Origin of the sequence: Pseudonocardia oceanicola, from assembly GCF_047200735.1 — a bacterium.
Lineage (GTDB): Bacteria > Actinomycetota > Actinomycetes > Mycobacteriales > Pseudonocardiaceae > Pseudonocardia.
This window is the reverse complement of record NZ_JBJZON010000008.1, coordinates 172,420-260,182: the sequence shown is the minus strand read 5'-3', so window position 1 is coordinate 260,182 and position 87,763 is coordinate 172,420. Positions and strand designations below refer to the sequence as shown.

Annotated in this window: 77 protein-coding genes and 2 pseudogenes; 52 read left to right on the top strand and 27 right to left on the bottom strand. The window is 74.7% G+C overall.

Annotated features, from left to right (window positions below; genetic code table 11):
* Nucleotides 1–111: 111 nt before the first annotated feature.
* Both ACL02T_RS14865 and ACL02T_RS14860 read right to left on the bottom strand, forming a co-directional pair.
* Nucleotides 112–2,409, bottom strand: a complete 2,298-nt coding sequence (locus tag ACL02T_RS14865) for a UvrD-helicase domain-containing protein (protein WP_412831277.1) — start codon at nucleotides 2,407–2,409, stop codon at nucleotides 112–114.
* A 188-nt stretch (nucleotides 2,410–2,597) separates the two neighbouring features.
* A complete protein-coding gene (locus tag ACL02T_RS14860; protein WP_412831276.1) occupies nucleotides 2,598–4,523 on the bottom strand; it encodes an acyl-CoA dehydrogenase in 1,926 nt (641 codons plus the stop codon).
* A 77-nt stretch (nucleotides 4,524–4,600) separates the two neighbouring features.
* Here ACL02T_RS14860 and ACL02T_RS14855 point away from each other — a divergent pair, with 77 nt between their 5' ends.
* The 3 genes from ACL02T_RS14855 (at nucleotide 4,601) to ACL02T_RS14845 (ending at nucleotide 7,159) form a co-directional block, all read left to right on the top strand.
* Nucleotides 4,601–5,263, top strand: coding sequence for a TetR/AcrR family transcriptional regulator (locus ACL02T_RS14855; protein WP_412831275.1), 663 nt, complete (start codon nucleotides 4,601–4,603; stop codon nucleotides 5,261–5,263).
* A gap of 4 nt (nucleotides 5,264–5,267) precedes the next feature.
* Nucleotides 5,268–6,056 (top strand): carbon-nitrogen hydrolase family protein, encoded by a 789-nt coding sequence (locus tag ACL02T_RS14850; RefSeq protein ID WP_412831274.1) that lies wholly within the window; start codon nucleotides 5,268–5,270, stop codon nucleotides 6,054–6,056.
* A 98-nt stretch (nucleotides 6,057–6,154) separates the two neighbouring features.
* The gene (locus ACL02T_RS14845; RefSeq protein ID WP_412831273.1) at nucleotides 6,155–7,159 is read left to right on the top strand and encodes an adenosine deaminase; all 1,005 of its coding nucleotides are present in this window, start codon (nucleotides 6,155–6,157) and stop codon (nucleotides 7,157–7,159) included.
* A gap of 45 nt (nucleotides 7,160–7,204) precedes the next feature.
* On the opposite strand, the gene ACL02T_RS14840 is transcribed toward ACL02T_RS14845, so the two are convergent.
* A complete protein-coding gene (locus ACL02T_RS14840; RefSeq protein ID WP_412831272.1) occupies nucleotides 7,205–8,491 on the bottom strand; it encodes an acyl-CoA dehydrogenase family protein in 1,287 nt (428 codons plus the stop codon).
* 205 nt (nucleotides 8,492–8,696) lie between these two features.
* Here ACL02T_RS14840 and ACL02T_RS14835 point away from each other — a divergent pair, with 205 nt between their 5' ends.
* Complete coding sequence (locus ACL02T_RS14835; RefSeq protein WP_412831271.1) at nucleotides 8,697–9,509, top strand: siderophore-interacting protein; 813 nt, start codon at nucleotides 8,697–8,699, stop codon at nucleotides 9,507–9,509.
* Between the two features lie 232 nt (nucleotides 9,510–9,741).
* On the opposite strand, the gene dinB is transcribed toward ACL02T_RS14835, so the two are convergent.
* Together dinB and ACL02T_RS14825 are read right to left on the bottom strand one after the other, a co-directional pair.
* On the bottom strand, nucleotides 9,742–10,956 hold the full coding sequence (dinB, locus tag ACL02T_RS14830; RefSeq protein WP_412831299.1) for a DNA polymerase IV: 1,215 nt from the start codon (nucleotides 10,954–10,956) through the stop codon (nucleotides 9,742–9,744).
* A gap of 63 nt (nucleotides 10,957–11,019) precedes the next feature.
* Nucleotides 11,020–11,436 (bottom strand): pyridoxamine 5'-phosphate oxidase family protein, encoded by a 417-nt coding sequence (locus tag ACL02T_RS14825; RefSeq protein ID WP_412831270.1) that lies wholly within the window; start codon nucleotides 11,434–11,436, stop codon nucleotides 11,020–11,022.
* A gap of 177 nt (nucleotides 11,437–11,613) precedes the next feature.
* On the opposite strand from ACL02T_RS14825, the gene ACL02T_RS14820 reads away from it, so the two are divergent.
* Complete coding sequence (locus tag ACL02T_RS14820; RefSeq protein ID WP_412831269.1) at nucleotides 11,614–12,231, top strand: cyclic nucleotide-binding domain-containing protein; 618 nt, start codon at nucleotides 11,614–11,616, stop codon at nucleotides 12,229–12,231.
* The gene (locus tag ACL02T_RS14815; protein ID WP_412831268.1) at nucleotides 12,224–13,735 is read left to right on the top strand and encodes a hypothetical protein; all 1,512 of its coding nucleotides are present in this window, start codon (nucleotides 12,224–12,226) and stop codon (nucleotides 13,733–13,735) included. The genes ACL02T_RS14820 and ACL02T_RS14815 overlap by 8 nt, the downstream gene beginning before the upstream one ends.
* Here ACL02T_RS14815 and ACL02T_RS14810 read toward each other — a convergent pair.
* The 3 genes from ACL02T_RS14810 to ACL02T_RS14800 form a co-directional block, all read right to left on the bottom strand.
* The gene (locus ACL02T_RS14810) at nucleotides 13,696–14,766 is read right to left on the bottom strand and encodes an acetylxylan esterase (RefSeq protein WP_412831267.1); all 1,071 of its coding nucleotides are present in this window, start codon (nucleotides 14,764–14,766) and stop codon (nucleotides 13,696–13,698) included. The two genes, ACL02T_RS14815 and ACL02T_RS14810, sit on opposite strands and share 40 nt — an antisense overlap.
* Nucleotides 14,767–14,775: 9 nt before the next feature.
* Nucleotides 14,776–16,254, bottom strand: coding sequence for an aldehyde dehydrogenase (locus tag ACL02T_RS14805; protein WP_412831266.1), 1,479 nt, complete (start codon nucleotides 16,252–16,254; stop codon nucleotides 14,776–14,778).
* Between the two features lie 75 nt (nucleotides 16,255–16,329).
* On the bottom strand, nucleotides 16,330–16,461 hold the full coding sequence (locus ACL02T_RS14800; protein ID WP_412831265.1) for a hypothetical protein: 132 nt from the start codon (nucleotides 16,459–16,461) through the stop codon (nucleotides 16,330–16,332).
* 231 nt (nucleotides 16,462–16,692) lie between these two features.
* On the opposite strand from ACL02T_RS14800, the gene ACL02T_RS14795 reads away from it, so the two are divergent.
* From ACL02T_RS14795 to ACL02T_RS14785, 3 genes are all read left to right on the top strand, one after another.
* A complete protein-coding gene (locus ACL02T_RS14795) occupies nucleotides 16,693–17,439 on the top strand; it encodes a dienelactone hydrolase family protein (protein ID WP_412831264.1) in 747 nt (248 codons plus the stop codon).
* A 3-nt stretch (nucleotides 17,440–17,442) separates the two neighbouring features.
* Nucleotides 17,443–17,700: a DUF6295 family protein gene (locus tag ACL02T_RS14790; RefSeq protein ID WP_412831263.1), complete on the top strand. Its 258-nt coding sequence runs from the start codon at nucleotides 17,443–17,445 to the stop codon at nucleotides 17,698–17,700.
* 66 nt (nucleotides 17,701–17,766) lie between these two features.
* Nucleotides 17,767–18,555 carry a DUF5995 family protein gene (locus tag ACL02T_RS14785; RefSeq protein WP_412831262.1) on the top strand — a complete coding sequence of 263 codons (789 nt, stop codon included), beginning with the start codon at nucleotides 17,767–17,769 and terminating at the stop codon, nucleotides 18,553–18,555.
* A gap of 6 nt (nucleotides 18,556–18,561) precedes the next feature.
* Here the strand turns inward: ACL02T_RS14785 and ACL02T_RS14780 are convergent, their stop codons facing one another.
* From ACL02T_RS14780 to ACL02T_RS14760, 5 genes are read right to left on the bottom strand one after another with little or no spacing between them, the layout of a single operon-like run.
* Complete coding sequence (locus tag ACL02T_RS14780; RefSeq protein WP_412831261.1) at nucleotides 18,562–20,211, bottom strand: thiamine pyrophosphate-dependent enzyme; 1,650 nt, start codon at nucleotides 20,209–20,211, stop codon at nucleotides 18,562–18,564.
* Complete coding sequence (locus ACL02T_RS14775; protein WP_412831260.1) at nucleotides 20,204–21,523, bottom strand: MFS transporter; 1,320 nt, start codon at nucleotides 21,521–21,523, stop codon at nucleotides 20,204–20,206. The genes ACL02T_RS14780 and ACL02T_RS14775 overlap by 8 nt, the downstream gene beginning before the upstream one ends.
* A gap of 9 nt (nucleotides 21,524–21,532) precedes the next feature.
* Nucleotides 21,533–23,140, bottom strand: coding sequence for an amidohydrolase (locus ACL02T_RS14770; RefSeq protein WP_412831298.1), 1,608 nt, complete (start codon nucleotides 23,138–23,140; stop codon nucleotides 21,533–21,535).
* A gap of 2 nt (nucleotides 23,141–23,142) precedes the next feature.
* Nucleotides 23,143–24,816 carry an urease subunit alpha gene (locus tag ACL02T_RS14765; protein WP_412831259.1) on the bottom strand — a complete coding sequence of 558 codons (1,674 nt, stop codon included), beginning with the start codon at nucleotides 24,814–24,816 and terminating at the stop codon, nucleotides 23,143–23,145.
* Nucleotides 24,813–25,394, bottom strand: coding sequence for an urease subunit gamma (locus tag ACL02T_RS14760; RefSeq protein WP_412831258.1), 582 nt, complete (start codon nucleotides 25,392–25,394; stop codon nucleotides 24,813–24,815). Before ACL02T_RS14760 ends, ACL02T_RS14765 begins: the two co-directional genes overlap by 4 nt.
* Before the next feature lie 74 nt (nucleotides 25,395–25,468).
* On the opposite strand from ACL02T_RS14760, the gene ACL02T_RS14755 reads away from it, so the two are divergent.
* From ACL02T_RS14755 to ACL02T_RS14715, 9 genes are all read left to right on the top strand, one after another.
* Complete coding sequence (locus ACL02T_RS14755) at nucleotides 25,469–26,668, top strand: PucR family transcriptional regulator (protein ID WP_412831257.1); 1,200 nt, start codon at nucleotides 25,469–25,471, stop codon at nucleotides 26,666–26,668.
* Between the two features lie 11 nt (nucleotides 26,669–26,679).
* Nucleotides 26,680–27,063 carry an ArsR/SmtB family transcription factor gene (locus ACL02T_RS14750; RefSeq protein ID WP_412831256.1) on the top strand — a complete coding sequence of 128 codons (384 nt, stop codon included), beginning with the start codon at nucleotides 26,680–26,682 and terminating at the stop codon, nucleotides 27,061–27,063.
* Nucleotides 27,060–27,545 carry an SRPBCC family protein gene (locus ACL02T_RS14745; RefSeq protein WP_412831255.1) on the top strand — a complete coding sequence of 162 codons (486 nt, stop codon included), beginning with the start codon at nucleotides 27,060–27,062 and terminating at the stop codon, nucleotides 27,543–27,545. Before ACL02T_RS14750 ends, ACL02T_RS14745 begins: the two co-directional genes overlap by 4 nt.
* Nucleotides 27,546–27,707: 162 nt before the next feature.
* Entirely contained in the window at nucleotides 27,708–28,283 is a 576-nt protein-coding gene (locus tag ACL02T_RS14740; protein WP_412831254.1) for a biotin transporter BioY, read from the top strand.
* Complete coding sequence (locus ACL02T_RS14735) at nucleotides 28,280–29,536, top strand: AMP-binding protein (protein WP_412831253.1); 1,257 nt, start codon at nucleotides 28,280–28,282, stop codon at nucleotides 29,534–29,536. The genes ACL02T_RS14740 and ACL02T_RS14735 overlap by 4 nt, the downstream gene beginning before the upstream one ends.
* Entirely contained in the window at nucleotides 29,533–30,675 is a 1,143-nt protein-coding gene (locus tag ACL02T_RS14730) for a thiolase family protein (protein ID WP_412831252.1), read from the top strand. The genes ACL02T_RS14735 and ACL02T_RS14730 overlap by 4 nt, the downstream gene beginning before the upstream one ends.
* Nucleotides 30,672–31,349, top strand: a complete 678-nt coding sequence (locus ACL02T_RS14725; RefSeq protein ID WP_412831251.1) for an energy-coupling factor ABC transporter ATP-binding protein — start codon at nucleotides 30,672–30,674, stop codon at nucleotides 31,347–31,349. The genes ACL02T_RS14730 and ACL02T_RS14725 overlap by 4 nt, the downstream gene beginning before the upstream one ends.
* Nucleotides 31,346–32,014: an energy-coupling factor transporter transmembrane component T family protein gene (locus tag ACL02T_RS14720; RefSeq protein ID WP_412831250.1), complete on the top strand. Its 669-nt coding sequence runs from the start codon at nucleotides 31,346–31,348 to the stop codon at nucleotides 32,012–32,014. The genes ACL02T_RS14725 and ACL02T_RS14720 overlap by 4 nt, the downstream gene beginning before the upstream one ends.
* Before the next feature lie 57 nt (nucleotides 32,015–32,071).
* A complete protein-coding gene (locus ACL02T_RS14715) occupies nucleotides 32,072–32,968 on the top strand; it encodes an alpha/beta fold hydrolase (RefSeq protein WP_412831249.1) in 897 nt (298 codons plus the stop codon).
* Nucleotides 32,969–33,124: 156 nt separating this feature from the next.
* On the opposite strand, the gene bldD is transcribed toward ACL02T_RS14715, so the two are convergent.
* Nucleotides 33,125–33,616, bottom strand: a complete 492-nt coding sequence (gene bldD / locus ACL02T_RS14710) for a transcriptional regulator BldD (RefSeq protein ID WP_412831248.1) — start codon at nucleotides 33,614–33,616, stop codon at nucleotides 33,125–33,127.
* A gap of 615 nt (nucleotides 33,617–34,231) precedes the next feature.
* Here bldD and pyrR point away from each other — a divergent pair.
* The 11 genes and pseudogenes from pyrR to coaBC form a co-directional block, all read left to right on the top strand.
* Nucleotides 34,232–34,822 (top strand): annotated as a pseudogene (pyrR, locus tag ACL02T_RS14705) (bifunctional pyr operon transcriptional regulator/uracil phosphoribosyltransferase PyrR); the annotation flags it as partial.
* 98 nt (nucleotides 34,823–34,920) lie between these two features.
* Complete coding sequence (locus ACL02T_RS14700; protein ID WP_412831247.1) at nucleotides 34,921–35,865, top strand: aspartate carbamoyltransferase catalytic subunit; 945 nt, start codon at nucleotides 34,921–34,923, stop codon at nucleotides 35,863–35,865.
* Nucleotides 35,862–37,202, top strand: coding sequence for a dihydroorotase (locus tag ACL02T_RS14695; protein ID WP_412831246.1), 1,341 nt, complete (start codon nucleotides 35,862–35,864; stop codon nucleotides 37,200–37,202). Before ACL02T_RS14700 ends, ACL02T_RS14695 begins: the two co-directional genes overlap by 4 nt.
* Entirely contained in the window at nucleotides 37,199–38,386 is a 1,188-nt protein-coding gene (carA, locus tag ACL02T_RS14690; RefSeq protein ID WP_412831245.1) for a glutamine-hydrolyzing carbamoyl-phosphate synthase small subunit, read from the top strand. Before ACL02T_RS14695 ends, carA begins: the two co-directional genes overlap by 4 nt.
* Nucleotides 38,386–41,703: a carbamoyl-phosphate synthase large subunit gene (gene carB, locus ACL02T_RS14685; RefSeq protein WP_412831244.1), complete on the top strand. Its 3,318-nt coding sequence runs from the start codon at nucleotides 38,386–38,388 to the stop codon at nucleotides 41,701–41,703. The genes carA and carB overlap by 1 nt, the downstream gene beginning before the upstream one ends.
* Before the next feature lie 82 nt (nucleotides 41,704–41,785).
* The gene (gene pyrF, locus ACL02T_RS14680; RefSeq protein ID WP_412831243.1) at nucleotides 41,786–42,619 is read left to right on the top strand and encodes an orotidine-5'-phosphate decarboxylase; all 834 of its coding nucleotides are present in this window, start codon (nucleotides 41,786–41,788) and stop codon (nucleotides 42,617–42,619) included.
* 228 nt (nucleotides 42,620–42,847) lie between these two features.
* Nucleotides 42,848–43,270 (top strand): response regulator, encoded by a 423-nt coding sequence (locus ACL02T_RS14675; protein WP_412831242.1) that lies wholly within the window; start codon nucleotides 42,848–42,850, stop codon nucleotides 43,268–43,270.
* 256 nt (nucleotides 43,271–43,526) lie between these two features.
* Complete coding sequence (gene mihF, locus ACL02T_RS14670; protein ID WP_345378868.1) at nucleotides 43,527–43,841, top strand: integration host factor, actinobacterial type; 315 nt, start codon at nucleotides 43,527–43,529, stop codon at nucleotides 43,839–43,841.
* A 47-nt stretch (nucleotides 43,842–43,888) separates the two neighbouring features.
* A complete protein-coding gene (gene gmk / locus ACL02T_RS14665; RefSeq protein ID WP_412831241.1) occupies nucleotides 43,889–44,470 on the top strand; it encodes a guanylate kinase in 582 nt (193 codons plus the stop codon).
* Nucleotides 44,471–44,472: 2 nt separating this feature from the next.
* Nucleotides 44,473–44,745, top strand: coding sequence for a DNA-directed RNA polymerase subunit omega (gene rpoZ / locus ACL02T_RS14660; RefSeq protein ID WP_051736485.1), 273 nt, complete (start codon nucleotides 44,473–44,475; stop codon nucleotides 44,743–44,745).
* Nucleotides 44,746–44,792: 47 nt separating this feature from the next.
* The gene (gene coaBC / locus ACL02T_RS14655) at nucleotides 44,793–46,007 is read left to right on the top strand and encodes a bifunctional phosphopantothenoylcysteine decarboxylase/phosphopantothenate--cysteine ligase CoaBC (protein WP_412831240.1); all 1,215 of its coding nucleotides are present in this window, start codon (nucleotides 44,793–44,795) and stop codon (nucleotides 46,005–46,007) included.
* Nucleotides 46,008–46,111: 104 nt separating this feature from the next.
* Here the strand turns inward: coaBC and ACL02T_RS14650 are convergent, their stop codons facing one another.
* Nucleotides 46,112–46,639 (bottom strand): SH3 domain-containing protein, encoded by a 528-nt coding sequence (locus ACL02T_RS14650; protein ID WP_412831239.1) that lies wholly within the window; start codon nucleotides 46,637–46,639, stop codon nucleotides 46,112–46,114.
* Between the two features lie 329 nt (nucleotides 46,640–46,968).
* Between ACL02T_RS14650 and metK the strand changes: the two genes are divergently transcribed.
* The 11 genes and pseudogenes from metK (at nucleotide 46,969) to ACL02T_RS14595 (ending at nucleotide 58,973) form a co-directional block, all read left to right on the top strand.
* Nucleotides 46,969–48,171 carry a methionine adenosyltransferase gene (metK, locus tag ACL02T_RS14645; RefSeq protein WP_412831238.1) on the top strand — a complete coding sequence of 401 codons (1,203 nt, stop codon included), beginning with the start codon at nucleotides 46,969–46,971 and terminating at the stop codon, nucleotides 48,169–48,171.
* Nucleotides 48,172–48,262: 91 nt separating this feature from the next.
* Nucleotides 48,263–50,332, top strand: a complete 2,070-nt coding sequence (locus ACL02T_RS14640; protein ID WP_412831237.1) for a primosomal protein N' — start codon at nucleotides 48,263–48,265, stop codon at nucleotides 50,330–50,332.
* A gap of 158 nt (nucleotides 50,333–50,490) precedes the next feature.
* Entirely contained in the window at nucleotides 50,491–51,039 is a 549-nt protein-coding gene (gene def, locus ACL02T_RS14635) for a peptide deformylase (protein WP_412831236.1), read from the top strand.
* Nucleotides 51,036–51,971, top strand: coding sequence for a methionyl-tRNA formyltransferase (gene fmt, locus ACL02T_RS14630; protein ID WP_412831235.1), 936 nt, complete (start codon nucleotides 51,036–51,038; stop codon nucleotides 51,969–51,971). Before def ends, fmt begins: the two co-directional genes overlap by 4 nt.
* A 653-nt stretch (nucleotides 51,972–52,624) precedes the next feature.
* Nucleotides 52,625–54,067, top strand: a pseudogene (locus tag ACL02T_RS14625) (RsmB/NOP family class I SAM-dependent RNA methyltransferase); the annotation flags it as partial.
* 73 nt (nucleotides 54,068–54,140) lie between these two features.
* Nucleotides 54,141–54,830 (top strand): ribulose-phosphate 3-epimerase, encoded by a 690-nt coding sequence (gene rpe / locus ACL02T_RS14620; RefSeq protein ID WP_503129088.1) that lies wholly within the window; start codon nucleotides 54,141–54,143, stop codon nucleotides 54,828–54,830.
* Between the two features lie 38 nt (nucleotides 54,831–54,868).
* The gene (ribD, locus tag ACL02T_RS14615) at nucleotides 54,869–55,858 is read left to right on the top strand and encodes a bifunctional diaminohydroxyphosphoribosylaminopyrimidine deaminase/5-amino-6-(5-phosphoribosylamino)uracil reductase RibD (protein ID WP_412831297.1); all 990 of its coding nucleotides are present in this window, start codon (nucleotides 54,869–54,871) and stop codon (nucleotides 55,856–55,858) included.
* Nucleotides 55,859–55,902: 44 nt separating this feature from the next.
* Nucleotides 55,903–56,580: a riboflavin synthase gene (locus ACL02T_RS14610; protein ID WP_412831233.1), complete on the top strand. Its 678-nt coding sequence runs from the start codon at nucleotides 55,903–55,905 to the stop codon at nucleotides 56,578–56,580.
* 5 nt (nucleotides 56,581–56,585) lie between these two features.
* Nucleotides 56,586–57,905: a bifunctional 3,4-dihydroxy-2-butanone-4-phosphate synthase/GTP cyclohydrolase II gene (locus tag ACL02T_RS14605; RefSeq protein ID WP_412831296.1), complete on the top strand. Its 1,320-nt coding sequence runs from the start codon at nucleotides 56,586–56,588 to the stop codon at nucleotides 57,903–57,905.
* Between the two features lie 70 nt (nucleotides 57,906–57,975).
* Nucleotides 57,976–58,458 (top strand): 6,7-dimethyl-8-ribityllumazine synthase, encoded by a 483-nt coding sequence (ribH, locus tag ACL02T_RS14600; RefSeq protein ID WP_412831232.1) that lies wholly within the window; start codon nucleotides 57,976–57,978, stop codon nucleotides 58,456–58,458.
* Entirely contained in the window at nucleotides 58,455–58,973 is a 519-nt protein-coding gene (locus ACL02T_RS14595) for a PH domain-containing protein (protein WP_412831231.1), read from the top strand. The genes ribH and ACL02T_RS14595 overlap by 4 nt, the downstream gene beginning before the upstream one ends.
* Nucleotides 58,974–59,045: 72 nt before the next feature.
* On the opposite strand, the gene ACL02T_RS14590 is transcribed toward ACL02T_RS14595, so the two are convergent.
* Complete coding sequence (locus ACL02T_RS14590; RefSeq protein ID WP_412831230.1) at nucleotides 59,046–59,846, bottom strand: DUF2786 domain-containing protein; 801 nt, start codon at nucleotides 59,844–59,846, stop codon at nucleotides 59,046–59,048.
* A 151-nt stretch (nucleotides 59,847–59,997) separates the two neighbouring features.
* Between ACL02T_RS14590 and uvrC the strand changes: the two genes are divergently transcribed.
* The 9 genes from uvrC (at nucleotide 59,998) to ACL02T_RS14545 (ending at nucleotide 69,343) form a co-directional block, all read left to right on the top strand.
* Nucleotides 59,998–62,232, top strand: coding sequence for an excinuclease ABC subunit UvrC (gene uvrC / locus ACL02T_RS14585; protein ID WP_412831229.1), 2,235 nt, complete (start codon nucleotides 59,998–60,000; stop codon nucleotides 62,230–62,232).
* Between the two features lie 158 nt (nucleotides 62,233–62,390).
* A complete protein-coding gene (gene rapZ / locus ACL02T_RS14580; RefSeq protein WP_412831295.1) occupies nucleotides 62,391–63,248 on the top strand; it encodes an RNase adapter RapZ in 858 nt (285 codons plus the stop codon).
* A gap of 53 nt (nucleotides 63,249–63,301) precedes the next feature.
* Complete coding sequence (locus ACL02T_RS14575) at nucleotides 63,302–64,285, top strand: gluconeogenesis factor YvcK family protein (protein WP_412831294.1); 984 nt, start codon at nucleotides 63,302–63,304, stop codon at nucleotides 64,283–64,285.
* Nucleotides 64,286–64,340: 55 nt separating this feature from the next.
* Nucleotides 64,341–65,324, top strand: a complete 984-nt coding sequence (gene whiA, locus ACL02T_RS14570; RefSeq protein WP_412831228.1) for a DNA-binding protein WhiA — start codon at nucleotides 64,341–64,343, stop codon at nucleotides 65,322–65,324.
* A gap of 131 nt (nucleotides 65,325–65,455) precedes the next feature.
* Entirely contained in the window at nucleotides 65,456–66,469 is a 1,014-nt protein-coding gene (gap, locus tag ACL02T_RS14565) for a type I glyceraldehyde-3-phosphate dehydrogenase (RefSeq protein WP_412831227.1), read from the top strand.
* Nucleotides 66,466–67,644: a phosphoglycerate kinase gene (locus tag ACL02T_RS14560; RefSeq protein WP_412831226.1), complete on the top strand. Its 1,179-nt coding sequence runs from the start codon at nucleotides 66,466–66,468 to the stop codon at nucleotides 67,642–67,644. Before gap ends, ACL02T_RS14560 begins: the two co-directional genes overlap by 4 nt.
* The gene (gene tpiA, locus ACL02T_RS14555; RefSeq protein ID WP_412831225.1) at nucleotides 67,645–68,430 is read left to right on the top strand and encodes a triose-phosphate isomerase; all 786 of its coding nucleotides are present in this window, start codon (nucleotides 67,645–67,647) and stop codon (nucleotides 68,428–68,430) included.
* A gap of 271 nt (nucleotides 68,431–68,701) precedes the next feature.
* Nucleotides 68,702–68,938 carry a preprotein translocase subunit SecG gene (gene secG, locus ACL02T_RS14550; RefSeq protein WP_037038713.1) on the top strand — a complete coding sequence of 79 codons (237 nt, stop codon included), beginning with the start codon at nucleotides 68,702–68,704 and terminating at the stop codon, nucleotides 68,936–68,938.
* 63 nt (nucleotides 68,939–69,001) lie between these two features.
* The gene (locus ACL02T_RS14545; RefSeq protein ID WP_412831293.1) at nucleotides 69,002–69,343 is read left to right on the top strand and encodes an RNA polymerase-binding protein RbpA; all 342 of its coding nucleotides are present in this window, start codon (nucleotides 69,002–69,004) and stop codon (nucleotides 69,341–69,343) included.
* 61 nt (nucleotides 69,344–69,404) lie between these two features.
* Here the strand turns inward: ACL02T_RS14545 and ACL02T_RS14540 are convergent, their stop codons facing one another.
* Entirely contained in the window at nucleotides 69,405–72,656 is a 3,252-nt protein-coding gene (locus ACL02T_RS14540; RefSeq protein ID WP_412831224.1) for a bifunctional cytochrome P450/NADPH--P450 reductase, read from the bottom strand.
* Nucleotides 72,622–73,392: a hypothetical protein gene (locus ACL02T_RS14535; RefSeq protein ID WP_412831223.1), complete on the bottom strand. Its 771-nt coding sequence runs from the start codon at nucleotides 73,390–73,392 to the stop codon at nucleotides 72,622–72,624. Before ACL02T_RS14535 ends, ACL02T_RS14540 begins: the two co-directional genes overlap by 35 nt.
* A gap of 245 nt (nucleotides 73,393–73,637) precedes the next feature.
* Here ACL02T_RS14535 and ACL02T_RS14530 point away from each other — a divergent pair, with 245 nt between their 5' ends.
* Entirely contained in the window at nucleotides 73,638–74,897 is a 1,260-nt protein-coding gene (locus ACL02T_RS14530) for a TrpB-like pyridoxal phosphate-dependent enzyme (RefSeq protein WP_412831222.1), read from the top strand.
* Between the two features lie 67 nt (nucleotides 74,898–74,964).
* Complete coding sequence (locus ACL02T_RS14525; RefSeq protein ID WP_412831221.1) at nucleotides 74,965–76,089, top strand: lysylphosphatidylglycerol synthase transmembrane domain-containing protein; 1,125 nt, start codon at nucleotides 74,965–74,967, stop codon at nucleotides 76,087–76,089.
* A gap of 3 nt (nucleotides 76,090–76,092) precedes the next feature.
* On the opposite strand, the gene purT is transcribed toward ACL02T_RS14525, so the two are convergent.
* Nucleotides 76,093–77,310 carry a formate-dependent phosphoribosylglycinamide formyltransferase gene (purT, locus tag ACL02T_RS14520; RefSeq protein ID WP_412831220.1) on the bottom strand — a complete coding sequence of 406 codons (1,218 nt, stop codon included), beginning with the start codon at nucleotides 77,308–77,310 and terminating at the stop codon, nucleotides 76,093–76,095.
* Nucleotides 77,311–77,351: 41 nt separating this feature from the next.
* The gene (locus ACL02T_RS14515) at nucleotides 77,352–77,840 is read right to left on the bottom strand and encodes a VOC family protein (protein WP_412831219.1); all 489 of its coding nucleotides are present in this window, start codon (nucleotides 77,838–77,840) and stop codon (nucleotides 77,352–77,354) included.
* 120 nt (nucleotides 77,841–77,960) lie between these two features.
* On the opposite strand from ACL02T_RS14515, the gene ACL02T_RS14510 reads away from it, so the two are divergent.
* On the top strand, nucleotides 77,961–78,458 hold the full coding sequence (locus ACL02T_RS14510; RefSeq protein ID WP_412831218.1) for an Lrp/AsnC family transcriptional regulator: 498 nt from the start codon (nucleotides 77,961–77,963) through the stop codon (nucleotides 78,456–78,458).
* Nucleotides 78,459–78,565: 107 nt separating this feature from the next.
* Here the strand turns inward: ACL02T_RS14510 and ACL02T_RS14505 are convergent, their stop codons facing one another.
* Genes ACL02T_RS14505 through tkt form a run of 7 tightly spaced genes read right to left on the bottom strand, consistent with a single transcriptional unit; the run spans nucleotide 78,566 to nucleotide 87,379 of the window.
* Nucleotides 78,566–78,988 carry a hypothetical protein gene (locus ACL02T_RS14505; RefSeq protein WP_412831217.1) on the bottom strand — a complete coding sequence of 141 codons (423 nt, stop codon included), beginning with the start codon at nucleotides 78,986–78,988 and terminating at the stop codon, nucleotides 78,566–78,568.
* Complete coding sequence (gene pgl, locus ACL02T_RS14500; RefSeq protein ID WP_412831216.1) at nucleotides 78,985–79,767, bottom strand: 6-phosphogluconolactonase; 783 nt, start codon at nucleotides 79,765–79,767, stop codon at nucleotides 78,985–78,987. Before pgl ends, ACL02T_RS14505 begins: the two co-directional genes overlap by 4 nt.
* Complete coding sequence (gene opcA, locus ACL02T_RS14495) at nucleotides 79,764–80,708, bottom strand: glucose-6-phosphate dehydrogenase assembly protein OpcA (protein WP_412831215.1); 945 nt, start codon at nucleotides 80,706–80,708, stop codon at nucleotides 79,764–79,766. The genes pgl and opcA overlap by 4 nt, the downstream gene beginning before the upstream one ends.
* A 10-nt stretch (nucleotides 80,709–80,718) precedes the next feature.
* Entirely contained in the window at nucleotides 80,719–82,281 is a 1,563-nt protein-coding gene (gene zwf / locus ACL02T_RS14490) for a glucose-6-phosphate dehydrogenase (protein ID WP_412831214.1), read from the bottom strand.
* The gene (locus tag ACL02T_RS14485) at nucleotides 82,278–84,104 is read right to left on the bottom strand and encodes a hypothetical protein (RefSeq protein WP_412831213.1); all 1,827 of its coding nucleotides are present in this window, start codon (nucleotides 84,102–84,104) and stop codon (nucleotides 82,278–82,280) included. The genes zwf and ACL02T_RS14485 overlap by 4 nt, the downstream gene beginning before the upstream one ends.
* Nucleotides 84,105–84,143: 39 nt before the next feature.
* On the bottom strand, nucleotides 84,144–85,256 hold the full coding sequence (tal, locus tag ACL02T_RS14480; RefSeq protein WP_412831212.1) for a transaldolase: 1,113 nt from the start codon (nucleotides 85,254–85,256) through the stop codon (nucleotides 84,144–84,146).
* Between the two features lie 29 nt (nucleotides 85,257–85,285).
* A complete protein-coding gene (gene tkt, locus ACL02T_RS14475; protein WP_412831211.1) occupies nucleotides 85,286–87,379 on the bottom strand; it encodes a transketolase in 2,094 nt (697 codons plus the stop codon).
* Nucleotides 87,380–87,763 lie beyond the last annotated feature (384 nt).

Genomic DNA, 87,763 nt, shown 5'->3' with positions numbered 1-87,763 from the left:
CCGCTTCCTCACCATCCCGGCAGAAATCGTCGGTGTGCCGTATCCCGGCGTGGCCGCGGAGGCCGCCACGAGCCTGCCGGCCCGCGGCGGCGTCGCGTGAGGCCCATCTCCTCACCCCTCGACGTGCACCAGCCCCAGCCGTTGCGTGGCGCGGGTCATCGAGACGTAGAGGTCGGCGGGATTGCGGGCCCGGATCGCCTCGGGGTCGACGATCACGACGACGTCGAACTCGAGCCCTTTCGCCGAGACCGGGGTGTGCATCTCGGCAGGGAGGTCGGGAAGGCCCTCCACCTCGGGGGCGATCACCGCCAGGGTCCCGCGGCCCAGGCCCGCGGCCTCGGCCTCGACGGCCTTGCGCATCTCGGCCGCGAGGTCGGTCGCGGGCACCGTGCGCTCCCACGGATGCGTACCCGCCGCCCGCACCGACTCCGGGGGCCGGCGGTCGGGGGCGAACTCGGCGAGCACGGCGCCGGCCAGCGCCATGATCTCCGTGGGCGTGCGGTAGTTGACGGTGAGCGTCCGGTAGGTCCACCGGGAACCGAGGTGGGGGCCGAGCACGTCCGCCCAGGCCCGTGCCCCCGCGGGGGCACTGCGCTGGGCGAGGTCCCCCACCGCCGTGATCGAGCGCGACGGGCAGCGCCGCAGCAGGACGTGCCAGTCCATGGCCGAGAGCTCCTGCGCCTCGTCGACGACCAGGTGCCCGTACCGCCAGTCCCGGTCCCCGGCCGCCCGCTCGGCGACGCTCGCCAGGTGGCCGGGCACCTGCCGGGCGGCGAGGACGTCCGCGGTCACGAAGTCCGTCGGGCGCAGCTCGTCGGGGTCCTCCCCGGCGAGGTCGCGGTCGGCCGATTCCAGGATGTCCAGCACCTCGCCGGCGTAGCGGTCGTCGGGATCGTGCACCTCGGCCGGACCGGCGGGCGGCGGACCGAGCAGCTCGGCCAGCTCGTCGAGCAGCGGCGCGTCGGCCACGGTCCAGGCGGAGCCCGCCGGGCGGTGCAGCCCCTCGAGCCCCTCGCCGGCCGAGGCGAGCCGCTCCGGCGACGCGTAGAGGTCGGCGAGGCACCGCTCCGGCGTCAGCACCGGCCAGAGCCGCTCGACCGCGGCGTGGAAGTCGAGGTTTGCCCGGAGGTCGTCGCGCAGCTCGGCGCGCATCTGCGCCGTCACCTCCGCGGCACCGGCGGGCTCGATCTCGGGGAGGTCGAGACCGCGGAGGAGCTCGACGAGTTCGGGCGGGTCCTCCAGGCCGCGGTCGAGCTTCTCCATGCCCCGGTCGACGAGCAGGCGGCCGAGCGTGTCCCGGAAGGTCGTCCGGGCGACGTTGTGCGGCAGGCCGGTGGCGCGGGCGCGCCCGCGCGCCTCGGCCGCCGTCGCCCGGTCGATCTCGATCGTGACGTCCTCGAGCTCGATCGTGATCGGCGACGCGGGCAGTTCCTGCCGGTCGTCGACGGCGCGGCGCAGGACACCGAGCATCGCCAGGTCGCCCTTCGTGCACGCGACCTCGTCCGGGTCGACGGCGGTCGCGACGACGCCGTGCGCCAGCCGCCCGGGGGTGGTGAACACGACCGCCGACTCGCCGAGTGCGGGGAGCACCCCGCCGACGTACCGGACGAACCCGGCGCTGGGACCGACGACCAGCACGCCGCTGCGGGCCAGGCGCTCGCGGTGGGTGTAGAGCAGATAGGCGACGCGGTGCAGCGCGACCGCGGTCTTCCCGGTGCCCGGGCCACCCTCGATCACAACCGCGCCGGCGAGCGGCAGCCGGATGACGGCGTCCTGCTCCGCCTGGATCGTCGTGACGATGTCGCGCATCGTCGACCCGCGCGGTGCCGCCAACGCGGCGAGCAGCGCCGGATCCGACGCGGACCCGGAATCGACGTCGCCCAGCGCCGACCGCTCCAGCACGTCGTCGTGGAATGCGGCGACCCGTTCCTCGGGTGCCCTTCCGGCGAGCTCGAAATGACGCCGGCGGGTCACGCCGAGGGGCGTGGCGAGGGTCGCGCAGTAGAACGGACGGGCGGCGGGCGCCCGCCAGTCGAGCAGCGCGCTCTCCCCGTCCTCGGGATCGGTGAGCCCGATCCGGCCGACGTAGTTCCGCGATCCGTCGGTGTGGTCGAGCCGGCCGAAGCACAGCCGAGAACGGGCCGCCCGCAGCGCGCCCACCCGCTCCGACCAGCGGTGCACGGAGACGTCGCGTTCCCAGCGGGCGCTGAGCTCCCCACCCGTCGCCGCGGTCAGCATGCCGTGGGCCCGGGCGGTGGCGGTCGCGAGCTCCTCGGCGAGCAGCTCGTGCAGCCGCCCGATCCGCGCGCTCTCCGCCGCCAGCTCCTGCGCGGAAGAGGGTATTCCCGCGCGCTCCTCTCCCGTGCTAAAATGAGATTGCGGAGTAGCGTTATCTCGATCTGATGGCACCCCTCAGGATAGCTCTCCCCGCCATTCCCGGAACAGTCACCGCCCGCACATTCGTGGTGCTCGCGTCCCAACGCGGCCGGCTTTCCCGCGGTCGCGCGCCACGCCTCTTCCCGAGCGGGCCTTCCCCACCCGCTCGCCACCTCCGACGCGACCGCCCCGCTCGCCCGCCGTCGGGGACCGGACACGGCTCAGAGCCAGGAGGGGTCGGTGTCCAGCGACGTCCGGTCGAGCGAGGCCAGCAGATCCAGCTGAGGGCCGACCTTGGGCAGCTCGAACCGGAAGAAGTAGCGGGCAGCCGCGCGCTTGCCGTGACCGAGATCGTCGCGTTCGGCCGGGGTGTGGTCGGCGCGGCCCGCCGCGGTGTGGTCTGCGCGGCCCGCCGCGGTGTGGTCTGCGCGGCCCGCCGCGGTGTGGTCTGCGCGGCCCGCCGCGGTGTGGTCTGCGCGGCCCGCCGCGGCCAGCAGCTGTTCCAGCCAGATCCAGGCGACGACGACGTGCCCGGCCGCCTCGAGGTAGACCGACGCGTTGGCCAGCCGCTCCTCCGCGTCGGGGTGCGCCTGCAGCAGCGCGGTGACCTCGACGAGCCGGTCCAGGACCGCGCGCAGCTGCGCGCCGTACTCTGCGGCGTCGGCGCCGGCGTCGGCCGCCCGGGAGATCGTCGCGGCGATCGTCTCCTGCAGCGCGGTGAACCCGGCCCCGCCGGCCATGGCGACCTTGCGGCCGAGCAGGTCGGCCGCCTGGATCCCGTGGGTGCCCTCGTGGATCGGGTTGAGCCGGTTGTCCCGGTAGTGCTGCTCGACGTCGTACTCGCGGGTGTAGCCGTAACCGCCGTGCACCTGGATGGCCAGCGAGTTGGCCTCCGGCCCCCACTGCGAGGGCCAGCTCTTCGCGATCGGGGTGAGCGTCTCGAGCAGCAGGTGCGCCCGGACCCGTTCCGCCCCGGTCGGCGCGGTGCGTTCCTCGTCGACGAGCCGCCCGCAGAAGAGCACGAGGGCGAGGGCGCCCTCGGCGTAGGCCTTCTGTGCCAGCAGCATCCGGCGCACGTCGGCGTGCCGGACGATCGGGACCATCGGCGCGGCGGGATCCTTGGCGCCGGCCGGGCGGCCCTGCGGCCGGGTCGTCGCGTAGTCCAGTGCCTTCAGGTACCCGGTGTAGGCGAGCGCGGCCGCACCCGCCCCGACGCCGATGCGCGCCTCGTTCATCATGTGGAACATGGCGGCCAGGCCGCCCCCGGGCGCGCCCACGAGGTACCCGACGGCGCCCGGCTCGCCGCCCGGGGTGTGCGCGCCCTCGCCGAGGTTGAGCAGGGTGTTGACCGTGCCGCGGTAGCCCATCTTGTGGTTCAGCCCGACCAGCGCGACGTCGTTGCGCTCGCCCGGCTCCCCGTTCGCGTCGAGCAGGTACTTGGGCACCAGGAACAGTGAGATGCCCTTCACCCCGGCCGCGCCGCCGGGGATCTTCGCCAGCACCAGGTGGACGATGTTCTCGCCCAGCTCGTGCTCCCCGCCGGAGATCCACATCTTGGTGCCGTGCAGCCGGTAGCTGCCGTCGGGCTGCGGCTCGGCGCGGGTGGTGATGTCCGCGAGCGACGACCCCGCCTGCGGTTCGGACAGGCACATCGTCCCGTGGAACCGGCCCTCGACCATCGGTGGCACCCAGGTGGCGATCTGCTCGGGTGTGCCGTGCGCGATCAGGAGGTTCGCGTTGGCCACGGTGAGCATGGCGTAGGCCCAGGTGCCGATGTTGGCCGCGTGGAACCACGCCTGGACCGCGGTGCCGACGACGTACGGCAGCTGCAGCCCGCCCACCCGCTCGTCCATCGTGGCGGACAGCAGCCCGGCCTCCGCCGCGGCGCGCAGCGCGGGCGCGACCTCGTCGTGCAGGAGGACCCGGCCCGCGACGAACTCGGGCTCCTCGGCGTCGTTGCGCTTGTTGTGCGGGGCGAACTTCTCCGTGGCGAGGTCCGCGGCGAGCTCCAGCACCGCGTCGATCGTGTCCCGGGAGTGCTCGGCGTACCGCTCCCGCTCGGTCAGCTCCTCCACGCGCAGCCAGTCGTGCAGCAGGAACTGCAGGTCGTGGCGGGACAGGATGAGGTCGCGGTCGCTGCGCGGCATCGTCGCTCCCGAGGGGTTACTGATCGATCAGTAAGTAGAGTGGGCGCGACGGGCGGCGGCGTCAAGAGGAGCGGGTGATGGTGCGGGTCACCGAGGTCGGGCAGGACACCGGGGCGACGACGGCGGCGGGCGAGCGGATCCTCGCCGGCCTCGACCTGTGGGCGGAGTGGGCGACGGCGACGCAGCGGGCGATCGTCGGGGCCGCGCTGGAGTCCTTCGCCGAGCGGGGCTTCCACGGCACCTCGCTCAAGCACATCGGGCAGGGCTCCGGGCTGAGCACGGCCGCGCTGTACGTGCACTTCGCCTCGAAGGAGGAGCTGCTCTTCGCGCTCAGCCGGCGCGGACACACCCTCGCGCTGGAGCTCGTCCGCGCGGCCGCCGCGGAACCCGACCCGGCGACGGCGGTGCGGGTGCTGGTCTACGCCTTCACCCGCTGGCATGCCGAGCAGCGCACGACCGCGCGGGTCGTCCAGTACGAGCAGGGCGCGCTCACCGCCGCGCACGCCGAGGTGATCGCAGAGCTGCGTCGCGACACCGAACGGGTCGTGCGCGGGCTGATCGTGCGCGGGGTCGAGGAGGGTGCGTTCACCGTGCCCGACGTCCGCGGGGCGAGCGCCGCCGTGCTCTCCCTCGGCATCGACGTCGCCCGGTGGTACGTCCCGGGCGGCCCGTGGCCGCCCGACGCGCTGGGCCTGCTCTACTCCGAGTTGGCGGGCCGCATGCTCGGGATGCCAGCCTGAGGCCATGCGGATCGCCCTGGCCCAGATCGTCTCGACCCCGTCGGCGGAGGAGAACCTCGGCCTCGTCGCCGACGGCGCCCGCGCGGCCGCCGAGGCAGGCGCGCGGATCGTCGTGTTCCCCGAGGCCACGATGTGCTGCTTCGGCGTGAAGCTCGGTCCCGTCGCCGAGCCGCTCGACGGCCCGTGGGCGGATCGGGTGCGGGCGGTCGCCGAGGACGCCGGGGTCACCGTGGTGGCCGGCATGTTCACCCCGGCCGAGGACGGGCGCGTGCACAACACGCTCCTGATCACCGGCGGCGGCATCGAGGCGTCCTACGAGAAGATCCACCTGTTCGACGCGTTCGGGTTCGCCGAGTCGGACACCGTCGCCCCGGGCACGGGGGTGCGCACCATCCAGGTCGACGGACGCACGGTCGGCCTCACCACCTGCTACGACCTGCGGTTCCCCGGGCTGTACCAGGAGCTGGGCGACCGCGGGGCCCAGCTGATCCTGGCCCCGGCGTCGTGGGGCGCCGGGCCGGGGAAGCGGGAGCAGTGGGACCTGCTGGTGCGCGCCCGTGCCCTGGACTCGACGGCCTTCGTGGCCGCCTGCGACCAGGCCGACCCCGAGACCGTGGGCCGGCCGCGCGGGAAGGCGCCGACGGGGATCGGTGCGAGCCTGGTGGCGAGCCCGTACGGCGCGGTGGTCGCGCAGCTGGGGGAGGAGCCCGGACTGCTCGTGGCCGACCTCGACCTGGACGAGGTCGACGCGGCCCGCAAGGCCGTCCCCGTCCTGGCGAACCGCCGGTTCTAGCCAGTGCCGGGACCCCGACCGGACCGCGACCGGCGACGGCGAGGCCCACCGGTTCGTGGCCGAGGACTGACCCCGGCCGCCGGTGGCAGGCTCGCAGGATGAGCGCTCCCACCCCGCCGACGGCCGAGCTGCACCTGCACGTCGAGGGCACGATCGAGGCCGAGCTGCTGGTCCGGCTCGCCGACCGGGACGGCCTCCCGCTGCCCTCGCGCGACCCCGCCGTGCTGCGGGAGCGGTACGAGCACTTCGCCGACCTGCAGGCCTTCCTCGACGTGTACTACGCGAACCTCGCCGTGCTTCGCACCGAGGAGGACTTCCACGAGCTGGCGACGGGCTACCTCGACCGGGCGCGGGCGGCGGGGGTGCGGCGGGCCGAGGTGTTCTTCGACCCGCAGACACACGTGGGGCGCGGGGTGCCGCTCGAGGCGGTGATTCGCGGGCTGAGCAGCGCGTTCGCTGCGGCCGAGGAGACGCACGGGGTGTCCGCGGCGCTGATCCTCTGTTTCCTGCGCGACCTCGGCCCCGAGGCGGCGGAGGAGATCCTGCGGGCGGCGCTGCCGTTGCGCGAGCACTTCATCGGCGTCGGGCTGGACTCGGCGGAGGTCGGGTACCCACCGTCACTGTTCACCCGCGTCTACGCGATGGCCGCCTCGGAGGGCCTGCACCGGGTGGCGCACGCGGGGGAGGAGGGCGGTCCGGACTACGTCCGCGAGGCCCTCGACCTGCTCCACGTCGCGCGCGTCGACCACGGCATCCGCGCCATGGAGGACCCGGAGCTGGTGGCGCGGCTGCGCGCGGAGCGGATCCCGCTGACCGTGTGTCCGCTCTCCAACGTGTACCTGCGGGCCGTCGACGCGCTGCCCGACCACCCGCTCCCGAGGATGCTCGACCAGGGTCTCGTCGCCACCGTGAACAGCGACGACCCGGCCTACTTCGGCGGGTACGTCGACGAGAACTACCGGGCCGTCGCCCGCGACCTCGGCCTCGACCGGGCGCGGCTCGCGCAGCTGGCCCGCAACTCCGTCGACGCCGCGTTCGCACCGGCGGAGGACAAGCGGCGCTGGCACGGCGAGATCGCGGAGTGGACGGCCCGGGCGGGCTGAGCGGTGCCGGCCGGGATCCCCGTCGCATCCCCGGCCGGCACCGCCTCAGGTGTTCGCCGTGGCGAGCTCGAGGAACTCGGCGAACTTCTCCCGGGCGGCCTCGGTCCGGGTCGGCACGTGCTCGCTCGGGACGTCGTGCGCCTCGTAGCCGCGCAGGATGCGCCTGGCGACCGTGGCCTTGTGCACCTCGTCCGGGCCGTCGTAGATGCGGGCGGCGCGCGCGGCCCGGTACATCTGCTCCAGCGGCAGGTCACCGGAGAAGCCGAGGGAGCCGTGGATCTGGATGGCGCGGTCGATCACGTCGTGGAGCACCTTCGCGCCCCAGAACTTGATGATCGCGATCTCGTTCCGGGCGTTCGACGCGCCGACCTGGTCCATCTTCCACGCCGCCTGCAGGGTCAGCAGCCGCGCGGCCTGCATCTCCGCCGCCGAGGTCGCGACCCAGTCCTGGATCATCTGCTTGTCGGCGAGCACCGAGCCGTGCGCGTACCGCGACACCGCACGCTCGCAGAGCATGTCGAAGGCACGCTGCGACTGGCCGAGCCAGCGCATCGCGTGGTGGATGCGGCCCGGGCCCAGTCGCTGCTGGGCCAGCGTGAAGCCGTCCCCGGGGTTGCCGACGAGGTTCTCCTTCGGCACCCGCACGTTCTCGTAGAGGATCTCCGCGTGCCCGCCCTCGAGCCGCGGGTGCACCGTGGAGTGGTCCATGACCGGGATGTCGCGCAGGATGTTCACGCCCGGCGTGTCCGCCGGGACGATGATCATCGACGAGCCCTGGTGGGGCGAGACGTCGGGGTCCGTGACCGCCATGACGATGAGGAAGTCCGCGGCCGAGGCGTTGGACGAGAACCACTTGTGGCCGTTGATCACGTACTCGTCGCCCTCGAGCACCGCCCGGGTGGTGAGCAGCGTCGGGTCGGCGCCGGCGCCCGGCTCCGTCATCGAGAAGCAGGAGCGCAGCTCGCCGCGCAGCAGCGGGTGCATCCACTGCTCCTTCTGCTCCGGCGACCCCCCGATGGCGAGCAGCTCGGCGTTGCCCGAGTCCGGCGCCTGGTTGCCGAAGATGCCGGGCGCGAATGTGCACTGGCCGAGGATCTCGTGCATCAGACCCAGCTTGACCTGGCCGAACCCGCCGCCGCCGAGCTCCGGGGGCAGGTGCGCCGCCCACAGGCCCTGCTCCTTCACCTTCTCCTTCATCGGAGCGGTGATGCGGGCGTAGGTCTCGCGGTCGATGTCCAGCGTCTCGAGCGGGATGATCTCCTCCCGGACGAACTCCCGCATCCACTGCAGCTTCTTCTCGAACTCCGGCTCGGTGGAGAAGTCCCACGCCATCGTGCCCGCACCTCCGCGACTCGCTTCGCCGACCCCGACGTCAGCCTCTGCGGGCACGCTAGTTGATGCAGGCGCCTTACGGCAGCCCCCTCGTCGGCCGGGCCCGGCGTCGACCGCCGGCGTCCCCCCGGTTGATCGACGGCGGGCCCGGAGTTGGTTAGCCTCGCCTGCGTTCCCGACCGCACGTCCTGGAGGTCCGCACGACATGGCCACCGAGCTGGAGAACGGCCCCGTCCCCGTCGTGACGGCGAGCGTCGATCGGCTCTCGCCGAGCCTGGTCCGGGTGGTGCTCGACGTGCCCGACGCCGCCCGGCTCGACTCGCTGGGGGTCCCGGACGAGGCCGTGGTCCTGCGGTTCCCCGGTGCGGAGGGCGGCCGCTGGTACACCGTCCGGCGCTGGCAGCCGCTCCGGCTGACCGTCGACATCGTGCTGCACCCCGGCGGGATCGGCGGCGAGTGGGCGGCGCGCGCCCGGATCGGTGACCGGCTGGAGATCACGCACCACAACAGCTGGTTCCGCCGGCCCGAGGAGGCGCGCTGGCAGCTGCTCGTCGGCGACGTCACGGCGCTGCCTGCGGTCGGCCGGATCGTCGAGGAGTCGGCGGACCGGCTCCCGACCACGGTGCTGGTCGAGGTGCCGCACCGCCAGGACGCCCAGGACCTGCCCGGCGCCCAGGTCCGCTGGATGCACACCGAGGGGCTGGGCCGCACACCGAGCCGGCTCGACGAGCTGGTGCGCGGCGTGCAACTGCCGCCCGGCCCCGGCTATGTCTACGTGGCGGGGGAGGCTTCCGCGACCCGGGCGGTGCGCCGGCACCTCCGCCGCGAGCTCGGCCTGCCCGGCGGCGCCTACGGGGTGGTCGGGTACTGGCGGGCGGAGTCGGAGAAGTGGTTCGCCCGGGTGGCCGAGAAGGGCGCCGACACCGCCGCGATCTACGCGGAGGAGCTCGAGGCGGGCGGGGACCCCGAGGACGTCCGCGCCCGGTACGAGGAGCGCCTGGCCACCCTGGGCCTGTGAGCCGTGCCCGCCGGACCGGTCGTGACGGACGGGGCGGGCCGGACGAGAACCCGGCCGTGGGCGGGCGAGGCGGCCGAGATCCCGTTCGTGGGCCCGACTGCGATCGTTCACGTACCCGCAACGAATCCGACGGGCAACTCCCGGCGCCCCCGCTCGTTGAACCGGGTGCCGATATCGGCGGGGACTGGGGAGCCCCCTCGCCGATATCGGCAGATCCCGTTCCGGGGCCCGATCACCCGTCGGGCAGGATCGGCACCTCCAGCCCCTGGTCGCGGCCCAGCCGGGCCGCCCGCGTCACGGACTCCGCGCCGAACCGGGTGCGCAGCGAGTCCAGCGTGCGGTCCAGCTCCGGCCCGCTGGTGCGGTCGAAGGGCAGGGCGAGCTGCATCGCGTCGTCCCGGTCGAGGTTGGTGAACGAGAGGCCGATCAGCGTGAGACCGCGGTCGAGGATCGTGCCGAGGGACTCGCGCAGCAGTCGGCGAGCGGCGTCGCGCAGAGTGGCGGTGTGGTCCGTGGCCCGGGCGAGGGTGTGCGAGCGGGTCGCCCGGGTGTAGTCGCCGAAGCGCAGCCGCAGCACCACCGTCCGGCACGTCCGCTCGGCGCCGCGCAGCCGCCTCCCGAGCCGGTCGACGATTCCGGCGAGGATCGCGTCCAGCTCCTCGGGTGGACGGCGGCGCCGGCCGAGCGCCCGTTGCGAGCCGATCGACCGCCGCCGGCGCCCGGTCTCGACGATCCGGGGGTCACGGTTGTGCGCCAGCGCGTGCAGGTGCCGCCCCGACCCGCGGCCGAGCAGCGACACCAGCGCGGGCTCGCCCAGGTCCGCCACCTCGCCGACCGTGCGGATCCCCAGCGCGTGCAGCTTCGCCGCGGTGACCGCGCCGACACCCCACAGCCGCTCGACCGGCAACGGGTGCAGGAAGTCCAGTTCGCCGCCGGGCGGGACCTCGAGCAGCCCGTCCGGCTTCGCGACCCCGCTCGCGACCTTGGCCAGGAACTTGGTGCAGGCCACCCCCACGGTGATCGGCAGGCCCGCCTCGGCGAGCACCCGCGCCCGCAGCCGCTCGGCGATCGCGACCGGCGTGCCCGCGATCCGCCACAGGCCGCCGACGTCGAGGAACGCCTCGTCGATCGAGATCCCCTCGACCACCGGTGTGGTGTCCCGGAAGATCGTGAAGACCGCCTTGCTGGCCTCGGAGTAGGCCGAGAACCGCGGCGGCACCACGAGCGCGCCCGGGCAGAGCGCCCGCGCCTGCCGCCCGCCCATCGCCGTGCGCACCCCGAAGGCCTTGGCCTCGTAGCTGGCCGCGAGCACCACCCCGCCGCCGACGATCACCGGCCGCCCGCGCAGCCGTGGCGCGTCGCGCTGCTCGACGGAGGCGTAGAAGGAGTCGAGGTCGGCGTGCAGGATGCTCGCCTCGGCGCGACTCTCGATCCTGGACACGAACAGATGTTCGCACGGACCCCCGACGAAATCCCGCCGTGCGCGCCGGAGCGCCACCGGCGCGCACGGTCAGGCGTAGGCGATGCGCCTGCCCGACAACGACACGACGTCCAGCCGCAGGAACCAGGGCTTGTCGCCGCCCGCCCACGGCCGCAACGGGAGCCGGCGCGCCCGGGCGAGCTCGGCCGGGTCCTCGACCACGTGCAGCCGGCCGAACGCCAACAGGCTCCACCCCTCCTCCCAGACCTCGTCGACGTGGTCGACCTGGAAGGCCACCCGCTCGCAGCGGGTCGCGGCCGCGACCTTGCTGCCCGCGGCGGACCGGACGTACACGGCGTCGCCGTCGACGGCGAAGTTCACCGGCAGCACGAGCGGCCAGTCGGTCGGGACGAAGGCCAACCGGCCCAGCCGCGGGCGATGGGTGACGAGCAGGGCCCGGCACTCGTCCGGGCTCAGTGTCGCGAGCGCGATCTCGGTCTCGGACATCGTCGTCCCCACGGCCCGTCGTCCCCACGGCCCGTCGTTCACCGGGCCACCCACCGGCCGGGCGGCCCGCGCCACCGCGCAGCCGCCCGGCCCGGCGGAGTGTTCCCGACGCGCACGCGGCGCACGCAGGGTCGAAGGTCCCTGCCCGCCCGGTGGCCCGGGCCGCAGGATCGGGGGATGGGTGCCGGGCCGTCGTCACCGCTGCTCGGCGATCTGCTCCCGGGCGGGTCCGCGCTGCCCGCCGCGCTGGTCCGCGAGCTCGACCACCGGACCACGGCGCACGACGTCGCACAAGGCACGGTCCTGCTGCGGCAGCGGGCCGTCGTCGACGACCTGATCGTGCTGGTCCGCGGTCGGATCGCGACCCTGATCGACTTCGCGGGCACCGGTGACCTGGTGGTCGAGACCACCGAGGAACCCGGGCGGTTCTTCGGCTGGTCGGGCCTGGTCGCGCCGGGACGGGCGACGGCCACCATCCGCGCGGACGCGGACTCGCGCATCGTCACGCTGCCGCTCGCGGTGGTGCGCGACGGACCGCCCCGCTGGAGGGCGATGGTGTGCGCGCTGGTCGCGGGTGCGCTGGCGGACCGCACACAGGAACTCCAGGCGCGGTGGGCCCGCCCCGCGGCCGATCCGGCCGAGGTGCCCGGGCAGTCCGAGGCGTCAGCGCCGGCCGCGGGGTCAGTGCCGGCCGCGGGGTCAGTGCCGGCCGCGGGGTCAGGGCAGTCCGCGGTGTCAGCGCCGGCCGCGGGGTCAGGGCCGTCCGCATCGGCCGAGGTCTCCGGGGATGCGTGACCTCGCCGCGGTGCGCCGCTGGTTCGCCGGGCTCGCCCTGCTCGACCAGCTGCACGACGGGGACCGGGACCTGTTCGCCGAGCACGCGAGCTGGGTGACCCTGCCGGCCGGCGTGCGCCTGTACGGCGAGGGCGAGCGGGGGTCCGCCCTGTGGTTCCTCGTCGAGGGCGGGATCGTCCTCGGACCCGCGTCCGGCGACGGGCCCGGCCGCGACACCGGACCCGACGGCGACGGCGGGGTCGGCGGCGGGGTCGGCGGCGGGGTCGACGGCATCGTGCGGCGGGCGGTCACGACGCCCGGTCATCCCGTGGGCTGGGACGGTCTGGTCCCGCCCGGCCGCTACCGGTGGGACGCGCACGCGGCCTCCCGCACCCGGCTGCTGCGGGTGGACCGGGAGGTGATCGACGCGTCCTGCCGCCTCGACGAGGCGTTCGCGGCGCGGCTGCACGAGTTGCTCCTGTGGCTGGCGGGCGGGCAGCTGCGGCGCCAGCACACCCGACTCGTCACCGGTCACTACGACGACGAGACCGACGCGGTCGCCGCGCTCGTCGCGCTGCGGGCCGAGGAGCTGCGGGTGACCTCGCCGCTCCACCGCATCCCCGGCTACCTGCGCTCGCGCCCGACCGTGGCGGACGCCTTCCGCGCACTCGAGGTGATCCGTGACGGGCCCGACGCGGTCGAGGCCGAGATCGCGCGCGAGGCGCTCGACCTGCTCGTGGGGGTGCGCCGGGAGCTGCGGGTGTACCTCGGGCTGCAGCGGGTCTACGAGGCGGTCGCCTCGGCGCCCCCGGACCTCGCGCCCGCGGAGGTCCGGGCCCGGTCCTGCCGGGCGCTCGTCGACCTGTTCGCCCACACCGAGTACCGCATCGCGGGCCTCGACCGGCTTCCGCCCGCGCCGGGCAACGTCGTGCTGTGCAACCACCTGGACAGCCACCCCGGCAACCGCCTGCCGAACGGGTTCAGCCTGATCCTCGACACGCACTTCGTCTCGTCGATGATCCTCTACCGGACCTACGGGCGGGCGCCGGTCCGCGTGGTCCGGGACTCGCACTGGCACGAGGCCGGGCACGCGCGCTACTACGCCCGCCTGGGCTACGTCATGGTCCCGTCCTCGGAGGAGGGCCCGTCGACGCCGCAGCAGCGGGCCCGGCGCTACGAGCGCTTCGAGGCCGAGGCGGCGGCGACGCTGCGCGGCGGCGACGACCTGGTCATCTGCCCCGAGGGCCGGCCGGGCCCCACCTCGGGGTCGCCGGGCCGCCTGCGCCTCGGCGCGTTCCGGCTGGCCGGCCGGATCGACCCGGAGCCGCTGATCGTCCCGGTGGCGGTCGCGCACTTCGACCAGCGGCTCAGCCGGGCCGTGCTCGGCGCCGTGGTCGCCGAGCCGTTCCGGATGTCCGACGTCGTCGCCGACCCGTCCGACCCCGAGCAGCTCGCGCGGTTCGTCGACGAGGACCTGACCCCGCGCTACCGGGGCTGGGTCCGGGAGGCAGCGGCCCTGCGCTGACCAGGGGAACCGCCCTGCCCGAACCCGTCCGCCCCGATCCCGTCCTGCCCGATCCCGTCCGCCCCGATCCCGTCCTGCCCGATCCCGTCCGGCACCCCGCCGACGGCCAACTCGAGCCAGCGCTCGTCGAACCGGTCCCAGGCGCGCATGGCCGGTCCGGCGTCGTGGCTCACCGGGAAGGTCATGACCTCGACCGGCGCCCGGAACCGGGCGACGACGGCCTCGACGGTGGCGCACGGCACCACGCGGTCGACCACGCCGAGCCCGAGCACGGTCGGACAGCCGACGCGCGGCGCCAGCAGCGCGGCGTCGAAGTAGGACAGGACGGCCTGCAGGTCGTCCTCGGGGTACTGGGGGTGCTGGTCGAGGAACGCGGCGACCTCGGCCCCCGACCCGGCCTCGACGAGCAGGCGGCGGCCCTCCGCCCAGCCGAAGGTGGGCACCCCTAGCACGAGCAGGTCCGCGCGCGGCGCCACCGCCTCGGCCATCAGCGCCAGCCCACCCGCGAGGCTGACGCCGTGGCTGACCGCGCGCAGCGTCGGCACCCCCAGGGCGGCGGCGACCTCGGTCGCGCGCACGTAGTCGCACACCGCGCCGCGCAGCACGGACGTCTCGGGCCGGCGCGCGCCCGTCAGCAGCCAGCCCCCCGGTGCGGGGGACGGGAGCGCCGCGACGGAGCGGCCGAACCCACGGACGTCGAAACCCAGGACGTGGCAGCCCGCACGGACCCACTCGAGCCGGGGAACGGCCTGCGAGCGGTATCCGTGGGCGTGGACGACCAGCGGTCGGGGGGCCGCGTCCTGCCAGGTGATCGCGTACCCGTGGATCGGCTGCCCGCCCCAGGACCGGAACTCCAGGTCGTGGGCGATGGTGCCGGGGGTCGGCGCGGGGCGTGGCGTCCGGCGGAGGTCGACGGGCACCTCGCCGAGCCGGGCGAGCGTCGTGGCCCAGAATGCGTCCAGGTCGGGGGGGCGGCCCGGGGGTTCGGCCTGCTCGGGCGCGCCCGTGTCACCGCCGTCCGCGCGGCGCACGTCGGTCGTCTACCCGAGCGTGAACGGATCGCGGGTGCCGCCGGTGAGCTCGACCCACACCGACTTGTTCTCGAGGTACTCGTCGAGGGCGGCGACGCCGTTCTCCCGGCCCAGCCCGGAGGCGCCGAACCCGCCGAAGGGCACGCTGGGCGCCACCACGCGGTAGGCGTTGATCCACACCGAGCCCGCCCGGATCCGTGCGGCGACCCGATGGGCGCGGTGCACGTCCTTGGTCCAGACCGCGCCGGCCAGCCCGTAGGGGGTGTCGTTGGCCAGCTTCACCGCCTCGTCCTCGTCGGTGAAGGTGTAGGCGGACAGGACCGGGCCGAAGACCTCCTCGCGCACCACGGTCGACGCCGGGCCGACGCCGGTGAGCACCGTCGGCTTCACGAAGTACCCGCCGAGGCCGTCCTCGGCGGCACCGCCGTAGGCGACCGTCGCGCCCTCCTCCCGCGCGGTGCGCAGGTAGCCGAGCACCTTCTCGTACTGCGGCGCGTTGGCGACCGGGCCCATCTCGGTCCCGGGGTCGTTCGGATCGCCCAGCTTGATGGTGGCCGCGCGCTCGGCCACCAGCCGGACCAGCTCGTCGTGCACGGACTCGTGCACGATCAGCCGCGACCCGGCCATGCAGGTCTGCCCGGTCGCCGCGAACACCCCGGCGACGAGCCCGTTCGCGGCGGCCTGCAGGTCGGCGTCGGGGAACACGACCTGCGCCGACTTCCCGCCGAGCTCCAGGGTGACCTTGTTGAGGTTCTCCGCCGCGGCGTGCGCGACCGCCCGCCCGGTGGCCGTCGATCCGGTGAAGGCCACCTTGTCGACGTCCGGGTGCCCGGCCAGGTGCGCCCCGACCTCCCGGTCGAGCCCGGTCACCACGTTCACCACACCCGGCGGGAACCCGGCCTGCTCGACCAGCTCGGCGAAGCCCAGGGTCGAGGCGGGCGCGTGCTCGGACGGCTTGACCACGATCGTGCAGCCCGCCGCGAGCGCCGGGGCGAGCTTCCAGGTCATCAGCAGCAGCGGCGAGTTCCAGGGGGTGATCGCCGCGACCACCCCGACCGGCTCGCGCCGGGTGTAGACGAGGTAGTTCGGGTTGGGCGTGGGGATCTGCCGTCCCTCGATCGTGGCGGCCAGCCCCGCGTAGTAGTGGAACCAGGAGCCCAGCCCGCTGAGCTGGCCGATCATCTCCCGGTACAGCTTCCCGGAGTCGTTGACCTCGAGCCGGGCGAGCCGCTCCGCGTTCTCGCCGACCAGGTCGCCGAGCCGGCGGAGCAGGGCGGCCCGGGTGAACCCCGTGGTCCGGCCCCACTCGCCGTCGAGCGCGGCCCGCGCGGCCGCGACCGCGGCGTCGACGTCCTCGGTGCCGGCGTCCGGGATCTCCGCCCACGGCTCGCCCGTGTAGGGGTTCTGCGACTCGAAGGTGCGCCCCGACGCGGCGTCGGCGGGCTTGCCGCCGATCAGCATCCGGAAGCGTTCCAGCCCTGCGCCCATGCCCGTCCTCCTCGACGTCACCCTCGCTGTCCCCGGACCGACCCTAGGGGAGTGGCATGCCGCACTCCAGACCCGTCACAGCACCCGGTCCAGTCCCTTCCGCACGGCGTCGGCCCGCAGGTCCGGGTGCTGCTCGGTCGCGGTGAGCGGCGGCGAGAACCCGAGCGAGGAGACCATCGGCCGGACCAGCACGCCGTGCTCGCGCACCGCGGTCGCGATGGCGCCGGGCAGGCCGGGCGTGGCCGCGAGGTGCCGATGGTGCCAGGGCCGATGAGGTCGGTGCCGATGCTGTCGGGGCCGGTCACGGCGTCTCCTTCGGATCGGTTCGGGCGGTTCGTCCACGGCCTCGGCGGGATCCGCGCGGCGTCCCGGCTCGCCGGAGCCGCCGAGGGGGGGAGTAAGCAGGGCGGGGACACGAGATCTTCGAGGAGGCGCGAAGTGGCGTACGACGCCGTGCTGGCCGAGACCGTGGGCATCCGCGGCCACGGCGACGACCTGGTCGAGGCCTACACCGCCCGGCCGATGGCCCCCGGCCCCCGGGGCGGGGTCATCGTGATCCACCACATGCCCGGCTTCGACCGGGAGTCCAAGGAGGTCGTGCGCCGCTTCGCGGTGCTCGGCTACGACGCGATCTGCGTCAACCTCTACAGCCGCGAGGCGCCCGGCGCGGCCCCGGACGACGCCGCCGCGACGGCCCGCGCCCAGGGCGGCGTGCCGGACGAGCGGTTCGTGGGCGACGCGAGGGCCGCGGCCCGCTGGCTGCGCGACCTGCCGACGTCGAACGGCAAGGTGGGCTCGATCGGCTACTGCTCCGGTGGCCGGCAGGCGTTCCTGACCAGCGTCGAGGTCGACGTCCAGGCGGCGGTGGACTGCTACGGCGCGTTCGTCGTCGGGACGCCGCCGGAGGGCTTCCCGCTGCAGGTGCAGCCGCTCGCCGAGCGGGTCCCCGAGGTGCGGGCACCGATCCTGGGCCTGTTCGGCAACGACGACTCCTACCCGTCGCCCGAGCAGGTCGACGAGCTGGAGAAGCTGCTGCAGGAGAACGGCAAGACCTACGAGTTCCACCGCTACGACGGCGCCGGGCACGCCTTCTTCTCCGTCGACCGGCCGAGCTACCGACCGGAGGCGGCCGTCGACGGCTGGCGCCACGTCGAGGCGTTCTTCGCGACCCACCTGGCGGGCTGACCCGTGTGCACCTACTCCACGGAGAAGATCGAGGTCGCGCGCAGCAGCGGGAAGGGGCCCGAGGGCTGGTTCCCGCTGCGCACCGCCACGGTCTACTACGACCATCCCGTGCACGCCCCGGACGAGCACACGGTCAACATCGACTTCCTCAACCCCGAGAAGGGGCCCGGGGCGCGGGTGGCCGTGGAGCTCAGCCTCGACACCGCCCGGGAGCTGCTCGCGGCGCTGCGGACGACCGTGGAGCGGGCCGAACACCATTGAGCGGTATTCCGCGGGCATCGTCCGCGCTCTCCTCTTCCTGAGCGGGAGAAGAGGGGAGCGCGGACGGTGACACGGAACCTGACGGGCATGCGACGACTGGGTGAGTTCTGCACGAAGGTCACGACGATCAAGGAGGTCGTCGCGGCGCTCGGTGCGATCCGGGATGCCTCCGCGGCCGACGTCGTGCGGCCGGACGTCGACGGCATCTCCGCCTTCTCGCGCCTCTACACGATCATCACGCAGAACGTCCTCGACACCGTGGAGGGTCGCAAGCCCGCGCGTGCCTTCACCGACCCGGCGTTCCTCACCATGCTCGACGTCGAGTTCGCGAAGCGGTACCTGAACGCGATCCACGCGTGGGAGACTGAGCCGAGGTCGGCGCCGCGGGCCTGGCGGGTGCTGTTCGACCGCCGGCGCGCCCCGGGCATCCGGCACGTCAACTTCGCCGCGGCGGGCGTCAACGCGCACGTTAACTTCGACCTGACCTACGCACTCCTCGAGACGTGGAAGACGTTCCCGCCCAACCGCGCCCGCCGGAAGGACTACAACGCGGTCAACGACATCTTCGCCGAGGAGATGGACGAGCTCCGGGAGGACTTCGAGGCGTTCCTCACGGAGGACTTCGAGGACGGCAGCCCGGTCGACAAGCTCGGCAACGTCCTGTCCGGCGTCCTGGTGACGTGGACCCGCGCGGCCGCCTGGTGGGCGGCGACGTGGGTCTGGCGGCACTACGACCCGCTCGGTCACCTCGGCGGCCGGAAGTACCAGAAGGCGTACGACCGGATGCACCGCCGACAGGACCGGGTGGCACAGGCCCTGGGCTGGGCCGTCCTGAAGGCGCCCCGCATCCCCTGACACCCCTCACACCCCGCGCGGCTGGAGGATCTCCGGGTCGACGTCGAGGTGCAGCACCGCGGCCCGGCCCCCCGCGACGGCGCCGAGGGCGCGGTCGAGCGCGGCCGGGACGTCGTCGGTGCGGGAGAGCCGCTCGCCGTGGATGCCGAAGGAGCGGGCCAGCGCGCCGAAGTCCGGGTTGACCAGCGCCGTGCCGCTGGGCCGGCCCGGGTGGTGGCGCTGCTGGTGCTGGCGGATGGTGCCGTAGCCCGAGTTGTCGGCGATCACCACGAGCGGCGTGGCGCCGTAGGCCGCGGCGGTGGCGAGCTCCTGGCCGTTCATCAGGAAGCAGCCGTCGCCGGCCACGCACACCACCTGCCGCCCGGGGTGGACGAGCGAGGCGGCGACGGCGGCGGGCAGCCCGTAGCCCATCGCCCCGTTGCGCGGGGCGAGCAGCGAGGGGAAGGAGTGCCGCGGCAGGAACCGCTGCGCCCAGATCGCGTGCTGCCCCGCGCCGTGGGCGACGATCGCATCCGGCGCCATCCGCTCCGCCAGCGCGGCCGCGGCCCCGTCGAGGTCGACGAACTCGGTGCGCACGGGCGCGCCGGGCGTCGCGAACCGCTCGCGGGCGGCGCGCAGCCCCTCCCACCACGTCGGCTCCGCCGCGGGGCCCTCGGGCAGCGCGCCGGCGAAGGCGGCGGGGGTCGCGAGCAGGTGCAGGTCGACGCGGCGCTGGTGCGCCCGCAGGTCGGGGTCGGCGGAGACGACGACCGTCGGCGCGTCCGGGTTCCCGCGGGTGTAGCCGCCGGACAGGACGTCGCCGTACTGCCCGCCGACGAAGAGCAGCAGGTCGGCCCGGTCGAGGGCGTCGAGCAGGCCGGGATCGGAGCCGTAGCCGAACCAGCCGGCGTACGCGGGGCTGTCGTGGTCCACCATGTCCTGGCACCGCCAGTCCGCGACGACCGGGAACCGCCGCCGCTCGCACCAGGCGGTCACCGCGGCGGTCGCGTCGGCCGTCCAGCCGGTCCCGCCGACGATCACGAGCGGCCGCTCCGCCCGGCCGAGCAGCACCTCGAGCTCCTCGGCCTGGGACGCCGACACCGCACCGCCGGAGACGGCCCGCGCCGGGACGACGGGTGCGGAGGTCTTGGCGGTGAGGACGTCCTCGGGCAGCCCGATCACCACCGGGCCCGGCCGGCCCGCCGTCGCCACCGCGAACGCCTCGGCCAGCTGCTCGGCCGCGCGCTCCGGTCGGTCCAGGGTGATCACCCGCTTCGCGGTGGTGCCGAACCAGCCGCCGAGCGAGAACTCCTGGAAGGACTCCCGGTCCCGGTCCGCGACGGGGATCAGGCCGACGAGCAGGATCATGGGCGTGGCGTCCTGCCAGGCGGTGTGCACGGCGATCGCCGCGTTGGCCGCGCCCGGGCCGCGGGTCACGGCGACCACGCCGGGCCGGCCGGTCAGCCGGGCCTCGGCGAGCGCCATGAACCCGGCGCCGCCCTCCTGCCGGCACACGACCATGTCGATCGGGGAGTCGTGGAGCGCGTCGAGCACCTCGAGGTAGCTCTCGCCCGGTACGCCGTACACGCGCGGCACCCCGAGCGCCTCCAGCTGCGCGACGAGCAGCGCCCCCGCGGTCCGTTCCGTCCCGGCCCGGTCACCCACGGTCTCAGCCACGGACTCCGACCTCCTGCACCTCGTCGTTGCGGCCCAGCGCGACCTTCGGGGCGAGCATGCCCGAGATCGCCGTGATCAGGGCGATCACGATCAGCAGCACGGCGGCCGTCCAGGACGCCCCGCCGGCCGCGGCGAGGAAGGCCGAGGCGACGAGCGGCACGAACCCGCTGACCACGCCGGCGACGTTGGCCGAGAGGGCCACGCCCGAGTACCGCAGCCGGGCCGGGAACAGTTCGGTGAGCAGCGCGCCGGAGACGGCGTAGGGGATCGACAGGCAGGCGACGCCCAGGGTGACGCCGAGGATCACCAGCGCGGCGGCCCTGGTGTCGATCAGCCAGAACATCGGGAACGCGGCGATCGCGGAGACCAGGCCGCCCGCGACGGTGACCCGGGCCGGCCCGTACCGCTCCGCGAGCCGGCCGCCGGTGATCAGCACGAGGATCTCGACGGCGGCCGCGACGAGCGTGGCGGCCAGCATCAGCGACTGCGGCAGGTCCAGGGTCGCGGTCCCGTAGCTGATCACGAAGGTCGTGGCGAGGTAGAACCCGCCGACGCCGAGGAACGCCGACCCGGCACCCACGAGCAGCTGCGGGAGGGACCGCAGCAGGACGTCCTTGACCGGTGAGCTCGCCCGCTCGTCCTCGGCCAGCAGCTGCTCGAACAGCGGCGACTCCTCGACCTTGCGGCGCAGGTAGAGCGCCACGGCGAGCAGCGGGAAGGCGGCCAGGAACGGCAGTCGCCAGCCCCAGGCGTCGAAGCTCTCCGACGGCAGGGCCGACACCGCGAGGAAGGCTCCCGAGGAGAGCAGCGTGCCGATCGGCGAGCCGACCTGCGGCATCGCGGCGTAGCGGCCGCGCTTCTCCTTCGGCGCGTGCTCGACGGCGAGGGTGACCGCGCCGCCCCACTCGCCGCCGACCGCGATGCCCTGGAGTAGGCGCAGCACGGTGAGTGCGATCGGCGCGAGGACGCCGATCGAGACGGTCGTCGGCAGCGCGCCGATCAGACCCGTCACGATGCCGATCATGGTGACCGTGACGATCAGGCAGGTCCGCCGGCCGATCCGGTCGCCGAGGTGCCCGAACAGGATCGCGCCGAGCGGCCGGGCGGCGAACCCGACGGCGAAGGTGGCGAACGCGGCCAGCGTGGCGGCCACCGGCGACCCGGTGAAGAACAGCCGGTTGAACACCAGCGAGGCCGCCGTACCGAAGAGGAAGAAGTCGTACCACTCGAGGGCGGTGCCGACGAAGGCGCCGAAGGCGACCTTCCGTGCCTCGCGAGCACTGACGGTCGCGGGGTGGGCGGGTGAGGTCATGACATCTCCTCAGGTGTCGAGACCGAGCGTGCCGGAGCCGTGGGTGGCGGACCCGCCGAGGAGCGTGGCGACCACCTCGGTCGCGCCGATCCGGTCGGCGGGCAGGGACAGGACGTCGTCGCCGAGGACGACGAGGTCGGCGTGCTTGCCGGGGGTGAGGGAGCCGCGGACCCGCTCGTCGCCGGCGGTCCACGCGGCGTCGAGGGTGTAGGCGCGCAGGGCCGCGGCGGCCGTGACGCGCTCCGCGGGCCCGAGCACCGCGCCGTCGCGGGTGCGCCGCTCGACCATGGACTGCATGCCGAGCAGGGGCGCCCCGAGCGCGACGGGCCGGTCGGAGCTGCCCGGGACGCGCAGGCCGGCGCGGTGGAAGCCGCCGACCCGGTAGAGCGAGTCCGCGCGGTCCGGTCCGACGGCGGCGGCCATCGTGTCGCCGATCTCGTACAGGAACCGCGCCTGCGGCACGGGCGTGACGCCGAGGTCGGCCATCCGCGCGATCTGCGCCTCGGTGGTCACGGCGGCGTGCTCGATCCGGTGCCGCACCCCCGGCCGCGGGCGCTCCTTCTGCGCCTCGGCGAAGGTGTCGAGCGCGAGGTCCACGGCCCGGTCGCCGATGGCGTGCGCCGCCACGGTCCAGCCGGACACGTGCGCGTCGACCACCCGCCGCCGGAGCAGCTCCGGGTCGTCCTGCAGGTAGCCGTGGGAGTGCCGGTCGCAGAAGGGGTGCAGCATCGCGGCGGTCCGGGCCACCAGCGACCCGTCGAGGAAGATCTTCATCGCGCCGAGCCGGAGCATGTCGTCGCCGAAGCCGGTGCGCAGGCCGAGATCCAGACCGAAGCGGTCCGGGTCGCTCGCGTGGCCGCGCAGCGGGTGCAGGGCGTCGGACACCGGCATGATCTGCACGCGGACGGGCAGCGGGCCGGCCTGCTGGTAGGCGCCGAGCTCGAGGCCCGAGCGGCCGATCCAGCCGCCGCCGACCCCGCACTCGGTGACGTGGGTGAGCCCCTCGGTCGCGTACACCTCGGCCGCCCGCCGGACCGCCGTCGCGAGGTCGGCCAGCGGGTACGGCACCACCAGGTCGGCGACGAGGTTCTGGGCCTGCTCCTCGAGCGTCCCGGTCGGCCCGTCGGCGTCGGTCACGACGACCCCGCCCTCGGGCACCGGCCGGTCACCGACGAGGTCGAGCACCGGCGAGTTGACCGTGCAGACGTGGCCGGAGCGGTGTGTGAGCCAGACCTTGCGGCCGCCCGCGGCCCGGTCCAGGGCGCGCCGGTGCGGGTGCCCGCCGAGGGTGGTGTCGTCGTAGCCGGAGCCGACCACCCACGCGTCCTCGGGCAGGGTCGCGGCACGCTCCGCGACCGCCGCGTACAGCGCGTCGAGGTCGGGCAGCCCGGCGAGGGGGATCTCCGCGAGGGACTGGCCGAACCAGGCCATGTGGTTGTGCGCGTCGCCGAAGCCGGGCACCACGGTGGCGCCCTGCAGGTCGATCTCGCGGCGGGCGCGCAGGCCCTCGGGATCGACGGCGAACACCCGGCCCTGGTGGACGGCGACGGAGTGGGCGCGCGGGTGGGCGTCGTCCAGCGTGTGGACGACGGCGTTCGTGAGAAGCAGGTCGATCATGCTCATCCCACATGGTGGAGCCGGGTCAGCGGCAGGGTGGGCGAGCGGTGCAGCGGCACCTCGCGGCCGTCGACGCGGACCGGGATCGGTTCCGGCGCGACCTCCACCCGCGGCGTGGCCGTGTTGTGCAGCATGTCCGCGCAGGTCAGACCGCGACTGTCCGTGATGCCGGAGTACAGGCGGCCTGCGGGCAGGCTCGCCCGGTCGGCGTGCTCGGAGACGAAGACGTGCGCCAACCGTGCGGGTGCGGCGCCGAGGCCCCCGTAGAAGGGGCGCATCCGCCGCGGCTGGGTGAGCCGCGTCGAGCCGGAGCCCGAGCCCGCGGCGCCCCAGGCGACGAACCCGGACTTGAGCACCAGGTCGGGCTGTGCGCCGAACCACGCCGGGTTCCAGAGCACGAGGTCGGCGAGCAGGCCGGGCCGCACGGAGCCGACGTGCCCGGCCAGCCCGTGCGCGACGGCCGGGTTGTGGGTGAGCTTGGCCAGGTAGCGCAGGACTCGTGCGTTGTTGACGACGTCGGGGCCCGTCTCCCCGGCCAGCGTCGCCTGCACGTGGGCGAGCTGCCAGGTCCGCCGGGCGGTCTCGCCGATGCGGCCCATGCCCAGGGCGTCGGAGTTGACGATCGCGATCGCGCCGGAGTCGTGCAGCGCGTTCTCCGCGGAGATCGCGTGCTCGCGGATGCGGCTCGCCGCGATGCTCGCGTCGCTCGGCACGTGGGCGTGGCCGCGGTGCACCGTCAGGGTCATCGGGCCCAGCTCGGCGACCGTCGAGGGCGTGAGCGGCAGCGTCGGCGTCGTCGACGAGGTGAGGACGTTGCCGTGCGAGACGATCTGCAGCAGGTCGGGGTGCCCGCCGCCGCCCTCGACGTGGTAGGCGTGCACGGTGCGGCCGCCGACGGCGTCGAGGGTGTCGGCGAGGTAGCCGGACTCGTTGAGGGTGTCGGTGTGCAGCGCGACGGGCAGGTCCGCGCCCTCGGCCACGCCCAGGCAGGTGTCGATCACCGCCGGCGTGGCGCCCCAGTCCTCGTGGATCTTGAAACCGCCGGCCCCCGCGGCCACCGCCTCCTCGAGCAGCGCGCCGCTGGTGGAGCTGCCCCGGGCGAGGAACGCGGCGTTGATCGGCACGTCCGCCCAGCCCTCGATCAGGGTGTGCAGGTTGCGGCGGGGGTTGGCGCCGACGTCCCACACCCCGCCCATCCCCATCCCGACCAGCGTGGTCACCCCGGCCGACAGCGCGGCGCCGGCGAGGTCGGCGTTGGACAGGTGCACGTGCGAGTCGACGACGCCGGGGGTGCAGACGAGCCCCTCGCCGGTGATCATGGCGGTGTGGGCGTCGACCTCCAGCTCGACCCCGGCCTGGACCTGCGGGTTCCCGGCGCGGCCGACGCCGACGACGCGACCGTCCTTGATGCCGATGTTGGTCTTGCGCACGCCGAGCAGCGGGTCGACCAGCACCACCCCGAGGACGATCATGTCCAGGGCGCTCGTCCGGTCGGCCGAGCTGCTGACCAGCGCGCCGTGCCGGGCGGTCTTGCCGCAGCCGCCGAGGAGCTCCTCGCCGGGCTCGGTGTCGTCGGCCTCGATCTCGATCCAGAGGCCGGTGTCGGCGAGCCGGATGCGGTCGCCCGTCGTCGGCCCGTACAGGCGGGCGTACTCGCGGCGCTCGACCGTCGTCATGCTCGCGTCCTTCCCATCCGGACCACCGGGACTTCCCGCTCTGCGCCGGCCTCCACCTTCAGCGACGTCCCGGCCGGCAGATCGAGGCGGAAGCTGCCGGCGTCGGCGAGCTCGACCGCCAGCGCCGGGTTGAGCCGGTCGAGCTGGACGTGCGAGGAGACCCAGATGGCCAGGTGTCCCCGGTTGTGCAGGCGCGCGGTGCCGCGCTCCCGACCGGGCGCGAGCTCCCGGGGCGGCCCCTCCGCGCGGACCGCCCCGGGGCCGTCGGCGGGTGGGGCGCCGAAGGGGTGGTCGACGTGCACGAGCACCGAGCCGTGCGGGAAGAGGGCCTCGACCTGCAGCGACGGCACCGCCGCCGCGACGCCGTCGACCAGCCGGGCCGGGTCGACGACGGTGCGGGCCCGGGCGACGACCTCCTCGTAGGGCAGGTCGTCCCAGGCCATCTCGCAGATCTCGTCGCAGACCAGGGCGGTGGCGTCGGGCGCGCCGAGCTTCGCGCCGCGGTCGAGTCGGCGGCGCGCGAGCGAGGCCGCGCCGTGCAGCAGCAGCCGCTCGGTCTCCCGCGGGGTCAGGTGCACGGGCACAGCCTGACCGGTCGGCGCGCGCCCCGGTACCACTTCGCGCAGCGAGATGTGACCGGGATGATGTGCACATGCACAGTCCGCGTGACACTGCGGCGAGTTCCGCGCCGAACGACGACGCCCGCTGGGCCGGCCTGGTCGGGCGGCTGCGGGCGGACTCCGGGGGTCTGGTCGACGAGTTCGTGGACCGGGTCCGCCGGATCCCCCCGTACGGCCGCGGGCTCGTCCCTCCCCACCGGCTCGTCACCGACGCCGACCTGACCTTCGACCATCTGCTGCGCCGGATCGCCGGGCAGGACGTCCCCGAGCGGCTGGCGGGCCTCGGCGAGGCGATCGGGCGGGACCGGGCCCGGCGGGGTGTCCCCCTCAACGAGCTGCTCTCCGCGGTGCGGCTCGACTTCCGCGTGCTGTGGTCGGCCCTGCGGGACCGGGCGGCCCCCGAGGAGCTCGACGTCCTCGTCTCGCGGGTGGAGCGGGTGTGGGCGGTCGTCGAGGACTACACGCTGCAGATCCAGGCCGGCTACCAGGAGGAGGCCGCCCTGCTCGCGCGCGAGCGGCACGGCGAGCGGACCGCACTGGTCGGCGAGCTGCTGGGCAGCGAGAACCCGGATCCGGAGCTGGTCGAGCGGGTGGCGCTCGCCCTGGACGTCGACGTCGACGCGGACTTCCTCGTCGCCGCCGCGGGCACCGCCTCCGGGGCGGGCCTGCGGCGCGCCGCCGAGGGACTGGCGGCGGGGGACCGCGTGGTGCACGTGCAGCCGACCGGTCCGCACAGCGTGCTGGTCGCGGCGTGGGAGGGCGGGACGGGCGCGCCGGTGCGGGCGGTGCTCGACGGCGTCCCGTGCGGGGTCGGGCCGATCGCCCACGGCCTGGCCACCGTGCCGCGGTGCGCGCGGTTGGCGACCGAGATCGCAGGGGTGACCACGGGGCCGGGGCCCGTCGAGGTGGCCGACGCGTGGTTGCCGCTCGCCGCGGAGCGGCTCGCGGACACCGCGGCCGAGCTCGTCGACTCGGTGCTCTCCGGGCTGGCCGCGGCGGCGCCCGCGGAACGGGACCGGCTGCTGGAGACGGTGCGGGTCTTCGCGGAGACGGGTTCGGTCAAGGAGGTCGCCGAGCGGTCCTTCTGCCACCGCAACACGGTGCTCAACCGGCTGCGCCGCTTCACCGCGCTGACCGGGCGGGACCTCGCGGTGCCCGCGGACGCGGCGGTGGTGCTGCTGGCGCTGGCCGCCGCGAACCGGGGGCTTGTCGCGCTCGGGCGGATGCCCTAACGTACAACCACGTGGTTGTACGTGAGCTGAGCCCGGACGAGGTCGACCGGATCTTCCACGGCCTCGCCGACGCGACCCGCCGCGACATCGTCGAGCAGGTGCTGCGCGAGGTGCAGTCCGTCTCGACGCTGGCCCGCCGGTACGAGATGAGCTTCGCCGCCGTGCAGAAGCACGTGGCGGTGCTCGAGCGGGCCGCGCTCGTCACCAAGCAGCGACGGGGACGGGAGCAGCTCGTGCACGGCAACCCGGAGGCCCTGCGACGGGCCGCCCGCCTGCTCGAGGACTACGAGCGGATCTGGCGGCACCGCGTGCGGGCGATCGAGGACATCCTCGCCGAGGACGTCCCCACCCGTGACGACCGGGCCCGCGGCCCGGAGGAGAGGACGCAACCATGAGCGTGATCGACGTCCGCAAGGACCCGGAGACCCTGACCCTGACCCTCGTCGCCGAGTTCGACGCCCCCGTCGAGCGGGTCTGGGAGGTGTGGGCGGACCCGCGCCGGCTGGAACGGTGGTGGGGTCCGCCGACGTGGCCGGCGACGTTCGTGGAGCACCGGTTCTCCGTCGGCGGGCGGTCGCGCTACTACATGACCGGCCCCGAGGGGGAGAAGGCCGGCGGGTGGTGGGTGATCACCGCGATCGACGCGCCGCACCGGCTGGAGTTCGACGACGGCTTCGCCGACGACTCCGGCGAGCCGAACACCTCGATGCCCACGACCCACGCCGTCGTCACGCTGGAGTCCGCGGGCTCGGGTACGCGCATGACCACGGTCAGCACCTTCGCCAGCCTCGAGGACCTCGAGAAGCTCAGTGCGATGGGCATGGAGGAGGGCATGCGGCTCGCCATGGGGCAGATCGACGCCGTGCTGGCGAGCTGAGCGGCCCGGCCGGGAGATCGCGGCGCCGCGGGTGCGAGGGGTGGTCGCGGGGCCTGCGGGGCGGAAGGTGTCGTGTCGACCGTCGGCCGACGAGCGCGGAGTGGCGCGGGCTGACAGGGGGCGGACCTCGGGAAACGGCGTGCGGCTCGTTAGCCTCGTCGGGTGTCCGCCCGAGCGTCGTCGCCCGCCACCGATCTGGCCACCACCGTGGTGTTCGCCGCGTTCATCGCGGTGCTCGGTCTCTTCCCCGGGGTGTACGTCGGTGCCACAGGCGTGCCGATCGTGGTGCAGAACATGGGGCCGTTCCTCGCGGGCGTCCTGGTCGGCGCCAAGCGGGCCGTGCTCGCGGTGGTGCTGTTCCTGGCGTTGGTGGCGATCGGCCTCCCCCTGCTGTCCGGCGGGCGCGGCGGGCTCGCCCCGTTCGTCGGACCGAGCGGCGGGTTCCTGCTGGGCTGGATCCTGTCGGCGCTCGTGTCGGGCCTGATCGCCCAGGCGGGTGCACGGCGCAGCCGTCCCGGGTTCCCCGTGCTGCTGCTGGCCGCCTTCGCCGGCCTCGTCGCGGACTACGTGATCGGCGTGCCGTGGCTGGCCGTCTACACCGGCTCGTGGGGTACCGCGCTCACCGGGTCGCTGGTCTTCGTGCCCGGCGACCTCGTCAAGGTCGTGGTCGCGGCGCTGATCGCGTCCGTGGTGCACCGCGCGCTCCCCGGGCGCCTGGTGGGGACGCGGACGCGGTGACCGCGCCCGCCGTCCCACCCGTCCTCGGCGGGGCCCCGCTTCCCGCCGGGCTGCTGGCGCGGGCGCACGCCGCCGCCGCCGAGCTGGCCCGGCGGGGCGCGCGGGAGGGCGGCCGGGTCGCCCTGGAGGGGACCGACGGCCTCCTCACCCGGCTCCTCGGAGCGGACCTGCTCGGTGCGGCGGCCCTGGTCGTCGAGCCGCGGTGGAGCGCTCGCGAACGGGCGGCCGTGCTCGACGACGCCCGCCCCGATCTCGTCGTCGGGACCACCGGCACCGAGCCGGGCGCCGTGACCCCCGCGGGCGACGGGCGTACCCCGTTCTACCTGCCCACCACCTCCGGCAGCAGCGGCCGCCCCACGGTGCTGCAGCGCTCGCGGGAATCCTGGCTGCGCAGCTTCGCCGCCCTCGGCCCGGTGCCCGGCCCCGTGCTGATCGCGGGCCCGCTGGGCTCGTCGCTCTTCCTCTTCGGGGCCCTGCACGCGCTCTGGTGCGGTGCCGAGCTGCGGCTCGGTCGCGCCGCGGACGCCCGCGCGGCGGCGGCGACCCACCTCGTCCCGGCCATGCTCGCCGATCTCGTCGCCACCCAGGAGCGCGCTCCCGCGGAGACGGCGCTGCGCACGGTCGTCTGCGGCGGGGCGCACCTCGGCGACGGTCTGCGCGCGCGGTTCCGCAAGGCCTTCCCCGAGGCCGAGCTCGTCGAGTACTACGGCTCGGCCGAGCACTCCCTCATCGCGATCCGGCGCCGCGCCGGACTGCGGCCGGTGCCGGGCGTCGACCTCGACGTCCGGGACGGCACGCTCTGGGTCCGCTCGCCGCTGGCCGCCGACGGCACCCTGCGCGCCGGGCGCCTCGAGCCCGCCGGCGAGTGGACGACCGTCGGCGACCGGGTCGAGCTCCGCGACGGCACGCTCACCGTGCACGGCCGTGGCTCGGCCGTGATCTCCAGCGGCGGCCGGCTCGTGGCCGCCGAACAGGTGGAGGCGGTGCTGCGCGAGGTCCCGGGTGTCGACGACGTGGTGGTCGCCGGCACCCCGCACGCCCGCCTCGGGGCGCTGGTCACCGCCGTCGTGGAGGGGGAGCCGGCATTGGCCGCGCTGCGCGCGGCGGCCCGCCACGCCCTCGAACCCGGCACACGGCCCCGGGTGTGGTTGCGGTCGAAGGCGTTGCCGCGGACCGCCTCCGGCAAGCCCGCGCGCGCCGTGATCGCCGACGAGCTGGCCGCGGGGATCCTCGACGCGGAGCCGCTGCGATGAGTGGCCCCGTCGTCGTCGCGGCCCGTCGCACCCCGATCGGCACCGCGGGCGGCGTGCTGCGTGACCTCGCCGCCGACGAGCTCGCCGCCCCCGTGCTCCGGGCCCTGCTCACGGACGCCGGGCTCACCACCGTCGACGACGTCCTGCTCGGCAACGTCTTCGGCCCCGGCGGCAACACCGCCCGCGTGGCCGCCCTGCGCGCCGGACTCGGCGCGGAGGTCCCCGGTCTCACGGTGGACCGGCAGTGTGCCAGCGGGCTCGCGGCGATCACCCTGGCCGCCACCATGATCCGGGCGGGGGAGGGTGAGGCGTACCTGGCGGGCGGCGTCGAGAGCGCCTCCACCGCCCCGCATCGCCTGTGGCGCACCGACCCGCCGGTGCCCTACACGCGGGCGCCGTTCGCGCCCGCGGAGCTCGGCGACCCGGAGATGGGTGAGGCGGCCGACCTGGTCGCGGCCGAGGCGGGGATCTCGCGGGAGCGTCAGGACCGGTTCGCGCTGCGCAGCCACGAGCGAGCGGTGGCCGCGCAGGCCGCGGGCCGCTTCGACGACGAGCTGGTCGAGACGGCGGGGGCCCGGCGTGACCAGCGCCCCCGCGCCGGGTTCACCGCCGCGCGACTGGCCCGCTTCCGGCCCGCCTTCACGCCCGACGGCACGGCGACGGCGGCCAACTCGTGCGGCGTCAGCGACGGCGCCGCCGCGGTGCTGCTCGTGTCGGAACGGGTGCGGCGCGAGCACCACCTGCCCGGGCTGCGGCTGATGGCGAGCGCGACCTCCGGCTGCGACCCCCGGCGGCTCGGGCTGGGCGTCGTCCCGGCCCTACGCGAGGTGTGCAAGCACGGCACGCCGCAGGTCACCGAGTTCACGGAGGCCTTCGCGGGGCAGGCGCTGGCCTGTCTCGACGCCGTCGGACTCGACGAGGAGGCGGTCAACCCCGACGGCGGCGCCATCGCCCTCGGCCATCCCTGGGGCGCCTCCGGCGCCGTCCTGGTGGTGCGGCTGTTCTCACAGCTCGTGCGGCAGCGGCGGGGCGGGATCGGGCTGACCGCGTTGTCCGCGGGCGGCGGGCTGGGCGTCGCGGCCCTGTGGCAGGCCGTCGGGCCGGACGGGCGACCGGTGCCGACAGGAGGGTCGCGGTGATCAGGTTCGAGGGCGTCGGGCACCGCTACGGGGAGCGGGTGGTGCTGCAGGACGTCGACCTCGCGCTCCCGGAGCGGCGGATCGGCTTCGTCGGCGCCAACGGCTCGGGCAAGTCCACGCTGGCGCGCATGGTCAACGGTCTCGTCCGGCCCACCGACGGCCGGGTGCTGGTCGACGGGCTCGACCCGGCCGAGGAGGGCCCCGCGGTGCGCCGCCGGGTCGGGTTCGTGTTCACCAACCCGGACAGCCAGATCGTGATGCCGACGGCGGGGGAGGACGTCGCGTTCTCGTTGCGCCGCAACGGCATGTCACGGGCGGAGCGGGCCCGCCGGGCTGCCGGGGTGCTCGCCGCGCACGGCCTCGGGGGCTACGCCGACCACCCCGCCCACCAGCTCTCCGGCGGGCAGAAGCAACTCCTCGCGCTGTGCGGGATGCTCGCCCTCGATCCGGAGATCCTGGTCTGCGACGAGCCGACGACCCTGCTCGACCTGCGCAACACCCGCCACTTCGCCGAGATCGTCGCCGGCCTCCGGCAACAGGTGCTGCTCGTGACCCACGACCTCGACCTGCTGGCGGACTTCGACCGGGTGGTCGTGCTCGACGAGGGCCGGGTCGTGGCCGACGACGAGCCGGAGCCGGCGGTCCGGCACTACCGGAAGCTGTGCGAGACGTGACCCCGCTCGGGCTGTACTCCCCGGGGGACGGCGTCCTGCACCGCGCTCCGGCCGGGGCGAAGCTGCTGGTGCTGCTGGCGCTGGTGACCGCCGTCGTGCTCGTCGGCTCGGTGGCCGGGCTGGGCGGGGCGTGCGTGCTGGTCGCGGCCGGCTACGCGATCGCGCGCATCCCGGTCAGCCGGATCCTGCCGCTGCTGCGCACCCTGCTCCTGCTCGCCGTGCTGGTGGGTGCCCTGCAGGTCTGGCTGCTGGGGTGGCACCCCGCGCTCGTGACGGTCCTGCGGCTCACCGCCTCGCTCGCCGCGGCGAGCCTGTTCACCCTCACGACCCGGATCGACGCCGTGGTCGCGAGCGTCGAGCGGGCGCTCGGCCCGCTGCGCCGCATCGGGGTGCGGGCCGACCGGCTCGGCCTGCTCGTCGGGCTCACCGTGCAGGCCGTCACCACGCTGTCCGCGATCGCCGGTTCGGTGCGCGAGGCCGCCCGGGCGCGCGGCGCCGAACGTTCGCCGACCGCGTTCGCGGTGCCCTTCGTCGTCCGCACGCTGCGGCACGCCGACGAGCTGGGCGAGGCGCTCGCCGCCCGGGGGATCGGCGACGAGACCGACGATCCCGATCACCCCGACGGCGCCGGCGGGCCGTCCCGGGACGGACGCCGGGTGCCGTAACGTCCCGAGCGCCCGTGTCACCCGGCGGACCCACCGCCACGACCCCAGGAGCCGCCCGTGCCCGCCCCCGACACCCCCGCCTGGTTCCGGGCCGCCCTCGCCGAGGAGGCCGAGACGGGCGCGGTCGAGGTCGACGGCACGACCGTCGCCTATCGGGCGTGGGGCCCGCCCGGCGAGGGCGTGCTGCTGATCCACGGCGGCGCCGCGCACGCGCGCTGGTGGGACCATCTCGGGCCGCTGCTCGTCGGACCCGAGGGCCGGCGGGTGGTCGCCATGGACCTCTCCGGGCACGGCGACTCCGGCCGCCGCGAGCATTACACGCTGCAGCAGTGGGCCGCCGAGGCGCTGGCGGTCACCGAGCCCGCCGGGCTCGCCCCGCTGCCGGTGATCCTCGGGCACAGCATGGGCGGGATGGTCGCGCTGATCGCCGCGCAGGAGTTCGGCGACCGGCTCGGCGGCGCGGTGGCCATCGACACCCCGGTGCGCGAGATGACGCCGGAGGACCGGGCCGCCCGGCAGCGCCGCGCCTTCGGCCCGCTGCGCGTGTACCCCGACCGGGACCGTGCGGTCCGGCACTTCCGCACGGTGCCACCCCAGGACGGCGAGCCGTACGTGCTCGCGCACATCGCCGAGCACTCGCTGCGCCCGGTCGCGGGCGGTTGGTCGTGGAAGTTCGATCCGCACGTGTTCCGGCGCAACACGCTGACCCCGGACGACGTCGACGTCCCCGGCTGCCGCGTGGCGCTCTTCCGCGCCGAGCACGGGTTGATGCCGAAGGACATGGGTGAGCTCGTGCGCGACCGGCTGGGCCGGGGCGTGCCCGTCGTCGAGATCCCCGCGGCCGCCCACCACGTGATGATCGACTCCCCGATCGCGCTGGTCACCGGCCTGCGTACGCTGCTGGCCGACTGGCGGCACTCCCGTGCCGCGACCCCCGGGGAGGTTCTCGCGTGACGACCCGTGCGGAGCACGACGGCGGCGGCCCCGTGACCCGGGACCGCCGCCGTCGCCGCGCCGCTCCCGCCGGCGGTGCCGCGCGCCCTTCCCCGGTGCGCGGTCCCGTGCGGGGCGGAAGCCCTGCTGCCCGACCCTGGACTGCCCGACCCCGGGCTACTCCACCCGGTGCGACGGCCGCGCCTCGGGCGGCAGCACGCCCCACTCGATGAGCTGGTCGGTCAGCTCGCCCGGGGTCATGTCGTAGATGATCGCCAGCGAGCGCAGGTCCTCGGCGCGGATCGAGAGGACCTTGCCGTTGTAGTCGCCGCGCTGGGACTGGATCGCGGCGGCGTAGCGGGCCAGCGGGCCCACCTTGTCCGCGGGCAGCTGCTGGAGCCGCTCGAGGTTGATGACGATCTTCGTGGCCGGCTCGGACCCGGAGGGCACGCGGCCCTCGGGCAGCAGCTCGGCCACCGGGACCCCGTAGAAGTCGGCCAGCTCGGCGAGCTTCTGGACGGTCACCGCGCGGTCGCCGCGCTCGTAGGACCCGACGACGACCGCCTTCCAGCGGCCCCCGGACTTCTGTTCGACGCCGTGCAGCGACAGCCCCTGTTGCTGCCGGATGGCCCGGAGCTTGCTCCCGAGCGCCTTGGCGTAGTCGCCCATCTGGCGATCTCCTCATTCCTGGTCTTTCTCGGCCGTGTGGGGGCCGAAAGGGGACCTCGTACCGCTGAGTGGTGAGCGGGTGGTGCTGAGCGCCGACCCGCTCGGTGGTGCTCGCTGGACTCGTCGTGGGACGAGGTCGGTGTCCCCGCTGTCGCGGCCACCCTCGCCACTGTCGATCAATACGCAGAGTAATCATGCGCCGGTCTCGCGTCGCAGGTCAAGCCGGGTGGCCCCGGACGGGTGCCAGGTGGGGCATTCCCACCCGTTCGAACGACGGTTCGTCCCCCGTCAGCGGTGTCCCTCGCGGCGTCCGCCCGTCCGGCCGCGACACCGCGCGAGCGTTGGGACCCATGGTGACCGTGTGGGTGTGGCCCTGCGTGACCGTACGCGCCGTGATCGCCCCGGCGACCTCGGCGTGCCGCCGGCGGCCCCGACGGGGTGCGCGCACGTTGCCCGATCGTGACGCGCCCGTGACCTCCCGTGAACCCGCCGGAACGTGAGGAACGGCGCTGCCGGATCGGCCGCGCCGGCGCACGACGGCCACCCGCCGGTTGCTAACCTCGGGCCCGACAGTCCTTTAACCCCGTCCCGTGAGGCGGGAAAGGAGAGCACCTCGTGGCGGACGATCGCCGCGGGGACGTCGGTGCGGGCCAGACTTCCGCCCGCGAGCTGCTGAGCAGCGCCGACGTCGCCCGCACCATCGCGCGGATCGCGCACCAGATCATCGAGAAGACGGCGTTCGGGCCCGGCAACACCGGCGACCTCGTGCTCCTGGGCATCCCCACCCGCGGGGCCGTGCTGGCCCGCAGGCTCGCGACCGCGATCACCGAGTTCACCGGTGTCGCACCGGCCGTCGGCTCCATCGACGCGACCCTCTACCGGGACGACCTCCGTCGCGGCCCCGCCCGCGCGCTCGTCGACACCGCGGTGCCGGAGGGCGGGATCGACGGCAAGCTCGTCGTGCTGGTCGACGACGTCCTGATGTCCGGGCGCACCACCCGCGCCGCGCTCGACGCGCTGCGGGACGAGGGCCGCCCCCGCGCGGTGCAACTCGCGGTCCTGGTCGACCGGGGCCACCGCGAGCTGCCGATCCGTGCGGACTACGTGGGCAAGAACGTGCCGACCTCGCGCGCGGAGAAGATCCTGGTCCGGCTCACGGAGCCCGACGACCGGGACGGGGTGCTGATCGAGCGGCCGGAGGCGGAGCCCGCGGAGCCGACCGTCGGTGCGGAGGCGGAGCCCGCGGAGCCGACCGTCGGTGCGGAGGCGGAGCCTGCGGAGCCGACCACCGACGAGGAGCACGCGTGAGGCACCTCCTCTCGATCGCGGACCTCGACGCCGCCACCGCGACCGGCCTGCTGGACACCGCGAGCCGGTTGAAGGACACGCTGCTGGGCCGCGAGGTCCGCAAGCTGCCCACGCTGCGCGGCCGGACCGTCGTCACCCTGTTCTACGAGGACTCCACGCGCACCCGGGTCTCCTTCGAGATCGCGGGCAAGTGGATGAGCGCCGACACGATCAACGTCAGCGCCAAGGGTTCCTCGGTGTCGAAGGGGGAGTCGCTGCGCGACACCTCGCTGACCATCTCGGCGATGGGCGCGGACTGCGTGATCGTGCGGCACCCCGCCTCCGGGGCGGCGCACCGGATCGCCGCGTGGGCCGACAAGGACGCGGCGACGACCGGCACGCACACCTCGATCGTCAACGCCGGCGACGGCACGCACGAGCACCCCACCCAGGCGCTGCTCGACGCGGCCACGCTGCGGGAACGGCTGGGCTCGGTCGCCGGGCGTCGGATCGGGATCGTCGGCGACGTCCTGCACTCCCGGGTCGCCCGGTCCAACGTGCTGCTGCTCTCGACGCTGGGCGCGGAGGTCGTGCTGATCGCCCCGCCCACGCTGCTCCCGGCGGGTGTGGCCGAGTGGCCCTGCCGGGTCTCGCACCACCTGGACGCCGAGCTTCCCGCCCTCGACGCGGTGATGATGCTGCGGGTGCAGGCCGAGCGCATGCACGGCGGCTTCTTCCCCTCCGCGCGCGAGTACTCGATCGCGTACGGGCTCAACGAGGACCGCCTCTCCCTGCTGCCCGAGGGCGCGCCCGTGCTGCACCCCGGCCCGATGGTGCGCGGCATGGAGATCGCGCCCGCCGTGGCCGACGCCCCCAACTCCGCGGTCCTCGCCCAGGTGCGCAACGGTGTGCACGTGCGGATGGCCGTCCTCTACCACCTCCTCGCCGGAGCGCCCGAATGAGCCAGCCCCCCGTGACCGACCTGCTGATCCGCAACGCCCGGCCGTACGGCGAGGAGGCGGTCGACCTGCTCGTGCAGGCCGGCGTCGTCGCCGAGATCGGCACCGGGCTCACCGCGCCCGCGGGGACCCCGACGCTCGACGCGGGCGGGCACGTCCTGCTGCCCGGGCTCGTCGACCTGCACGTGCACCTGCGCGAGCCCGGCGGCGAGGAGTCCGAGACGATCGAGACCGGCTCGCACGCCGCGGCGCTCGGCGGCTTCACCGCGGTCTTCGCCATGCCGAACACCGACCCGGTGGCCGACACCGCCGTCGTCGTGGAGCACGTGCGGCGCCGCGGCGCGGAGGTCGGCCTGGTCGACGTCCACCCGGTGGGCGCCGTCACCACCGGGCTGAAGGGCGAGAAGCTCGCCGAGCTCGGCACCATGGCCGCCTCCGCCGCGCAGGTGCGGATGTTCTCCGACGACGGCCGCTGCGTGAACGACCCGCTGATCATGCGCCGCGCGCTGGAGTACGCCGGGGCCCTCGACGTCGTGATCGCCCAGCACGCCGAGGACCACCGGCTCACCGGCGGCGCCCAGGCGCACGAGGGTGCGATCGCCTCCCGGCTCGGCCTGGCCGGCTGGCCGCCCACGGCCGAGGAGACGATCGTCGCGCGGGACTGCGCGCTGGCTCGCGAGGCCGGCGCGGCGTCGAACGGTCGCCCGCGGGCCGGAGCACCGATGCTGCACATCTGCCACGTCTCCTCGCGGCACTCGGTCGCGGTGCTGCGGGCGGCGAAGGCGCAGGGCGTGCGGGTGAGCGCCGAGGTCACCCCGCACCACCTGCTGCTCACCGACGGGCGGCTGACCGGCTACGACCCGGTCAACAAGGTCAACCCGCCGCTGCGCACGGGGGCGGACACCCAGGCCGTGCGCGAGGCGCTGGTCGAAGGGGTGATCGACGTCGTCGCGACCGACCACGCCCCGCACGCGTCCCAGTACAAGGACACCGAATGGGCGGCCGCGAAGCCGGGCATGCTGGGCCTGCAGACCGCGCTGTCGGTGGTGCTCCACACGATGGTCGAGCCGGGCCTGCTGGACTGGCGCGGGGTGGCACGGGTGATGTCGGAGCGACCCGCCGAGATCGGCAACCTGCCGGACCAGGGCCGGCCGATCGCCGTCGGCGAACCGGCGACGTTCGCGCTCGTCGACCCGGAGGCGCAGTGGACGGTGCGCGGCGCGGCGCTGGCCAGCAAGGCGGCGAACACGCCGTACGAGGGAATGCGACTGCCCGGCGCGGTGGTCGCCACGGTTCTGCGTGGCCGGATCACGGCGCGCGACGGGAAGGTAGTGGCGTGAGCGAAGCAGTGCTCGTTCTCGAGGACGGGCGGATCTTCCGCGGTACCGAGTTCGGTGCGGTGGGCGAGGCCCTCGGCGAGGCCGTGTTCACCACGGGGATGACCGGCTACCAGGAGACCCTGACCGACCCGTCGTACCACCGGCAGATCGTGGTGCAGACCGCGCCGCAGATCGGCAACACCGGCTGGAACGACGAGGACGACGAGTCGACCGGCATCCAGGTGGCGGGCTACGCCGTGCGCGACCCCGCCCGCCGGCCGTCGAACTGGCGCTCCACCGGCTCGCTGGAGGACGCGCTGCGCCGGCAGGGGGTCGTCGGCATCGCCGGCATCGACACCCGCGCGGTCGTACGGCACCTGCGCGAGCGCGGCGCGATGCGCTCCGGTGTCTTCTCCGGCCCTTCGCTGGGCGCGGACGAGATGCTCCTCGAGCGCGTCCGGCAGAGCCCGGGTATGGCGGGCGCGGACCTCTACGGCGCGGTCACCACGAGGACCCCGTACGTCCGGGAGGCGGTGGGGGACAAGAGGTTCACCGTCGCCGCGCTCGACGTGGGGATCAAGTTCAACACCCCGCGGATGATGGCCCGACGCGGCATCGAGGTGCACGTGCTGCCGGCCGACACCACGTTCGAGCAGCTGCTCGCCGTCGACCCCGACGGGGTCTTCCTCTCCAACGGCCCGGGCGACCCGGCCACGGCCGACGTCCCGGTCGAGCTCACCCGGCAGGTCCTGGAGCGGCGGATCCCGCTGTTCGGCATCTGCTTCGGCAACCAGATCCTGGGCCGCGCCCTCGGCCGCGGCACCTACAAGCTGCGCTACGGGCACCGCGGGATCAACATCCCGGTCGTCGAGCACGCCACCGGGCGCGTCGCGATCACCTCGCAGAACCACGGCTTCGCGGTCGAGGGCGGCGCGGGCGAGCGCTTCGACACCCCGTTCGGCACCGGCGTCGTCAGCCACACCTGCCCCAACGACGGCTGCGTCGAGGGGCTCACGGGCCTGGACTTCCCGGCCTTCAGCGTGCAGTACCACCCGGAGGCGGCCGCGGGTCCGCACGACGCCGCGGACCTGTTCGACCGCTTCTGCCAGCTCATGACGGACAACCCGGTGGCCCACGGGCCGGCCGGGACCGAGGGGTCGGGCGGCCGGCACCGCCTGCTCGACCAGAACGGGGGAGCGGTCTGATGCCGCGCCGCGAGGACATCCGGCACGTCATGGTGATCGGCTCCGGGCCGATCGTCATCGGCCAGGCCGCCGAGTTCGACTACTCCGGCACGCAGGCCTGCCGCGTGCTGCGCGCCGAGGGCCTGCGGGTCTCGCTGGTCAACTCCAACCCGGCCACGATCATGACGGACCCCGAGTTCGCCGACGCGACCTATGTCGAGCCGGTCACGCCCGAGTTCGTCGAGAAGGTCATCGCCGCCGAGCGGCCCGACGCCCTGCTGGCCACCCTGGGCGGGCAGACCGCGCTGAACACCGCGATCGCCCTGCACGAGAACGGGGTGCTCGAGCGCTACGGCGTGGAGCTCATCGGCGCGGACGTCGACGCCATCCAGCGCGGCGAGGACCGGCTGAAGTTCAAGGAGATCGTGCAGCGGGTCGGCGGCGACGTGCCGCGCTCGGCCGTGTGCCACTCCATGGACGAGGTCCGCGCCGCGGTCGGCGAGCTGGGGCTCCCGGTCGTCATCCGGCCGTCGTTCACCATGGGCGGGCTCGGCTCCGGCATGGCACACACCGACGAGGAGCTGGAGCGGCTCGCCGGGGCGGGGCTGGCCGCGTCGCCGGTCACCGAGGTGCTCATCGAGGAGTCGGTGCTCGGCTGGAAGGAGTTCGAGCTCGAGCTCATGCGCGACCACCACGACAACGTGGTCGTCGTCTGCTCGATCGAGAACCTCGACCCGATGGGCGTGCACACGGGCGACTCGATCACGATCGCGCCCGCCATGACCCTGACCGACCGCGAGTACCAGCACATGCGCGACGTGGGCATCGCCGTGCTGCGCGAGGTCGGCGTCGACACCGGCGGCTGCAACATCCAGTTCGCGATCCACCCGGAGACCGGGCGGCTCGTCGTCATCGAGATGAACCCGCGCGTCTCCCGGTCCTCGGCGCTGGCCTCGAAGGCCACCGGCTTCCCGATCGCGAAGATCGCCGCGAAGCTCGCCGTCGGCTACACCCTCGACGAGATCCGCAACGACATCACCGGCGAGACCCCGGCCGCGTTCGAGCCGACGCTGGACTACGTCGTCGTGAAGATCCCGCGCTTCGCGTTCGAGAAGTTCCCCGGGGCCGACCCGGAGCTCACCACCACGATGAAGAGCGTCGGCGAGGCGATGGCGCTCGGACGGTCGTTCCCGGAGGCGTTCGGCAAGGCGCTGCGCTCCATGGAACGCTCCGCGATCGGCTTCTGGACCACACCGGACCCGGACCCGGCGCCGACCGACGACGAGATCCGCACCCCCACCGACCGGCGCATCTACGCCGTCGAGCGGGCGTTGCGGGCGGGCCGGACGGTGGACGAGGTCGCGGAGATCTCGGGCATCGACCCCTGGTTCCTCGACCAGATCCAGCTGCTCGTGGAGCTGCGCGCCGAGATCGAGGCCGCGTCGGTCCTCGACGCGACCCTGCTGCGCCGGGCCAAGCGGGCGGGGCTCTCGGACCGCCAGCTCGCCGCGATCCGCCCGGAGTTCGCCGGCGAGGACGGCGTGCGGGCGCTGCGGCACCGGTTGGGCATCCGGCCCGTCTACAAGACCGTCGACACGTGCGCCGCGGAGTTCGCCGCGCGCACGCCGTACCACTACAGCGCCTACGAGACCGACCCCGCCGCGGAGTCGGAGATCGCGGCGCAGACCGACAAGCCGAAGGTGCTCATCCTCGGCTCCGGCCCGAACCGCATCGGGCAGGGCATCGAGTTCGACTACTCCTGCGTGCACGCCGTGCAGGCGCTGCGCGAGGCCGGGTTCGAGACCGTGATGGTCAACTGCAACCCGGAGACGGTCTCCACGGACTACGACACCGCGGACCGGCTGTACTTCGAGCCGCTGACCTTCGAGGACGTCCTCGAGGTGGTGCACGCCGAGCAGGCGTCCGGGCACGTCGCGGGCGTGATCGTGCAGCTCGGCGGGCAGACCCCGCTGGGCCTGGCGCAGCGGCTCACCGCCGCGGGCGTGCCCGTGGTGGGGACGAGCGCGGCGGCGATCGACCTCGCCGAGGACCGCGGCGCGTTCGGCGAGGTGCTGCGCAGGGCGAACCTGCCGGCCCCGGCCTTCGGCACCGCGACCTCGTTCGAGCAGGCCCGCGAGATCGCCGAGCGGATCGGCTACCCGGTGCTCGTGCGGCCCTCGTACGTGCTGGGCGGGCGCGGCATGGAGATCGTCTACGACGAGTCGTCCCTGGCCGGCTACATCGCCCGGGCCACCACGATCAGCCCCGACCGCCCGGTGCTGGTCGACCGGTTCCTCGACGACGCGGTGGAGATCGACGTCGACGCCCTGTGCGACGGCGAGGAGGTCTTCATCGGCGGCGTGATGGAGCACATCGAGGAGGCCGGCGTGCACTCCGGCGACTCCTCCTGCACCCTCCCGCCGATCACCCTGGGTCGCAGCGTCCTGGAGGCGGTGCGCAGCTCGACCGAGGCCATCGCGCACGGCGTCGGGGTCCGGGGCCTGCTCAACGTCCAGTACGCCCTGCACGGCGAGACCCTCTACGTGCTGGAGGCGAACCCACGGGCCTCGCGCACGGTGCCGTTCGTCTCCAAGGCCACGGCGGTCTCGCTGGCCAAGGCCGCGGCGCGGATCATGCTCGGCGCCTCGATCGCCGACCTGCGCGCGGAGGGGATGCTCCCGCAGCAGGGCGACGGCGCCGAACTGCCCGCGGACGCGCCGGTCGCGGTCAAGGAGGCGGTGCTGCCGTTCAACCGCTTCCGGACCCCGACCGGGCAGGGCGTGGACCCGCTGCTCGGCCCGGAGATGAAGTCGACCGGCGAGGTCATGGGCATCGACGCGTCCTTCGGGCCCGCGTTCGCCAAGTCCCAGGCGGCCGCGTACGGGTCGTTGCCGAGCGAGGGCAAGGTCTTCGTGTCGATGGCGGACCGGGACAAGCGCGCGATGGTGTTCCCCGTGCGCCGGCTCGCCGACCTCGGCTTCGAGGTGCTCGCCACCGAGGGCACCGCGGAGGTGCTGCGGCGGCACGGCATCACGACGACCGTCGTGCGCAAGCACTCGCAGAAGTCCGCCCCAGACGGGACGACCCGGGAGACGATCGTCGACCAGATCCTGGCCGGTGACGTCGCGCTGATCGTCAACACGCCGTACGGCAACTCGGGCCCGCGCGTCGACGGCTACGAGATCCGCGCGGCGGCGGTCTCCCGCGGCGTCCCGTGCATCACCACGGTGCAGGGCGCGAGCGCGGCGGTGCAGGGCATCGAGGCGAAGCTGCGCGGGTCGATCGGCGTCCGCTCGCTCCAGGACGCGCACGCGGCGCTGAAGAAGTCCCGCCCGTGATCGCAGGAGGGAACCCTCATGCGATCTCCGGAGGCTCTCCCGAGCGGTACGGAACCATGATGCGCTCCATCCGGGGTGGCTCGTGAGCGGCTTCGGGGCGCGGCTCGTGGCGGCGGTCGACCGGTTCGGGCCGCTCTGCGCGGGCATCGACCCGCACCCCGGGCTGATCGCCGAGTGGGGCCTCACGGACGACGCGGACGGGCTCTCCCGGTTCTGCGCCGCCGCCGTCGAGGCCCTGGCCGGGCACGTCGCCGTCGTGAAGCCGCAGGCGGCGTTCTTCGAACGGCACGGGTCGCGGGGTGTCGCCGTCCTCGAGCGGACCCTCGCCGATCTCGCGGGCACCGGCACGCTGTCGCTGCTCGACGTCAAGCGCGGCGACATCGGCTCGACGATGGACGGCTACGCCGACGCCTACCTCGGCGTCGGCGCGGCCGTCGCCGCCGACGCGATCACGGTCTCGCCGTACCTCGGCTTCGGCTCCCTCGACCCGGCCTTCCGGGCCGCCGAGGAGGCCGGGCGGGGGGTGTTCGTGCTGGCCCGCACCTCCAACCCGGAGGGCGGGTCCGTGCAGCTGGCGGAGACCGACGGGCGCACGGTGGCCCAGGCGATGATCGACGGCGCGGCTGGCCGGAACCGGGGGGCCGCGCCGGTGGGCGGGGTGGGTGTCGTCGTCGGAGCCACCCACGACCACGGACTGGAGCTCGGCGCCCTCAACGGTGCCGTGCTGGCTCCGGGGCTCGGGGCCCAGGGGGCGACCCCGCGGGACGTCGCGGAGCGCTTCGCGGGCCTGGCGGGGCTCGTCCTGCCCGCGGCGTCGCGGTCGATCCTGAAGGCCGGACCGGGGGTCAGCGCCCTGCGGTCGGCCGCCGAGGCACAGCGGGACGAGCTGGCGACCGCCCTGAGCGCCCTGCGCTGACCCTCCCCGCCGGACGTCCCCGCCGGACGTCCCCGCCGGACGTCCCCGCCCCGACCCGTGTGGTCCTCCCCGGAGCCGTCGGGTCCGGCTGATACCTCCCGGACCCGGATTCACCCGTTCGGAGGGGGTGGTGGCACCCTGGCGCCTCCCCGGGACGGCCCGGCAGGCTTGCCGGACGCGCGGCGGGGACCGGCGCCGCGCGGGTCGGGGGACGCGGAGGTGTCGACAGTGGGCGCAGCGGTGGACGAGGTGGTGGACGTCCTGATCGTGGACGACCAGCGCCCGTTCCGGACGGTGGCGCGCACCGTCGTCGGGATGGTCGGCGGTTGGCGCGTCGCCGCCGAGGCCGAGACCGGGGAGCAGGCCCTCGTCGAGGCCGAACGGGTGCGTCCCGCCGTCGTGCTCATGGACATCAACCTGCCCGGGATCAGCGGGATCGAGGCCACCCGGCGGATCCTGGCGGGCGACCCGGCCGCACTCGTGGTGCTCCTGTCGACCTATGCCCTCGACGACCTGCCCGGCGACGCCGCGGCCTGCGGTGCAGTGGCGTACATCAACAAGGAGGACCTCACACCGGCACGGCTGCGCGCGCTGCGGTCGGTGGGGCAGCCGGGCCGAGCGCCGGAACGGCCGTCGGCGGCCGGTTCGTGACCGATCGCACGGGCCGCGCGTCGGATCCGCGCGCCGAACGGGCGCGTCGCCGTAGCCTCCGCGCGGCCGCTCGTGGTATCACCCGGACGGGTGTGGACGAGCGGGGCCGTGGCACCAAACCCACAGGTGGCACCCCCGTTGGCGTCCCGAACGGGTGCGTGGGTACGTTCGCTCCCGGCCCCCGGCACAACCCACCGGGGACGGCGATCGCCCCCACCGGCATCGCCCTCGCGCACGACGAAAGACGGAGGAGACCGTGGCCCTTCCCCAGCTGACCGAGGAACAGCGTGCCGCCGCGTTGGAGAAGGCCGCGGCCGCCCGCCGGGCCCGGGCAGAGCTGAAGGACCGGCTCAAGCGCGGCGGGATCACCCTCGCCGAGGTGCTGAAGCAGTCCGACACCGACGAGGTGCTCGGCAAGATGAAGGTGTCGGCCCTGCTCGAGGCCCTGCCCAGCGTCGGCAAGGTTCGTGCCGCGCAGATCATGGAGCGCCTGGAGATCGCCCCGAGCCGCCGGCTGCGCGGGCTGGGCGAGCGGCAGCGCAAGGCGCTGCTGAACGAGTTCCCTTCCTGAGCGGGGGCGGCGTGCCGGGAGGACCGCCGCCCCGCCGGGGCCGGCTGATGGTGCTCGCGGGGCCCTCCGGGGTCGGCAAGAGCAGCATCGTCGACCGGCTCCGCAGCGAGCTCCCCGACCTCCACTTCAGCGTCTCCGTGACCACGCGGGCGCCGCGGGAGGGGGAGGTCGAGGGGATCCACTACCACTTCGTGGACCGGGCCGAGTTCGACCGGCTGATCGCCGCGGACGAGCTGCTGGAGTGGGCCGAGGTGCACGGCGGGCTGCAGCGGTCGGGCACCCTTCGCGCGGAGGTCGAGGGCCCGCTCGGCGCCGGGCGGCCGGTGCTGGTCGAGGTCGACCTGCAGGGCGCCCGCTCGGTGAAGCAGGCGATGCCCGAGTCCGTGACCGTGTTCGTCGAGCCGCCCTCGTTCGAGGAACTGGCCCGCCGGCTCACCGACCGGGGCACCGAGACCCCGGAGGTGCGGGCGCGCCGGTTGCGCACCGCCGTCGAGGAGATGGCGGCGCGTGACGAGTTCGACGTGGTCGTGGTCAACGACGAGGTGCAGGCCGTCGTCGAGCGGTTGGTAGAGTTGCTGGTCGCACCTGTGCACGTCCCGCATTCGTCCGTCTCTGGAGTTTCTGAGTGAGCATGCCGCTGACCGGCGCGGTCGCCGGTTCCACCCCCGAGGGCATCACCAACCCGCCGATCGACGACCTGCTCGACAAGGTCAGCTCGAAGTACGCGCTGGTGATCTACGCGGCCAAGCGCGCCCGACAGATCAACGACTACTACTCCCAGCTCGGCGAGGGCCTGCTGGAGTACGTCGGGCCGCTGGTCGAGCCCGGTCCCCGCGAGAAGCCGCTGTCCATCGCGATGCGCGAGATCCAGAGCGGCCTGCTCGAGCACACCGAGGGCGAGTGATCCCGGCCGGCTGCGCGCGGACGGCATGAGTCGGGCGTGACGAGGGCATGACGACACCGAAGGTCCTGCTCGGCGTCGCCGGCGGCATCGCCGCCTACAAGAGCGCCGAGCTGCTCCGCCGGCTCACCGAGACGGGGCACTCCGTGCGGGTCGTGCCCACGGGTTCGGCGCTGAACTTCGTCGGCGCCGCCACCTTCGAGGCCCTGTCCGGGCAGCCGGTGCACACCGGCGTCTTCTCCGACGTGCCGTCGGTCCAGCACGTGCGGCTGGGCCAGGAGGCCGATCTCGTCGTCGTGGCCCCCGCGACCGCGGACCTGTTGGCCCGCGCCGTGCAGGGCCGGGCGGACGACCTGCTCACCGGGTCCCTGCTCGTCGCCCGGTGCCCGGTGTTGTTCGTGCCGGCGATGCACACCGAGATGTGGGAGCACCCCGCCACCCGGGCCAACGTCGCGACCCTGCGCGAGCGGGGCGCGATCGTCATGGAGCCCGCCTCGGGCCGGCTCACCGGCAAGGACACCGGCCCCGGCCGGCTGCCCGAGCCCGCCGAGATCGCCGAGCTGGCCCGGTTGCTGCTGGAGCGGGCCGACGCGCTGCCGCGGGACCTCGCGGGCCGGCGCGTGGTCGTCTCGGCCGGCGGGACCCGCGAGCCGCTCGACCCCGTCCGCTACCTCGGCAACCGGTCGTCCGGGCGGCAGGGGTACGCCCTGGCCAAGGTCGCCGCCCAGCGCGGCGCGCACGTCACTCTCGTCGCCGGGCACACCGCCGAGCTGGCCGACCCGGCCGCCGTCGAGGTCGTGACGGTCGGGTCCGCGCTGGAGATGCGCGAGGCGATGCACGCCGCCGCCAAGGGCGCCGACGCCGTGGTGATGTCCGCCGCGGTCGCCGACTTCCGGCCCGCGGCGCTCGCCGCGCACAAGATCAAGAAGGACGGCTCGGAACCCGAGGCCCTGGGTCTGGCGCTCAACCCGGACATCCTCACCGAGCTCGTCGCCGCGCGGGAACCGGGCCAGGTCGTGGTCGGGTTCGCCGCCGAGACCGGGGACGACACCGCGGACGTGCTGGAGTACGGCCGCGGCAAGCTCGCGAAGAAGGGCTGCGACCTGCTGCTGGTCAACTGGGTCGGCGAGGGCGGCGCCTTCGAGAACACCGAGAACCAGGGCTGGCTGCTCGGCGCGGACGGCGGCGAGACGCAGATCCCGAACGGTTCCAAGGCGCTGCTGGCCTCACGCCTGTGGGACGCGGTGGCGGCCCGGCTGGCCTGAGCGCGCGAGGCCCGAGAACGCACGAGGCCCGAGAACGCACGAGGCCCGAGAACGCACGAGGGGGCGGTCCCACGGGACCGCCCCCTCGTCGCGTGTGCTCGTGGTCAGCGGCCGAACAGGCCGCCCAGGCCGCCGCTGCGGGCCGGGGTCGGCTCGCCCTCGCCGTTCTCGCCGTTCTCGCCGTACCCGCCCTCGGCCGGGGCCGCCGGCGAGTCGGTGCCGGAGGTCGTCGGGGCGCTGGTGGTGGCCGGGTCGGCGGTGCCGGTCGGGTCGTCGCTGCCGGTCGCACCGTCCGAGGGTGTGAGGCCGGCGTCGTCCGGGGTGTCGGTGCCGACAGCGGTGCCGTCCGTCCGCACGTATTCCTGCACGGCCCAGCCGCCGAGGCTCTCCAGTTCGACGAACCCGTTGCGGGTCTCGCCGACCTCGACCGCGGTGCCGCGGTCGCACACCGCCACGATGTCGGCGTCGGCCCGCGGCTCCTCGCGGACGTTGACGTTGTCGGTGCAGGTGCCGGACGTCGCGGCGGACGCGGTGCCGGCCAGCACGGCCATGAGCCCGGCCGCGCCGACGGCGAGCACGCCGCCGACCGCCGCGGCCGCGCGGCCCGGTCGCTGCAGTGCAGTCACCTTCATGGGGTGGAACCTCCGAGAGTGGGTCGTCCGCGGCCCGGGACGGGGCGACGCGGGGCGTCGGCCGGGCGCGGCTGCGGTGTCACCGGGCCCAACGACGCGGGTCGTTACCGATTCGGGACCTCGGCCGGGGTCCACCCGAAGGGGTGGTGAACGGTGCGCTCACGGCACGGTCCGTCACGCACCGTGTTGGGTTCCGATGTCATCGCCTGTGCAGGCCCGAGGTCGACTACCCTGCGGTCCGACAGCATCCAGCGATCAGCACCCCGTCCCGCCGACGGCTGGCGGAGCCCGCGCGGCCAGGGGAGCGACGACCTCGGCAGGAGTGGCGCGTGGCGAACGTGGGCCGTCGGCTCTTCACCAGCGAGTCGGTGACCGAGGGTCACCCGGACAAGATGTGCGACGCGATCAGCGACACGATCCTCGATGCGCTCCTCGCCCAGGACCCGAGGAGCAGGGTCGCGGTGGAGACCCTGGTGACCACCGGCCAGGTGCACATCGTGGGCGAGGTGACCACCAGCGCCTACGCCGACATCCCCGGCCTGGTCCGGGACAAGGTCCTCGAGATCGGCTACGACTCGTCGGCGAAGGGCTTCGACGGCGCCTCCTGCGGGGTCAACGTGTCGATCGGCGCGCAGTCGCCGGACATCGCGCAGGGCGTCGACACCGCGTACGAGAGCCGGGTCGAGTCGGTCGAGGACGAGATCGCCCGCCAGGGCGCGGGCGACCAGGGCCTGATGTTCGGGTACGCGAACACCGACACGGACGAGCTGATGCCGCTGCCGATCGCGCTCGCGCACCGGCTCTCGCGGCGGCTCACCGAGGTGCGCAAGTCCGGCGTGCTGCCCTACCTGCGGCCGGACGGCAAGACCCAGGTCACCGTGGAGTACGACGGCGACAAGCCCGTCCGCGTCGACACCGTGGTCCTGTCCACGCAGCACGCGGAGGACATCGACCTCGACGGCATGCTCGCGCCGGACGTGCTGGAGAAGATCGTCACCCCGGAGATCGGGGACCTCGGGCTGGACACCTCGAACGTCCGGTTGCTGGTCAACCCGACCGGCCGGTTCGTGATCGGCGGCCCGATGGGCGACGCCGGGCTCACCGGCCGCAAGATCATCGTCGACACCTACGGCGGGTTCGCCCGGCACGGTGGCGGCGCCTTCTCGGGCAAGGACCCGTCGAAGGTGGACCGCTCCGCGGCCTACGCCATGCGCTGGGTGGCGAAGAACGTCGTCGCGGCCGGGCTGGCCGAGCGCATCGAGGTGCAGGTCGCCTATGCAATCGGCAAGGCGGCGCCGGTCGGTCTGTTCGTCGAGACCTTCGGCACCGCGCGCGTCGACCCCGCCCGCATCGAGAGCGCGATCACCGAGGTCTTCGACCTGCGGCCCGCCGCGATCGTCCGCGATCTCGACCTGCTGCGGCCGATCTACGCGCCCACCGCGGCGTACGGGCACTTCGGCCGCCGCGACATCGCGCTGCCGTGGGAGGACACCTCGCGCGCCGAGGCCCTGAAGTCCCTCGCGGGCGCCTGAGCCCGGTCTTGACCGCACGAACGGCACTTGTGTGCGGTAGGTCCGCACACGAGTGCCGTTCGTGCAGTTCGGGAGTGTGTGAGGGGCTGGTGTGAGCAGGCCCGCCCGGAAGGCAGCGGCCTCCCGGACCCGCGGCGAGTGGACCGCGGCGGCCGTGCGGCCGGTCGCCCGGGTGGCCGTCGACGTGCCGCTGCCGCACCTGGACCGGCCGTTCGACTACCGCGTACCCACGCACCTGGACGAGCAGGCCCGGCCCGGGGTGCGGGTACGGGTGCGGTTCGCCGGGCGGCTGGTCGACGGGTTCCTGCTCGAGCGCACCGAGGTGTCCGGGCACACCGGGCGGCTGGCGTGGGTGGACAAGGTGGTCTCGCCGGAACCCGTGCTGACCCCGGAGGTCGCCGCGCTGTGCCGGACGGTCGCGGACCGGTACGCGGGCGTGTTCGCCGACGTCGTGCGGATGGCGGTGCCGCCGCGGCACGCCCGGGTCGAGTCCGAGGCCCCGCGGGAGCGGGATCCGGCACCTGTCGAGGCGCCCGGTCCCGCGGCGTGGGGGCGCTACCGGCGCGGGGCGGCGTACCTCGACGCGCTCGCCGGCGGCCGGGCCGCGCACGCCGTGTGGCAGGCGCTGCCGGGTGAGTCGTGGCCGGCGCGGTTCGCCGAGGCCGCCGCGGCGACCGCCGCCGCCGGGCGCGGCGCGCTGGTCGTGGTGCCCGACCAGCGGGACGTCGACGCCGCCTGCGCCGCCCTCGGCGACCGCCTCGGGGCCGACGCGGTCGTCGCGCTCACGGCAGAGCTCGGCCCGGCGGAGCGCTACCGGCGCTGGCTCGCCGTGCGCCGCGGGGCCGTCCGGGTCGTCGTCGGGACCCGGTCGGCCGCGTTCGCGCCGGTCGAGAAGCTCGGGTTGCTGGCCGTGTGGGACGACGGCGACGACAGCCACGCCGAACCCCGCGCCCCGTACCCGCAGGTCCGGGACGTGCTGATCGCCCGCGCGCACGCCGCCGGGGCCGCGCTGCTCATCGGCGGCTTCGCCCGCACCGCCGAGGCGCAGCTGCTGGTCGAGTCGCGGTGGGCCGCCGAGATCGTGGCGGACCGGGCCGCCGTGCGGGCCGCCGCGCCCCGGGTCACCGCGATCGGCGAGACCGACACCCAGCTCGCCCGCGACCCCGACGCCCGCGCGGCCCGGGTGCCCGCCGTGGCGTTCGAGGCGGCCCGGCAGGCGCTCGGGGCCGGCCGACCGGTGCTCGTCCAGGTCCCGCGGGCGGGCTATCTGCCCTGGCTGTCCTGCGCGCACTGCCGCGAGCCCGCCCGGTGCCGGCACTGTGCCGGCCCGCTGGGCCTGCCCCGCGGCGGCACGGACACCGATCCCGGCCTGCCGACCTGCCGCTGGTGCGGGCGAGCCGAGCCCGCCTTCCGCTGCGGCGGCTGCGGGTCGCGCCGGCTGCGGGCGGGTGTCGTCGGGTCGCGGCGGACCGCGGAGGAGCTGGGCCGGGCGTTCCCCGGGGTGCCGGTGCGGACGTCGGGCGGCGGGGCGCCCGTGCTGGCCACGGTGCCCGCGAAGGCGGAGATCGTCGTCGCGACGCCGGGTGCCGAACCCGCGGTGCCGGGCGGGTACGGCGCCGGGCTGCTGCTCGACGGCTGGGCCCTGCTCTCCCGCGCGGACCTGCGGGTGGCGGAGGAGGCGCTGCGCCGCTGGCTCGCCGCGGCCGCGCTGGTGCGGCCGCACGCCGACGGCGGTCGGGTGGTCGTCGTGGCCGAGTCGGCGATCCCGGTCGTGCAGGCGCTCGTGCGGTGGGACCCGGCCGGGTTCGCGGCCGAGGAGCTCGCGTCCCGGGCGGAGGTCGGCTTCCCGCCCGCCGTGCGGATGGCGGCGGTGGAGGGCACGCCGGGGGCGGTGGCCGACGTCGTCGACGCCGTCCTCGCCGCGGCCCGCGACGATCCCGGCGGGGGACCGCAGGTGGAGGTCCTCGGCCCGGTGGAGATCGACGCGCCGCCCGAACCCGGCGAGGCCGCGGGCGAGGTGCGGGAGCGGGCGCTGTTGCGCGTGCCCCGCACCGAGGGCCGTGCGCTGGCCCGGCACCTGCACGCCGCCCAGGCCGCGCGCAGCACGCGCAAGGCGCCCGACACCGTCCGGGTGCGGCTGGACCCGGCCGAGATCGGCTGAGCCGGTCCGGGCGGGTCGGCCGAGCGGGGCCGGGACGGGATCGGCCGAACCCACGCTGGCGGCGGATCGTCCGAGCAGGGCCGGACGGCACCGGTGCGGCCCGGGCGGGCGGTCGGCGGGTGGCACAATCGGCGGAGATCCCGATCGTTTGGAGTTCCGTGTCCGTTCAGCCCGTCCGCCTGTTCGGCGATCCGGTGCTGCGCACCCCCGCCGCGCCCGTCACCACGTTCGACGCGGAGCTGCGCAAGCTCGTCGCCGACCTCACCGACACCATGCACGCCGAGGGCGGCGCGGGCCTGGCCGCGCCCCAGGTCGGCGTCGGGCTGCGGGTGTTCACCTTCGAGGTCGACGGCGTGGCCGGGCACCTGGTCAACCCGACGTGGAACGCGGTCGACGGCGAGGAGCAGTTCGGCCCCGAGGGCTGCCTGTCCATCCCGGGCCTCGGCTGGGACTGCCGGCGGGCGGCGAACGTCGTCGCCACCGGCTGGAACGTGCACGGCGAGCCGATCACGGTCGAGGGCACGGCCAAGCTGGCGCGGGCGATCCAGCACGAGACCGACCACCTCGACGGCGTGCTGTTCGTCGACCGGCTGGACCCGGAGACCCGCAAGCGGGCGATGGCCGAGATCCGCGCCGCGGACTGGTTCGGCCGCCCCGAGCCGGTGGTCAAGGTCAGCCCGCACCCGATGTTCGGGAAAGCCCGTTGAGGCTGCTCTTCGCGGGGACGCCGGACCCCGCCGTGCCGGCGCTGCGCGCCCTGCTCGACTCGCCACGCCACGAGGTCGTCGCGGTGCTCACCCGGCCGGACGCCCCCGCCGGGCGCGGCCGCCGGCTCGTCCGCTCCCCCGTCGGGGCGCTGGCCGACGAGGCCGGCCTCCCCGTGCTCACCCCCGCGAAGCCGCGCGACCCGGATTTCCTCGACACGTTGCGTGAGCTGGCGCCGGACTGCGTCCCCGTCGTCGCGTACGGGGCGCTGGTGCCGCGAGCCGCGCTCGACGTCCCGGCCCACGGCTGGGTCAACCTGCACTTCTCGCTGCTGCCGGCGTGGCGTGGGGCCGCGCCCGTGCAGGCCGCGGTGCAGCACGGCGACGAGATCACCGGCGCCACCACGTTCCTGCTCGAGGAGGGCCTCGACACCGGCCCGACGTACGGCGTGGTCACCGAGCCGATCGGGGAACGGGACACCACCGGCGACCTGCTCGGCCGGCTCGCCCGCTCCGGCGCCGACCTGCTCGTCGCGACGATGGACGGCATCGAGGACGGCACGCTGCGTGCGGTGCCGCAGCCCGCGGAGGGCGTGTCGCACGCGCCGAAGGTCACCGTGGCCGACGCCCGCGTGGACTGGTCGGCGCCCGCGGTGCCGATCGACCGGCTGATCCGCTCGACCACCCCCGAACCGGGCGCGTGGACCGAGTTCCGGGGCGCCCGGCTGGGCCTCGGCCCGGTCGTCCCGGTGCGGACCGGCGAGTTCGACCTCGGGCCCGGCGAGCTGCGGGCGGAGAAGAAGCGCGTGCTGGTGGGCACGGCCACGGTGCCGGTGCAGCTGGGCGAGGTGCGCCCGGTGGGGAAGAAGGCGATGCCGGCGGCGGACTGGGCGCGCGGGGTGCGGATCACGGAGTCCGAGACCCTGGCCCGGTAGAGGGCGCCGACCTGCGCCGGGCCACGGTCGCGCCCCCGCTGCCCGCCGCCCGCGCCGGCCTCGGCCGGGCGATCCTGCACCCGGAGCTCCCGGGGGTCCCTCGGCGCCGCGCCCGGGGCGGGTGCCCGCGTGGCGCACCGCCCCCGCCCGGGGGACGGCCCGGGGCGCGGGAGCCGGGGGCGGACCTGGGACCATGGGACGACGAGCTGGACGAGCGAGGAGTGTGCGTGAGCGAGCCCGACGGCGGACGACCCGAGCGGGACGACCGCGACGATCGGGGTCGGACCGGCGGCCCCCGGGGATCCGGGGAGCGGCCCGGGTCCGGCCGGTCGGACGATCGGCGCTCGGCCGGCCGGCCGGCCCGGGACCCGGGCCGAGGCGGACGTCCCCGCGGCGAGGGCGGGTACCGGGGCGGCTCCTCGCGCGACCGCCGTGACGGCCCCCGCGATGACCGGCGCCGCGACGACCGGGGCCGCGACGACCGGGGCCGCGACGACCGGGGCCGCGACGACCGGGGCCGCGACGACCGGGGCCGCGGTGAGGACCGGGGCCGGGAGGACCGGCGGCGGGGCGGTGACCGCGCGCCCGGGCGTGGCGACCGCCCCGTCCGCAGCGACCGGCAGGGCGGCTACGGGCGCGACGACCGGGGCGGGCGGCGCGACCGCAGCCCCGGGCCGCGCAATGCGGGCCCGCCGCGGCGGCGCGGCGGCCCGGACGCCCCGCCTGCGGGGGATCCGGCCCGGCAGGCCGCGTTCGACCTGCTCACCGCGGTCCGCGAGCGCGACGCCTACGCCAACCTCGTGCTGCCGTCGATCCTGCGCCGGTACCGCCTCAAGGACCGCGACGCCGCCCTCGCGACCGAGCTCGGGTACGGCACGCTGCGTGCCGCGGGCCAGCTCGACGCGGTGATCGAGGCCTGCGCGGACCGGCCGCTGCACCGCATCGAGGGTCCGCTCGTCGACGCCATGCGGCTCGGCGCCTACCAGCTGCTGCGGATGCGGGTGCCCGAGCACGCCGCCGTCGCGACGTCGGTGGACATCGTCCGCGGCCTCGCCGGCTCGCGGTCCTCGGGCTTCGTCAACGCGATCCTGCGGAAGGTCGCCGAGAACGCCTCCGCCAAGGGCGCCGAGGCCTGGCTCGCCGAGCTGGCCCCGGACGAGCAGGAGGACCCCGTCGGGCACGCCTCCTTCGTGCACGCCCACCCCAAGTGGATCGGCCAGGCCTTCGCCGACGCGCTCGGCTCCCGCGAGGAGCTGCCGGCCGCGCTCGCCGCGGACGACGCCCGGCCCGCCGTGCACCTGCTGGCCAGGCCGGGGGAGATCACCGCCGAGGAGCTGGCGCTGGTCACCGGCGGGACCGAGGCGCCGTACTCGCCGTACGGGGTGCACCTCGACCCCGGCAGCGGCGAGGTCGGTGAGCTCGACGCGATCCGCGAGGGCGTGGCGATCGTGCAGGACGAGGGCAGCCAGCTGGTCGCCCTGGCCCTGGCCCGGGCCGCGCTCGACGGCGAGGACGCCGGCCGCTGGTTGGACCTGTGCGCCGGACCGGGCGGCAAGGCGGTGCTGCTCGGCGCGCTGGTGGGTCTCGACGGGGGCACCCTCGACGCCGTCGAGCAGGCCGAGCACCGCGCCGACCTGGTGCGCAAGTCCACGGACGGGTTGCCGGTCACGGTGCACCACGCCGACGGGCGGGAGGCCCCGCTGCCCGCGGGCGCGTTCGACCGGGTGCTGGTCGACGCGCCCTGCACCGGGCTCGGCGCGCTGCGCCGGCGGCCGGAGGCCCGCTGGCGGCGCCGGCCCGAGGACGTCTCGGGGTTGGCCAAGCTCCAGCGGGAGCTGCTCCTGGCCGCGCTGCGCCACGTCCGGGTGGGCGGCGTGGTGGGGTACGTCACGTGCTCGCCGCACCTGTCCGAGACCGTCGGCGTGGTCGGCGGGATCGTCCGCCGCAAGGACCTCGGCGTGACGGTCGAGCGGCTCGACGCGCGGGAGTACCTGCCGGGCGTCCCCGAGCTCGGGCCGGGCCCGCACGTGCAGCTCTGGCCGCACCGGCACGGCACGGACGCCATGTTCCTGACCCTGCTCCGGCGGACCGCCTGAGCGCACCGCGGCGGCGCGGGTGAGCGGGAGCCGACGCGCCGGACCCGCGCAGTACCCTGCGGTGGTGCGTCCCCTGATCGCCCCGAGCATCCTGTCCGCCGACTTCGCCCACCTCGCCGACGAGGCCGGGGCGGTCTCCGACCGGGCCGCCGGCGAGGGCCGGGGGGCCGACTGGCTGCACGTCGACGTGATGGACGCCCACTTCGTCCCGAACCTCACCCTCGGGCTGCCGGTCGTGGAGTCGCTGCTGAAGGCGACCGACATCCCGCTCGACTGCCACCTGATGATCGAGGACCCGGACCGCTGGGCGCCCGGGTACGCGGAGGCCGGGGCCTACAACGTCACCGTGCACGTGGAGGCCGCCGGCGACCCGGTGATGCTGGCCAAGAACCTGCGCGCGGCCGGGGCCAGGGCCGGGTTGTCGATCAAGCCCGGCACCCCGCTGGACCCGTACGTCGAGCTCCTGAGGCACTACGACACCCTGCTGGTGATGAGCGTCGAGCCCGGGTTCGGCGGCCAGGCGTTCATGCCCGAGATGCTGGACAAGGTCCGGGCCGCGCGTCGGCTCGTCGACACCGGGCACCTGAACGTCCTGGTGGAGATCGACGGCGGCATCTCCGCCTCCACCATCGAGGCCGCGGCCGAGGCCGGCGTGGACTGCTTCGTGGCCGGGTCGGCCGTCTACGGCGCGGACGACCCCGGCACGGCGGTCGCCGCCCTGCGGGAGCAGGCGGTGTCCGCCCACCCGCGGTGGTCGGGGTGAGCCCGCCCGCCCGACCGACCCCGCCGGTCGAGCGGGCGATGCGGCGTGCCCTGGCGGCCTCGGTCGCCGTGCACGGGGCGACCAGCCCCAACCCGCCGGTGGGCGCGGTGATCCTCGACGCCGTCGGCGAGGTCGCCGGGGTCGGCGCCACGGCCCCGCCCGGCGGCCCGCACGCGGAGATCGTCGCGCTCCGGGAGGCGGGGGAGCGGGCCCGCGGCGGGGCCGCCGTCGTCACGCTGGAGCCGTGCGCGCACCACGGGCGGACCCCACCCTGCACCGACGCGCTGCTCGGAGCCGGGATCGCGGCCGTGCACGTCGCCGTGGGCGACCCGAACCCGCTGGCCGCGGGCGGGGCCGACGTGCTGCGCCGGGCCGGGGTCGAGGTCACGGTCGGCACGCTCGCCGACGAGGTGGCGGGCGGTCCGCTGCGGGCGTGGCTGCACGCCGTGCGCTCCGGGCGCCCCCACGTGACGTGGAAGTTCGCCGCCACCCTCGACGGGCGCAGCGCCGCCGCGGACGGCACCAGCCGCTGGATCACCGGGCCCCGGGCCCGCGCCGAGGTGCACGAGTTCCGCTCGCACGTCGACGCCGTCGTCGTGGGCACGGGCACGGCGCTGGCGGACGACCCGGCCCTCACCGCGCGGTACCCGGACGGCACGGACCGCGAGCGCCAGCCGCTCCGCGTCGTCGTGGGCCACGGTGACGTACGCCCGGGTTCGCGGCTGGACGCCCCGGACGTGCTACACCTGCGGACACACTCGCCGGACGAGGTGTTGAAGGCGCTCACCGACCGTGGCGCCGTCGACGTGCTGCTGGAGGGCGGTCCGCGGTTGGCGGGGGCCTTCCTCGCCGCCCACCGGGTCGACCGGGTGCTGGCCTACCTGGCACCTGCGCTGCTCGGGGCGGGCCCGGCGGCGCTGGGCGAGGCGGGTGTGGGAACGATCGCCGGGATCCGGCGGTTGCAGGTGGACACGGTGCGCACCGTGGGCGGGGACGTGCTGGTGGACGCGCGTCCCACGGTCGGGTAGCGCCCGGGGTGGAGCGGAGCGGGAAGGCAGGAGGGGCGGAGCCCATGTTCACGGGGATCGTGGAGGAGGTCGGCGAGATCGTCGACGTCCGGCAGACGGGCGAGGTGGTCGTGCTGACCGTGCGGGGACCGCGCGTGTCCGGCGACGCCGCGCACGGCGACTCGATCGCGGTCAACGGCTGCTGTCTCACCGTCGCCGACCCGGGCGGGGCCCAGGGCGACGAGTTCCGGCTGGAGCTGGTACCGGAGACGCTCAAGCGGACCTCGCTCGGCGGGGCCGCACCCGGGGTGAAGGTGAACCTCGAGCGGGCGCTGCAGGCCGGCGCCCGGCTGGGCGGGCACATCGTGCAGGGCCACGTCGACGGCGTCGGTTCCCTCCTCGAGCGCACCCCCGGCGAGCGCAGCGACGAGGTGCGCTTCAGCCTGCCGCCCGACCTCGCCCGGTACGTGGTCGAGAAGGGCTCGATCACCGTCGACGGGGTGTCGCTGACGGTGGCCGGCACGGACGGCGACACCTTCTCGGTGGCGCTGATCCCCACCACGCTCGCCGACACCACGCTCGGCCTGCGCGCCCCCGGCGACCCGGTCAACCTGGAGGTCGACGTCGTCGCCAAGTACGTGGAGCGGCTCACCGCGGGCTACCTCGGCGGGTCCCGCACCGGGCAGCCCGAGCAGCCCCTCGAGCAGCCCCAGGACCAGCACGGACAGGACGGTGTCAAGTGACCGAGATCGCTCACCAGGGGGCCGCCGCCGCTGCCGGCCTCACGGGCGGCTTCGAGCGGATCGAGCGGGCCCTGCGCGACCTCGCCGAGGGCAAGCCCGTCGTCGTGGTCGACGACGAGGACCGCGAGAACGAGGGCGACCTCATCTTCGCCGCGGAGAAGGCCACCCCCGAACTGGTCTCCTTCGTGGTGCGCTACACCTCCGGCTACGTGTGCGTGGCGCTCACCGACACCGAGTGCGACCGGCTGGACCTGCCGCCGATGCACCACACGAACGCCGACGCCTACCGCACCGCCTTCACCGTGACCGTCGACGCCAAGGAGGGCGTGAGCACCGGCATCTCCGCGGCGGACCGTGCCCACACCATCCGGTTGCTCGCCGACCCGGCCACCCAGCCCACCGACCTGGTGCGGCCCGGGCATGTGCTGCCGTTGCGGGCCCGGGAGGGCGGCGTGCTGCGCCGGCCGGGGCACACCGAGGCCGCTGTCGACCTGACCCGGATGGCCGGGCTCGCGCCCGCCGGCGCGCTCTGCGAGATCGTCTCGCAGAAGGACGAGGGCGAGATGGCCCGCGGCGACGAGCTGCAGGTCTTCGCCGACGACCACGAGCTGACCCTGGTCACCATCGCCGACTTGATCGGCTACCGGCGCCGCTTCGAGAAGCACGTCCAGCGCGTGGCCCAGGCCCGGATCCCGACCGCGCACGGTGAGTTCGTGGCCTTCGGCTACGACTCGCTGCTCGACGGCATCGAGCACATCGCCATGGTCAAGGGCGACGTGGGCACGCCGGGGGACGACGGCGAGGACGTCCTGGTGCGGGTGCACTCCGAGTGCCTCACCGGCGATGTCATGGGCTCGCTGCGCTGTGACTGCGGTCCGCAGCTCGACGCCGCGCTCGAGACCGTGGCGCAGGAGGGCCGCGGGGTCGTGCTCTACATGCGCGGGCACGAGGGCCGGGGCATCGGCCTGCTGCACAAGCTGCAGGCCTACCAGCTGCAGGAGGCCGGGGCCGACACCGTCGACGCCAACCTCGCGATGGGCCTGCCCGCCGACGCCCGGGACTACGGCATCGGCGCGCAGATCCTCTCCGACCTGGGCGTGAAGTCGATGCGGCTGCTCACGAACAACCCGGAGAAGCGGGCCGGTCTGGAGGGCTACGGGCTGCGGATCACCGAGCGGATCGCGATGCCGATCCGGCCCAACCCGGAGAACCTGCGGTACCTGCGCACCAAGCGGGACCGGATGGGGCACGACCTGCCGGACCTGGGCGAGTCGGACGGACCGGGCAACCTGACCGACGGTCTCTCGGACGGGCTCGGCGGCTGACCCGCGCGCTCTCGCCCGCCCGGACCTGGGAGACTGGAGCCGTGGACGCGAGACGGGCCGGAGACGTGCGATGAGCGGTGAGGGCAGGCCCGCGGACGCGGGCGACCTGACGGGTGCGGCGGGGCTGCGGATCGGCGTCGTGGCGGCGACGTGGCACGCCGAGATCGTCGACTCGCTGCTGGAGCGGGCGCTGAGCACGGCGGAGAAGGCCGGGGCGGTGCCCACGGTGGTCCGGGTGCCCGGGACGGTCGAGCTGCCGGTCGTGGCGCAGGAGCTGGCCCGCACCCACGACGCCGTCGTGGCGCTGGGGGTGGTGGTGCGGGGCGGTACCCCGCACTTCGAGTACGTGTGCGACTCGGTGACGGCCGGGCTGACCCGGGTCTCGCTCGACGAGTCGACGCCGGTCGGCAACGGCGTGCTCACCACCAACACCCTCGAGCAGGCCGTGGACCGCAGCGGCGCGCCCGGCAGCAGCGAGGACAAGGGCGCCGAGGCCACCGTGGCCGCGCTGCGGACGGCGATTGTGCTCGCCGAGCTGCGAGAGCTGTCGTGAGCCCGGACGACGGGGCGACGGGAGGGGTCTCGGTGTCCTCCGAGGTGCGGGAGCCCGCACGGCCGGGCCGCGGCCCCGGTGCCGTGACGATCCGCCCCCGGCTCGCCTTCTGGCTCGGCTGGGGATCGGCCGCGGCGATCATGGTGATCTTCGTCGTGATCGCGGTCGTCCTGCGGAACTCCGCCACCGGGGTGTTCTTCCGGTTCGCCGACCAGGTGGCCATGGTGCTGCTCGGGCTGTTCATCGCGGCCGGCCTGGCGCTGTTCGCCCGGCCGCGGGTGCGGGCGGACGAGCGTGGCATCGAGGTCCGCAACGTGGCCCTGCCGCGTTACCTGCCCTGGTCGGAGGTGCAGCGGATCTCCTTCCCGGACGGGGCGTCGTGGGCCCGGCTGGACCTCCCGGACTACGAGTACCTGCCGGTGCTGGCGATCCAGGCCGTCGACCGCCGGCACGCGGTCGACGCCATCCGCGCGATCCGGGCGCTGCACGCCGCGGCACACCGCGCGCCCGACTGAGCGGTGGTGCCGGGACCTCGCTCGTCGCCACGATCGAGGCCCCGCTCGACCTGCCCGGCCGACGGGCCGCCCCTACGGTCCCCCCGCCAGCTCGCGCGGACCGGCGCCGCGGCCCGCCGGACCGATCGGTCTGCCGCCCAGGTCGGCGCGGCGCCCGGCCTCGGCGCCGTCGGCGAAGCCGCTGCCCGAGAGCGACGGCCGGCGCGCCCTGGTCAGCTGCGGGAACGCCGCGGCGTAGGCCCGGTCGACCTGCGCCCCGCGGTCGACGAGCACGAGCGCGGTACCCGCCGCCCGCTCCCGGTCGCCCCCGGCGGTGGAGCACGCCTCGGCCGCCGCCCGCTCCTCGGCCTCGAGCAGCCGCTGGTGCACCTGGGCCGCGAAGCCCTGCAGCCAGGAGCGCCGGTACGCGGCGACGGACTCCCCGGGCCGGAGTGGTCGCAGCCGGACCAGCTGCCCGGTGGCCTGCAGCAGCAGCGAGGTGTAGAGCAGCTCCACCCGCTCACGGTCCGAGGCGAACCCGAACACCGTGACCGCGGCGACCTTGCCGCCGTTCGCCCCGTGCATCACCCAGCGGCAGCGCAGCGCCGCCGCGGTCCAGCCCAACAGCCGCGCCTTGCCGGAGGAGTACGGGTCCGCCAGCGCGATCCGGAGCGCGCCGATCTCGTCCCGCCGCGGATCGTCCGCGGCCAGCAGCGCCTCGTCGATCCCGTGCCGGGCCATCAGCTCCACGGCCTTGGCGTTGTAGATCTCCGCCTCCGCGGGCGTGCCCGCCCGCTCGGCCTTGGCCAGCAGCTTGCGGACGCGGTCGAGCCGGTCGGCGCGCGCGGCCGCACCCGGTGGGACGCCGCGGGAGAGGGGGATGCCGGTGGTCATGGGGGAGCCTTCCTTCGAACTGTCGTTCGGGTCGAGGGACGGTCTACCCGACCGCACCGACAGTTCCGGTTGGATACACCCCCGACCCCCGGGAGGTGACACCGCCCGGGCGCCACGGCGTGTCGGGGGGCCGCTCTACCCTGGGGAGGCCATGCCCGACCCCGCCACCTACCGCCCGGCCCCGGGGACGATCCCCGAGGCCCCGGGCGTGTACCGCTTCTCCGACCCGCAGGGCCGGGTGATCTACGTCGGCAAGGCGAAGAGCCTGCGCCAGCGGCTGAACAGCTACTTCGCCGACGTCGCCGGCCTGCACCCGCGCACCCGGCAGATGGTGACCACCGCTGCGCGCGTGCAGTGGACGGTGGTCGGCACCGAGGTCGAGGCCCTCCAGCTCGAGTACAACTGGATCAAGGAGTTCGACCCCCGGTTCAACGTCCGCTACCGGGACGACAAGACCTACCCGGTGCTCGCGGTGACGCTGAACGAGGAGTACCCGCGGTTGCACGTCTACCGCGGCCCGCGGCGCAAGGGCGTGCGCTACTTCGGTCCGTACGCCCACGCATGGGCCATCCGCGAGACGCTCGACCTGCTGCTGCGCGTGTTCCCCGCGCGCACCTGCAGCGCCGGTGTGTTCCGCCGGCACGGCCAGATCGGCCGGCCCTGCCTGCTCGGCTACATCGACAAGTGCTCGGCGCCCTGCGTCGGACGCGTCAGCGCCGGGGAGCACCGCCAGATCGTCGAGGAGTTCGCCGAGTTCCTCTCCGGCCGCACGGACCGGATGATCCGCGAGCTGGAGCGGCGGATGCAGCAGGCGTCGGAGGACCTGGAGTTCGAGCGGGCCGCGCGCCTGCGGGACGACGTCGGCGCCCTCAAGCGGGCCATGGAGCGGCAGGCCGTGGTGCTCGGCGACGGCACGGACGCCGACGTCGTCGCCTTCGCCCAGGACGAGCTGGAGGCCGCCGTCCAGGTCTTCCACGTCCGCGGTGGCCGGGTCCGCGGCCAGCGCGGCTGGGTGATCGACAAGACCGACGAGACCCCGGACACCGCAGCGCTGGTGGAGCGGTTCGTCACCCAGTTCTACGGCGAGCAGGCCGCCCTGGCCGAGGCCGCCGACGACGCCTCCCAACCGGTGCCGAAGGAGATCCTGGTCCCCGAGCTGCCGGCCGACGCCGGGACGCTGCAGCAGTGGCTCACCGGGCTGCGCGGGTCCCGGGTGAGCCTGCGGGTGGCGCAGCGGGGGGACAAGCGGGCGCTCGCCGAGACCGTGGAGCGCAACGCCACCGAGGCGTTCACCCAGCACAAGCTGCGCCGCGCCGGGGACCTCACCGCGCGGTCCGCCGCGCTGCAGGAGCTGCAGGAGGCGCTGGGCCTGGACCAGGCGCCGCTGCGGCTCGAGTGCATCGACGTCAGCCACGTGCAGGGGACCGACGTGGTGGCCTCGCTGGTGGTGTTCGAGGACGGGCTCGCCAAGAAGTCGGACTACCGCCGCTTCGAGGTCCGGGACGGGGCCCGGGGCGGCGACGTCGCCTCGATCGCCGAGGTCGTCCGGCGCCGGTTCCGCCGCTACCTCGCGGAGAACCGCGACGGGTCGGACCAGCCGGACGGGGCCGGGGCGGGCACGACCGAGGCAGGCACCGGGGCGGGCACGACCGGGGCGGGCACGACCGGGGCGGGCACGACCGGGGCGGGCACGACCGGGGCGGGCACGAACGGGGCGGGCACGAACGGGGCGGGCACGAACGGGGCGGGCACGAACGGGGCGGGCACGAACGGGGTGGCGCCCGAGCCGGACGACGACGCGGAGTCGATGCCGAGGGTCCGTACCGGCATCGACCCGGTGACCGGACGGCCGAAGAAGTTCGCCTACGCACCGAACCTCCTGGTCGTCGACGGCGGGCAGCCGCAGGTCGAGGCGGCCGCGGACGTGCTGGCCGAGCTGGGCATCCACGACGTGGCGGTGTGCGGGCTGGCGAAGCGCCTGGAGGAGGTCTGGCTGCCCGGCGACCCGGACCCGGTCATCCTGTCCCGGACCAGCGAGGCGCTCTACCTGCTGCAGCGCGCGCGGGACGAGGCGCACCGCTTCGCCATCACCTACCACCGCCAGCGTCGTTCCAAGGGCATGGTGGCGTCCGAGCTCGACGGGGTGCCGGGCCTCGGTCCGGCCCGGCGGCAGGCGCTGCTCAAGCACTTCGGGTCGATGAAGCGGATCCGGGCCGCGGAGGTCGACGAGATCGCCGGCCTGCCGGGATTCGGCCGCCGTACGGCGGAGGCCGTGGTCGCGGCCCTCCACCCGGCCGACCGGGATCACCCCGGTGGCGGTAACCCGGGGGGCCGCCGGGACGAGCACGAAGCGGGAACGAGCGCGGAGGGGGCGCCGGGCCGGTGAACCAGGACGGCGGACCGACGAGGACGGGCACGGCAGCGGGGACGGCCGCGGCGGCTGCCGGGGACACGGCGGCGGCCGCGGCCGCCCGACGGGCGCCGGCCGGGCCCGCCGTCGACCCGGGCGAGGCCGCGGAGGGGCGCCGGCACGCCCCGTCCGGCATCGAGGTCGCTCTGGTCAGCGGCCTGTCCGGGGCGGGCCGCAGCACCGCCGCGAAGGTGTTGGAGGACCTCGGCTGGTTCGTGGTGGACAACCTGCCGCCCGAGCTGATCGAGACGATGGTCGACCTGGGGGCGCGCTCCAGCGGCGAGGTCACCCGGATCGCGGTCGTCATGGACGTCCGGAGCCGGGCGTTCACCCGGGACCTGAGCGCGGTGATCCGGGACCTCGACGCGCGCGGCTACAAGCCCCGGCTGCTGTTCCTCGAGGCGTCGGACGCGGTGCTGGTGCGCCGGTTCGAGCAGAACCGCCGCAGCCACCCGCTGCAGGGCGCGGGCCGGCTGGTCGACGGCATCACGGCCGAACGCGAGCTGCTGCGCCCGCTGAGGGAGAACGCCGACCTGCTGGTCGACACCTCCACCCTGTCGGTGCACCAGCTGCGCTCCCGGATCGAGCGCGGCTTCGAGACCGGCGCCCCCGAGCCGACCCGGGTGAACTTCCTGTCCTTCGGCTACAAGTACGGCCTTCCGATGGACTCCGACCTCGTCGTGGACATGCGGTTCCTGCCGAACCCGCACTGGATCCCGGAGCTGCGCGAGCACACCGGCCGGGACACCGACGTCCGCGACTACGTGCTGTCGCAGGAGGGCGCCGAGGAGTTCCTGCGCCGTTACGTCGAGCTGCTGACGCTGATGGGGGCCGGCTACCGCCGCGAGGGCAAGCGGTACCTGGCGGTGTCGGTGGGCTGCACCGGCGGCAAGCACCGCAGCGTGGCCATCAGCGAGGAGCTGGCCCGCCGGCTGGCCGGCGCCGAGGGGGTGGCGGTGAGCGTGACGCACCGCGACCTGGGTCGCGAGTGACCGGCCCGGCGCCGCGGGTGCCCGACCCGCGCGGCAACGGCGGACCCACCGGCCTGCGCGCCGTCGCGCTCGGCGGCGGCCACGGGCTGTCGGCGACGCTGTCCGCGTTGCGCCTGCTGCCCGAGGTCGCCGACGTCACCGCCGTGGTCACCGTGGCCGACGACGGCGGCTCGTCGGGACGGATCCGCCGCGAGCTGGGCGGCCTGCTGCCGCCCGGCGACCTGCGGATGGCCCTGGCCGCGCTCGCCGCGGAGGACGACGGCGGCCGCCGCTGGGCCGAGCTCGTCCAGCACCGCTTCGGCGGCACCGGCGCGCTGGCCGGGCACGCCGTCGGCAACCTGCTGCTGGCCGGGCTGATGGAGACCCTGGGCGACCCGGTCGAGGCGCTCGACGAGGTCTGCCGGCTGCTCGGCGTGCGCGGCCGCGTGCTGCCGATGAGCCGGGTGCCGCTGGACATGGAGGCCGAGGTCTCCGGGCTGGACGAGACCGACCCGGCGCGCAGGCACCGGATCCGGGGCCAGGTCGCGGTGGCGTCGACCCCCGGCCGGGTCGAGCGGGTACGGCTCCACCCGGACCGGCCGCCGGCCTGCGAGCAGGCGGTGGAGGCGGTCCGGGCGGCCGATCTGGTGCTGCTCGGGCCGGGCTCGTGGTTCACCAGCGTGCTGCCGCACCTGCTGGTCCCGGCGCTGCGCGAGGCCCTGCACGACACGGCGGCCCGGCGGGTCGTGGTGCTCAACCTCGCGCCGGAGCCGGGCGAGACCGCGGACTTCTCCCCGGAGCAGCACCTCGCGGTGCTCACGGCGCACGCACCCGAGCTCCGGGTCGACGCCGTGCTGGCCGACACGGAGGCCGTGGCGGTACCCCATCGGCTGCGCCGGGCGGCACGGGCGATGATGGGACCCGGCGGCCGGGTGCATCTCGCCCCGGTCGCGGCGGAGGACCCGCTCGTGCCGCGGCACGAGCCGGCGGCGCTGGCGGCGGCGTTGCGGGAGGTCCTGGCGGCGTCCGCACCGATGCCCGCCGGGCGGCGGGCATGAGGGGGCAGGCGCACGCGCGGGGCGTGCGGACGGCACGGAGGGGGAGGCGCACGGTATGGCGATGACCGCGGCGGTGAAGGACGAGCTCAGCAGGCTCACCGTGACCAAGCCCTCGTGCCGGCGGGCGGAGGTCGCGTCGCTGCTCCGGTTCGCCGGCGGTCTGCACATCGTCGGCGGCCGCGTGGTGATCGAGGCCGAGGTCGACACCGGCTCCGTCGCGCGCCGGCTCCGCAAGGAGATCCACGACCTCTACGGCCACCAGGTCGAGGCGCACGTCATCACCGCCGGCGGGCTGCGCCGCGGCAACCGGTACGTGATCCGCGTGGTGCGCGACGGCGAGGGCCTGGCCCGGCAGACCGGGCTGCTCGACCAGCGCGGCCGGCCGGTGCGCGGGCTGCCGCCCGCCGTCGTCTCCGGGGACCTGGACGACGCCGAGGCGGCCTGGCGGGGCGCGTTCCTCGCGCACGGCTCGCTCACCGAGCCCGGCCGCAGCTCCGCGCTGGAGGTGACCTGCCCCGGCCCGGAGGCCGCGCTCGCGCTGGTCGGATCGGCGCGCCGGCTCGGGGTCACGGCGAAGGCGCGGGAGGTGCGGGGGGCGGACCGGGTCGTCGTCCGGGACGGGGACGCGATCGGCGCCCTGCTGACCCGGATGGGCGCCCACGAGTCGGTCATGGCCTGGGAGGAGCGGCGGATGCGCCGCGAGGTCCGGGCCACCGCCAACCGGCTCGCCAACTTCGACGACGCCAACCTGCGCCGCTCGGCCCGCGCCGCGGTGGCCGCGGCGGCCCGGGTGAAGCGCGCGCTGGAGATCCTCGGCGACGACGTGCCGGACCACCTGCTCGCCGCGGGCAGGCTGCGCGCCGAGCACACCCAGGCGTCGCTGGAGGAGCTCGGCCAGCTCGCCGACCCGCCCATGACGAAGGACGCCGTCGCGGGCCGGATCCGCCGGCTGCTGCACATGGCCGACAAGCGCGCCGCCGACCTGGGCATCCCGGACACCGAGTCGGCGGTCACTCCCGACATGCTCGAGGACGCGTGACCCACGACGCACCCACGTGCGCATCGACCTGCGCAGATGCCGCACAGGTCACGCCCGCGGGGCCCCTGTGAAGGGCGGCCGATGCCGCTAGGGTTGCCCCGATCCCCAAGACGACACCAGTGGAGGTTCGTGTGACGGTCCGGGTAGGCGTGAACGGCTTCGGCCGCATCGGCCGCAACTTCTGGCGGGCGGTGGACGCCCAGCGCGCCGCCGGCACGAGCGACATCGAGATCGTGGCGGTGAACGACATCACCGACAACGCGACTCTGGCGCACCTGCTGAAGTACGACTCGATCCTCGGCAGGCTGCCGTACGAGGTCTCCTCCACCGACGAGGAGATCGTCGTCGACGGCAAGGGCTTCAAGGGCCTCGCGGTCCGCGACCCCGCCGAGCTGCCGTGGAAGGACCTCGGCGTCGACGTCGTGGTCGAGTCCACCGGCCTGTTCACCAAGCGCGAGGCGGCGGCCAAGCACCTCGACGCGGGCGCCAAGAAGGTCGTCATCTCCGCGCCGGCCACCGGCGAGGACATCACGATCGTCAAGGGCGTCAACGACGACCAGTACGACGGCAGCCAGACCATCGTCTCGAACGCGTCGTGCACCACCAACTGCCTCGCGCCGCTGGCCAAGGTGCTCGACGACCTGCTCGGGATCGAGAAGGGTCTGATGACCACGATCCACGCGTACACGCAGGACCAGAACCTGCAGGACGGCCCGCACAAGGACCTGCGCCGCGCCCGGGCCGCCGCGCTGAACATCGTGCCCACCTCGACCGGCGCCGCGAAGGCGATCTCGCTGGTCCTGCCGCACCTCAAGGGCAAGCTCGACGGCTACGCCCTGCGCGTGCCGATCCCCACGGGCTCGGCCACCGACCTCACGGTCGAGGTGCGCAAGGAGGCCACCGCCGAGGAGATCAACGCGGCGTTCAAGGCCGCGGCCGAGGGCCCGCTCGAGGGCGTCCTCAAGTACACCGAGGACCCGATCGTGTCGTCGGACATCGTGACCGACCCGCACTCCACGATCTTCGACGCCGGCCTGACCAAGGTCATCGGCAACCAGGTCAAGGTCGTCGGCTGGTACGACAACGAGTGGGGCTACTCGAACCGGCTCGCCGACATCACCGCGCTGGTGGCGTCGAAGCTGTGAAGACGGTCTCCGACCTCGTCGACGAGGGGATCGCCGGGCAGACCGTGCTGGTGCGCTCGGACCTCAACGTCCCGCTCGACGGCGAGACCATCACGGACGACGGGCGCATCCGCGCGTCCGTGCCCACGATCTCCGAGCTCTCGGGGGCCATGGCGAAGGTCGTCGTCACGGCGCACCTCGGCAGGCCGAAGAGCGCCGCGGACACGCAGTTCTCGCTGGCGCCCGTCGCCGCTCGGCTCGCCGAGCTGCTCGGGGCGCCGGTCAAGCTGGTCCCGCTCGCGGGCCCGCTGCCGAACCTGCACGACGGCGACGTGGTCCTGCTGGAGAACATCCGCTTCGACCCGCGCGAGACCTCGAAGAACGACGACGAGCGGGCCGCGTTCGCGAAGCACCTGATCGACCTGACCGACGCGGACGCGTTCGTCAGCGACGGGTTCGGCGTGGTGCACCGCAAGCAGGCCTCGGTGTACGACGTCGCGCAGGACCTCCCGGCCTACGCCGGTGGGCTGGTCCTGTCCGAGGTCGAGGTGCTGAGGACGTTGACCGGCGAGCCGGAGCGGCCGTACGCGGTCGTGCTCGGCGGGTCGAAGGTGTCGGACAAGCTGGCCGTGATCGAGGCGCTGCTGCCGAAGGTCGACTCGCTGCTGGTCGGCGGCGGGATGTGCTTCACCTTCCTCGCCGCGCAGGGCTACGGCGTCGGCTCGTCACTGCTCGAGTCGGACCAGATCGACACGTCCCGGACGCTCCTGGAGTCCGGGAAGATCGTCCTGCCCACGGACGTGGTGGTCGCGGACGGGTTCGCCGCCGACGCCGCGACCAGGACGGTCCCGGTCGACGCGATCGAGGACGGCTGGATGGGCCTGGACATCGGGCCGGAGTCGGTGCGGGCGTTCGCCGAGGTGCTGTCCGGGGCGAGGACGGTGTTCTGGAACGGGCCGATGGGCGTGTTCGAGATGGCGCCGTTCGCCGAGGGGACCCGCGGGGTGGCGCAGGCGATCGTGGACGGCACCGCGGCCGGTGCCTTCTCGGTCGTCGGCGGCGGGGACTCCGCGGCGGCCGTGCGCGCGCTCGGCCTGCCCGAGGACGGGTTCTCCCACATCTCCACCGGTGGCGGGGCGTCCCTCGAGTTCCTCGAGGGCAAGTCCCTGCCCGGCGTCGCGGTCCTGGAGCGGTAGATGGCACGCACGGTCCTCATCGCCGGCAACTGGAAGATGAACCTCAACCACCTCGAGGCCATCGGCCTGGTGCAGAAGATCGCCTTCGCGCTGCCGGAGAAGTACTACGACCACGTCGACGTGGCGGTGATCCCGCCGTTCACCGACATCCGCAGCGTGCAGACCCTGATCGACGGGGACAAGCTCAAGCTCGTCCACGGTGCGCAGGACCTCTCGCCGCACGACTCGGGGGCCTACACCGGCGACGTGTCGGGCCCGATGCTCGCCAAGCTCGGCTGCACCTACGTCGTGGTCGGGCACTCGGAGCGGCGCGAGATCCACGGCGAGGACGACGGCGTGGTCAACGCCAAGGTCCGCGCGGCGCTCAAGCACGGCCTGCAGCCGATCCTCTGCGTCGGCGAGGGCCTCGACGTCCGCGAGTCCGGCGCGCAGGTCGCGCACTGCACCGCGCAGCTGGCGGCGGCGCTGGAGAAGGTCACGGCCGAGCAGATGGCGTCGGTCGTCGTGGCCTACGAGCCCGTGTGGGCGATCGGCACCGGCAAGGTGGCCAGCCCCGCCGACGCGCAGGAGGTCTGTCACGCGCTGCGCGAGGCGGTCCGCGAGAAGTACGGCGATCCGGTCGCCGGCGCGCTGCGCATCCTCTACGGCGGCTCGGTGAAGGCGAAGAACGTCGGCGAGATCGTGGCCGAGGAGGACGTCGACGGCGCGCTCGTCGGCGGCGCCTCGCTCGACGCTGACGAGTTCGCCCAGCTCTGCGCGATCGCCGCGGGCGGCCCGCTGCCGTAGCGCTGCCCATCGCACCAACGGCACTCTCGTGCGGACCTACCGCACGAGAGTGCCGTTGGTGCATTCCGGGGCGTTCGTGACGGTCGAGGGCAGGCCGAGGGAACCCCCGCCGCGAGGTGTCCGTTGGACGGGTGGTGGGGTGCGCCGGACGGTCCGGTAACGCAGCGCCCACCCGCGGCGACCCACGGAACACGGCCCGGGGCGAGCGGGCGAGCGGGGCCGGTTACAGTGGACACCCTTGCCGGGCTTCGAGAGGGCGGATGAGAACGGGATGATCCTGGCGCTCCAGATCGTGCTGATCGTGTCCAGCGTCGTGCTGGTGCTGCTGATCCTGCTGCACCGCGGGCGCGGGGGCGGGCTGTCCAGCCTCTTCGGCGGTGGTGTGCAGTCGAGCCTGTCGGGATCGAGTGTCGTCGAGAAGAACCTGGACCGGCTGACGCTGTTCACCGCGGCGATCTGGCTGGTCGCCATCATCGGGACCGGCCTGCTCGTCAAGGTCGGGGCCTGACCCAACACGCTGCAGTCACGTCCCGCACCACCGGGGCGTCGAGCGGAGGAGAACACCATGGCGATGTCCGGCGGCAACGCGATCCGCGGCACCCGGGTCGGGGCCGGTCCGACGGGCGAGTCCGAGCGCGGGGAGACCGCGCCGCGGGCCCGGATCCCGTACTTCTGCGCCAATGGTCACGAGACGCGGCCGTCGTTCGCCGCCGAGGCGGAGATCCCCGAGTTCTGGGACTGCCCGCGTTGCGGCCTGCCGGCCGGCCGCGAGCAGTCCGCGCCGCCCGCCGCGCCGCGCAACGAGCCCTACAAGACGCACCTCGCGTACGTGAAGGAGCGCCGCTCGGACGAGGACGGCGCCGCCATCCTCGAGGAGGCCCTGGCACGGCTGCGCGCCTCGCGCGAGCTCTGAGCCCCGCCCGCCGGCCCCGCGCACCCCTCGGTTCGCGGGGCCGGCGGCGTTCTCGGGAGGCTCAGCCGGTCCCGCTGCCCCAGATGTCCTCGAGGAACCGGTCGGCGGCGCGCAGCCCGGCCAGCCACGCGTCCGCGTCGGCCTCGGACGCGCCCGTCCTGTCCCGGAACACCTGTCGCAGCGCCGCCCGCACCCCGGGTGCGATGGTCGACGCGTTCCCGCAGACGAACACCGCCGCCCCCTGCTGGAGCAGCTCCCACACCTCGTCGGCGTGCTCGAGCATCGCCTCCTGCACGTACCGGCGCGGCCGGTCCGCGCACCGCGAGTACGCCGGCACGACGTGCACCAGGCCACGGTCCTCGAGCACGCGCAGCTCGTCGGCGTAGAGCTCGTCGGACTCCGGGCTGCGGCAGCCGAAGAACAGCAGGGACCGTGCCACGCTCCGGCCCTCGGCCTGGTCGGCCGCCCGGTCCTGCAGGAACCCGCGGAAGGGCGCGAGCCCGGTCCCGGCCCCGACCATGATCATCGGGATCCCGGGGTCGACCGGCGGGCGGAAGGCGATCGTCGGCTTGCGCACGAACACGAACGCCGTGCCCTTCGTGGGCAGCTCGGCCAGGTGGGTCGAGCAGGTCCCGCGGTAGGTCCCGGAGCCGGACCGGGCGGGGCCCCGCACGACGCCGACCGTGATGCTGCAGGTCCCGCCGTCCCACCGCGGCGACGACGAGATCGAGTAGTACCGCGGCCGCAGCGGCGGCAGCATGTCGAGGAACTCGGCGAAGGGCAGGGCACACGACGGGAAGGCCTCGAGCAGGTCGAGCACCGAGCGGTACGGCGCGGCGACCCCCGCCCGGTACCCGTCGCCGGCGAGTTCCGTCAGCTCCGCCCGGGCAGCCGGGTCCTCGGTGTACCGGGCGAGCGTCTCGATGTCCCCGCGCGTCGCCACGTCCTGCAGCTCCACGCACGTGGCCAGCACACCCAGCAGGGGGGCGGGCTCGTCGATCGGCAGGTGCGTCGGCGCCGTGCCGGTCGGGATGATCGTGGCGTACTGCGCCCCGTCCAGGCCGAAGCGCGCGAGCACGCGGCGGATCGGGTCGATCCCGTTGCGGGGCAGCACGCCGAGATGGTCGCCCGCCCCGTAGGTGGCTCCCTCGGGCAGGGCGATCTCGAGGTGGCGCGTCGACCGCTCCGCCGGCTTGCCGTCCTGCCCGAGGATCATCTCGCGGTTGGCCGTGATCCGGCCGGGACGGGCGTGGTAGGAGAGGACGACCGGGTTGGTCGCCTGCCGGTTCGTGAGCGTGACCGTCAGCCGGGGGCCCTGCCGCAGCTCCGCGCCCACCTCGTCGGGCAGGTCGAGGGCGCGGGCGAGATCGGCCCACACACCCGCGTGCCAGTCCCGGTAGGCGGCGTCGAAGTCGCCGCTGGCGTCGCCGCCGCCGCGCGGATGGACGCGCCGCCCGCCGGCCGCGGCGAGCCCCTCGTCCAGCCGGGTCGGCACGGCCTGGTAGGTCCCGGCCCACTCGCTGTCGCCGCAGCCGAACACCGCGTACGCCGTGCCGGGGACCCGGGCGTCGGGCCCGCCGAGCCAGGCGCAGAACTTCGCCGCGTTGTCGGGCGGGGTGCCGTTGTACGACGAGCTGACGACGATCGCGGCCCCCTGCGCCGGCAGCTCGCCGACCTGCTCGTCGAGCGGGGCGAGGGTCACGTCGAAGCCGCGCGCGGTGCCCTCGCCGGCGAGCGTCGTGGCCAGGGCCTCCGCGGTGCCGAGGTTGGAACCGAACAGCACCGCCAACGGGGTGGCGTGCCGCGCCACCAGCGGTTCGGGCGCCGCGGCGGGCACGGCCTCGCGGGCCGCGGTGGTGCCGGTCTCGCCGGCGACGGGCCCGGCGCGCAGGGTGCGGCCCCGCGGGCGGACCTGGATGCGGAAGTCGTCGGGTTTCACGGTCAGCGTGGTCTTCACGTGCAGCTGGTAGTCCAGGTGGTCGATCAGCTCGAACCGCTGCAGCACCATGCCGAGCACGAGGGTCGCCTCCTGCAGCGCGAACTGCCGTCCGATGCAGGCGCGCTGGCCGGTGCCGAACGGTTTGTAGACGTCGCCCGGCAGCGCGGCGACCTTCTCCGCCGCCATCCGGTCGGGGTCGAAGCGCTCCGGGTCCTCCCACACCGCGGTGTCCCGGTGCAGCGCGCCGGCGAGCACGGTGACCGGCGTGCCGGCGGGGATCGCGTAGCGGCCGCCGATCACGGTGTCCTCGCGGGGTGCGCGGGTGAAGCCGGGCGCGGTGGGCCACAGCCGCAGCGTCTCGTCGAGCACCTGGCGCACGTACCGGAGCCGGCCGACCTGCTCGAAGGTGGGGGCGGCGTCGTCGCCGAGGACCTGGTCGACCTCCGCCCGGGCGCGGTCCAGCACGTCGGGATTCTTGACCAGCGCGTAGATCGCGAAGGAGAGCAGGCCGGAGGTGGTCTCGTGGCCGGCGATCAGGAAGGTGATGCACTGCGCGCGGATGTTCTCGTCCGGCAGCGACTCGCCGTCCCGGGTCCGCCCGGCCACCATCCGGCCGAGCAGGTCGCTGGTGTCCGCGGCCTCGCCCTGGGCCCGGCGCTCGCGCACCAGCCCGTCGACGAGGTCCACCATGAACTCCTGGTCCTCCTCGAGCTGCCGCTGCGCACGCACGCGCATCCGGTTCTGGATCGGGAGCCGGCGCTGCCGGTTCTGCGCCTCCTCGAGCACCCGGGTCATGGCCTGCACGAAGGGGTGCGGGGTGTCGCGGTAGAACGAGTTGAACCGGTAGCCGAACCCGCACAGCGCGATGGTGTCCAGGGTCAGCCGCGTCATGTCCGCCGGGACGTCGACCTCCTCGCCCGGGTTCAGCCGGGCCCACTTCTCCATCAGCTGCTCGGCGATGTCGACCATGCGGGGCACGTAGTCCCGCATCGCCCGCATCGAGAAGGGCGCCATGAGGATCTCGTGGGCGCGGTGCCAGAGCGGGTCGTCGGTGTCGGCGGTGAACAGCCCGCTGCCGACCGCACCCCCGCGCAGGTTCGCCAGCCCACCTCCGATGGCCTTGTCGAACCGGGAGTCGTCGCAGACCTCGGCCGCGAGCTCGGCACCCGAGAGGATCAGCCGCGGTCCACCCGGGAGGCTGAGCCGGTAGAGCGGGCCGTACTCCCCGGCCATCCGCGCGAAGCCGTCGAGCGGCGCCGTGCTGTCGATGTCGAAGAGATTGCCGAGCAGGGGCAGCCCGGGCGGGCCGGGCAGCTCGTCGATCCCGACGATCCCGCCGTCACCCCGGCTCGCGGGCGCGTCTGTGCTCGTCATCCGTGTCCTCCTTCGTGGGGCCGTCCACCCGGCGGGGGCGGCGCACCAGGAGCAGGACGCTCAGCACGAGCACCCAGCCGGGGAACACCAGTAGGACCGCGGGATGGAAGGTGGTGCTGACCAGCAGGAACGTCGCTGCCAGGTAGGAGACGACGGCGAGCGGGCGCGGGAGCTCGCGGCCGAGACCGGTCGTCGTGGTGATCATGAACATGCCGGCGGCCCGGACCCCGTAGACGAAGACCATGGTGAAGCCGACCGTCATGAGGGTGCGCACGACGTCCGGCGGCGGGGGTGGTGCCGAGGAGAAGCGGGTGAGCAGTGCGGCGCCGCCCGCGGTGGCGGTGCCGGTGAACAGGAGGCAGACGAAGATCACGCCCGACGCGAGGTGCAGCCAGTGCGGGATGCGGGCCCAGGACCGGGGCGCGAGCACCTGCAGGTACGTCCGCGTCGCCACCAGGTGCCACAGGAACGCGATCCCGGCGAAGGGGACCACGTAGAGGCCCAGCGCGACGAGCAGCGACGCCTGCCCCGAGGAGAAGAACGCCTCGTAGGCCGAGTCCGGGTCGTCGAGCGCGGGGCCCTGGCGGACCAGGACGAGCGCCGCGACCGCGAGGACGGCGAAGAGGATGCCGGACCCTCCCGCCGCCCGGGCCAGCGCGGCGACCTCCGCGGGGCCCGGCGCGCCGGGGTACGGCCCCCGGGTGGACGGCGGGTCGGGACGGGCCGGTGCGGGCATGGGCGTCTCCGGCGGCGGCGCGTCGGGGCCCCGGCCGGGCACGCCGCCCGGTCGGCCGCCACGACCGCGCGGCCCTGCTGTGCGGGCGATGCTTGGCCCCGGCGGTCGGTGGGGTCAAGGACCGGAGGTCCCGATTCCGCCGGGCGGGGTGACCGCCGCCCCCGTAGGCACGTGCGTACGCAGGTGCCTCCGGGGGAGGCGGAGGGCCCTTCCTGGGCGGCGGGGGGATCGCTAGCCTCCGCGCCATGAGCCGCTGGACGCTGCCTCCCGACAGGATCCCGAGCGCGTGGTTCAACGTGGTGCCGCACCTGCCGGAGCCCGTGGACCCGCCGCTGCACCCGGGTACGCGCGAGCCCGTCGGCCCCGCGGACCTGGCCCCGCTGTTCCCGGCGGAGCTGATCGGCCAGGAGGTCTCGACGGCGCCGTGGGTGGACGTCCCGGGCGAGGTCCTGGACATCCTGCGGCTCTGGCGGCCGACCCCGCTCGTGCGGGCGGAGCGGCTGGAGCGCGCCCTCGGCACCCCGGCCCGAATCTACTTCAAGGACGAGTCGGTCTCCCCGGCCGGCAGCCACAAGCCCAACACCGCCGTGCCCCAGGCGTACTACAACGCCCGCGAGGGCATCCGCCGGCTCACCACCGAGACCGGCGCCGGGCAGTGGGGGACCGCGCTGGCCTTCGCCTGCGCCCAGTTCGACCTGGAGCTGCAGGTCTACATGGTGCGGGCCTCGTACGAGCAGAAGCCGTACCGCCGGGTGGCCATGCAGACCTGGGGCGCCTCGGTGGTGCCGTCGCCGGTCGACGAGCCGGGCCACCCCGGCTCCCTCGGCGCCGCCATCTCCGACGCCGTCCGGGACTGCGTCGGTCGCGAGGACACCCACTACGCGCTGGGCTCGGTGCTCAACCACGTGCTGCTGCACCAGACCGTGATCGGCCTGGAGGCCAAGGAGCAGCTGGAGCTGGCCGGGGAGCGGCTGCCCGACGTGGTCATCGCGCCGTGCGGCGGCGGGTCCAACCTCGGCGGGATCGCCTTCCCGTTCGTGCCCGACGCGGGGGTGCGGCTGGTGGCCGTCGAGCCGCTGTCCTGCCCCACCCTGACCCGGGGCACGTTCGAGTACGACTTCGGCGACGTGGCCGGGCTGACCCCGCTGATGCCGATGTACACCCTCGGCCACGACTTCGTCCCGCCGCCGATCCACGCCGGCGGGCTGCGCTACCACGGCGACTCACCGCTGGTGTCCGCGCTGGTCAAGGCGGGCCGGATGGAGGCGGTGGCCTACCCGCAGGGCAAGGTCTTCGAGGCCGCGGTGCAGTTCGCGCGGACCGAGGGCAAGATCGCCGCGCCCGAGGCCGGGCACGGGATCCGCGCGGCGATCGACGAGGCGCTGGCGGCGAAGGAGACCGGCGAGGAGAAGGTCATCCTCCTCAACTACTGCGGCCACGGCTTCCTCGACCTGTCCGCCTACGACGACCACCTGCACGGCCGGCTGCCCGACGAGCAGGGCTGACCGCCGTTCTCCGCCGCGGTACGGGGCTAACCTGGAGGGGGACAGGAGGCACGGCACCGGAGGAGCGATGGCGGCAGCGGTACGCGTGCGCGCCGTCGCGTCGTGGTTGCTGCGGCACGTCAAGGCGATCCTGCACTGGCTGCTGGTGTTCGCGGCGCTCGGCTACATCGCATGGGAGCTCCCGGACCTGCTCAGGGAGGTTCGGGAGGCCGGGCACGAGCTGGCGCAGCTGCGCTCCGGCTGGCTGCTCGTGGCGGTGGGGCTCGCGGTGTCGGCGCTCGTGCTCTACGGCGAGATGCACCGCTGGTTGCTGCTGATCGGACGCCACCCCGTGCCGGGCCGGACGATCCAGGCCATCACCTTCGCCGAGAACGCCATCCAGAACACCGTCCCGGTCGTCGGCGGGGCCGGGGCGCTCGCGTACTCGATCTCCCGGCTGCGGAGGCGGGGAATCGACGCGGCGCTGGCGTCCTGGGCCGTGGTCCTGCCGGGGGCGCTCTCCACCGTGGTGCTGCTGGTCGTCGGGCTGCTCGTGATCGGGGTGGCCGGCTGGATGCCGGTGTGGTTCGCGACGGTCGTCGCGGCCGCGGTCGCCGTGGGGACGATGGGGCTGTGGTCGGTGCTGACGCACGCGCAGGTCCTGCACCGGGTCCTGCTCGGCCTCGTGCACGTCTGGCGGCGGGTCCCGGGCACCTGCCGGTCCTGCCGTGCCGGTTGGGCCGGCATGCCGGAGGCCACGGCGAACCGGCTCGCCCAGCGCATCGGCATCCTGCACCCGACGCCGCTGCAGTGGCTCGTGCTCATCGTGGTCGCAGGGGCCAGCTGGGCGGCCGACTACCTCGCGCTGCACACGTGCGCCACCGCGCTGGACCTGGGCGCCACGTGGACGACCCTGGCGCTCGGCTTCCTCGTCGTCCAGCTCAGCATCGCGCTGCAGGTGCTGCCCGGCGGTGCCGGGCTGGCCGAGACCGGGCTGCTCGGCGTGCTGCTCGCCTCGGGCGCCCCGCCGGCGCCCGCCGCCGCGACCGTGCTGGTGTACCGGCTGATCACCTGGCTGGGGCTGTCCGTGGCCGGGTGGATCGTCTACGCCGCGCAGATCCACCTCACCCCGGCGCACGGCCACCGGCACCGGGCCGGCGGTGCCGAGGACGAGCCGGAACTGCCGCCGGGCACGGTGCGCGGCACCTGGTAGGGGTCAGTCCGCGACCACACGCACGAGCGCGGCCGCCTCCTTCGCGCGTGCCCGGGCCGTGGCGACGTCGTCGGCCGCGGCGACCACGACGCCCATCCGCCGCGTCGCGTGGCTCTCGGGCTTGCCGAAGAGCCGGACGTCGGTCCCGGGGACGGCCAGGGCGGCATCGACCCCCTCGAACGCGACGGCCTTGGCGTCGACGCCGCCGTAGATCACCGCGGACGCGCCCGGCGAGCGCAGGTCGACCGCGACCGGCAGGCCCAGCACGGCGCGGGCGTGCAGCTCGAACTCCGACAACCGCTGGGTCGCCAACGTGACCAGGCCGGTGTCGTGCGGCCGCGGCGAGACCTCCGAGAACAGCACCTCGTCGCCGCGCACGAACAGCTCCACGCCGAAGATCCCACGGCCGCCGAGGGCCCCGGTGATGCGGTCGGCGACCTCCCGGGCGCCGGCGAGCGCCGCCGCCGACATCGCCTGCGGCTGCCAGGACTCGACGTAGTCGCCGTCGCGCTGGAGGTGCCCGATGGGGGCGCAGAACCGGGTGCCCTCGGTCCCGCGCACCGTGAGCTGGGTGATCTCGTAGTCGAAGTCGACGAAACCCTCGACGATGACCCGGGTGCCCGCCACGCGGCCGCCCGCCAGGGCGTACTCCCACGCGGGCTCGAGGTCGTCCGCCGAGCGCAGCACGGACTGGCCCTTGCCCGACGACGACATGACCGGCTTGAGCACACACGGGTAGCCGATGCCGCCCCCCGTGTCGCCCCCGGCGCGGTTCCCGGGGCCCTCGATCGCCGCGCGCACCTCGTCGAGGGAGTCCGCGAAGGCGTAGGGCGAGGTGGGCAGGCCGAGCTCCTCGGCGGCGAGCCGCCGGATGCCCTCGCGGTCCATCGTCAGCCGGGTGGCGCGGGCGGTGGGGACGATCGTGGCGGTGCCGGCCTCCTCGACGGCCAGCAGCGCGCTCGTCGCGATCGCCTCGATCTCCGGGATGACGTAGTGCGGCCGCTCCTGCTCGATCAGCGCCGTGAGCGCGACCGGGTCGGTCATGTCGATCGTGTGGGCGCGGTGCGCGACCTGGTGGCCGGGCGCGTCCGGGTACCGGTCGACCGCCACGACCTCGACGCCGAGCCGCTGGAAGGCGATGACGACCTCCTTCCCGAGCTCGCCCGCGCCGAGCAGCATGACGCGGGTCGCGGAGGGGGCGAGCGGGGTGCCGATGCGCATGCGGCCAGCTTAAATACCGCGGAGATCGGCACCCCGGCCGCTCACGCGTCGGCCGGTTCGCCCTGGTGAGCCTTGCGCATCGCCTCGACGTCCGGCTTCCCGAACTGGGACAGCATGGCCTGCATCGTCCGGTTGGCCGCCGCGGTGTCGGGGTCCTTCATCCACTCCTCGGCCTCGAGGGACACGACCTGCCAGGACACGCCGAACCGGTCCTTCAGCCAGCCACACGGCTGGGGCTGGCCGCCGTCGATCAGCGCGTCCCAGTAGTGGTCGATCTCCTCGGTGGTCTCGCACGGCACCACGAACGAGACCGCCTCGGTGTGCGGGAACTGCGGCCCGCCGTTGAGCCCGGCGAAGTCCCGCCCGTCCAGGGTGAAGTACACGATCATGACCTCGCCGGCCGGTCCGGGCGCGCCCTCCGGGTAGTACTGGATCTCGGTGATCTCCGAGTTCGGGAACACGGAGGTGTAGAACTCGGCGGCCGGCTGCGCCTGGCCGTCGAACCACAGGCAGGTGGCGATCTGCTTCATGGGGGTCTCCTCGTGCTCGGGTCGCGGTGTTCCTTCTCCGGCGCAGGGGAGACCGGGCCCTCCGGCACGAACTCATCGGCTCACCGCGAGTGCCGTGGAATCATCGGCTAGAGTGCCGAGGTGACCGCGGATTCCCTGGACGACACGGACTGGCGCCTGCTGGAAGCACTGCAGCGTGACGGGCGGGCGAGCTACGCCGACCTCGGCCGGCTGGTCGGGCTCTCGCCCAGCGCGGTCACCGAGCGGGTGCGCCGGCTCGAGGAGAGCGGTGTGATCACCGGCTACGGCTGCGAGGTCGACCCCGAGAAGCTGGGACTGGCGATCATGGCGCTGGTCCGGCTCCGCCACCCGAGGGGCAACGACGCGCCCCTGCGCGACCTGCTCGCCACCACCCCCGAGATCATCGAGGCCCACCACGTGACGGGGGAGGACTGCCTCGTGCTCACGGTCCGCACCCGCACGGTGCGCCACCTCGAGGAGGTCACCGGGCGGGTGGCCGGGCTGGGCGGGGTCACCACGAGCGTCGTCTACTCGAGCCCGGTGCCGCGCCGCTCGGTCGTCGCCGGCGCGGTCCACGCCCGCGCCGCCGCGGCCGCCCGCTCACCCCGCCGCCCCTGAGCCGCATCATGGAACCATAGTGCGCTCAGCCAGGCTCCTGAGTCGCATCATGGAACCATAGTGCGCGGATCCGAGCCCTGAGGACGCGTTGTGGAACCATCATGCGATCAGTGGTCGAGCAGGGCGAGGAGGGTGCCTGGTTTCACGGTGGTGGCGCCGACGGCGTGGAGGAGCCGGGTGAGCTGGCGGTCCGCGGTCACCACGCACACGTCCTCGTCCCGTTCGCCGAGGTCGTGGGCGAGCTCGACCATCGCCGAGTCGCCGTCCGCGGGGGCGAGCAGCACGTCGAGGTCCTCGGGGAGCTCCGCCCGCTTCGCGGCGCCCTCCAGCACCAGCAGGACCCGGTCACCGAGCGAGGTGAGCGACCCGGCCCGGCCGGCCTCGGCCAGCTGGGCGGCGAGCCTGCCCGCCGCGCCCGCGCGGTCCCGCCACCAGCCGTCCGGCCGGGAGCCGACGACGTTGGCGCCGTCGACGACCAGCAGGCGCGCACGTCCTCCCGGGCGGGGCGGACCGGGCGAGCGGCGGGTCACGGGTTGCGGAGGTCCGGGGGCAGCTTGGCCGCAGCGGCCCGGTCCACGAGCCACCGGGTGCGGAGCCGGCCGCGGGCGCCCGCCACCGGGAGCGCGACCTCGCCCGCTCCGCCGAGGGCCATGCTGACCGCGGCGGCCTTCTCCTCACCGGCCGTGACGATCCAGACCTCCTGCGAGGTCCGGATGGCCGGGAGCGACAGCGAGACCCGGGTCGGCGGGGGCTTGGGGCAGTTGTACACCGGGATCACGGTCCGCTCGGTCTCGTGGACCGCCGGCGACTCCGGGAAGACCGACGCGGTGTGCCCCTCGCCGCCCATCCCCAGCAGCATGATCTCGAACGCGGGCACCTCCCCGTGGTCCTCGGGGCGCGCCTTGCGGGCGAGCAGGTCCGCGTACTCCGCTGCCGCCTCGTCGGCCCCGGACGGCCCCGTGCCCACGTCGGCCCCCATCGGGAAGACCAGCGAGGGGTCGACGTCGACGTGGTCGAGCAGGGCCTCGCGGGCCTGGGTCTCGTTGCGCTCCGGGTCGCCCGCGGGGAGGAAGCGCTCGTCGCCCCAGTAGAACTCGACGCGCGACCAGTCCACGGCCGCCCGCGCGGGCGAGTCCCGGATGTGCTCCAGGAGCGCGATGCCCACCCCGCCGCCGGTCAGCACCAGCCGCGGGATGTTCCCCGTGGCCTGCAGGTCGACGAGCCGGGTGACCAGCCTCGCCGCCGTGGCCGCCGCCAGCACCTCGGCATCGGAGTGGATCGTGATCTCGGGGGTGGCGCCGGGGCTCACACCTGCACCGCCGTCCGGCCGCGGGAGACGGCGTCGACCCCCGCGAGGGCCTCGCCGTACGTGTCGTCCGGGTCGAGCCGGCGCAGCTCCTCGGCGAGGCAGTCCGGCACCCCGCGCCGGGCCAGCGCGATCAGCCGGTCCGGCTGGCCGGGCTGGGAGAGCGTGGCCGTCTTGCCGTCCGGCCGGATCAGCTCGATCGGGCCCGACGCGCGGGTCAACCGGACCAGTGACATGCCCTCGCCCCGCGAGGCGGGGGAGCGCTTGACCTTCACCCCGAGCCGGGTGGCCAGCCACCCCGCGAGCAGGTCGGTCGACGGGGAGACCTGCTCGCCCGCGACCAGGCCGCCCGTGACCTCGTCGTGCGGCGGGAAGTCCAACGCCGCGGCCAGGAGCGCGCGCCACTGGGTGAGCCGGGTCCAGGTGAGGTCGGTGTCGCCGGCGACGTGGTGCGCCCGGCGCTGCTCGAACGCCTTCACCGGGTTCCGCGAGGACAGCGCGTCCGTGATCCGCCGCTGCGCGAGCTGGCCGATCGGGTCCTCGGAGGGGACCGCGGGCGCGTCCTCCGGCCACCACGCGACGACCGGGGCGTCGGGCAGCAGCAGCGGCGTGACCATGCCGGCCCCCGCGTCGCCGCCGGCCAGCGCGCCGTAGCCGCGCAGCACGATCACCTCGCTGGCGCCGGCGTCGCCGCCGACGCGGATCTGTGCGTCGAGCCGGGCGGCGGCCTTGCGCTGGCCGCGGGCCAGCACGATCACCCGGCAGGGGTGCTCCCGGCTGGCGGTGTTCGCGGCCTCGATGGCGCTCTCGATCGCGGAACCGTCGTCCGTGACCACCACGAGCGTGAGCACCCGGCCGAGGGCGAGCACGCCGCCGCGCTCGCGCAGCTCGACGAGCTTCTTGTTGACCGTCGAGGTGGTGCTCGACGGCAGGTCGACGATCATCCGGGACTCCTTACGGCCGGCGCCAGGTGCGGCCGGTGCGGGCGAGCATCTCGTTGGCCTGCTCCGGGCCCCAGCTCCCGGCGGAGTAGGGCGGCGGGCCCTCCGGCAGCGAGTGCCAGTAGTCGATCACCGGGTCGAGGATCTCCCAGGACCGCTCGACCTCGTCGTTCACCGGGAACAGCGAGGGCTCGCCGAGCAGCACGTCGAGGATCAGCCGCTCGTAGGCCTCGGGGGAGGCCTCGGTGAACGCGGTGCCGTAGCCGAAGTCCATGGTGACGTCCCGGACCTCCATCTGGCTGCCCGGCACCTTCGACCCGAACCGCATGGTCACGCCTTCGTCCGGCTGGACCCGGATGACCAGTGCGTTCTGCCCCAGCTCCTCGGTCATCGTGGAGTCGAACGGCAGGTGGGGCGCCCGCTTGAAGATCACCGCGATCTCGGTGACCCGGCGGCCCAGGCGCTTGCCCGTGCGCAGGTAGAACGGCACGCCCGCCCAGCGCCGGTTCTCGATCTCACAGGTGATCGCCGCGAAGGTCTCGGTGGTGGAGTTCGGGTCGTAGCCCTCCTCCTCCTTGAGCCCGGGCACCAGCTCGCCGCCCTGCCAGCCGCCCGCGTACTGGCCGCGCGCGGTGGTCTCCGACAGCGGCTGCACCAGCTTGGTGGCGTTGAGGACCTTGATCTTCTCGCTGCGCAGCTCGTCGGAGGAGAAGGAGGTCGGCTCCTCCATCGCGGTGAACGCGAGCAGCTGCAGCAGGTGGTTCTGGATGACGTCGCGGGCCGCACCGATGCCGTCGTAGTACCCCGCGCGCCCGCCCAGGCCGATGTCCTCGGCCATGGTGACCTGCACGTGGTCGACGTAGTGGCTGTTCCAGATCGGCTCGAACAGCTGGTTGGCGAAGCGCAGCGCCAGGACGTTCTGCACCGTCTCCTTGCCGAGGTAGTGGTCGATCCGGAAGACCGAGTCCTCGGGGAAGACGTCGTTGACGATCGAGTTGAGCTCCCGGGCCGACTCCAGGTCGTGGCCGAAGGGCTTCTCGATGACGACCCGGCGCCACTGGTCGGCGTTCTGCGCGGACAGCCCCGACCGGGCCAGCTGCTTGCACACCACCGGGAACGCCGACGGCGGGATCGACAGGTAGAAGGCGTGGTTGCCGCCGGTGCCGCGGACCCGGTCGAGGTCCCGCACGGTCTGCTCGAGCCGGTCGAACGCGTCGTCGTCGCCGAACGTGCCCTGCACGAACCGGAAGCCCTCGGCCAGCCGGTCCCACACCTCCTGCCGGAACGGGGTGCGCGCGTGCGCCTTGACCGCCTCGTGGACGACCTGGCCGAAGTCCTGGTCGTCCCAGTCCCGGCGGGCGAACCCGGTGAGGGCGAAGCCCGGCGGGAGCAGCCCGCGGTTGGCCAGGTCGTAGATGGCCGGCATCAGCTTCTTGCGCGACAGGTCACCGGTCACCCCGAAGATCACGAGCCCGCACGGGCCGGCGATGCGCGGCAGCCGCTTGTCGCGCGGGTCCCGCAGCGGGTTCACCCAGCTCGCGGTGTGTGCGGGGATGCCCTTGGTCCCGCTGGTCATGACTCGCTCCGTCTCTCGGGGTCGGTCGGTCGGCTCGCGGAGTCGGTCCCGGGGCCCCGGCGCACAGCCTGGACCGCGTGGGCGAGCGAGACGAGCCCGGCCACCCGGTCGGTGAGGTGCAGCCGCAGCACGGGGACACCCCGGGCCGCGACGTCGGCCGCCACGCTGCCCGCCTCGGTCAGCGCCAGACTAGTCAGGGCGGGCCCGGGGTCGGGCGCGAGATCATCCGGCGCGTCCCCCGTGACCAGGCACAGGGCACCCGGTCGGGGGTCGTCGCGCCGGAACGGCGTCAGCACGCCGCGGTCCCGCGGCCCCCAGCCGAACGTCACCGGCACGCCGGCACGCCGGGCCAGCTCGCCGCGCAGCACGGCGACCGACGCGTCGTCGGCCGGGTCCAGCCAGACCGACACGGCCAGGTGCCCGCCCGGCGGCACCGCGTCGACCAGGGCCCGCAGCGCGGCGCCCGGCCCCTCGGCCGCCGCGTCCGAGAGCGCGGCCGCCGAGTGGACGTCGACGAGGCCGTCCGAGCCGCGCCGCACGAGGGGTTCCGGGTCGCCCGCCGGCGACGCGGCGGCGGGCGCCTCGGGGCCGAACGCCTCGCCGGCGAGCAGGCGGGCCGCGGCGGCCGCCGCGTACTGCCAGAGGAGCAGCTCGGCGCCCAGCGGCCCGCCGGTGCGGACGACCTCGCCCGTGAGATCCAGGACCTCGTCGCCGTCACCCTCGTCGTCACCCTCGTCGGCGCCCTCGCCGCTCCGGTCCCCGGCTCCGGCGTCGAGATCGCCGGCGCCCACCCCGGTGACCTCGGCGAGCACCGCGTCGACGGTGGGGTCGACCTCCGCCGCACCCCCGCCGAGCAGCTCGGACAGGTCGTCGGGTGCGGCGTCGGGATGCCGGGCGACGCCGGGGGCCAGCACGGGGCCGGGCGGCAGGCCGTCGGGGTCGCCGGGGTCGACGAGCACGGGCGAGGCCCCGGCGGCGCCGACGAGCGCCGCGACCCAGTCCGCCAACGCGGGCGGCCCCGCGGCGGGATCGAGCCGCACGGCGCCCGCCCCGACGGCGACCAGCATGCCGGCGAGCTCCAGGGCCGGGTTCTCCGGCTCGTCGGTGGTGAGCAGCTCGGCCACGGCCCGGGCGTCGTCGAGCACCTCCGCGATCGGGGCCCCGGCCAGGCCCGCGGGCACCAGCCCGGGGGCACCGAGGACCGACCACGCGCCGGGGACGTCCCGCTCGGTCGTGATCACGACGGACCCGGCGGCGCGCGCGCTCTCGTCCAGCGGGGACCCCGCCTCGGTGAGCACGACCGTCCGCTCGGCCGCGCGGCGCGGTCCGACCTCCTCGGCGACGGCGGCGGCGAGCAGCTCGTGCACCGCGGCGACCCAGCCGGTGTCGCCGGCCGGGTCGGCGACGACCAGCACCGTCCCGCTCAGGTCGGTCGCCAGCGCGTGCGAGACGGCCCCGGGGTCGGGGGAGTCGAGCACCCGCAGCAGGCCGGACTCCCCGGCGAGCACCTGTGCGCCGAGGGTCCAGCGCGAGTCACCGACGAGCAGCACGCGCGCGGCGCCCTCGACCCGGAAGGCCTCGCGCAGCGCGTCGACCTGCCCGACGAGCGGGCGGGAGGTGCGCGGCAACGCCGCCCAGCCGAGGCCGTCGGCGGCGGCGGGGCCCCACGCGGACGGGTCGGCATCGGTGATCCGGGACGCGACGACGTCCGTGGCCAGTTCGGCGGCGACCCGCCGCGCCGCACGGGCGAGCGGGCCGGTGCCCGGACGGGAACCGCCGCCGAGCTCCACGATGGGCAGCCCGGCGGCGGGTTCTGAGCTCACGGGGGCGAGCCTCCTGGGATCGATCTGCTCCGCCGCGTGCTACTTCGCGGCGTCGAGCTGCTCCTGCACCGACTCCTGCAGCTCGGACCAGGACTTCTCGAACTTGTCGACGCCCTCGTTCTCCAGCGTGAGGAACACGTCGGTGACGTCGACGCCGACGCGCTCGAGGTCGTCGAACACCCGCTGCGCGTCGGCGGCGGTGCCGGTGACCTTGTCGCCGTCGACCTCGCCGTGGTCGGCGAAGGCGTGCAGGGTCTTCTCCGGCATCGTGTTGACCACGTTGGGGACCACGAGCTCGGTCACGTACATCGTGTCCGCGTACTCGGGGTTCTTCACGCCGGTCGAGGCCCACAGCGGCCGCTGGCGGCGGGCGCCCTCGGCCTCGAGCGCGGCCCAGCGGTCCGAGCCGAAGACCTCCTCGTAGGCGGCGAAGGCCAGCCGCGAGTTCGCGACGCCCGCCTTGCCCTTGAGCGCCTTCGCCTCGTCCGTGCCGATCGCGTCGAGCCGGCCGTCGATCTCGGTGTCCACCCGGGAGACGAAGAACGAGGCGACCGAGGCGATCCGGGAGAGTTCCTGGCCGTTCTTCGCGGCCTGCTCCAGGCCGGCCAGGAAGGCCTCCATCACGGCCTTGTACCGCTCGACCGAGAAGATCAGCGTCACGTTCACGCTCACGCCCTCGGACAGGGCACGGGTGATCGCCGGCAGGCCGGGCTCGGTGGCGGGGATCTTGACCAGCAGGTTCGGCCGGTCGACGGCCTTCCACAGGTCCAGCGCCTGGGCCACGGTGGCGTCGGTGTCGCGCGCCAGCGTCGGGTCGACCTCGAGCGACACGCGCCCGTCGATCCCCTGGGTGGCCTCCCAGGTGCCGCTGAACACGTCGCAGGCCTGCTGGACGTCGGACACGGTGATCTCGCGGATCGCGGCGGCGACGTCCGCGCCGCGGCCCGCCAGCTCGTTCACCTGGCTGTTGTAGGAGGCGCTGTCCTTGAGCGCGGCCGCGAAGATCGTCGGGTTGGTGGTGACGCCGACGACGCTCCAGTCGCTGATCAGCTCGGCGAGGTTGCCGGAGGTGATCCGCTCCCGGGACAGGTCGTCGAGCCAGATCGACACGCCCGCCTGGGACAGCGCGGCGAGCCGTTCGTGGGTGCTCATTGCCGGTACTCCTTCTTCCGGTGGCGGGTTCAGGACTTGCCGAGGCTCGCCCGGGCCGCGTCGACGACGGCCTCCGGCGTGAAGCCGAACTTCTCGAACAGGGTGGCCTGGTCGGCGCTGGCACCGTAGTGCTCGATCGAGACGATCCGCCCGGCGTCGCCGACGAACCGGTACCACGGCATGGCGATGCCGGCCTCGACCGCGACGCGCGCCGTCACCGACGGCGGCAGCACGGAGTCGCGGTACGTGGCGTCCTGCGCGTCGAACCACTCCACACAGGGCATCGACACCACCCGGGTGGCAACGCCGTCGGCCTCCAGCGTCTTCCGGGCCGCGACCGCGAGCTGCACCTCGGATCCGGTGGCGATCAGCACGACCTGCGGGTCGCCGTTCGAGGCGTCGGCAAGCACGTAGCCGCCCTTCTTGACGCCCTCGTACGAGGTGCCCTCGAGGGTCGGGACGTTCTGCCGGGTGAGGGCCATGCCCACCGGGCCGTCCTGCCACTCGAGGGTGGCCCGCCAGCCGGCGGCCGTCTCGTTGGCGTCGGCGGGACGCAGCACCGAGAGGTTCGGGATCGCCCGCAGCGCGGCCAGGTGCTCGATCGGCTGGTGGGTGGGCCCGTCCTCGCCGAGCCCGATGGAGTCGTGCGTCCACACGAAGATCGCCGCGGTCTTCATCAGCGAGCCGAGCCGGACCGCGGGCCGCATGTAGTCGCTGAACTGCAGGAACGTGCCGCCGTACGGGCGGGTCGGGCCGTGCAGGGCGATGCCGTTGAGGATCGCGCCCATCGCGTGCTCGCGCACGCCGAAGTGCAGCGTGCGGCCGTAGGGCTCGGCGTTCCACATCTTCGTGGCCGCGCTCTTGGGCCCGAACGAGTCCGCGCCCTCCATCGTGGTGTTGTTGCTCTCGGCCAGGTCGGCCGAGCCGCCCCAGAGCTCGGGCAGCACCGGGGCGAGCGTCTTGAGCACCTCGCCCGACGCCTTGCGGGTGGCGAGGCCCTTCGAGTCCGGCTCCCAGGTGGGCAGCGCGTCCGCCCAGCCCTCGGGCAGCGCGTTGGCCAGCAGCCGGTCGAACAGCTGCTTGCGCTCCGGCTCACGCATCGCCCAGTCGTCGAACGTGGTACGCCACCGATCGATCGCCCCGCCCTGCCGCTCGCCGACGGAGCGGGTGTGCGCGAGCACCTCGGGCTCGATCTGGAAGCTCTTCTCCGGGTCGAAGCCGAGGATCTTCTTGACCTCGGCGACCTCGTCGGCGCCCAGCGCGGAGCCGTGCGCCTTGCCGGTGTTCATCTTGGTGGGCGCCGGGTAGCCGATGACCGTCCGGAGCAGGATGAACGACGGCCGGCCGGTCTCGGCCTTGGCGTTCTCGATCGCCTCGAGGATGCCGGTGACGTTCTCGCCGCCGTCGACGACCTGGACGTGCCAGCCGTAGGCCTCGTAGCGCTTCGCGGTGTCCTCGGACAGCGCGATGGTCGTGTCGTCCTCGATGGAGATCTTGTTGTCGTCGTAGAAGACGACGAGGTTGCCCAGCTCCTGGCGCCCCGCGAGGGACGACGCCTCGCTGGTCACGCCCTCCTCGATGTCCCCGTCGGAGGCGATGACGTAGATGAAGTGGTCGAACGGCGAGGCGCCCTCGGGGGTGTCCGGGTCGAACAGGCCGCGCTCGCGCCGCGCCGCGATCGCCATCCCGACCGCGGAGGACAGGCCCTGGCCGAGCGGCCCCGTCGTCATCTCGACGCCGTTGGGGGTGGCCTCCAGCTCCGGGTGGCCCGGGGTCTTGGAGCCCCAGGTCCGCAGTGCCGCCAGGTCCTCCATCTCCATGCCGTAGCCGGCGAGGAAGAGCTGGATGTACAGGGTGAGGCTGGAATGGCCCGCGGACAGCACGAAGCGGTCCCGCCCGACCCAGCCCGGGTCGCTCGGGTCGTGCCGCATGACACGCTGGTAGAGGCAGTAGGCGAGGGGGGCGAGGCTCATCGCGGTGCCCGGGTGGCCGCTGCCGCACTTCTGCACGGCGTCGGCGGCGAGCACGCGGATCGTGTCGACGGCGCGCTTGTCCAGATCGGACCAGTCGTCCGGGACGTGCGCCTGGGTCAGTGCCTCGATCTCGGACTCCGTTACAGACACGCCTGAAGCTCCTGTCCTCGTGGGTGGGACGCCGACCTACCCGGCGGGGGCCGTCTCCATGCCTCGTGCCCATGCCCCGGGTCCACCACGACGTCGGCGGCGCGGACCGGTCGGCGCGTCCGGCTCGACCCCGACTCTATCGACCCCGGACTCTAGCGGCCGGGCACCGGACGTCGCCCGATCCGCTCGTCGATCGGACACCCACGGGACTACCCCGCCCCGCCGGCCCGCATTCCACCGGTTAGCATCGACGCGTTGTAGAAGTCGGTCCGTGGGTCGAGCGTGCGACACGGGCCGGTGGACGCGGCACCCACCACAGTCCGTCGGCGAGCGAGGTACCAACTGGTGAGCGCACCCGTCTCACACCGGGGAGCGGCCGACAGG

Bases quoted from the DNA above. Each gene is read 5' to 3' on its own strand.
- ACL02T_RS14860 (WP_412831276.1), bottom strand. From the start codon at position 4,523: ATGCCGCGCAGCGACCGCGACCTCATCCTGTCCCGCCACGACCTGCAG.
- ACL02T_RS14855 (WP_412831275.1), top strand. From the start codon at position 4,601: ATGGTGCGGGTCACCGAGGTCGGGCAGGACACCGGGGCGACGACGGCG.
- ACL02T_RS14850 (WP_412831274.1), top strand. From the start codon at position 5,268: ATGCGGATCGCCCTGGCCCAGATCGTCTCGACCCCGTCGGCGGAGGAG.
- ACL02T_RS14845 (WP_412831273.1), top strand. From the start codon at position 6,155: ATGAGCGCTCCCACCCCGCCGACGGCCGAGCTGCACCTGCACGTCGAG.
- ACL02T_RS14840 (WP_412831272.1), bottom strand. From the start codon at position 8,491: ATGGCGTGGGACTTCTCCACCGAGCCGGAGTTCGAGAAGAAGCTGCAG.
- ACL02T_RS14835 (WP_412831271.1), top strand. From the start codon at position 8,697: ATGGCCACCGAGCTGGAGAACGGCCCCGTCCCCGTCGTGACGGCGAGC.
- ACL02T_RS14825 (WP_412831270.1), bottom strand. From the start codon at position 11,436: ATGTCCGAGACCGAGATCGCGCTCGCGACACTGAGCCCGGACGAGTGC.
- ACL02T_RS14820 (WP_412831269.1), top strand. From the start codon at position 11,614: ATGGGTGCCGGGCCGTCGTCACCGCTGCTCGGCGATCTGCTCCCGGGC.
- ACL02T_RS14815 (WP_412831268.1), top strand. From the start codon at position 12,224: ATGCGTGACCTCGCCGCGGTGCGCCGCTGGTTCGCCGGGCTCGCCCTG.
- ACL02T_RS14805 (WP_412831266.1), bottom strand. From the start codon at position 16,254: ATGGGCGCAGGGCTGGAACGCTTCCGGATGCTGATCGGCGGCAAGCCC.
- ACL02T_RS14775 (WP_412831260.1), bottom strand. From the start codon at position 21,523: ATGACCTCACCCGCCCACCCCGCGACCGTCAGTGCTCGCGAGGCACGG.
- ACL02T_RS14770 (WP_412831298.1), bottom strand. From the start codon at position 23,140: ATGATCGACCTGCTTCTCACGAACGCCGTCGTCCACACGCTGGACGAC.
- ACL02T_RS14765 (WP_412831259.1), bottom strand. From the start codon at position 24,816: ATGACGACGGTCGAGCGCCGCGAGTACGCCCGCCTGTACGGGCCGACG.
- ACL02T_RS14755 (WP_412831257.1), top strand. From the start codon at position 25,469: ATGCACAGTCCGCGTGACACTGCGGCGAGTTCCGCGCCGAACGACGAC.
- ACL02T_RS14745 (WP_412831255.1), top strand. From the start codon at position 27,060: ATGAGCGTGATCGACGTCCGCAAGGACCCGGAGACCCTGACCCTGACC.
- ACL02T_RS14730 (WP_412831252.1), top strand. From the start codon at position 29,533: ATGAGTGGCCCCGTCGTCGTCGCGGCCCGTCGCACCCCGATCGGCACC.
- bldD (WP_412831248.1), bottom strand. From the start codon at position 33,616: ATGGGCGACTACGCCAAGGCGCTCGGGAGCAAGCTCCGGGCCATCCGG.
- ACL02T_RS14695 (WP_412831246.1), top strand. From the start codon at position 35,862: ATGAGCCAGCCCCCCGTGACCGACCTGCTGATCCGCAACGCCCGGCCG.
- carB (WP_412831244.1), top strand. From the start codon at position 38,386: ATGCCGCGCCGCGAGGACATCCGGCACGTCATGGTGATCGGCTCCGGG.
- gmk (WP_412831241.1), top strand. From the start codon at position 43,889: ATGGTGCTCGCGGGGCCCTCCGGGGTCGGCAAGAGCAGCATCGTCGAC.
- rpoZ (WP_051736485.1), top strand. From the start codon at position 44,473: ATGCCGCTGACCGGCGCGGTCGCCGGTTCCACCCCCGAGGGCATCACC.
- coaBC (WP_412831240.1), top strand. From the start codon at position 44,793: ATGACGACACCGAAGGTCCTGCTCGGCGTCGCCGGCGGCATCGCCGCC.
- ACL02T_RS14650 (WP_412831239.1), bottom strand. From the start codon at position 46,639: ATGAAGGTGACTGCACTGCAGCGACCGGGCCGCGCGGCCGCGGCGGTC.
- ribD (WP_412831297.1), top strand. From the start codon at position 54,869: ATGCGGCGTGCCCTGGCGGCCTCGGTCGCCGTGCACGGGGCGACCAGC.
- ACL02T_RS14610 (WP_412831233.1), top strand. From the start codon at position 55,903: ATGTTCACGGGGATCGTGGAGGAGGTCGGCGAGATCGTCGACGTCCGG.
- ribH (WP_412831232.1), top strand. From the start codon at position 57,976: ATGAGCGGTGAGGGCAGGCCCGCGGACGCGGGCGACCTGACGGGTGCG.
- ACL02T_RS14590 (WP_412831230.1), bottom strand. From the start codon at position 59,846: ATGACCACCGGCATCCCCCTCTCCCGCGGCGTCCCACCGGGTGCGGCC.
- uvrC (WP_412831229.1), top strand. From the start codon at position 59,998: ATGCCCGACCCCGCCACCTACCGCCCGGCCCCGGGGACGATCCCCGAG.
- whiA (WP_412831228.1), top strand. From the start codon at position 64,341: ATGGCGATGACCGCGGCGGTGAAGGACGAGCTCAGCAGGCTCACCGTG.
- tpiA (WP_412831225.1), top strand. From the start codon at position 67,645: ATGGCACGCACGGTCCTCATCGCCGGCAACTGGAAGATGAACCTCAAC.
- secG (WP_037038713.1), top strand. From the start codon at position 68,702: ATGATCCTGGCGCTCCAGATCGTGCTGATCGTGTCCAGCGTCGTGCTG.
- ACL02T_RS14545 (WP_412831293.1), top strand. From the start codon at position 69,002: ATGTCCGGCGGCAACGCGATCCGCGGCACCCGGGTCGGGGCCGGTCCG.
- ACL02T_RS14540 (WP_412831224.1), bottom strand. From the start codon at position 72,656: ATGACGAGCACAGACGCGCCCGCGAGCCGGGGTGACGGCGGGATCGTC.
- ACL02T_RS14535 (WP_412831223.1), bottom strand. From the start codon at position 73,392: ATGCCCGCACCGGCCCGTCCCGACCCGCCGTCCACCCGGGGGCCGTAC.
- ACL02T_RS14530 (WP_412831222.1), top strand. From the start codon at position 73,638: ATGAGCCGCTGGACGCTGCCTCCCGACAGGATCCCGAGCGCGTGGTTC.
- ACL02T_RS14525 (WP_412831221.1), top strand. From the start codon at position 74,965: ATGGCGGCAGCGGTACGCGTGCGCGCCGTCGCGTCGTGGTTGCTGCGG.
- purT (WP_412831220.1), bottom strand. From the start codon at position 77,310: ATGCGCATCGGCACCCCGCTCGCCCCCTCCGCGACCCGCGTCATGCTG.
- ACL02T_RS14515 (WP_412831219.1), bottom strand. From the start codon at position 77,840: ATGAAGCAGATCGCCACCTGCCTGTGGTTCGACGGCCAGGCGCAGCCG.
- opcA (WP_412831215.1), bottom strand. From the start codon at position 80,708: ATGATCGTCGACCTGCCGTCGAGCACCACCTCGACGGTCAACAAGAAG.
- zwf (WP_412831214.1), bottom strand. From the start codon at position 82,281: ATGACCAGCGGGACCAAGGGCATCCCCGCACACACCGCGAGCTGGGTG.
- tal (WP_412831212.1), bottom strand. From the start codon at position 85,256: ATGAGCACCCACGAACGGCTCGCCGCGCTGTCCCAGGCGGGCGTGTCG.